Here is a 114,081-nt window from a genome sequence, read left to right as displayed (position 1 = left end):
TTCTATCTGCGGCTGCCACCCTGGCCTGCGGCGACTTCGTCTAGTTCCTCGAGGATCGCGCGGTGGGCGGCGTGGTCGTTGATCGAGCGCTTGGGGATGTTCCCTTCGGCGAGCATCGAGTTGAGCGCCGCGCGGGCGCGCCCGACGCGGCTCTTGATCGTGCCCACGGCACAGTCGCAGATGGTCGCGGCTTCCTCGTAGGAAAACCCGCCTGCGCCCACCAGCAGCAGCGCCTCGCGCCGTTCGGGCGGCAGCGTCAGCAGCGCGCGGTGCATGTCGGACAGGTGGATCGGTTCCTCCTGCCCGGCCGGCGCGGTCAGCACGCGTTCGGCGACCGTCTCGTCATATTCGCCGCGGAAGCGGTTGCGCCGCATGTCGGTGAGATAGGCGTTGCGCAGGATCACGAAGGTCCAGGCGCGCATGCTGGTGCCGGGCTGGAAGCGCTCCTGCGCCGCCCAGGCCTTGAGCAGCGTTTCCTGGACCAGATCGTCGGCCATGTCGGCGCGTCCGCACAGGCCGCGCGCGAAGGCGCGCAGGTGCGGCACCACCTCGGTCAGCTCGCGTTTGAAATCGGCTGCATCGGATGCCGTCCGTTCCCCGGCGGCCATCAGGACTTGGCGTCCAGCTGGTCGAGCAGGTTCTGGAAACTGTCGGGCAGCGGTTCTTCGACCACCGAATCGTACAGCTGCCTGAGGCCATTGGCCCAATCGGGGTCCTTGCCGCGGCCACCTGCGCCGGAACTCGGGGGCGGTCCGCCGGCGGTCGACCGCTGCGGTTTTTTTGGTGTGTCGGACTTCATGACTTGAAAGGTAGTACCCTCTTATGGTTCTCGCTAGGGGCTGTACCCGCTAGCGAGAGCGACGATCCCGGATGTGCTTCGCACAACGCACGGATCATATGCGGGTTCCCGCAAGTTGCAAAATGGAACCAAACCCGCCGCGCGGCATAGTATAACGCCGGGTAAATCGACAGGGACAAGAAGCTGGTCAGCGAAGAACTCCAACGCAAGGGACGCCGACGGCGCTGGTTGATCGATTATCCGCGCGGTATCCCGGTGCTGATTTTCATCCTCGTGACCGGCATCACCGTGCTCAGCGTGTTTGCGATCGAGCGGGGCGAGAAGCAGCGCGATGCCGCGGATGTCGCGCGCAAGGCGCAGGCGATGACCTCGGCGATCGAGCGCCGTGCCTATACCAGCTCGGCCTATCTGCGCGCAGGCGCAGCGCTGCTGTCGACGCAGGACGAGGTGACGCCAGAACTGTTCCGGCGGTTCGTCTCCGAATTGCGGCTCGATGCCAATTATCGCGGTGCGGAGGGGATCGGCTGGGCTCCGGTTATCGAGGCGGGCGAGGTCGAGCTTTTCGAGAACCGTCTCGGTGTCAGCCGGGTCGAGGAAAAGCGCGTTTCCCCCACGCTCGAAGAGCAGCCGCGCGACATGCTGACGCCGATCCTCTATCTCCAGCCCGACACCGTCCGCAACCGCCGCGCGCTGGGTTACGACATGTATGCCGAACCGATCCGCCGCGCGGCAATGGATCTGGCGGCGGCCAACGACCGCCCGACCGCAAGCGGCCCGATCGTGCTGGTGCAGGAAGGCGGCGGCAAGGAGGCAGGCTTCCTCATCTACATGCCGGTCTACGAAGGGCTCAGCAATACGCGCGGGCTGAAGGGCTTCATCTACAGCCCGTTCAACGCCACCCAGTTCCTCGATTCGGCCGGCGAGCTGGTAAGCTATGACGCGGTCGGTGCGCGGCTGCTCGATGGCGAGACACCTGCACGCATGTCGATGGCGCAGAGCGAGGGGTGGGTCGAAGGGCGCTCCGCCGTAACCCGCGAGGTCAATCTCGCCAACCGCGCGATGGTGCTCGAAGTGCAATCGACGCGCGAGGCCGGGCTGTCCTCGATGTCGATGATTACGCTGCTGTTCGGTCTTGCGGTCGCCAGCCTGCTGATGCTCGTCTCGCGCCTGCTCACCCAGCAGACGCTGGAAGACCGGCGGGCGATCAGCTGGTTCGAGGAGCAGAACTCGATCCGCAATTCGCTCACCCGCGAGCTCAACCACCGGGTCAAGAACACGCTCGCCAACGTGCTCTCGATCGTCTCGCTGACTCGCCGCCGGTCAGACGACCTGGATGAATTTGCCGAAGGGCTCGACGGGCGTATCCGTGCGCTGTCCGCCACGCACGACCTGCTGACGCAGTCGGAATGGGGGACCACGCCGATCCGCTCGGTGATCGAGGTCGAACTGGCGCCCTATGTGCGCGACGAGGATCACACGCTCGAGCTGGACGGACCGCATACCGAGCTTGCGCCCAATGATGCGCTGTCGCTGGGGCTGGCGATCCACGAACTGGCGACCAATGCCGCCAAATATGGTTCGCTCAGCATTGCCGGGGGCAGCGTGTCGGTGCGCTGGAGCCAGCTCAACGATACGCTGGCCAAGATCGAATGGATCGAAAGCGGCGGCCCGCCCGTCGGCAAGCCGCAGCGGCGCGGGTTCGGCACCGACCTGATCGAGAAGATCGTCGCGCATGAACTGCGCCACCCGGTCGAGCTCAAATTCGATCCCGAAGGCGTGCGCTGCACGCTGATGGTCCCGGTGCGCGAGCCGAGCGAATTCGAATTGCGGCGCAAGGGCCCCGGCGGCCGCAGGAACTGACCGCCGCCACGTCGCAAACGACAAAGCCCGATACGAAAAACCCGGACCTTGCGGCCCGGGCTTTCCCATATTCAATTGTCGGCTGACGCTCAGCCCAGCGGGCGGCTCGATCCGAAGAACAGCGCCTGGCTGATCGCGGCGCGGACCGTCTGTTCCTGGAACGGCTTGGTGACGAGGTAGGTCGGCTCGGGCCGGTCACCGGTCAACAGGCGTTCGGGATAGGCGGTGATGAAGATCACCGGGACGCTGCTGATGGCGAGGATATCGTCCACCGCATCGAGGCCCGACGAACCATCGGCCAGCTGGATATCGGCCAGCACCAGCCCGGGCGTCTTTTCCGCGACCACTTCCTGCGCCTGCGTACGCGTGGCAGCAGTCCCGCAGACTTCGTGGCCGAGCGAGGACACCAGGTCTTCGAGTTGCATCGAGATCAGCGGCTCGTCTTCGATGATGAGCACGCTGGTCGACGATTCACGGTCGATCTCGGAAATGGCTTCCTGCGCCAGGCGCTCGATGTCGTCGGCAGCCATATCCATGATTTCCCCCGCCTGGTCGGACGAGAAGTCCTCCAGCGTGGTCAGGAGCAGCGCCTGGCGGTTGAGCGGCGTAACCGATTTCAGCCGGTCCTGCGCGGCGCCTTCGTGGCGGTCGTCGCCGACGTTTTCCGGAACATCCAGATAAGCGCTCGACCAGACTTTGTTGAAGGCCCGGTAAAGCGGCACGCGGCCGCCTTCGAGCGATTGTTTGAGTTCGCTATCGGCCAGAGCGGCTTCAAGCGTGGCACGGACAAATGCGTCTCCCGTAGCCTGCGAACCCGTCAGCGCGCGCGCATAGCGGCGGAGGTACGGCAAGTTACGAGCAATCTGATCACCAAGTGACATTTAGACCCCTTCCTTAAGGTGCGCGCTTCTAACGTCCCGTGGGGCAGTAGGTTCCAAGTCGGCGGCCTGCAAGCTGCGGTTTGACAAACCCGGTTGTTGGGGCGCATCCCGCGCGCAATTCGCTGCCTCAAGGAGATCGTGCGTTGCACGAGATTGCCGATCCGATCGCCTGCCGGAACTGCCCGCTCCAGTCCTGTCCGGGCCTGAGAACGCTGGAAGAGCATCAGCTCACCTATATGCAGCGGTTCAAGGACGGCGAGGTCGGGCTCCTGCGCGGCGATACGCTGATCGAGGAGGGCACCGCGCACGACCGGCTCTATACCGTGCTCGACGGGGTCCTGATCCGCTCGCGCACGCTCGCCGACGGACGGCGGCAGATCCTCAACTTCATGTTCCCCGGCGATCTCGTCGGCTTGCAGGGCGCGTTCGATGCCCCGTCGAACCATGCGATCGAGGCTTTGGTGGATGCGCGGCTATGCCGCTTCAAGCGCGGCGATTTCATCGACCTGATCTCGGAGCACCCGCGGCTGGGCTACGATATCACCTGGCTCGCCGCGCAAGAAGAAGCGGCGCTGGAAGGGCATATCGTCTCGCTCGGCCAGCGCAGCGCGCGCGAGCGGGTGACCTATCTGGCGGTATGGTTGCTCGACCGTGCGCAGGCGACCTGCCTCGCCGGCGACCAGAATATCGTCTCGCTGCCGATCACGCAGGCGCAGATCGCCGACATGCTCGGGCTGTCGCTGGTGCATACCAACCGCACCGTGCGCCAGCTCCACCGCGAAGGGCTGGTCGACTGGAAATCGCGCACAATTCATGTGCCCGACCTCGCCCGGGCGGCCGACTTCGCGCAATTCGATCGCGAAAAAGAGACGTGCAGGCCGTTCATTTGACGCGGTTTTTTGCAGGTCCCAAAAAAAATGGACCGGCGTGGGAACCCTCTTTTTGGCGGCGCGTATTCTCTATGTCACCGCCGAGACCCCCCCTCCCGTCCAAGCGGCTGGTGATACGATCCCGAAAGGCCTCCGTTGCACTGCAACGGAGGCCTTTTTTCTGTCCGGCGCCTATCTTCGACGACAGCGCGGTCTTCCGCATGCGGGCTGAAATCGGGAAAAGGATGGGGTTTTAGCGCAGCGCGCCGCGCAGGCGCGAGATGATCCCGCGCCGTTTAGGTTGCCGCAGCACATCGATCAGCACTTCGGCATCATAAGGCTTTTCCAGCGTACAGCCGAGTGCCGCGATATCCTTGGGGATGTCCTGCGGCGCGCCGGTCGAGAAGATGATCCGCGGGCTGTTGGGGCCAAGCGTGCGGACCAGCTCGGCAATTGCCCAGCCATCGTCGCGATCGGCGAGATGGACGTCGAGCACGATCGCCCCGGGCCGTTCCTGCCGCAAATGCTGCATCGCCTGTTCGGTGGACGAGGACAGCGCGACCTGCGCCACGCCCGCATCGAGCAGCGCCTGTTCCAGAACCATGCCGAGGACAGCGTCATCCTCCACCACAAGCACGTGGTCCGGCAATGTCTCGGCTGAGACCGTCTGGGAAGGCTGCGTCATCGGTTCTCGCATGGCTCCGCGACAAGGATGCCGCGTCTGTTCTGCCAACGGGACAAGGCCTTGCACAGTTCCCGGCGCATGGCGTTCAGGCGTGGACCGTGGCGCAATTGCGACAGAAGGCCGGGATCAGGTCGCCAGCGCCTTGCGGTAGATCGCATATTCGCGGTTGACGCTGCTCTGGATCGCATCGGCGATGGCCTTCATCCCCTGGTTGTCGTCGAGGATCCAGCCGATCTCGGCCCGCGTGGTGGCGTATTTCGTGGTCGCGGTTTCGCGGATCTGGCTGATCATCATGAAGGCCAGCTGGCTCGCCAGCCGCGAATTGTGCAGTTCTCGCCGCACCCCCATCAGCGGCACGCGCATGCCCGCGCCCATCGGCTTGCGCATCCAGCGCAGCAGATGGAACCAGCCGAACGGCAGCAGCCGGCCCTTCACCTTGCGCAGCACGCCGTTCACGTCGGGAAAGGTCAGCATGAATGCCACCGGCTTGCCGTCGAGTTCGGCGACCATGTTGAGTTCGGGATGGATGATCGGCTTCAGCTTCTTGCCGGCATAGGCGATCTCGGCATTGGTGAAGGGCACGAAGCCCCAATTGTTCGACCATGCATCGTTGAGGATGGTCAGGAGGGTCTCGACCTCCTCGTCCCAGCGCGAAATGTCGATCGGGCGCACGGTGATGCGGTCGTTGCGCTGGCCCGACTGCACGATCCGCTGGATCAGCGGCGGAAACCCGTGCGTCACATCGAGGTGGTAGGTCAGCAGCGTCTTCTCGCGGATATATCCGGCGCTTTCGATCCAGTGCTGGTATGCCGCCGGATGGTGCCCCATCATGATCATCGGATCGTGATCCTGCCCCTTCACCAGCAGGCCCGGTTCCTCCCAGATCGACATCGAAATCGGCCCGATCGCGCGGTCCATGCCCTGGCCGCGCAGCCAGTCCTCGGCCGTGCGCAGCAGCGCATGCGCAACCGCCTCGTCCGCGGCGTCGAAATAGCCGAACATGCCCGCGCCGGGGCCGAAACCCTGTTCGCGCGGCAGTTCGAGCGCGAGATGGTCGATATGCGCCGAAATCCGCCCCACCGCCGTGCCGCCGCGGCGCGCGACGAACAATTGGTGCGAGGCGTGGCCGAAGAACGGGTTCTTGGCAGGGTTGACCAGTTCGAGCTGTTCGGAGCGCAATTGCGGCACCGCATGCGGCTCGCGCGCGGCAAAGGCGCGGCCGATGTCGACGAATTCGGCCCGTCCCGACTTGCCCTCGACCGGTTCGACCACCACATTCCCGTCAGACATTCACGCACACTCTCGTTCAGCTTGGATTAGCCCTGTGTGCGCTAGCTGTTCTTTGTCAAGGAAGCCAAGGCAGCGATCACTATGATCGACAGCGCGCGCTGTATCGCGCGCGTGTTTTCGGCTAGGGGCCTCCCAGGAAATTCGATTATGACCGTGCAACAAACCAGCATTTCGAGTGCCGACCTGCTTTCGCGCCGCGACGCGGGATCGGGCTGGCATGCCCAGATTCCCGATGACAAGACGATGCTGCGTGCCGCGCGCGACCTGACCAAGGACATCGCCGCGCACCGCGCCGACATCTACTGGCCCGACATGGTCGGTTCGGCGCTGGTCGGCTATGGCGCACTGGCTGGCGCGATCCTGACCGGCAGCCTGCCGCTGGCGATCCTGCTGGCGGGCGTCGCGGTACTCGCGCTGTATCGCGCGCTGCTGTTCATCCACGAAATCTCGCATTTGCGGAACGGTACGCTGCCCGGCTTCCGCACCGCGTGGAACGTGCTGGTCGGCATTCCCATGCTGACCCCGTCCTTCATGTATGAAGGCGTCCACACGCTGCATCACAAACGCACGCAATATGGCACGATCGAGGATCCCGAATATCTCCCGCTCGCGCTGATGAAGCCGTGGAGCCTGCCGCTCTTCGTACTGGTCGCGCTGCTGGCACCCGCAGCGCTGCTGCTGCGCTTTGCCGTGCTCGTCCCGCTGGGCGCGATCGTCCCGCCGATCCGGCGGCTGACGTGGCAGCGGCTGAGCGCGCTCGCGATCAATCCCGAATTCCGCCGCCGTCCGCCCGAAGGCGATCTGCGCCCGCGCGTGTTCTGGCAGGAAGTGGGCGGCATGGTCTGGGGCTGGGCACTTATTGCCAGCGTGTTCGCCTTCGGCTGGAAACCGCTGCTGGTGGCCTTCGCGGTCGCCGCGGTAGTCGCGCTGCTCAACCAGCTGCGCACGCTGGTCGCGCATCTGTGGGAGAACGAGGGCGAGGCGATGACTGTCACCGCGCAGTTCCTCGACAGCGTCAATGTCCCGCCGCCCGGCCGGATCGCCGAAATCTGGGCGCCAGTGGGCCTGCGCTATCATGCGCTGCATCACCTGATGCCATCGATGCCCTATCACTCGCTGCCCGAGGCGCATCGCCGCCTGGTGGGCGAGCTGGCGACCGATTCGAGCTATCACGGCGCGAACCATGCCGGGATGGGGGTGCTGGTCGCCCGCATCGCGCGCAACACCATGCGCCCGCGCGGCTGATCCCGCGCTTCGCCGGTATCGCCCGGCGGTCGGCCTGTCAGCCGAGGAAGTGGATCATCGCGATGCGCCGCTCGGCGGGCAGCCCGGCCTCGATCTCGGCGGCGATTTCCTCGGCCAGCCGGGGATGCGCGGCCAGGTCCTCCACTTCGACAAAGCCGATCCGCGTGTAGAACGGTCCGTTCCACGGCAGGTCGCGGAAGGTCGTCAGCGTCACCGCGCGGAAACCCGCATTGCCCGCATCGATCAGGCAGGCGCGCAGCATGACTGCGCCGATCCCCTGGCCCTGGCAGTCGGGGTGGACATCCATCTCGCAGATATGCAGTTCGCGGCCGCACGGCTGCGTGGCAAGGAAACCGACGATCCGGTCACCCCTTTCGGCGACCAGGCAATGGCCGCGCGCAATCAGTCGGCGATAGTCCGCGGCGGAGCGAACCGCATCGAAATCGATTTCCGTGCAATCGGGATCGCCCGCGAACAGCACTGCGGCGGCGCGTTCGACAGCGGGGAGCGCTTCGGCATCCTCGCTTCGCGCCAGCCGAATCGAAAACTCGCTCATTCCTCGGTGCGGATGAGCACCGTCTCGCCGATCAGCAGGAACAGGAAGAACGGCGCCCATGCCGCGAGCGAGGGCGGGTAGCCGCCGAAACTGCCCATCGCGAGCGCGGCATTGTCGATCACGAAATAGGCAAAACCCAGCGCCATCCCGATTACCGCGCGCACGAACAGCTGGCCCGACCGCGCCAGCCCGAAGGCGGCGACCGCGCCCAGCAGCGGCATCAGGAAGGCCGACAGCGGCCCTGAAATCTTGTGCCACCACTTGGCGCGCAATTCGGAAGTCCGCCGCCCCGCGCGCTCGAATTCGGCGATCGACTGGGTCAGCGTCCAGAAGGGTTCGGTATCGGGGTCGATCTTGGCGAGGTCGATCTGGTCGGGGGTCAGTCCTTCGCCCACCACCATGGTGGAGGGCCGTTCGGTCACCGCATTCTGCACGCTGAAGCGGGTGATCCCCTCGAGCTGCCAGCCGGGGCGGGCATAGCGCGCGGTATCGGCCTGCACCTGTTCGACGATCATCCCCTCGGCATTGCGCTGGTACCAGGTGACCTTGCGCATCGCGATCGCGTCTCCCGTACCGGCAAGATAGGCGGCGGTGAGGATATTGCCGTTATCGGTCAGATAGATATTGGTCCGCACCCGGCTGTCGGTCGGGATGGGGCCGAAATCGACCGCTTCCCACGCCTTGAGCGTTGCGGTGGCGCGGGTAACCACGCGTTCGTTGAAGCCGAAGGTGACCAGCGAGACGATCCCCGCGGTCAGCAATAGCGGCGCCAGCACCTGGTGCGCGGACAGCCCCGCCGCCTTCATCGCGATGACCTCGCTGTTCTGGTTGAGCGTCACCAGCGTGATCAGCGTTGCCAGCAGCACAGAATAGGGCAGGAAGCGCGAGATCAGCTGCGGTATCCGCAGCCCCGCATAGGTCAGCAATTCGCCCTGCCCGTTACCCGGAACGGCGAGGATTTCGCCGCTGCTCGAAAGCAGGTCGAGCATCATCAGCACCAGCACCAGCACGAACAGCATGGCCGCGATGCGCACGGCAAAGAGCTTCGCCAGATACAGCGTCAGCGTGCGCGAGGGAAAGAAGTCGAGCTGCATGGGTTCCTGCTATTCGGCGGCCGCGAGGTCGATCTTGAGCCGCCGTCGGCGGAACAGCCGCCCGATGCGCTTTGCGACCTTGTCGAACCAGATTTCCAGCGCCCCGATCGCCTGTCCGCCGGGGACATGCGCCACGCGCCAGTACATCCACCCGATCAGCGCGGCAAACAGCAGGAACGGCCCCCACAGCGCAAGGAACGGGTCGAGCCGGCCAAGCGCGGCGATATCCTCGCCGTACTGGTTCACCTTGTGATAGGCGACCACCATGATGATCGACAGGAACACGCCGAGCGCGCTGGTCGATCGCTTGGGCGGCACGCCCAGCGCCACGGCGAGCAGCGGCAGCAGCGCCATCATCACCACTTCGACCAGCCGGAAGTTGAAGCTCGCCTGGCTGGCATCGCGTTTGTCGTCGGGCTGTTCGTCGCTCCACCCGACGCGGAGCAGTTCGGGCAGGATATATTCGCGCTCGGCATCGCCGCGGTCGCGGAATTGCTCGATCGCGGGCAGGTCGATCGGCAGATCGTGACGGGTGAAGGTCAGCACCCGCGGCGTCTGGCTGCCCGTGTCCTGGACGATCGTGCCATTGGTCAGCCGCAGGATGATCGTGTCGGGGCTGTCGGTAGTGGCGAGGAAGGCGCCTTCCTTGGCGGAGATCGACAGCACCTGGTCCTGGTCGTTCGCCACGCGCGCGAAGATGCCCTTCAGGCGGCGCCCGTCGTCTTCGCTTTCCTCGATCCGCAGCGCCATGCGATCCGCCAGCGTGGTGAACTCGCCGACCTTGATCGAGGCGCCGAGCGCGCCCGAGCGCAGCTCGTATTCCATCTGCTCGTAATAATAGCGGCTGACCGGCTGGATGAAGAACACCAGCGCGACATTGACGATCATCAGCACTGCAGTGATCGCGTACGGCACCCTCAGCAGCCGCCCGTAGCCGAGCCCGACCGCGCGCAGCACATCGAGCTCGCTCGATGTCGCCAGCTTGCGAAAGGCGAGCAGGATGCCGAGCAGCAGGCCCAGCGGGATGGCGAGGCTGGCATATTCGGGCACCAGCGCGATCAGCATCTTGAACACGACCCCGACGGGGCCGCCCTCGATCGCGACGAAATCGAACAGCCGCAGCATCTTGTCGAGCACGAGCAGCGAAGCGGCGATGGCGAACACCGAAAGCATCGGCACGATCACGAGCCGGAAGATATAGCGATCAATGGCGGGCAGGAATCTGAGCAAGGTGTCGCCGGTCAGTTATTTTCGCCGGACGCCCTAGCGCGCTTTTCGGCGCAGGTCATGCCCCTTGTGCCGCGCCGCGCGGCTCAGGCTTTCTCGAGCGTGCACTGCAGCGGGTGCTGGTTCTGGCGCGCGAAATCCATCACCTGGTGCACCTTGGTTTCGGCGACCTCATAGGGGAAGATCCCGCAGATGCCGACGCCCTTCTGGTGGACATGCAGCATCACCCGGGTCGCCTCTTCCATATCCATCTTGAAGAAGCGCTTGAGCACGATCACCACGAATTCCATCGGCGTGTAATCGTCATTGAGCAGCAGCACCTTGTACTGGCTCGGCTTCTTGGGCTTGGCGCGGGTCTTGGTGGCAATGCCGACCTGACCCTCGCCTTCGCGCGTGTCGTCATTGTCGTCGGCAGCGCAGATCGGGAAGGGGGGCAGAATCTCGGTCATTGCGGAGCCCAATATCGTATCGCATCGCCAAATCGCAAGCCGCGAGCGGCGCGCGCTGCCGATTGCGCGCCCGGAACCGCGCGCGGCGAGGGCGGAGAAGGATAGAAAAAGGGCCGGATGGCAAATACCATCCGGCCCACGGTATCCAATTTCACCGAGCGAGGGAGAGAGGAGAGAGCCCGGCGGAATTGAAGCTGGTTGACGCCGTTCAGGCGGCCTTGCCGACCTTTTCGGCAGCAAGGCTCATGCGGTTCGACATCGGGGCAAACGCCTCGTTGACGAGCTTGAGCATGGTTTCGGTGTTCTTCGACGTGGTCGAGACCATCGCGTCGAAATTGCGGCGGGCAATCTCGCCCTGCAGCTGGAACATCTCGGTCGGCGACTTGATCGCGGCGAACTTCTTGACGTCGTCCTGCGTGGTCTCGGCAACCGACTTGGCTTCCTCGACACAGGTACGGCCCATGTCCTGGATGCCGCTGGCAAGGATCTTGCCCGATTCCACGAGCGCTTCGAGATTGCCCTTCTGGAAGGCGACGGCTTCCTTGGTCATCTCGGTGCCCTTGTCATAGGCCGACTTGACGCGGGCCTGCATGTCGGCAGCCAGTTCCTGGGCCTTGGCGGTGTATTCGGTGGTGGTGTCGGTCTTGGCGGTGGCCATGATGGTTTCCTTCAACTGGGGGATCGGAGTGGTCGGGGCGGCAGCGGCCTTCGCGGGGGCAGCCTTGGACGTCGGGGCAGCGACCGGCTTCTTCACCGGGGCGGCCTTCTTGGCGACGGCCTTTTTCGGGGCGGCTTTTTTCACCGCGACCTTCTTCGGCGCCGCTTTGGCGGGCTTCGCAACCGCCTCGGCGACCTTTGCGGTATTCACCGGGGTTGCCTTGTCCCCATCGACGGCCTGCGCGACCTTCGTGGTGCTCACCGTGGCGGCGGCATCGATCTTGCTCGGGCTCTCGGCCATGGGGAAACCTCACTTTTGTTGCAGTGCACAAAATAGGCATTGCAACCGCGAAGTCAAGCAGATTTTGTGCAGTGCACAATAAAGTGGACCGGCGCGTTTGTGCGCGTTAGCGCGTGGCGACGTAGCGTCCCGGCGCGTCTTCGATCACCGTGTCGCCGCGCCCACCCGGCTTGCGCTTGCCCTTGGCGGGCACCGTCGCGCCATCCTGTTCGCGCAGCCACTCGATCCAGTCGGGCCACCAACTGCCCTTGTGTTCGGCGGCGCCTTCACGGAATTCGCCCAGGCTGCGCGGCGCGGCGTCATTGGTCCAGTACTGGTATTTCTGCGCCGCGGGCGGGTTCACCACCCCGGCGATATGACCCGAGCCGGCGAGCACGAATTTGAGCGGGCCAGTGAAATGGTCGGTGATCCGCCAGACGCTTTCGGCAGGGGCGATATGATCTTCCTTGCCGGCCTGGATATAGCTCGGCGTTGCGACTAGCCCCAGATCGATCGGGGTGCCGTCGACGCTCAGCGCATCCGCTTCGACCAGCCGGTTGTCGCGGTAGAGATCGCGCAGATATTGCTCGTGCCACTTGGCGGGAAGGTTGGTCACATCGCCGTTCCAGTGGAGCAGGTCGAAGGCCGGGTAATTCTCGCCCAGCAGGTAATTGTTGACCACGTAGTTCCAGATCAGGTCGGTGCCGCGCAGCAGGTTGAAGGTCGCCGCCATGTACCGCCCGTCGAGATAGCCATCGGCGGTCATCGCCTTGACCACGCCGAGTTGCGGATCGTCGACGAAATTGAGCAGCTCGCCCGCTTTCTCGAAATCGACCTGCGCGGTGAAGAAGGTCGCGCTCGCGACCTTGTCCTGCTCGCCGCGGCGGTGGAGCAGCGCAAGCGTGGCAGCGAGCGTGGTCCCCGCCACGCAATAGCCGATCGCGTGGACCGCGGGCACGTCCAGCCGCGCGCGGATATGGTCGATCGCATCGATCTGCGCGCGGACGTAATCGTCCCACACCACGTCGCGCATGCTTGCATCGGCCGATTTCCAGCTGACCATGAATACGGTGACGCCCTGTTCGACCGCCCAGCGCACGAAGCTTTTCTTGGGGTTGAGGTCGAGGATGTAGAAGCGGTTGATCCACGGCGGGAAGATCACCAGCGGCGTTTCCATCACCGTGTCGGTGGTCGGCGAATACTGGATCAGCTGGTAGAGCGGGGTTTCGTGCACGACCTTGCCCGGCGTCACGGCGATGTTCTCGCCCAGCGTGAAGGCGCTGTCGTCGGTGTGGCTCAATTGCCCGCGCCGCAGGTCGGCGAGCAGGTGCTCCATGCCGCGCACCAGATTGTCGCCACGCGTCTCCAGCGTCCGCTCCATCACCACCGGGTTGAGCAGCGGGAAATTGGACGGGCTCGCCGCCTCGGTGATCGTCCGGGTGGTGAAGCGCAGCTGTTCGCGTTTCTCGTCCGACAGGCCCTCCATGCGGTCGACCATCTCGGCAACGCGTTCGGCGAGGAAGAGATAGGTCTGGTGGATCAGCGCATAGGCGGGGTGCGCGCGCCAGCGCGGGTCGGCAAAGCGGCGGTCCGAACGCGGCAGGTCGGGGTCGCCCTCGGCCACCGGTTGCCCCTCGGGGCTGAGCCCGTATTGCCCGAGCACCTGCTGCCACAGCGCCATGCCTTCCTGCATCAGCGCCTGCTGCCGCGCGGGATCGGCGAGCGGCATCTGGCGGTACCAGTCATCGGCCATGCGCATCCAGCGCGCCGGATCGAAATAGGCGGCGAAGGCCTGCGGATCGCCCAGCTGCTCGGTCTGGTATTCGAGCCACATGCCCTGCAGCTTCGTCCCGACTTCGGCCCAGTGCTGCATGTCTTCGGGTTTCAGCGCCGTGCCGGTGGTCGCTTCGGTCAGCGGCGCGAACAGCGCGCGCGCGAGTTTGGCCGGGGCTTCGAACATGTTCGTGAAGGGATCGGGGCCGTCGTCGGTCATCATCGCTCCTGCCTGCTGCCAAGCGTCTGTTGGGGGGACGATAGGATATTCCGCCGCCGCATGCACGCGTGCCGATTGCACCTGCATGATGAATAGGTAATCAGTGTGACTCGCCTACAGCCCGAAAGAGCCACGATGTCCGACGAATTCTACCGTATCAAGCGCCTGCCGCCCTATGTCATCGCCGAAGTCAACGCGATGCGGCATGCGGCGCGGCGCGCGGGACGCGACATCATCGATCTCGGCATGGGCAATCCCGACCATCCGCCGCCGCAGCATGTGATCGACAAATTGTGCGAAGTCGCCGGCAAGCCCAGCGCGCATGGCTATTCGCAATCGAAGGGAATCCCCGGCCTGCGCAAGGCCCAGGCCAATTACTACGCCCGCCGGTTCGAGGTCGAACTCGATCCCGAAAGCGAGGTGGTGGTGACGATGGGGTCGAAGGAAGGCCTGTCATCGATGGCCACCGCGATCACCGCGCCGGGCGATGTCGTGCTGGCGCCCAGCCCGTCCTATCCGATCCACACCTTCGGCTTCATCATCGCCGGGGCGACGATCCGCAGCGTGCCGACCACGCCCGACGAATATTACTGGAAGGCGCTCGACAACGCGATGGCCTATACCGTGCCGCGGCCGACGGTGCTGGTGGTCAATTATCCCAGCAATCCCACCGCCGAAACGGTCGATCTCGCCTTTTACGAACGGCTGGTCGCCTGGGCGCGTGAGAACAAGGTCTGGGTCCTGTCCGACCTTGCCTATTCGGAGCTCTATTACGACGGCAAGCCGACCCGCTCGATCCTCGAGGTGCCCGGCGCGAAGGATGTCGCGGTGGAGTTTACCTCGATGTCGAAAACCTATTCGATGGCCGGCTGGCGGATGGGCTTCGCGGTCGGCAACCCGACGCTGATCTCCGCGCTGTCGCGGGTGAAGTCCTATCTCGACTACGGCGCCTTCACCCCGATCCAGGCGGCCGCCTGCGCCGCGCTCAACGGCCCGCAGGACGTGGTCGAGGAAAACCGCGCGCGCTACCAGCACCGGCGCGACGTGATGGTCGAAAGCTTCGCCCGCGCCGGCTGGGACATTCCCTCGCCGCCCGCCAGCATGTTCGCCTGGGCCAAGCTGCCGCCGGGCTTCGAGGAAATGGGCAGTCTCGAGTTTTCCAAGCAATTGCTCGAGCATGCCGATGTCGCGGTCGCGGCAGGCGTCGGCTATGGCGAGGAAGGCGAAGGCCATGTCCGCATCGCCATGGTCGAGAACGAGCAGCGCATCCGCCAGGCCGCGCGCAACATCAAGCGGTTCCTCGCCGAGCACGCGCGCCGCTAGCGCCAGAGATACATCCGGATCGGGCGCATCTCCGCGCCAGCCCGGTTTGCAAACGATTTCCTCCACTTAGTCTGCGACTCATATCGGAGTACCGAGAGGGGCGATTCGTGAGGGGGCCGACATTCGTATGGCTGTCGACCAGCCCGATTGTTCCGATGCGGTGGGATTTGCGGTTGGCGGACTGGTCGATGACCCACGCGCGCGAGACCGGGGGGCTCCCCGGCCTGCTCGATTGGCGCGCGGCCAGCAGGCCGGGCGACTGGCGCGACCTGGCGGCACGCGGGCGGATCGTCGCGGTCGGCGTCGATAATGCGTGGGAACGCGCGCGGCTGCTAGATCACGGGCTGGGCGATGCGCTTGCCAGCCAGGTCGCGCATGTCGAACTCGATGCGCGGCTGTCGCGGATCGACGGCCAGGCGGCGGGTCTTCCGCGGCGCATCCAGGCCGGCCCCGTCCTGCTCGACCTGTTCCACCGCGACGGGCGGCTGGACGGTCGCTGGCTCGGTCTTCACCCGCGCGAATTCGCGCTGCTCTGGCGGCTGGCGGAAACGCCGGGCGAACAGGTGACGCGCGCGCAATTGCTGCGCGATGTCTGGCGGCTCGACCACGTGCCCGAAACCAATTCGCTCGAAGTGCATGTCTCGCGGCTGCGCGCCAAGCTCCACGTCTCGCGCTGCGGCTGGCTGGTCGAAACGCACCCGCAGGGGGGCTACCGGCTGGCGGCCGACGGCGTTGCCCCGCCGCTCGCCCGTTCTGCGTGATCGCCCGCGGCGCAACTGGACTTGTCCCGCCCGATGGCTACCAAGGCGGCAAGGGATATTTTCGGAAGAGAGGCACTGCCATGAATTTCAACGACCGCGTTTCCATCGATCTGGCCGACAATGGCGTGGCGCAGGTGCGCTTCACCCGCGGCGACAAGATGAACGCGCTGGACCCGGCCCAGTTCGAGGCGGTGCTCGCTGCGGGCGAGGCGCTGCGCGACATGCCGGGCCTGCGCGTGGCAGTGCTCTCGGGCGAAGGGCGCGCTTTTTGCGCGGGTCTCGATACCGCGAGCTTCGGCGGCGAACCGGCGGGCTCGGCCGCATTGACCGAGCGGACGCATGGCAATGCCAACCGCGCGCAGGAAGCCGCAATGACTTGGCGCAAGTGCCCCGTCCCGGTCATCGCCGCGGTCCACGGCGTGTGCTTCGGCGGCGGGCTGCAGATCGCCAGCGGCGCCGATATCCGCGTGGTGCACCCGCAGACGCGCATGGCGGTGATGGAAATGAAATGGGGCCTCGTCCCCGACATGGGCGGCTATGCGCTGTGGCGCGGCCTGGTGCGCGACGACACCTTGCGCGAACTGACCTACACCAACCGCGAATTCATCGGCGAGGAAGCGCTCCAGCTCGGCTTTGCCACCATGCTCGAGGAAGACCCGCTGGCCAGGGCCAATGCGCTGGCCGAAACCATCGCCAACAAGAACCCGCAGGCGATCCGCGGCGCCAAGCGGCTGTTCCGTGTGATGCACGAAGAGGGCGAGGACGCGATCCTGCTGGCCGAGAGCGAAGAGCAGGACGGCATCATCCGCCAGCCCAACCAGATCGAGGCGGTCATGGCCGAAATGCAGAAACGCGCGCCGGTGTTTACCGACGTCTAGCGGAGCGGGGGCGCCGCTCTGGCTGCGCGCGTTAACATAGCCATGAGGATCTGCGCCTAGGCACACTGCTATGCAGCAATTCGGCCAAATCATTCGCCGCATGTCCGGATGGGTCATGCTCTGCCTTGCACTGGCAACCTCAGCATGCGCTTCGGACGATACCGCGCCCGACTATCGCTATCGCCTCACGGTCGAGGTGGAGACGCCCGAGGGCCTGAAGACCGGATCGAGCGTGATCGAAGTGAAGCAGCGCCTGGTGCGCGCCGGCTCCAGCCCGGCAAATATGGCGGTGGAGCGTCGCGTGCGGGGCGAAGCGGTGGCGGTCGATCTGCCCGGCGGAAAGACGCTGTTCGCGCTGCTGCGGTCGGACAACAATGTCGATTGGGCATCCTATGTCATGCAGACGCTCGCCCCCCACCTCGACAGCGAAACCTTCGCGCAACAGCTCGACAACATGCTCTTGCTCAAGGGCGAAATCGTCCTGCCTCGGACATTCCCACCGGTCGGACATCTCAAGGAACGCTCGGCCTATCCGATGCTGGTAACCTTCGGCGATCTCGACGACCCGACCAGTGTCGAAGAGGTCGATCCTGACGATTTGGCCGCGACTTTCGGCAAAGGGATCAGTCTCAAGCGCATCACCGTTCAGATGACAGACGACCCGTTGACCGCTGGGATTGAGCGGCGCCTGGGGTGGTTGGAGGCGCACGGGCGTCACCACGCGAGTCTGAAGCCCAGCGGGTCCCGCTATTTAGACGAGGCCCAGTTGATCAATCTAGTTACTCACGGTGATTTCAGCACGGAGCTGTACAGATGAATCGCGCCGTCTTTCTGCCGCTGATGGCCCGCGACGCGCGCAATCGCGGCAACGCCAGAACGTCAGACTGACTTCGGCATTCTCCATATCACGGGACGAATTCGGTTCGTAGCTCTCCGCTTCCCGCACCCGCCAATCACCCCGTCCGCGGGATCGTGCAGGCCGAAGCATAGCCCAGCCCGCGCTTGATCGCGGGGAACAGTCTGCCGCTGGCGGCGGCGAGCGTCATTTCGGTGCGGACGGGGCGCGAATGCTTTGCTTCGATCTGTTCGCCCAGTTCGGCCGCGCGCAGGATGTCGCCGCTGGCGATGGCCTCGCCAAAGCCGAAGGCGAGCGCGTCGGCGTCGCTTTCGGGTCTGCCCATCAGCGCGTTCTGCAGCCGGTCCTTGTCCATGCCGTCGGCCAGCGCGAAATTGCGGACGATCTCGACGCAGGGACCGCAATCCTCCGCGCGGGTGGAGCCGAGCCGGGCCATGTGGATCATGTCGCTGGGCGCATGGTAATAGTGCCCCGCCAGCACCATGGAGTGCTGGAATTTCTCGACCGCGAAGCCGCCCGCAGCGGACAGATCGTCGTAATAGGGCTCGGCGTCGCCCACCATCCGCTTCATCCCGTTGATGAAAACGCCTTTGGGCAGGGGCACGGGCGAGAGGCGCTGGCGGCCCAGCTGGATCGCCACCGCAACCAGCACCACCAGCGGCGGTCCGAGTACGCCGGGCGCGTCGCGCCAGAAGATGCCGGGGCCGCAGATCCCGGTGAGCACTTCGTAAATATGCAGCACGCCATGCGCGCCCAGCCACGCCGCGCCGACCAGCGCGCTGCCCCAGCGGAGCCCCGGATTGGCCGCGGCAAAAGCGATCAGCGCGCCCGAAACGAGATAGGCGAGCCCGATATCCCTGATGAAATGCGCATTGGCCGGACCGCTTGCCTTGACCGTGTCCACGAACTGGTACCACCCGAACGGGTCGGCGAGCATGAACAGCCCGAAGACCAGTGCGAACAGCGCGGCCAGCACCAGCAGGGCTTGCACCAACCGGTCGAGCGCGTCAGGTTTGCCATACATTATCGGACTCCCTATATCCGGATATTGAATATCCACTTAAGGGAGGCCGCGCAAGAGGAATGTCGGGCATGCGGATCAACAAGGGCGTCGAATGGGCAGGCCATGCCTGCGCGCTGCTGGTGCCGCTGTGGCCCGACAAGGGCTTGCCGCTGTCGGCCCTGGCCGAATTCCACGCGCTGCCCGAGCCCTATATGGCCAAGCAGATGCAGGCGCTGGCGCGCGCAGGGATCGTGACCGGCGGGCGCGGCAGGAGCGGGTTCTACACGCTCGCCCGCGCGCCCGGCGATATCACGCTGCTCGACATATTGCTGGCGGTCGATGGCGACGAGCCGATGTTCCGCTGCAGCGAGATCCGCCAGAACGGTCCCTGCGCCAGCAAGCCCGCCGATTGCAAAGCGCCGTGCAATATCGCCGCGGGGTTCTGGCGCGCGGAAGAAGCCTATCGCTCCAGCCTGGCGCAAGTCGATCTCGCCACGCTGGCGGGCGCGGTGGCCGCGCAACTGGGCCCGGAAAAAACCGCCCGGGCAGGCGCATGGATTTCCGGCAATGTGCGCACGCGCGGCTGACCCGCAGGGGTTAGCGGCAGTGGTCAGGGGCCGGCGCGGATCGCGGGCGCTTCAGCTTACCCCAGCGATCGGGCCTCGCGCACATAGGTAAAGTCGCCGTCCCCCGACCAGTCGCGACCATTGGGGTGGCGCAGTTCGATCCCCGCCAGGTCCGCGGCATCGGCCAACCACATGTTCACGCCCATCATGGTGTTGCCGTGAGCCGCGATGGCTTTCTCGGTCAGCACGAAATGGCTCGTTGCGCCGCACGTCGGACAGAATTGCACCTCGGCGTTCGGCTCGTCCTTGTCGGCCCTGCGGAACCCCTGCGTCTGGCCGTGAACGGTGACCTCGGAGGGGTGGAAATAGGCCCAGCGCGCACCCGTCTTGCTGCATAATGTGCAATTGCACTCGTGAATGAATTCGGGTCGCTTTGTCAGCTCGAGACCGATCTGGCCGCACAGGCAGGACGTTTTTATCATCCGCGGGTGATAGCGCTGGCGGCGCGCGTTTTGCACCCGAATTCGGACACCCCCTCGCTGGAATACCTATGCGCCGCGTGCCGGGTCGCGTTTGCGCTCACCCTCGAAGGCCATCCCGGCGCTGGCCAATTCCGCCCAGCAGCCGCCCAACCCCGTCGCTGCGGCGCTGACCGGGTGGCATGAAGTTCCGCAATGGGACCGGAATGGACCTAGTGATCGTGCTGCAACGGCAGTGATTGCGCCCGCCGAGGCGAGCGCGAAGCTTCCCGGTTGGGCCGGGCCAGTTCGCGCAATCATCCCGTCTATCGAGAATTGCCCGGCGAGTCGGGAAGTATATGATTGAACAGATCCCGCCGTTCTGGCCGTAATTTAACTACCCTGCACAAGCGTCGTACCGTGGACGCTGTAAATATTCGAATGTATAAAGAAAAAACCACGCCGACTTGAAGGCGAACTTTGCACCGGGCTTTCGCGTTCTAGGCTCGTTTGCGCGCCTGACCATTTGGATTCGTCTTGTCGGTCTGGCCAACAGGAGGATGTTGCAATGGCTCTTCACCACGCATTCCGCAATAGCGCTCGGAATATCGCCGATGTTCAAAGCGCATATAAGCAAAGCGTCATCTTCGTGAATAACGAAGCGACCGGCGTTTACAGTTCGCAGCTCGGTGTTCTGAACACCCTGCCTCCCGACTGGCAGGATTTCGTCAACGCGCACCAGGCCGCCCAGGCGGACGCGCTCGACTGGATCAACAATGTGATGGCGCGTTTGCTCACCGTCCCGGCCAGCGTCCAGAGCTATAACGCCACCATCTCCGCCGCCCTGCAGGATGCGAGGAATCAGGCTCAAGCGCTGATCCAGAACCCGGCAAACGCCGGCGCGAAATCAGCGCTGACCGCGGACCTGAACCTCATCAAGTCGCAGGTCTCGCTGGTGCTTGCCTTCGTCTCGGGCACGCTCTCGGCCGTGCAGAATTACCAGAACAAGGTGCCGGATATGGCGCAACAATTGCAGACGATCGCGAACAAATCGTCGGCCGACGCCGGGGCGGATCAGGAGAAAATCGATGATCTGAACACCGCGATCGAGCAGCTCAAGGCGGATATCAAATCGCTGACCGCGGCCATCGTTGGTCTCGCTATCGCCGACGGCATTGCGCTTACCCTCGGTGTGGTCGCCACGATCGCCGCGTGGCCTGCCGGGGCGCTCGTCTGGATCGCGCTCGGGCCTGTCGTTGCGGTGGCCACTACGTACATCGCCCTCGATGCGATCAAGATCAAGGCGGACAAAGCGGAGATCGAAGCGAAGCAGGCCCAGATCACCGGGCTCACCCAGGACGTCGCGGTGCTCCAGGGCATGGCGAAGCAATATGGGGATTTCGCGGCGCAGACGGCCGACGTGCAGTCGAACCTCGAAAATGTCGAGGCGGAATGGCAGACGCTCGACAACGAGGTGACGAATGCTGTGAACGACATTCAGGCCGCAATCGCCGATGAACAGGCGTGCAACTATCAGGCGGTCGCCGACGATCTGAACGAAGCCGTCGCCGCCTGGACAGATGCCTATAACCAGGCGGGCAGCCTGATCCTCGACATCAATGTGAACAATGCGCAGCTCGAACCGGGAATGTCGCAGCAAGACGTGCAGGACGCGCTGGCCACCGGCCAGACGACCGATCTCGTGACCTATTTCAACCAACTGCAGACCGCGTAGATTATGGCTCGCGATGGTGGGGCCGCGCAGCAGACGGTTACCGGGCCGGCACCATAAGACCTTCGTATCCTGCGCCAGCTTCAAAGGCGCCGGCTGCCTGTCCCGGGCCTGGCTTGTGGGGCGCTGCCCTGCAAGCCAGGCGTCTGCGCAGCGCGCAAGGCGGCCCGGACCCGCATCCCACGAGGTAGTGATCGACGACGTCCCGGCCTTGCCCAAACCCCCTTTCCTACACGCGCCGAATTTGTCTTAACCTTGCGGATGACAGACCAACCGCACCCTTCCTCCTTCGTGCCGGCCGGTGACGACATCGCGCCTGCATCGCTCCCCGCAACTTCCGCCGATCCGCGCCATGGCGGCTGGACGCCCGCGCGGCAGGCCGCCTTCCTGCGCGAACTGGCCGCGACGCATAATGTCTCAGCCGCGGCGCGCGCGGTGGGGATGGGGCGGCAATCGGCCTACAAGCTGCGCGCGCGGCTGCGCGGAACGCCTTTCGACAGGGCCTGGGAGGCGGCCTTCGCCGCGCGCTTCGACGTGCTCGCCGAGGCGGCGCTCGACCGCGCGCTCAATGGGGTCGAAGTGCCGCATTATTATAACGGCGAACTGGTCGGCACCTCGCGCCGCTATGACGAGCGGCTGACGCTGGCGTTGCTCGCCATGCGCCAAGGCCTGGTGCGCAAGGCCCGATACGATTTCCTGCCCGAAGCATCCTTCGAAACCGGCGATCTGGCCGCGCTCGCGGATCGGGTCGAACGCGGGCCGCCGCACTGGCGGGGCGATGCCGAAGAGGAGCGCGAGGCACTCTCCGAGGCCGAAGGGGACCGGCCCGAACATGGCGAGGAAGCCGCCGATCCGGGCGAAGAGGGGGCGGGGGTGCCCGCCGAAGTGTCGCCCACCGATAGGGGCGGAATTATCTAGTAATTACAGTGTCATGTGACGTCGCTATGGCGGGCGACACAGTGTCGCCCTTGTCGCCCGACTGTCGCCCCGATCGGGCTCAGCCGAACACCGCCACGCATTGCATCCCGTCGAGCACCTGCTTGCCATCGGCATTCCACAGCCGCAACCTTTCGGAGGAATAGCCATGCGCCGCGTGCTGGCTGGCGTTCTCGCTCATCCACCAGCCGTCGCGAGTCGCGGGCGCGGGTTCGAGCAGGTTGAACGACCAGTTGACCGAACTGATCGGCCCCGGGCGCTTCATCGCGCGCATTGCACCCGGCGGCAGCACATCGCCCAGCAGGATCAGCTCGCTTACCGGATCGAGGCCCTCGCGATCGGTCAGCCGCGCCCAGCGGCGCACCACCGGTTCGCCGGGCCCCTGCTGCTCCTGCGCGCGGAGGATCTCGAAATTGTTCTGGATGAAGGCGGGGCCCTTGCCGTGCATCGCCGGTTCCGCCTCCTCGGGCGGACCGGGCCAGTCGGCGACCGGTGCGGCATCATGTATCGCATTGGCCTCGCGCTCGGTGCCGAACAGCCAGAAGGCGGTGAGCGTGCATTTCCCCTCGCACCAGATCTCGCTGCGCACCTGCGCGACATTGCGGCCCTGCCGTACGATCTCGCGCCGCAGTTCGACCTCGGGGCCGGTCGGCGCGACAAAGGCGACCTGCGCCCCGCGCAAGGGGGGCAGGTCAGGAAAGGCGCGGGCGACCGCGGTATAGGCGATCAGCGCCGAGGCGCCGCCATACAGCGTGCGGCCCTGCATCCAGTGGTCGAGCCCGGAAAAGCGCGTTTCGCCGCCTGCTGCGGTGATCGGATCGAGAAGGTTGGCAATGCTCATGCGCAGGGTCATTGCGCCGATCCCGCCACGCGTCCAGACTGACGTTACGTAAGGCGCGACGAGGCGATTGCCTTTGCCCGCGAGAATCGCTAGTGCGCCGCTTCCCGACCGAGAGGCCGGGCGAGGCCCGATGGCGGAGTGGTTACGCAGAGGACTGCAAATCCTTGCACGCCGGTTCGATTCCGGCTCGGGCCTCCACTTCCCGCGCAACCCGCGAAAGTGCCGCTTTAGCTCAGTTGGTAGAGCACATCATTCGTAATGATGGGGTCACAGGTTCGAGTCCTGTAAGCGGCACCACGACTTCCGCCTCACCCCATCGCCGCGCGACTTCGCCAGGCCGTGAGCGTCCCTCGTTGGGGCGTTCAAGATTCAGCATGACATTTTGCGTAGGGGGATGGTAAGGCCTTGCTTACTACGAGGAAGAGGCCCGGATAACGGGCCCGGCGGATCGCTGACTAAATCGACGAGTGCATGTCATGTGCTGTTGGGGGGGCGATCTGAATGGGCTTGGGCCAGCATATCCACACGAGTTTGAATAGCGGCCACGGCGCCGCTTTCCATCGGGCACGCATGGTCCTGTTCGCCGGGGCGGCGGCGTTCGCGCTGGCCAATCCCGCCTCGGCGCAGGCGCAAGCGGTGCCGAGCCGCGGCGAGCTGACCCCGCCGCAGGCACGCGAACCGGTAGCGCCGCCCACCACGCTGACGATCGACGGGGGTATGGAACGCTCGCCCTGCGCGCTCGATGCGCCCGATCTGGCCGACATCACGGTGACGCTCAATTCGGTGCACTTCACCGGTGCGGACAAGGCACCCGAAGTCGACCTGACGGGATCTTACCAGAGCTATGTGGGCCGCGAACTGCCGATATCGGTGCTGTGCGATGTCCGCGCGGCGGCCAATCAGCGGCTGCAACAGGCGGGCTATCTCGCCACGGTCGAAATCCCCGCGCAGCGGCTGTCCAATGGCGACGCGGAAATGCGGATCGTATTCGGCCGGGTCACCGCATTGCGGGTGCGCGGCGACGCGGGGCCTTCCGAGCAATTGGTGGCGACCTATCTCGAACCGCTGACGCAGGATGCGGTGTTCAACACCAAGCGGGCCGAGCGCTATCTGCTGCTGGCTGACGACCTGCCAGGAGTGGATGTTCGTCTCTCGCTGCGACCTGCCGCGAGCGGCGAGCCGGGCGATCTGGTCGGCGATATCGCAGTGATACGGCGGCGCGGAACGCTCGATCTCAATGTCCAGAACTTCGGTTCCAAGGCGCTTGGCCGGTTCGGCGGGCTGCTGCGCGGCGAGGTCTATGACCTGACCGGGCTGGGCGACCGGACCAGCGTCGCACTGTTCTCCACCGCCGAGTTCGAGGAGCAGAAAACCGTCCAGCTCGGGCACGATTTCGCGATTGGCGGTGATGGGCTGCGGATGTTCGGCCAGTTCACCTATAGCTGGACCGACCCCGATCTCGGCCTGCCGGGTCTCGATATCGAATCCGAAACGCTGTTCGCCTCAGCGGGGCTGTCATACCCGATCCAGCGCAGTCGCAGCACCTCGCATATCCTGAGCAGCGGGTTCGATTACGTCGACCAGGACCTGACGGTGAACGATTTGCGCCTGACGCGCGACCGGGTGCGGACGGTCTTCCTGAGAGTGGATTCGCTCTACGCCGATCCCGACAGCATTGCGGGCGCCAATGGCTTCAGCGCCTTCGAACCTCGGCTTGGCGCGCGCGGCGGGGTCGAGCTGCGCCAGGGGATCGCCATCTTCGATGCCACTCCCGATTGCCGCACCGACCCGCGCACCTGCCTTGTGGCGGGTGTGGCCCCCAACCGGATCGAGGCCGATCCCACGCCCCTGCTGGTGCGGTTCGAAGGTGAGGCCGATTACCGGCCCATACCCGATCTGCGCTTCTCGCTCGGCCTGAATGCGCAATTCACCCGCGACCCGCTGCCCGCTTTCGAAGAGTTCTCCGCCGGCAACTATTCGCTTGGCCGCGGCTACGATCCGGGCAGCATTCTCGGCGATAGCGGCTACGCTCTGTCGTTCGAAATGGGCTATGGTTCGCTGGCTCCCGACGGCCCCGCCAAACTCGCGTGGGAAGGCTATCTCTTCACCGACATGGCCTGGGCCTGGAACGAGGACCCGAGCCGTTCGCCGCTCAATCCCGATCGCCTGTGGTCGGCCGGCGGCGGTATGCGCTTCGCTTATGGCAGCGCGCTGCAGGCCGATGTGGCGGTCGCGGTGCCGCTCGAGAAACCCGATTTCGCTGCCGATCGCGGAGACGTGCGCGTGCTCGTTTCGCTCACCACCCGCCTGCTTCCCTGGAGGTTCTGATATGGCCCGCTCGATCAATCATCGTCTGCCCCTGCTGCTTGGCGGAGCAGGCCTCGCCATGGCCGCGGTTCTGGCGATCCCCTCGCAGGCGCAGGCGGAGGCTTTCAATGGCTTTCCCGAGATAGTGCGGGGCACCGTCGATATCGATCGTACGGTAGCGGGCGTCGACACATTCACGATCACCTCCGCAACCGCGGTGCTCGACTGGTTCCCGTTCGAGGACGACGCGGGCAACGCGCTGATCTTTCTTCCCAATGGCAGAACAGCCTATTTCCAGGACGGACCGGGGCAGGGCGGGTTCGCCGTGCTCAACCGGATCCAGCCTTCGACCAATGGCAATGCGATCGTCTTCCGCGGATCGGTGATCTCGAACTTGCAGGATGCGAGCGGCACTCTCTCGACTGGCGGAATGGTCGCGTTCTATTCACCGACGGGCATTTTGATAGGCGGCAATGCCACTTTCGATGTCGGGCAATTGCTGCTGACCACGCTCGATCCCGATCTCGACAGTTTCGATAGCTTCGCCGCGGGCGGGACACTGCAGCTGATCGGCGCCCAGGGGACGACTGCCAGCATCTCGGTGGGCGAAAACCCACAGATCACGGCCCTCGGTGAAGACAGTTACTTCGTCGTTGCTGCGCCCCAGATCACCATGCGCGGCAGCGCCTATGTCAACGGTTCGAGCGCTTATATCGCTGGCGAGCAGGTCAATCTGACCTACAATAACGGCCTGTTCGACATCGAGATTCCCGTCGGGACGAGCGTCGCCGCGGCGATTGATCACCGCGGATCGACCGGTGGACCATCGAGCCTTGGCGCGGGCGACAACCACGTCATTTACGGTGTCGCACGGGCCGCTGCCGATCCGATCACCATGCTGCTGCGCGGTAATCTGGGCTTCGATACCGCGGCTACTGCCGGGGTGGATAATGGCGATATCATCCTCTCGGCCGGCTACGACGTCTTCGGTCGGGATGTGACGACCGGCGCAGTGAACGACACCGCCGTCATGGAATCGATTGCGCTGTCCGGTGCGTCGAGCCTGAGCTCGAGCGTGTTCGCGGGCGCGACGGGCGGCTTTACTGCCAATTCGAACGGCGGGGCGATCGATTTCGACGATGGCCTCACTGTCGAAGCTGCCCGGTCGATCGAGTTACACGCCCGCAACGGGCACGACATTTCGATCACCGGGGATGCTTCGCTGTTGTCTCGCGGGACGATCGCGACCTCGCTCGATGTAGTTGGAGGTGCGATCGACCTCATCGCCCGCGCAGGGTCTGCCGTGAACGTGACCGGGGATTTGAGCGCAGACGCGTCGCCGCTCCAGCTCTCCGGCGATGCTACCGGGGGCGATATCGACCTGCTGGGCAATGGCGGCACGATTTCGATCGGGGGCGACGTCAGCCTGTTGGCGCAGGCCAACTTGCGGCTTGGGACGGGCGCGGTCGGCGATGGCTTTGGCGGAACCGCGCGCCTCTACGCATTGAACAATGGGTCGATCGATGTCGGGGGATCGCTGGAGATCGATACCGATGCCCTCGGTAATGATTTCGCCGGCAGCATGGCGACCGGCGGCCGCAGCGAAGTCGTTGTGCGAAGCGGTGGGCGGATCGATGTTGCGGGCGATGCATCGCTCGATGCGAGCGGCCTGGGCGGTGATGCCGACGGGGCACTGGGGGTGATCGACGGGGGCGCGGGCACCGGGGGCCTCGCCAATGTCGATGCGCGGGACGGGACAATCACGTTTGGCGGCTCGCTTTCGGTCAATGCGCTGGGCCAGGGCGGGGAAGGGGCGAGCGCATTCAATGGCGGACCGGGCGACACGGGCGGTCTCGGCCGCGGCGGCGAAGCGCTGGTCAACACTATCGACGGAACGATCACGATCGCCGGCATCGCCACGCTTCGCGCGAGCGGGAGAGGCGGCGAAGGCGGCTCTGGCGGTGCGGGCATCGGCGGAGTGTCGCAGGTCTTCGCCGATGGCACGGGAGCGATCAGCACGGGAGGTGTCACCGCCTCCGCTATCGGTCTGGGCGGTGATGGCCTGGCCTCCGACGGCGCGGGCGGCGATGGCGAAGGCGGGCGGGCGATCATCCTAACCCAAGGCACCGGGGATATCGTGCTGAGCGGCAACGCCAACCTTCTGGCCGACGGTACCGGCGGCGATGGACATGTGGGCGGCGACGCCACTGGCGGCAATGCGGGAGTACTGGCGGTCTTCGGCAGTATCGCGGTCGACGGCAATGCCTCCTTGTCGGCGCTGGCGACCGGCGGCGATGCCGCTGTCGGCTTCGGCGGTACCGGCGGCAATGCGCTGGGCGGCACCGCCTATATCCAGGCCGATGGTTCGCAAGTGCTTGCCGCCAGCCTGACGATCGGCGGCAACGCCTCGATGAACGCCTCGGGTGTCGGCGGGGACGGCGGCGAAGGCGATGGCAGCACGATCGCCGCCGGTGCGGGCGGCAATGGCACGGGGGGCACCTTCCAGGGAACGCCCGGTTCGGGCGGCGCCTTCGCGCTGGCCGGCCGCGACAATGCCACGCTCACGGTCGGGGGCAGCACCGCGCTTTCGGCGAGCGGACTCGGCGGCACGGGCGGCTCCGGCGGTACCGGACAGGCCGGCGGCGCCGGTGGGTCGGGCGTGGGTGGTACCACGCAAGCCGGCACATTCAGCGGCCGCGGCGATGGATCGCTCGGCGAAGGGCTGGCCGAGTACGATACGCTGACGCTCGAAGCAGGCGGCTTCGGCGGCGATGGCGGATCGAGCGCGGTTGCTCTTGGCACCGGCGGAATCGGTGTGGGCGGCTTCGCAGGCGTGTTCGCCAACGCTTCGCAGGTCGACGCAGGAAGCATTTCGACCCGCGCCGATGGCATCGGCGGGGATGGCTCGACCGGCGGTGACGGCTTCGGCGGCAATGCCGGGATCGGGATCGTCGGCGGCACGCTCAACGCCCTGTCCCTCGTCGGCACTGCCCAGGGCACCGGTGGCAATGGAACGATGGGCGATGGCGGGGCCGGGCGCGCGGGCGAAGTCTCGATCGACAGCGATTCGATCCTGAACGTGACGGGCGACATCCAGTATTCCGCGACCGGCAGCGGCGGCGCGTCGGAAACGGGCGATGGCGGCCTGGCGCTGGGCGGGGTTGCCAGCATAACCACATCGGGCACCGCGATCCTCACGGTCGGCGGAGGAGTCGTCCTCAACTCCTTCGCGAACGGCGGGGCCGGGGCTGTCGGCGGGGATGCGACAGGCGGGACTTCCTTCATCGATGTACGGGAAGGCGCTGCGAACCTTGCGGGCCCGACCACTCTCGATGCGAACGCCACCGGAGGCGAGTCGGCTGACGGCGATGGCGGGAGCGGGACCGGCGGTCTGGCCTATGCGCGCAGCCGGGACGGTGGCAGCCTGTCCTTCGGGAATGCAACGCTCACCGCCAACGGGATCGGCGGCTTCGACGCGGCAGGTGTGCGATCGGGTGGCGCAATCGGCGGCCTGGTCCAGGTCCTGGCAACCGCCGAAGCTGCTATCGAGGCGGATTTCCTGCGGCTGGAAGCGCTTGGCGCGGATACCGCCGGGGCGTTCGAAATCATCGCCAATGGCGGGACGATTGCGCTCGACCAGCTTGTCGCCCGCGCGGTCGGCGCCAGCGCGGGGGATGCATCGCTGATCCGTGCTGCGGGCGGCGCGATCCCGATAACGGGATCGGCGCAGATCGAGCTCACCGGCGATCTCGACATCGTTACGGCGAACGGCGGGCTGATCGGCGGACCGAGCATCGGCGCTCCCACTGCGCTTATCGATATCTCGACCGCGGGCACTGTCACCATCGACGGCGACAATGACGACCAGATCGGTTTCGGCGGGCAGGATGTGTTCATCCTTTCCAGCGAACTCGATATCCTCGCAGGCGCACGGATCGGGGCCGAGTTCCTCAATCTCGTCGTGTTCGGCAATGACGCGATGACCGTGCTTGGCGGGACTGGCGATACCGAGGGTTACACGCTTACTCAGGCCGAGCTTGGGCGGATCGATGCGAGCGCTGCCTATTTCGGCGCCTCTTTCGAGGGCGTGGCGTCGGACGATCTGCTGATCCGGGACACGACCATTTTCGGTTCTCTGGACGATGGGGTGGCCAATGTGTTTATCGGCGCAGGCGGAGTGGTCCGCGTCGAAGGCATACTTGCCTATGTCGATGCGGCCCCGACCGATGAATTGTCCATCCTGGCGCAGCGGCTCGAAATCGTGACCCCGGGCGGGATCGGCATCGTCGATTCGCAGGACAATCCAACCGGGCGGTTCAGCTTCTTCGGCAACGACTTCTGGATGGCCGATGCGGAAACCATCGCGCAGCTTCGGGGCGACGTCGGCTTTGCCGGGCGCGACGCGCTGCTCGCGACCGCCGCCGCGGGCAGTTCCGATCCGCTCGGCTATCTGCGCGCCGGGGACGTCCTGCTCGCGGTCGGCAGCAGCCTGCTGGTTCGCAATACGGGAACGAGCCAGGCGCCGGCGGGCATTACCGTCACCGGCGATCTGGCGATCGCCAGCTTCGCCAATGACGACCAGCAAACCCCCTCGGGCGGGGCACTCGATGTATTTGCCTACGGCCGCAGGCTGAACGGCGATGGCAGTTTCGTCACCGGCGAGGAGTTCTTCACCCAGGTCGATTTCCATACCGAAGAGAATGACGACGGACTGGTCACGACCTACACCGGCGCGTCGCAACTGAACGATTGCGCGATCAACACTGCGCAATGCGCCGGGGTCGAACCGCCGCCGCCCGATACGCGCGAAGAGGTGCTCGATGAAATCGACGAGAAAGCGCCGGCGGCTGCGGTGACGACCACCGCAGTGATCGCGGCCGCACCGGTCGAGCAGAGCGAACAGGACAGCAATGTCGAGTTCGGGGCCGACTTCCCCGGGCTGCTCAGCGCCTCGCTGATCGGCGAACAGGGCGCAATCGACGATCCGGTCGCCAGCGGCGGCGACATCGCGCTCTATGGCGCGGGCGAGGAAGCCCCAGAGCAGGACGACGAAACCGCGGAGGATTCCGATGCGCAGTAAAACCTGGACCGCCATCGCGGCATGCAGCGCAGCGGCGGTGATGCTCTCGGCCCCGCTCCAGCCCGTTGCAGCGCAGAATGGCGAGCGTCCGGTCAGCTATAGCGACACCTTTCCGATCGGAGCCAACGGCCTGTGCGAAGCGCAGATCATGCCGCCGCAGACGGGTGCCGGACTGTTCGACCGCGGATATACGATCGTCTGCCGCGATGCAGCAGCCCCCGTGGGCTCGCTGTGGGTCCTGCGTGATGCGCAGATTGCGGATGCGTCGGCGCGGTTCCTGCCCTCGGCCGAATGCCGCGAAGGCGACGGAACCGCCGTGCCCGACGCGCTGGGCGACAGCGAAAGCTTTTCCTGCAGCGATAGCGATCTGGGGACGCGGCGTATCCTTGTGGCCGGCGAGGTAGGCGGGCGGCTCTACGCCGGCGAAGCCATCGCGGCCTATTCCGATGCCGTGCGGTTGGGGATCGCCACGCTCGTCAACGACCGCCCCGTCCAGGGCAATGTCGAGATTCCGCTCACCGAAACCGGGGATGCGGTCGCCTTCGCCCGCGCACAGGCGCGCGCGCTCGCCTCGGATGCGGTGATCGCCGAAGCCTACCGCCGCAGCAATAGCGGCGATTTTGCCGAAGCCGCCGAATTTTTTGCCGCGACCGCCGCCACTGCCGAAGGCAACAATGCACTCGAAGCACGTCTCAATGCCGCGCTCCTGCAATCGAATCTCGGCAATTTTGCCGAGGCCGCGCGAGGTTTCGCAAGCGTGCGCGGGCAGGTCGGCGGGGATCCCGTGCTGGCGCGCCTGCTGCGCAATTACGAGGCGATCGATGCGCTGAATGCCGGGGCGCCGCAGGTGGCGCTCGACATTATCGAGCGCCCGCTCGCCACCGGAGCGACGTCGCAGGATGCGCTGGCGGGGCTGGAAATCACCGATGCGCTGGCCGCACGGCTGTCGGCCGAACAAACGAGCGCGCTGGACGATGTCGGCGGGCTCTCCGCGCTCGAGCGCGCCGACCTGCTCGACGGGCAGACCGACTATCTCGCAGCCACCGCCTTGCGCCTGCTCGGGCGCAAGGGTGAAGCCGGGCAGCGCCTCGCCGATGCCGACACGGGTCTGGCGGGTGTTCGTGGTGGCTCGGTCCGCTCGATCCTGTGGCTGCGCGCGCAGGTGATGGGCGAACTGGCCGACCTGGCCGAGGACAAGGACGACGTCGGCGCCGCCGAGGCCTATCATGGCCAGGCGATCGCGTTGCTTGAGACCAATTACCCCAATTCCCCGGCGCTGCTGAGCAGCAAGGCGCAGTTTGCCGGCTATCTGGCCCGCAGCGGGCGGACCCAAGAAGCGCTCGCTGCCTACCGCGATCTGGTGGGCGATGCGCAGGGCAAGCCCGCGCCCGCCCTGCGCCGCTTGCTGGTGCCGTTCTTCGATCTGCTGACCAGCGACGGGGATGGCGGAGCGGAGGCTGCGGCGGACATGTTCCTTGCCAGCCAGCTGCTGCAACGCCCGGGTCTGGCACAAACCCAGGCCGTGCTCGCGCGCGAGCTATCGGGCGGGAGCGACGAAGCCTCGCAACTGTTCCGCAAGGCGGTCAATGTCGGGCGTTCGGTCGAACAATTGCGCAATCGCGTGGCGCTGCTCGAAGGGCAGGCGGCCGCCGATCCGCTGGTGGCCGAACGGTTGACCGCGCAGCGCGCTGCGCTCGCGCAGCTCGAGACGCAGCAATTGGCGATCCAGGACAGTCTGGGCGAATACCCCCGCTTCCGCGCGGTGTCCGATGGCCGTGTCACGCTGGAGGAATTGCAGCAGACGCTGCGGCCGGGCGAAGGCTATCTCAAGCTGGCGACGCTGGACGGCGCGACTTTCGCCATCTTCGCCACGTCGGAGATGGCGCGCGCCTATCGCGCCGGTGTCGATCCCGAGGCACTCGAGGCCGAGGTGGACGAATTGCGCGCCACCATCGCCTATGTCGAGAACGGGCAGACGCTGACCTTTCCCTTCGACATCGAGAAATCGCGCGCGCTGTACAAGGCACTGCTCGAACCCGTCGATGGCGAGGTCAAGGCGCTCGAACATCTCGTATTCGAACCCGATGGCGCGATGCTGCGGCTGCCCGCGAACCTGCTGGTCGCCGATGACGCCAGCGTCGATCGCTATGTCGAGCGGATCGCGCAGGGCGGCGACGATTACGATTTCACCGGGACCAACTGGCTGGGGCGCGAGGTCAGGATCACGACTACCGTTTCCCCCTCGGCCTTCCGCGATGTTCGCCGTGCTCCCGGCTCCTCCGCGGTCCGCGAATATATCGGGTTCGGCGAGAACACGCCGCTGACCCAGGAGCGCGGGACGCTCGGCACGCGTGCGGCGCTGGCCGGAGGCGCGGACTGCCTGTGGGCCCCGTCGATCTGGGACTACCCGATCAAGGCCGACGAACTCTACGCTGCCTCGCGCAGCCTGGGTGCGGGCACCGCGCAGGAGCGGATCGTTACCGGTGACACCTTCACCGATACCGCGGTTCTCGGGATGGAGGATCTCGACCAGTATCGCATCCTCCATTTCGCCACGCACGGCCTCGTGACCGCACCGCAGCCCGAATGCCCGCCGCGCCCGGCGCTGCTGACCTCGTTCGGCGACGAGCAGTCCGATGGCCTGCTGTCTTTCGCGGAGATCTTCGATCTCAAGATCGATGCCGATCTGGTCATTCTCTCGGCCTGCGACACGGCGGGAGAGGCGACGCTCGGCGCCACGCGCGAAGCGGGCGTCAGCGGGGGCGGGTTTGCTCTCGATGGATTGGTTCGCGCCTTTGTCGGCGCGGGCGGCCGGACCGTCGTTGCCAGCCACTGGCCGGTTCCGGACGATTACGACGCGACCAACCGGTTGATCGATGGCTTCTTTTCAGTCGCACCGGGGACTTCGCTGGCCGAAGCCATGCGCCAGTCGCAGGGCCGACTGATGGACCAGAGCGAAACCTCGCATCCGTTCTACTGGTCAGCATTCGCGATCGTCGGCGATGGCGGCGCGCAATTGCGCAACTGAGCCCGCCAGATAACATGCGGACGCTGCCGGACAGCTGGCCGTGAAATGAAAAGGGGCGCCGTGTGGCGCCCCTTTTTTCTACTTCAGCGGGAGGATTTTGCCGATGATGTAATCGGCGGCTTCTTCCGGTGACATCTCGACCGTGTTGACCCGTATTTCGGGGTCCTCGGGGGCTTCATAGGGGCTGTCGATCCCGGTGAAGTTCTTGAGCTTGCCTTCGCGGGCCTTCTTGTACAGCCCCTTCACATCGCGCGCCTCGGCCACTTCCAGCGGCGTATCGACATGGATTTCGATGAACTCGCCGCTATCGATCATGTCGCGCACCAACTTGCGGTCGGCCCGGAAGGGGCTGATGAAGGCGGTGAGGACAATCAGTCCCGCATCGGTCATCAGCTTGGCCACCTCGCCGATACGGCGGATGTTTTCGATCCGGTCGCTCTCGGTAAAGCCCAGGTCCTTGTTGAGACCGTGGCGGACATTGTCGCCATCGAGCAGGAAGGTGTGGCGGTTCATGATCGCCAGCTTCTTCTCGACTTCGTTGGCGATGGTCGATTTGCCCGAACCCGACAGGCCGGTGAACCACAGTACGCGCGGCGTCTGGTTCTTCATCGCGGCGTGATGGTCACGCGTGATGTCGGTCGCCTGCCAATGGACGTTCTGGCTGCGGCGCAGGCTGAAGTGGAGCATCCCCGCCCCGACCGTGTGGTGGGTGATCTTGTCGATCAGGATGAACCCGCCCAGCGCGCGGTTGTCGGTATAGGGATCGAACACGATCCGCTTGTCGGTGGTGATCTCGCACACGCCGATCTGGTTGAGATGCAGCGTCTGCGAGGCGAGGTGCGATCCCGAGCCCGACGGATTGTTGACGTCGATCTCGAACTTGGGCTCGGCCACGGTCGCGCTGACCATTTGCGAGCCAAGCTTGAGCCAATAGGCGCGCCCGACGACGAGCGGTTCGTCGTCCATCCACACGATCGTCGTCTCGAACTGGTCGGCGACTTCGGGCGGGCTGTCCGCAGCCGCGAGCACATCGCCGCGCGAACAGTCGATTTCGTCGGCGAGCGTGATGGTCACCGACTGGCCCGCGACCGCTTCGTCGAGATCGCCGTCCATGGTCACGATCGACTTGACCGTGCTCGTCTTGCCGGAGGGCAGCGAGCGCAGCTCGTCACCCGGCTTGACGGTGCCGGTGGCGATCTGGCCGGAGAAGCCGCGGAAGTCGAGATTGGGGCGATTGACCCACTGCACGGGCATGCGGAAAGGCTTGGCCTGGTTGGCGGTGTTGTTGACCTCGATGGTTTCGAGGTGGTCGATCAGCACCGGGCCATCGTACCAGTCGGTGTTTTCCGAGCGCGTGGTGATGTTGTCGCCCGCAAGGCCCGACATCGGGATGGCGGTAAAGGTCTCGATCCCGATGCTCTTGGCGAAGGCCGCGTAATCGGCGACGATCGCGTCGAACCTGGCCTGGTCGTAATCGATCAGGTCCATCTTGTTGACCGCCAGCACCAGGTTCTTGATGCCGAGCTGGTGGCACAGGAAACTGTGCCGCTTGGTCTGGACCAGCACACCCTTGCGCGCATCGATCAGGATCGCGGCGCAATCGGCGGTCGAGGCACCGGTCACCATGTTGCGGGTATATTGCTCGTGCCCCGGGCAGTCGGCGACGATGAACTTGCGCTTCTCGGTCGCGAAAAAGCGATAAGCGACATCGATCGTGATGCCTTGTTCGCGCTCGGCGGCGAGCCCGTCGACCAGCAGCGCGAAGTCGATCTCCTGCCCCTGCGTGCCCACCTTCTTGCTGTCGTTCTCGAGCGCGGCGAGCTGGTCTTCGAAGATCATCTTCGAATCGTAGAGCAGGCGGCCGATGAGCGTCGATTTGCCATCGTCCACGCTGCCGCAGGTGATGAAGCGCAGCATCGACTTGTTCTGGTGCTGCTCGAGATAGGCCTCGATATCGTCGGCAATCAACGCGTCGGTCTTGTAGATGGGATCGGTCATCAGAAATAACCCTCCTGCTTTTTCTTCTCCATCGACGCGTCACCCGCGTCCTTGTCGATCACGCGGCCCTGTCGCTCGCTGGTGGTGGTGAGCAGCATTTCCTGCACCACTTCCTGCAAGGTGGCGGCCTCGCTCTCGACCGCGCCGGTCAGCGGGAAGCAGCCCAGCGTGCGGAAACGGATCGAGCGTTCGGTAATCTCGGGCCGGTACCCCATTACCTTCTCGAGCCGCTCGAGGTCGTCGGCCATGAACAGCCCGCCCTCATGCTCGTAGGTCGGGCGTTTGGCGCTGAAATAGAGCGGCACGATCTCGATATTCTCGGCCATGATGTACTGCCAGATGTCGAGCTCGGTCCAGTTGGACAGCGGGAAGACGCGAATGCTCTCGCCCTTCTTCTTGCGCGCGTTGTAGATGTTCCACAGCTCGGGGCGCTGGTTTTTCGGGTCCCAGCCATGCGTCGCGGTGCGGAAGGAGAAGATGCGTTCTTTCGCGCGGCTCTTTTCCTCGTCGCGCCGCGCACCGCCGAAGGCGGCATCGAACCCGTGCTTGTCGAGCGCCTGCTTGAGCCCTTCGGTCTTCCACATGTCGGTATGCAGCGGGCCGTGATCGAAGGGATTGATCCCGCGCTCCTCGGCCTCGGGATTCTGATAGACGATCAGGTCCATCCCGGCGTCCCGCGCTGCCTTCTCGCGCAGCTTGTACATGTCCTGGAATTTCCAGGTCGTATCGACATGCATCAGCGGGAAGGGCGGGGGCGAGGGGTAGAAGGCCTTCTTGGCGAGGTGCAGCATCACGGCGCTGTCCTTGCCGATCGAATAGAGCATCACCGGCTTGTCTGCCTCGGCGGCGACTTCGCGCATGATGTGGATGCTCTCGGCTTCTAGCCGCTGGAGATGGGTCAGGGTTTTGGGGTCGGTCATGAAGGGGTTCCTCAAGTCTTGCCCCCCCCGCTTACCGCTCCATGCGAAGGATGGACCTCCCATTTGGGAGGTAGTAAGGCGATCGCATGCGTATCCCCAATCTCGGCGAGACGGAACTCCTCGTGCCGCTCCATTCGGGCGTGTTCGAACAGCCCATGTGGCAGACCTTCCTGCGCCAGTTGCGGCGGGTGTGCACCGCCGACGGTGTGGCGATCCGGTTCCGTAGTGCGGGCGAGGAGGGCCTTGTCACCTTGGCCGATGGCGTAGTCGGCGCTTTCGCAGAGAGCGATATGCGCGAGGCGCGGGTCTATGCGGGGGAGGAACTGGGCCATCCCGAAGGAGGCTTGCGTGCGGTGCGCGTGGGAAGCGGCGAGCTTAACCTCGTGCTGTGCGTTGCCGCACCCCAAGCGCCCGGCGCCGAGATCGCCAGCCTGCTATCGGCGCTGGTGCCGCATCTTCGGGTCGCGCTGCAGGTCGTCTCCGCGCTCGAACGCGAACGCGGTCGCGCGTCGGTCGGCGCGGAAGCCTTTCGGCGGATGAATTTCGGCTGGATCGCGGTGGACCGGCGCTGCCGGATCGTCGATCTTGATGCCCAAGCCGGACGGTTGCTCGAACGTACGGGTGCGCTGCGGCGCGGCCCCTACGATCGGCTGGTTCCCGGCTCCCCGGCGGTCGATCGCCAGCTGACGGCACTGATCCGGGCGATGGCGACCGACCCGCGCCACCGCCCGCGTGCGATCAATCTGAGCCAGGACCCGTGGATCGATATTCTCGTCGCGCCGATGCGGGTCGATACGCTGGCGGGTGAGGGCAAGGCGGTTGCGGTGGTCTATCTGCGCGGCGACCGGTCATCGAGCGCGGACCGGCACGAACAATTGGTCGATCTATTCGATCTCACCCCCGCCGAAGCGCGGCTGGCATGGTCGCTGGCGCAGGGGCTCTCGATCACCGAGGCCGCGCAGGCGCACGGTCTGACGGTGGAGACCGCGCGCTATTATTCGAAGAAGATTTACGCCAAGACGGGCGCGCGCGGGCAAGTCGATCTGGTGCGCAATATCCTGACCGGGGTGCTCGCGCTCGCCTAGTCGGTACGCGCGGTGAGGTCGGACCAGAAGGCATCCGCGCCGCGCGCAATCACGCGCGCGCCGAGCTTGCCGCTCCAATGCGCGTCGTTGCCGAATTCGGAACGCCATTGCCACAGCCGCCGCGTTAGCGGATGCAGGCCGTATTCCTGCGTGAACCCGATGGCGCCGTGGACTTGATGCGCGACTGTGGTGCCCACTTCGACGGCGCGATTGGCGCGCAGTTTGGCAGCGGCAAACTCGAATTCGGCATCCCCCCGATCGAGCGCCTGCGCTGCTCCCATGGCCGCGCAATTGGCCGCCGCGGCCTCGCAGGCAAAGCTCGCCAGCGATTGCTGGACGGCCTGGAATTTGCCCAGCGGGCGGCCGAACTGCACACGGTCATTGGCATAGGCGACCGACAGCGCCAGCGCGGCGTCGAGCGCGCCGGCGATCTGCGCGACGCGGGCGAAGGCCATCAGGCCAAACCACTGGTCGCTTTCCCGCCCGGCCACGCGCGCGATAATCGCGTTGGGCAAGTCGATCCCGAGCGCGTGATAGCCCGCCAGCCGGAAGACGGTCAGCGCATCCATCCAACTGCCGCCAAACCCGCCATCCGCTTCGGGCACCAGCAGCGCGGGGAGGCCGAGTTCGTCGAGCCGGTTGCCGTCGCGCTCGATCGTCGCGGCAGGGCCCAGTTCGGCGAACAGCGGATCGACCATTTCGGCCAGCATGCGTCTGGTATCGCTCATCGCAGCCCCAGCCCCCGGGCGATGATGCCCTTGATGATCTCGCGCGTGCCGCCGCGCAGCGAAAAGCTGGGGCTGACCTGCAAGAGATAGAAACAGACATCGCGCAGCGTGGCGGCGTCGGTATCGCCAAGATCCGCAGCCGCCTGGACCAGTTGCGGGATCGCCTGCTCGTAGGAATTGCCAAGGTCCTTGACCATGGTTGCTTCAAGCGCCGGGTCTTCGCCCCGCGCCAGCTTGGCCGCGACCGACGCGCTCATCAGCCGGAGCGTCCAGGCATCTGCCGTCAGCCGACCGATCAGCTGCTGCAACGCCATGTCCTGTTTCGCACCGGCATAGCGGACGAGTTCGAGGAACAGCACCATCGAGGACAGATAGCGTTCGGGCCCGGCGCGTTCGAGCGAGAGCTCGGCAGTGGCCTGCTTCCAGCCCTCGCCTTCGGTCCCGAGGAGCGCGGTTTCGGGTAGTCGCACATCCTCGAAGAACACCTCGTTGAATTCATGCGCGCCGGTGAGGTCGATGATCGGTTTTACGCTGACCCCGGGCGTGTCCATCGGGACGACGAATTGCGACAGCCCCTGCTGCCGCTCGCTGCCCGCTTCGCTGCGTACCAGCGCAATCATGAAATGGCTGACATGCGCGCCGGTGGTCCAGACTTTCTGGCCGTTGAGCACCCAGCCATCGCCATCGCGCCGGGCCGCGGTGCGCACCGAGGCGAGGTCCGAACCCGACCCCGGTTCGCTTAAACCGATGCAGGCGAAGGCTTCGCCGCGCGCGATGGCGGGCACCCAGCGGCGTTTCAGTTCCTCGTTTCCGAGCCGCAGCAACAGCGGTCCGCTCTGCCGGTCCGCAATCCAGTGCGCCCCCACCGGCGCGCCCGCGGCAAGCAATTCCTCGATCACCACATAGCGTTCGAGCTGGCTGCGTTCGTGTCCGCCATATTCCTTCGGCCAGGTCATGCCGAGCAGTCCGGCTTCGCCCAGCTTTTTGCTGAACTGCGGGTTCGCCTTGGTCCAGGAGTTTGCCCGCCGTACCGGATCGCGCTCCCCATGCTCGGCCACCAGCGCGCGCACCTGCTCGCGCAGCGCAGGCGCGGTTTCGGGCCAATCGACCGCTTCGGTCACAAAGGTCTGCATCGCTCTCCTCTTCGGTGTCTCTCTCCCCAATTTGGAGCCGCACCGCAAGACCCGTTGCATCGAGCAACGAATTTCGACAGTGTGAGGCCAAGGGACGAATCCCAGATTTGCGCGAGGAGAGAGACGATGACCGACTACAAGAACCTGATCGACGGCAAGATGGTCGACAATGGCCAATGGCTGGAGGTGCTCAACCCCGCCACCGAACAGGTCGTCGGCCGCGTGCCGTCCTGCGGCAAGGAAGAACTCGACAGCGCCGTCGCTGCCGCACGCCGCGCCTTCACCCAGTGGAAGAAGACCACCGCCGAAGAACGGCAGCAGGTCGTCCAGGGGATTTCCGCCGCGATCAAGGAGAACGCCGACGAGCTCTACCGCTTGCTGACCAGCGAGCAGGGCAAGCCGCATGCGCAGGCGCAGCAGGAAATCTACGGCGCGGCGGGCCTCGCCGCCGCCCAGTCGACGCTCACGCTCGACGATGTGATCAACCAGGACGACGACACCCGCCTGTCGCGCACGCGGCGCGTGCCGGTGGGCGTGGTCGGCGGCATCGTGCCGTGGAACTTCCCGATCATGATGGCGATCCAGAAGATCGTCCCGGCGCTGGTCGCGGGCTGCACCATCGTGCTCAAACCGTCGCCCTTCACCCCGCTCACCACGCTGCGGGTGGCCGAACTGATCAAGGATGTCGTGCCCGCAGGCACGGTGAACATCATCACGGGTGAAGACACGCTCGGCCCGCTGATCACCGAGCATCCCGATATCGACAAGATCACCTTCACCGGTTCGACCGCCACGGGCAAGAAGATCATGGAAGGCGCATCGGGCGATCTCAAGCGCATCACGCTGGAACTGGGCGGCAATGACGCCTCGATCGTGCTGCCCGATGCGGACGTCCAGAAGGTCGCCGAACAGCTGTTCTGGTCGAGCTTCTCCAACGCCGGCCAGGTCTGCATCGCCGCCAAGCGGATCTACATTCACGAGGATATCTACGACGACCTGTCGAAGGCGATCGCGGATTATGCCAAGACCGTGGTCGTCGGTGACGGTTCGCAGCAGGGCACGGGCGTCGGGCCGATCCAGAACAAGAAGCAGTACGAGCGCGTGCTCGACCTGATCCAGGACGCCAAGGACAATGGCTACAAGTTCCTCACCGGGGGCGACAAGGATCCCTCGGGCACGGGCTATTACGTGCCGATCACCATCCTCGACAATCCGCCCGAGGATGCGCGCATCGTGGCCGAGGAACAGTTCGGCCCGGTCATGCCGCTGATGAAGTTCGCCAGCGTCGACGAAGTGATCGAGCGCGCGAACAATTCGGAATACGGTCTGGCCGGTGCGGTCTGGACCAAGGATACCGACAAGGGCGTCGAAATCGCCGAACAGCTCGAAACCGGGACCGTCTGGATCAACGAGTTCATGCAGCTGTCGCCCTTCGCGCCCTTCGGCGGGCACAAGCAGTCCGGCTTCGGCGCCGAATACGGTATCGATGGGCTGAAGGAATTCACCTATCCGCAGGTGATCACGGTCAAGCGCGACGCCGCCGTCTGATCGATATGCTTACTCCGGGCGGGGCGGGCCGAACCCGCCGCCGCCCGGGGTCAGCACCACGAAAGTATCGCCCGGCTGCATCTCGGCACTGGCTGTAGCCCCCAGATCCTCGCGCGACCCGTCCGCGCGCTCAACCCAGTTGCGGCCCGGCGCGGCATCATGCCCGCCGGCAATGCCGCGCGGCGCGATCACCCGCCGGTTGGCGAGCATGTTGGCGTGCATCGGTTCGAGGAAGGTGATCCGCCGTTCCACCCCGTCGCCGCCGTGAAATTCGCCATCACCCCCCGACCCCGCGCGGATCGCGAAAGCATCGACCCGCACGGGTAGGCGGGTTTCGAGGATTTCGGGATCGGTCAGGCGCGAATTGGTCATATGCGTCTGCACCGCGCTGGTGCCATCGTGGTCCGGCCCCGCGCCCGAGCCGCCGCAGATCGTCTCGTAATATTGGTCGGTCCCGTCGCCGAAGGTGAAGTTGTTCATCGTCCCCTGGCTGGGTGCCAGGCGGCCGGTGGCCGCAAACAGCGTATCGGTCACGACCTGGCTGGTCTCGACATTGCCCGCCACCACTGCGGCACCCGGTTGCGGATCCAGCATCGAGCCGGGCGGCACGACAAGTTCGATCGGCCGCAGGCACCCATCGTTCATCGGGATGGCATCGTCGATCAGGGTGCGCACGACATACAGCGCGGCGGCGCGGGTGATCGATCGCGGCGCATTGAAATTGTCGGGCAGCTGGTCGCTGGTGCCGGAGAAGTCGAACACTGCCGAGCGATTCGCACGGTCGATGCGGATGGCAACCTTGACCACCGCGCCATTGTCCATCGGATAGGCAAATTCGCCGTCTTGTAGCCGGTCGAGCAATCGCCTCACGCTTTCTTCCGCATTGGCGAGGACATGGTCCATATAGGCTGCAACCACGGCCGGACCATTGTCGCGCGCGGCAAGGCACAGCAGCTCGGCCCCTCTCGAACAGGCGGCCAACTGCGCGCGCAAATCCGACAAATTGCGATCGGGATTGCGAGCGGGGAAGCTTCCGGCCGCCAGCTGATCGCGTATGGCCCGTTCGCGAAACACGCCTTCGTCGACCAGCAGGAAGTTGTCGATCAGGACGCCTTCCTCCTCGATCGTGCGACTGGTGGGCGGCATCGATCCGGGCGCGATCCCGCCGATGTCCGAATGATGCCCGCGCGCGGCGACGAAGGCATCGGGCGCGTCGCCGTCGTCGCCATAGAACACCGGCACGATCAGCGTGATGTCGGGAAGATGTGTCCCCCCGCGATAGGGATCGTTGAGGACATAGGCGTCGCCGCGGCGGAAACCGCGCCCGTCCCGCCGCGCGCCGCGGGCCTCGATCACCCGCGCGATACTGTCGCCCATGCTGCCGAGATGCACCGGAATATGCGGGGCATTGGCGATCAGCGCGCCTTCGGCATCGAACAGCGCGCAGGAGAAATCGAGCCGTTCCTTGATGTTTACCGAGGTCGCGGTCGATTGCAGTACGACGCCCATTTCCTCGGCGATGGCCATGAACAGATTGTTGAAAATCTCGAGCCGGACCGGATCGGCTTCGGTGCCCAGCGCGCGGTCGCGGCGCAGCGCTTGCCGGCGCGTCAGCACCAGACTTCCCTCTTCCGCGATCTGTGCCTGCCAGCCCGGTTCGACCACTGTGGTCGATCCCGGGTCGATCACCAGCGCGGGGCCCTCGACGCGGTCGCCCGGGGCCATCGCAGCGCGCGCGACGGTGTGCCAGGTGCCCGAGGCCGCGCCGGACATGGCGACCGGAGCCGGCTGGACATGCCCGAGGCCGCCCGTATGCCCGCTGGCCTCCACGCTGAGCGCTTCGACGATGATCGGGGCCTCGGCATCAGAATAGCCGAAGCGTTGGCGATGGAGCGCGCGGAAGGCGGGGGCCATCGCTTCGGGCCCCTCGCAGGGGATGGGCAGCAGGCTATCGCTGCCCGCAAACCGCAGCCGCGCATGGCATTCCACCGTAACGGCATCCGCCGCGATGCCCTGTTCGACCAGCGCCGCGCGGGCATCCTGTTCGAGCGCGCGCAGGTCGCCGGAGAAATCCTCTTCCAGCCCGCGTACGATGCTCACTTCGCGGATCGCCTTCACCGGCGCCAGACCGATGCCATAGGCCGAGAGTATCCCCGCGAGCGGGTGGACGAGCACGGTCTCCATGCCCAGCTCGTCGGCGACCCGGCAGGCGTGCTGGCCGCCGGCACCGCCGAAACAGGCGAGCGCATAGGTTGTGACATCGTGGCCGCGCGCCACGCTGATCTTGCGAATGGCATTGGCCATATTGTCGACCGCGATGGCGAGAAAGCCTTCGGCAATCGCGGCAAGGTCCTGCGGCTCGGGCAGCGCCGCAGCCACTGCTTCCAGCCGGGCCCGCGCCGCATCGGGGTCGAGCGGCTGGTCGCCGCCGGGCCCGAACACGCGGGGGAAGAACGCCGGATCGATCCGGCCGAGAAAGAGATTGCAGTCGGTCACCGTCAGCGGTCCGCCCTTGCGATAACAGGCGGGGCCGGGATCGGCGCCTGCGCTTTCCGGCCCGACGCGGAAGCGCCCGCCATCATAACGGCAGATCGATCCGCCGCCCGCCGCCACGGTGTGAATCTGCATCATCGGTGCGGCCACGCGCACGCCCGCAACCACGCTGTCGCCGGTCAGCTCGTATTCGCCCGCGTAATGCGCCACATCGGTGCTGGTCCCGCCCATGTCGAACCCGATCAGCCGGTCGTGCCCGAGCGGAGTGCTTGCGGCGACCATCCCGACCACGCCCCCTGCGGGGCCCGAAAGGATCGCATCCTTGCCGCGGAACGCGCCGACTTCGGCGAGCCCGCCGTTCGACTGCATGAAGCGCAGGCTGTGCGTGTCGGGCAGCCCCGCCTGCAGCGTATCGGTATAGCGCCGCAGGACCGGTGAGAGATAGGCATCGACAACCGTCGTATCACCGCGCGGGATCAGGCGGATCAGCGGGGCGACCTCATGGCTGATGCTGACCTGCGCGAAGCCGGCTTCGCGGGCGATCGCGGCCAGCCGCTCCTCGTGCTCGCGATATTTCCAGCCATGCATCAGGACGATGGCGAGCGCATCGAAACCTTCGGCGCGCAGTGCGGCGAAATCGGCCCGTGCCGCCCCCTCGTCGAGCGGTGTCAGCACCGTGCCGTCGGCGCCGACGCGCTCGGCAATCTCGATGACCCGGGCGGGCAATTGTTCGGGCAGCACGATATGACGTGCGAAGATTTCAGGCCGCGCCTGATTGCCGATCCGCAATGCGTCGCCAAACCCGCGCGTGATCGCCAGCGCCAGCCGTTCGCCCTTGCGCTCGAGCAGGGCGTTGGTCGCAACGGTGGTCCCGATCCGCAATTCGGCGACCGGTGCAGCGCCATATTGTTCCATCAGCCGCCGGACTGCCTCGCTCGCGGCATCGGCATAATGGTCGGGGTTTTCGGACAAGAGCTTGTCGGTCACCAGCGCCCCGGCGGGGGTCACCGCGACGACATCGGTAAAAGTCCCGCCGCGATCGACTGCAAAGCGCCATGCGCCGGTTTTCGCTTCTCCACCCATGATGCGGGTTTCGCACGCCGGACGAACCATTTCAAACGCTTCGCGCGTGAAACCGGCGTGCGGCGAGGGCGCCCATCCCCCCTTCCTGCGGCAAACCCATACGGGCCGTTAACCAATTATCGCTATCTGTTGTGGCGAGGGCGAGGGCGAGCGCGATCTCGCCGATATCGAGCCGGGGGGTCGTCGATGCAACAGCCACGCCGCACGAGCGTTCAGAACCAACAACAGCAGGCCGGTCCAGCCGATTGGACGCGAGGCTATGTCGCGCCCGGTTTCGAACCGGTCGCGCATGCCTTCGCCGCCGCGATCCAGGCGAGAACCGCTTTGGGCGCGGCGTGCACCATCATCCATCAGGGCGCGACCGTGGTCGATCTGCAGGGTGGGTGGCAGGACAAGGCGCGCGCGCAGGAATGGCAGGACGACGATGTCGCGCTCATCTATTCGCTCACCAAGGGTATCACCGGCATGGCGGGCGCGGTGGCGGTATCGCGCGGGCTGTTCGCCTATGACGAGCCGGTGGCCGATATCTGGCCCGAGTTCGCAGCGCATGGCAAGGGCGCGGTTACGGTGGGCGAGGCACTGTCCGAACAGGCCGGCCTTTCGGCGATCGACTTTTCGCTCAGGCTCGACAATCTGGGTGACGAGGACGCCATCTGCGCGGCCATTGCGCGGCAAAAGCCCCACTGGACCCCTGGCGATTACGCCGGGAACCACGCCTATACGCTGGGCTGGATCGCCAGCGAATTGATCCGCCGCCGCGACCCGCAGCAGCGCAATCTTGGTCGCTTCGTCGCCGATGAACTCGTCGCGCCGCTAAATGCGGACGTGTTTCTCGGCCTACCCGAGGATTTCGATCGCAGCCGCATTGCCCGGATCGAGGGGTTCGGGATGCAGGACCTGTTTATCCACCACTCGACCATGCCCTGGCCGCTGACCTTCAAGATGTGCCTGCCGGGCACGCTGGCTTTCCGCACGCTCAACAATCCGCTGCTGCTGGCTGGACCGGGGGCGCTCGATTGCGAGGATTTCTGGCGCGTCGGCCAGGGGGCGGCGGGCGGCATTGCTTCCGCTCGTGGTCTGGCGACGCTCTATCAGGCCTTCGCCGAGGGCGGTGCGAAACTGGGGGTGACCCCGGCGGTGATGCAGCAGCTGTGCGACGGCCATGCCCGTCCGCGCAAAGGACTGAAGGACCAAGTCCTGACCGCCGACATGTATTATTCCCACGGGTTCGAAAAACCCTTCGATGAGTGGGAATATGCCCGCACCCGCAGCGCCTTCGGCAGCTTCGCGGTGGGGGGCTCGCTCGCCTATGCCGACCCGGAAGACGGGGTCGCCTATGCCTGGATCACCAACCAGCTCGGCACCGGCAAATGGGACGACCCGCGCGAGAAGATCGTGCGCGACGCATTCTACACCTGCCTGGAGACCATCGCATGAGCATTGCCCAGATCGTCCTGTCGGACCTCCACCTCGGTGCGCGCGACAGCCTGTTGACGCATTTCCATGGCGGCGGCGAAATCGCCGATGGACCGGGCGAGGTGCTGCTGTCTTTCGCCCACGGCCTGCGCGAAACGCTGTCCGATGGCGAAAAGCCGCAGCTCGTCCTGCTCGGCGATGCGCTCGATCTCGGACTGTCGCCCTTCGGCGATGTGTCCAAGAGTTTCCTCCAGCTGATCGACGCCTTCTTCCCCAAGGACGGGCGCGAGATCTTCCGCCGCGATATCGTCTATGTCGCAGGCAATCACGATCACCACCTGTGGCGCATGGCGCAGGATCACCGCTTCATCACCGCCTTGCAGGCGGGGGAGATGCCGGGCGATCTGGAACCCATCACGCCAATCATCGGCCAGCCGGTGCACAGTTGCCGCCTGATGGAATCGCTGATCGCGCGCCGCCCGCATCTGGCGGGAGCCTCGGTGCGCATCGCCTATCCCAATTGGGGCCTCGCCGATCGCGATACCGGCCGCGCAGTAGTGATGCACCACGGGCATTATCTCGACGGCATGTACCGCGCGCTGTCGAACCTGCGCGGGTTCCTCGACAATGGCGAAGCGCGGCCTGCGACGATGCACCAGCTCGAGGCGGAGAACGGGCCATGGATCGATTTCCTGTGGTCCGATCTGGGCAGTGCGGGCGATATCGGCGGGGCCGCCGGATCGCTTTACCAGACCATGCTCAGCGCCGGCGCGAGCCATGACTTTGCCGAAAGCGTTGCCCGGCGGATCACCGGCGGACTGAATTCGAAACTCGGCATCGATCCCTCGATGCAGCTCAAATACGGCATCACGCTCGACAATCTCCTGCGCGCCGCCGTCGATTTGACCGCGGGCCGTGCAGCAGAACGCCAGCGCGAAGGCTATGGCCATGTGCTCGGCGAAGCGGAGATCGACGATATCGGCTGGTATCTCGGCACGCCCATGGCGGCGCAATTGCGCGACGAACTGGGCGAACTGCCGACCGAACTGCAGTTCGTGTTCGGCCATACGCACAAGCCGTTCCAGGACGAGCTGATGGTGGACGGTTACGAGCGGCCCGTGGGCGTGTTCAACACCGGCGGCTGGGTGCTCGACGAACCGACGCTGATGCCCGTGCAGGGCTGCGCCGCGATGCTGGTGTCCGACGATCTCGAAGTCGCCTCGCTGCGGCTGTTCAACGACCCCACCGACGGCACGATGGCGCCGGTGCGGGTCGAAGGTAGCGGGCGCGTTTCGCGGCTGGTCGAAGAGACCGGCGCCGCGGTCGAGCGGGCTGCGAGCCACTGGTCCGATTTTTCGCGCGTGGTTCATGCGCGCATCGTCGAAGAGGCAGATGCGCGGGTGCGCCACCTGCTCGAAACATCCGAAGAATCCCTGCGGGAGGCGGCAGAATGACCATGCAGAAGCGCATCGCGAAAAGCCTGGATCAGGCGAAACCCCACTATACGGTCCTGGTGATCGGGTCTGGCTATGGCGCGGGTGTCGCCGCATCGCGGCTGGCCCGTGCGGGGCAGGACGTTGCCGTGCTCGAACGCGGCAAGGAACGGCTGCCCGGCGAATATCCGAACAAGCTTGCCGACGCGCAGGACGCGATGCAGATCAACGCCAAGGGTGGCCGGATCGGTGCGCCCGACGCCTTGTTCGAAGTGCATGTGAACGACGATCAATATGCGCTGGTCGGCTGCGGGCTCGGCGGGACCTCGCTGATCAACGCCAATGTCGCGCTCGAACTCGACAAGCGGCTGCTCGACCAGGCGCATTGGCCCGCTGCATTCCGCGAGGACGAGCACGAGATCGACACCTATTACGAGCGCGCCCGCGAAATGCTCGCGCCCAATCCCTATCCCGACAGCTATCCCACGCTCGGCAAGCTCGACGCGCTCGAGCATTCGGCCGAGAAGATGGGCAAGCGTTTCTACAAGACGCCGATCAACGTCACTTTCGAAGACAAGACCAATAAGTTCGGCGTGCCGCAGCCGGCCTGCACCAATTGCGGGGATTGCGTATCGGGCTGCAATGTCGGCGCGAAGAATACCACGCTGATGAACTACCTGCCCGATGCCGCCAATCACGGCGCGGAGATCTTCACCCAGGCGAAAGTGCTGTGGGCCGAGCGCGAGGGCGAACGGTGGCGCGTCCACCTCGAACCCAATGGCGCGGATGCGCCGCAGGGCCCGACCAGCATCACCGCCGATCATGTGATCCTGGGCGCGGGTACGCTGGGGTCGACCGAAATCCTGCTGCGCTCACGCGACAAGGGGCTCGCGCTCTCCGACCGGCTGGGGGCTAACTTCTCGGGTAATGGCGATGCGCTTGGCTTCGCTTACGACAGCTACCTCAAGGCCGAAAAGGACGAGGAAGGCACGCTCACCGCGCAGCCGCTCTATGCGATCGGCGTGGGCGCCTCGGATGTCGCCAAGGAAGCCTATCCCGGCCCGTGCATCACCGGCGTGATCGACATGCGCGGGACGAGGGATGTGACCGAGGGGCTGGTGATCGAGGAGGGCGTTGCCCCCGGCATCATCGCCACCGCGCTCGCCCCGGCGTTCTTCTTCGGCGAGGCCCTGGCAGATGGCTTTACCCGGTTCGGCATGGACCAGGTCAAGCCGCGCCTGATGGACGCCAAGGCGATGGGCGAAGCGGTGCAGACCGATCCCGGCAGCATCGCCGACTGGGCCTATAAGGGCCCGATGGCGCGCATGCAGACCTATCTGGTGATGAGCGTCGACGATTCGGGCGGCCAGCTGGCGCTCGATGACGACCGGCTGACGATCCACTGGCCGGGCGCAGGCGAACAACGCACCTTCCGCCGCGACGATGACAAGATGGCCGAAGCCGCCCGTGCGATCGACGCGCAATATTTCTCCGACCCGCTGTGGAGCGACCCGTTCGGCAAGAAGCTGATCACGGTTCATCCGATCGGCGGCTGCGGCATGGGCGACGATGCGGCCAGCGGCGTGGTCGATGACACCTGCCGTGTCTTTGCAGGCAATGCAGGGACCGATGTTCACGAGGGTCTCTATGTCTGCGACGGCGCCGCGCTGCCCGGCTCGGTCGGCGTCAACCCGCTGCTGACGATCACCGCAGTGGCCGAACGCGCGATCGAAAAGCTGGCGCAGAGGCAGGGCTGGACCATCGACTATACGCTCGGCTCCGAAGGGCCCTTGCCCGAACCGGCCCCGGCCGAGAAAGCCGCGCCCGAACCGGTGCTTGCCACGCGCGGCGATGGCCTGCGCCTGGGCATTGCCAAATGGGTCGCGGGCCATGCAATCGAACCGGTGGCCCAGGGGATCGAGAAGGCCGCCGAACACTTCGAAAGCGGCGCGATCGACGAGGGCAAGGCGGCGATCCGCCAGCTGGTGATGGACCATCCCGAAGCGATGGCCCCCGGCCTGTCCTTCACCGAAACCATGGCTGGTCATATCAGCGATGTCGGTTGCCACCACCGCCCCTGCGGCCATGTCGAACGCATCCGCGACGACTACGCCAATGGCGAGGCATGGGGCCGCACGCACGGCGGCGACTGCCACTTCCGGCTGACGGTGACGACCGAGAACCTCCATCGCATGATCGAGGAGAAAGAGCACCGTTCGCGCATCACCGGTACGGTCACGGTCGCCGCGCTGTCACCCGATCCGCTACCGGTGCGCGAAGGCACCTTCCGGCTGCTGGTCGCCGATCCGGCACGCGCGGAAAGCTGGACCATGCTCTATGACATGGTGCTCGACGGTCCGGCGGGACCGGTCCATTTCCACGGCTTCAAGACGCTCGAGCAGCGCGGCAAGTCCGATCCGTGGACCGATCTCACCACGCTGTTCGTCACGCTACGCCATGGCGAGGATGCCAGTGGTGAGCTGATCGGCCGCGGAGTGCTCAAGCTGGGCATCGACGAATTCATGCGCCAGCTCACCACGATCGAGGTGCATGATAAGGGAACGCTCGTGGCCCATATCGTGAAGCAGATCCCGCGCGCGAAGAAGGCGATCGATACCTATTTCGTCGCCAAATACGCGGGCTTCTTCGCCATGACCGTGTTCCGCTCCTATGGCGGGATGCTGGCGACACTGAACGATTTTGCGAGCAAGGATGCGGCCAAGCTGGTGGATCGCAAACTGCGGTTGCCGCCAGCCGAAAAGCATATCGTGCCGACGGAGGACGGGGCCAGCGTCGGCCTGACCCGCTATCGCGGCGGTGCGCGCGGACCGCTGGTGCTCGCACCCGGCTTCTCGGTGCGCGCGTCCAGCTTCGCCACGCCGACGGTCGAGGAAAATCTCGCCGAAAGCCTCGTGGCGCAGGGCTATGACGTGTGGCTGTTCGATTACCGGGCAAGCGCCGATGCGGGCAATGACACCGAACACCCGCCCGAATTCACGATCGACGATATCGCGCGTTTCGATTGGCCCGCTGCGATTGCCCGGATCCGCAAGGTCAGCGGCGCCGACAGCGTGCAGGCGATCGCCCATTGCGTAGGCTCGATGAGCTTGCTCATGGGAATCGGCGCGGGCTGGGTGTCGGGCGTGCGCTCGTTGATTTCCTCGCAGCTTACGCTGCATCCGGTAACCGACTGGCTGAACTACATGAAAGCCGATCTGGGTGTGGCCGGGACGCTCGGGCAAATCTCGCTGCTCGACGGACATCTCGACTTCGTTAGCCAGGGGACCGACGCCGATTACGAGATCGATGCCATCGCCTACCAGATCCCCGTACCGGAAGGGCAGGCGTGCAAGAACCCCACCTGCCGCCGCGTGTTCGGCGTGTTCGGTCCGAGCTGGGACCACAGCCAGCTGGGTCACGATACGCATCTGGCGCTGGGCAGCATGTTCAGCCGCGTATCGCTCAAGCCGTTCGAGCATTTGCAGGAGGTCATGCGCAAGGGGCTGGCGGTCGATGCCGAAGGGCAGGCCGTCTATACGAGCGACGAAGCCGCGCGCCGTCTGGCGCTGCCGATCAGCTTCCTGTCGGGTGCGACCAACAAGCTGTTCTATCCCGAAAGCGGCCAGCGCACGCGCGTCTGGTTGCAGGACAAGAACAAGCCCGAGCTATACCAGCAGCGGATCGTGCCGAATTACGGCCATATGGACCTGTTCATCGGCCACAACGCGCACCGCGATGTCACGCCGGTCATTCTCGAACAGCTGGAATGGCTCGACGGTGCTCACGGCGCGCACCGGCGGGACATCGCCTAGAGCGGCGGCCAAACCCGTCTAGGCGGGTGCGGCCCCGGCGGCATTCCACGCTCCCATCGAGCCGAGGTAGACGTCGAGCTTCGCAAACCCGCGGCTGGCGAGCCAGCCGGCGGCGACGGTCGCGCGCATCCCGCTGGCGCACATCAGCGTGTAGTGCGTGGCCGGGTCGAGATCGCGGTAGCGTTCGTTCAACTCGCCGACATAGATATGCTGCGAACCGTCGATCGCGCAGGCCGACCGTTCGTCGGCGTTGCGCACATCGAGCAGCGTCCAGCCTGCGGGCCGACTTTCGAGGCGGCTCGCGACCTCGGCGGTTGCGATCATCGGGATCATCGCCATGTCGCGCCCCTGCGCTGCGGCGGGAACGACCCCGACATAGCCACCCACGACATTGTCCAGCGCGATGCGCACGAGATGGGTCATGGCGGCGGCGAGCTGATCTTCGTCGGAACCCACCAGCGCGAGGCTTTCGCCTTCGCGGATGAACCATCCGGCAAAGGCCGAGATCATCCCGACGGGCAGGTTCATCGCCCCGGGCAGATGCCCCGCCGCATAGGCCAGCGGCTCGCGGATATCGACGAGCTGATCGACCTCGAGTGCGCCCAGTTCGGCCAGTGACAGGCGGCGGGGGCGCATGACCCGCGGGGCCGGGTCGCCGCCGCTGAGGTTGAGCCGCTCCATCAGCCGGAAATAGGGTGGCTGGTAGTGGTTCTCGCCGACCTTGAAATCGATGAAGGCTTCGCGGTCCGCGAATTGCAGGCGCGGGTTGTTGGCGCGTTCGTGACCGACGGTCGAGAACTCGCGTTCCGCCATGCCCGACCCGCAGACCGAACCGGCACCATGCGCGGGATAGAGAATGACTTGGTCGCCCAGCGCCAGCACCTTCTGCAGCGAATCGTACAGCAACCCGGCGACTTCACGCTTGCGATCGGGATAGAAATCGGTGCGGCCGACATCGCCGACGAACAGCGCATCGCCGGTGAACACGCCGACCGGACCATCGGGATAGGCGGTGTCATGCAGTACGAAAGCAAGATGGTCGTCGGTATGGCCCGGTGTTTCGAGCACGCGAATGGTCAGTTGCCCGATTTCGAAGGCATCGCCTTCGCGCGCGGTTTCGGCATACACCACATCGGCTGCAGCGTTGGGCCCGTGCAAGACCCGCGCGCCGGTCAGCGCCGCGAGGATCGGTGCGCCCGATACCAAGTCCTCGTTCCTATGCGTTTCGAAGATATGGGTGATCTCGAGCCCTGCGGCGCGCGCCATTTCGACATAGCATTCGCAGTCGCGGCGGGGATCGATCACCGCCGCCTGGCCGCCGGACCCGACGAGGTAGGACAGGTGCGACAGACCGGGGGTTTTGATTTTCTCGAGCAGCATTTCGTTCTCCTAGCACGGGCAGGCGGGACCGGCGCAAGCCGATCCCGCCCATGTCATGGATCGGGTTGGCTCAGGCTCAGTCGATCGCGACCGTGCGCAGGTAGGGCCGCAGCGTGGTGAAGCCCTGCGGGAAGCGCGCCTTGGCGTCCTCGTCGGAGACCGAGGGCGGGATGATCGCGACCTTGCCGTGCCGCCAGTCCGCCGGGGTCGCGACGCCGTGCTTGTCGCTGAACTGCAGCGCATCGATGGCGCGCAGGATCTCGTCGAAATTGCGCCCGACGCTCATCGGATAGGTCATCGTCAGGCGGACCTTCTTGTCGGGGTCGATGAGGAAGACCGAGCGGACCGCGGCCGTCTCGCTCTCGTCGGGATGGATCATGTCGTAGAGCTTCGCGATCTTGAGATCGGCGTCGGCGACGATCGGGAAGACCAGATTGGTGTTCTGCGTATCGTTGACGTCCTCGATCCAGCGCGCGTGTTCGGCGGCGGTGTCGGTGGACAGGCCAAGCGGCTTCACATTGCGCTTCTCGAACTCGTCGGCGAGCTGCGCGGTGCGGCCCATTTCGGTCGTGCAGACGGGCGTGAAATCGGCCGGATGGCTGAAGAAGAAGACCCAGCTGTCGCCCGCCCATTCATGCAGGCTGATTTCGCCATTCTGGGTGTCGACGGTGAAGTCGGGGGCGGTGTCGCCGATATGGAGGCTCATGTGCAAATCCTTCGCTTCGAGTGGATATGCATCTTCTACGCGCGGTTCGGAACGCCGTCCAATTCTGATTTACGATTGCATTAATCGAGTAATCAAATGCGCCCTCTATTCGGCATGTTACGCTTGGCGGGGGCCTGATCTGGAAATACAATTAGGAAAAATGCTAATTGGAAGCCTTTCGAATGACGATCGGAGTCAGGCCTTGAGCCACAACCGGATGATGTAGGCGACGGTGCCCAGCACGGCGATGCTCGCCGCCCAGATCACTGCCATCCAGCCGAGCCGCTGCCACAGCGGTCGTTCGTCCGGGCCGGGCATCAATGATAGCCCTCTTCGCCCACCTTGCCGCGGAACACCCAATAGGCCCAGGCGGTATAGGCGATGATCAGCGGCATGGTGATCGCCACTCCGACCAGCATGAAGATCTGGCTGCGCTCGGGCGCGGCGGCGTCCCAGATGGTCAGCCCCGGCGGCACGACATAGGGCCACATGGTGAAGCCGAGCCCGGCCATGCCGAAGAAGAACAGCGCGAGGCTGAGCCAGAACGGCTTGCTGTGGCGCTCGACCGATAGCGAACGCAGCAGGGCGATCGCGATGATGCCGGTCAGGATCGGCACGGGCGCGGCAAGGTATATCTCGGGCGCCGTCAGCCAGCGATCGGCATATTCGGAGTTCAGGAACACGTTATAGAGGCTGACCCCGCCCATCAGCACCAGCGTGGCCCAGGCGGCGCGCTTGGCAAGCTGGCGGGCGTGATGCTGGCTGTCGCCGTCGAGCTTCCACACCAGCCAGGTCGCACCGAGCAGCGCATAGCCTGCCACCGTGCCGAGCCCGGTCAGCAGCGTATAGGGCGTCAGCCAGTCGAACCAGCTGCCCGCATAGGCCCGGTCGACCACTTCGATGCCCTGCAGCAGCGCGCCCAGCGTCATGCCCTGCGCCATCGCCGCCACTAGGCTGCCGCCGGTGAAAGCGGCGTCCCACAGCCGCCGATGACCCGGATCGCGCCAGCGATACTCGAACGCCACGCCGCGAAAGACGAGGCCGAGCAGCATGGCGATGATCAGCGGATAAGTGGCGGGCAGGATCACTGCGTAGGCCAGCGGGAAGGCAGCGAAAAGCCCGCCGCCGCCCAGTACCAGCCAGGTCTCGTTACCGTCCCAGACGGGGGCGATCGAGTTCATCGCCCGGTCGCGTTCGGGCCCCACTTCGAAGGTCGGGAAGAGGATCCCGATGCCCAGGTCGAAGCCGTCCATCACGACATAGGCGAAGACCGCAAAGGCGATGATGAACGCCCAGATGACAGTAAGGTCGAAATTAACGGCCATCGGTCGCCTCCTCGTGATCGCGCGGCAGAGTGCTGGGGTCGCCCGGGTTCTGCGACGGCCCCGGGGTAATGCCCGCGGTACGGATGGGCCCCGTATCGCCGCGCTTGACGCCCTTCTCGCCGACATGCGGGGGACTGTGCATCAGGTGGAGAATGTACCACACGCCCGCGCCGAAAACGGCGAAATAGACCACCACGAAGGCGAGTAGCGAGGCACCGACTGCGGGCGCGTCGAGCGGGCTGGCGGCATCCGCCGTGCGCAGCAGGTTATAGATCACATAGGGCTGGCGGCCGACTTCGGTGGTGATCCACCCGGCGATGACCGCGACGAAACCACTCGGCGCCATGATCAGCGCGGCGCGGTGCAGCAGCGGCCAGTCGTAGAGCTTCCTGCGGACGCGCGCGAGCAGGCTCCACAGCCCGAGCCCGAGCATGGCGAAGCCGATGGCGACCATGATTCGGAACGACCAGAACACGATGCCGACCGGCGGTTCCTCGTCATCGGGGATCGTATCGAGACCTGCCATCGGCGCATTGAGATCGTGCTTGAGGATCAGCGAGGATGCCTTGGGAATCTCCACGGCGTATTTGACCCGCTTTTCCTCGCTGTCGGGAATGCCGAACAGGATCAGCGGCGCGCCATCGGGATGGCTCTGGTAATGCCCCTCCATCGCCATGACCTTCTGCGGCTGGTGTTCGAGCGTGTTGAGCCCGTGCAAGTCGCCGGCGAAAATCTGGATCGGCGCGACGATCGCCGCCATCCACATTGCCATGGAGAACATCTTTCGTGCGTGCAGGTTGGTGCGGTCGCGCAGCAGGTGCCAGGCGCCGACCCCGCCGACGACGAAGGCAGTCGTGAGGTAGGCGGCAGTCACCGTGTGGACCAGGCGATAGGGGAAGCTGGGATTGAAGATGATCTCGATCCAGCTGTCGCCCGGCAGATATTGCCCGTTCGCGCCCAGTTCGAAGCCGACCGGCGTCTGCATCCAGCTGTTCACCGACAGGATCCAGAAGGCCGACACAAAGGTCCCGACAGCGACCATCAGCGTGGCGGCGAAGTGGAGCTTCTTGCCGACCTTGTTCATCCCGAACAGCATGACGCCGAGGAATCCCGCCTCGAGGAAAAAAGCGGTCAGGACTTCATAGGCCATCAGCGGGCCGATCACCGGTCCGGCGATGTCGGAGAAGACCGACCAGTTGGTGCCGAACTGGTAGCTCATGACGATGCCCGACACGACGCCCATGGCGAAGGCGATGGCGAAGATCTTGAGCCAGTATTTGAACAGGTCGAGATAGATCTGCTTGCCGGTCTTGAGCCACAGGCCCTCGAGCACTGCGAGGAAGCTCGCCAGGCCGATCGAAAAGGCCGGGAAGATGAAGTGGAAGCTCACCGTAAAGGCGAACTGGATCCGGGCGAGTAGAAGTGCGTCGACGCCTTCGAACATGGTGTTCCCCTATCTCACAGCTCGTTTAGCGGAGCGATGGCCGCTTGGCCCGCCCGAATTACGCAATGGGTGTTGCATCGGATTGGCGCGCCGTGCGCCAGCGGTAGAAAGTCTTTTCCGAGATGCCGACCTCGCGGCAGCTCTCGCACACGCCCTTGCCGGCGGCGATCAGCGTCTCGATCCGGCGGCAGCGCGCGTCCTTGTCGGGGATTACCGCCATCAGATCATCCCCCGCGCCATGTCGGGCGTGGGCGTGTCGGGCGGGCCGCCATTGGCCGCGAGCTCGCGAAAGGCGCGGTTCTGCGACAGGAACACCTTGCCGTTCAGATCGGCGACGAAATGGGTGCGATTCAGCCGGTCCATGACCGGACCTTTTACTTCGGACAAATGCAGTCCGATCCCGGCATCGGCCATACGGTGATTGATCGCCTCGAGGCTTTCGAGGCCCGACGCATCGATCTCGTTCACGGCGCTGCACATCAGGATCACGTGGCGCACTGCGGGCCGGTCGGCGACTTCCTCGAGAACATATTCCTCGAGCCAGCGCGCGTTGAGATAGGTCAGGCTCTCGTCGATGCGGATCGACAGGACATGCGGCACGGTGAACACGTCGTGGCGGTCGATATTGCGGAAGTGCTCGGTCTCGGGAACGCGGCCGACGATCGCGGCATGCGGGCGGCTGGCGCGCCAAAGATAGAGCAGCAGTCCCACCGCTACCCCCGCGATCACGCCCAGTTCGACGCCCGCCAGCAGGGTGATGACGATGGTCACCATATGCGCGGCGAAATCGGCTTTCGAATAGCGCCACAATTGGCCCGGGGTCTTCAGGTCGACGAGGCTGAGCACGGCGACGATGATCGTCGCGGCCAAGGTCGCAATCGGCAGGCTGAACAGCAGGGGTGTCAGGAACAGCCCCGCCAGCGCGATACCCACCGCAGTATAGGCACCCGCAGCGGGCGTTTCCGCACCGGCATCGAAATTGACCACCGACCGGGCGAAACCCCCGGTGACGGGATAGCCGCCCGAAAAGGCGCTGGCGATGTTCGACGCGCCGAGGCCGATCAATTCCTGGTTCGGCGCGATCCGCTGGCGCCGCTTGGCGGCCAGCGTCTGCGCGACCGAGACGCTTTCGACGAAACCGATGACCGAGATCAGCAGCGCGGGCACCCATAGCTGCGCAATCAGGTCGAGATCGGTCGAGGGAAGGGCGAAGGGAGGCAGACCCTGCGGGATCGCGCCGACCAGGTTCACGCCGCGATCGCCCAGATCGAATGCAATCGCTGCAAGGATGGTGACCGCCACCGCGGCTACCGGTCCGGCCTTGGCCACGATATCGGCGGCATGGAGTTTCAGGCCCATCCGCATCAGCAAGGGCTTCAGACCCTTGCGGACCCAGAACAGAAACAGCGTCGCGGGCACGCCGATCGCGAGAGTCCACGGATTGATCTGGTCGGAAGTCGATGCCAGTCCGCCAAGCATGGCGGGCCAGGTATCGCCGCCCGCGCTGACGCCGAGGATATGCTTGAGCTGGCTGGTCGCGATGAGGATACCGCTGGCAGTGATGAACCCGCTGATCACCGGGTGCGACAACAGGTTGGCGAGGAAGCCCATGCGCAGCAGGCCGAGCACGACCAGCATCACACCCGACAAGGCCGCCAGCGTAATCGCCGCTTCGAGATAAAGCGCGGTTCCCTGCGCGGCGACCGCGCCCGCCGCGCTTGCGGTCATCAGCGACACCACCGCAACCGGGCCGACCGCCAGAGTGCGGCTGGTGCCGAAAATCGCATAGGCGACCAGCGGGAGGATCGAGGCGTAGAGCCCGACCACCGGCGGCAGGCCCGCCAGCAGCGCATAGGCGAGACTTTGCGGGATCAGCATGATGGTGACGACGATGGCCGCCACCATGTCCTTGGTCAGGATCGCGCCATTATACGACCGGCCCCATTCGAGGATGGGGAAATACTGCGCCAGCGCTCCTGCGCGCTGGCCCTGTCCGGGGGCGCTGGCCTGCGCCACGCCTGGGTCCGATTCCGGCCTGTCCATCACGCGGCGGTCTTGACCTCCGGTTTGACCATCCATTCATGGCCGTTGAGCATGCCGTTCCAGTAGATCCACGGCAGCGCTTCGGATTTCAGCAGCCAGCTCAGCCGCCGCGGACGCGTGCCGTCGATCAGCCAGGTGGGGAAGCTGGGCTGGAGCTCGCCGTCATAACCGAACTCGGCAAGCACGATCTTCCCGCGCTCGACCGTCAGCGGACACGAGCCATAGCCATCGTAATCGGCGACCGGCTGCTTGCCGTCGAGCACCGCCAGCGCGTTGACCGCGACGATCGGTGCCTGCTTGCGCACGGCCGCGGCGGTCTTGGCATTGGGGCTCGACCCGGCATCGCCAAGACCGAAGACATTGGGGTAGCGCACATGGCGCAGCGTGAACTTGTCGACATCGACAAAGCCGCTTTCGGCATGCGCCAGCGGGCTGTCGGCAACGAATTGCGGCGCCACTTGCGGGGGCACGACGTGGAGCATGTCGAACGCGACCACTTCCTCGCCCGCTTCGGTCTTGAACGTGGCGGTCTTTGCCGGTCCGTCGACCGCGACGAGTGTCTGGTTGAGCTTGAGATCGATGCCGTATTTCTCGACATATTCCATCAGCGCGGGGAGGTATTCCTTGACCCCGAAAAGCACGCCGCCCGCATTGCGGAACTCGACATCGATATCGTTGAGCACATGGCTATCGGCCCATGCATCGCAGGACAGGTACATCGCCTTTTGCGGCGCGCCGGCACATTTGATCGGCATCGGCGGCTGGCTGAAGATCGCCCGCCCGGACTTGAGGCCCTGCACCAGCTCCCAGGTGTAGGGGGCGAGATCGTAGCGATAGTTCGAGGTCACGCCGTTCTTGCCCAGCGTATCTTCCAACCCGGCAATCTTCTCCCACGCCAGGCGGATACCGGGGGCGACGATCAAGATCCGGTAGGTAATCGTGCTGCCGTCGGCGAGCGTTACCTGGTTGTGCTCGGGCTGGAAGCTGGCCGCGGCCTCGCGGATCCAGTGGGCTCGCCGGGGCATGACGCTGGCCATCGGGCGGCGGGTGACGGGCGCATCGAACACGCCCGCGCCGACCATCGTCCAGCCGGGCTGATAGTAATGGTCCTCGGCCGGCTCGACGATCGCGATATCCAGACCGGGACGGCGCCGCAGCATCGAGGATGCGGTAGCGATGCCCGCCGATCCGCCGCCGATAATGACCACCTCGTGGGTAAGTGCCTGTGCCATGCCGATCCTCTCCGAGAAATGATTTGGGTTAGACGCCGAGCCGCGGGCGCAGGGGGGACAGGTCGTAGCCTGCCTGCCGCGCCCGCTCGATGCGCGCATCGGCGCTCAGCTGCTCGACATTGGCAAGCGTATCGAGCGTGATCGAGCGTGTGCCGGTGCGGCAATAGGCCAGCACCTTGCCTTCCGCTTCCCGGCGGACCCTGGCAAAGGCCGCGATCGCCTCCGCGGGAAAGGCGCCGCCCGAAACCGGGATATGATGGAAGGCAATGCCTGCGCTGTGCGCGGCATCGCGCAGCTCGGCCACGGTGGGCTGGCCATCTTCCTCCCCGTCGGGGCGATTGCAGATGACGGTGCGATAGCCCGCATCGGCAGCGTCTCGCATGTCGGCGGCCTGCACTTGCGGGGCGACTGCGAACCGCTCGGTGACTTCGGTAATTCTCATGCGCCCGCTCCTTCGAACAGCCGCACGAGGGCCATGCCCGCAAGCATGGCCACGACGAAGATCGCCGCCGACGCGGGTTCGATCACCAGCGCGGCGATGCCCGGTCCGGGGCACAGCCCGGCCACGCCCCAGCCGATACCGAACAGCGCCGCCCCGCCGATCAGGCGCGGGGTGAGGTCGGATCGGGTCGGCAGGTGGAAATGCTCGTCGAGCAGCGGCGCTGCCATGCGCGGCACGAAACGCCAGGCGATCGCCATGACGATGACCGCGCCGCCCATGACGAAGGCGAGCGTCGGGTCCCAGGCGCCGAAGATGTCGAGAAATCCGCGCACACGCGCTGGATTGGTCATCCCGCCCAGCGCCAGTCCGGCGCCAAACAGCGTGCCTGAGATCAGGCTCGGGACAGTGATCCGGCTCATTGCAATACCTCCAGTCCCATCGCGTTCATCACCGCGACCGTGGCAATGCCCGCCGCCATGAAAGTCGCGGTGGCGACGATCGAGCGGCCCGACAGGCGGCTGACCCCGCAAACCCCGTGCCCGCTGGTGCAGCCACTGCCGAGGCGGGTTCCGATCCCGACCAGCAAGCCTGCGACCACCAGTACCAGCGGACTGGCGAAGCGGGCCTCGATCCCGCCGCTGAGGAGCGACACGATCAGCGCGCCGCCCGCCAGTCCGGCGAGCGGCGCGGCATCGGGAAATCCGGGGAGCGTCATACCGCGTTCACCGGGATCTTGATGTAGCTCACGCCATTATCCTCGGGTTCGGGCAGGCGCCCGCCGCGAATGTTCACCTGCACCGACGGCATGATCAGCTTGGGCATGTCCAAGCCCTTGTCGCGGGTGGTGCGCATGGTGACGAAATCGTCCTCGGTGACGCCGTCCTTGACGTGGACGTTCTCCTCGCGCTGCTGCTTGACCGTGGTTTCCCAGGCGTATTCGTCGCGGCCCGGGGCCTTGTAGTCGTGGCACAGGAACAGCCGCGTGTCGTCGGGCAGCGAGAGGAGGCGGCGGATCGAGCGGAACAGCTGGTGCGCGTCCCCGCCGGGGAAATCCGCCCGCGCAGTTCCGAAGTCGGGCATGAAGATCGTATCGCCGACAAACGCCGCATCGCCGATGATGAAGGCCATGTCCGCGGGCGTGTGCCCGGGAACGTGAAGCGCGATACCTTCCAGCTCGCCGAGGCTGAAGGTTTCGCCATCGTCGAACAGCTTGTCGAACTGCGACCCGTCACGCTCGAAATCGGTCCCGGCATTGAACAGCTTGCCGAACACTTCCTGCACGCGAATGATCTCGCGTCCGATGGCGAGCTTGCCGCCGAGCTTGGTCTGCAGATAGGGCGCCGCCGAAATGTGGTCGGCATGCGCATGGGTCTCGATCAGCCAGGTCACTTTCAGATTATTGGAAGTGACGTATTCGACAATCCGATCGGCGGAGCCATTCGAGGTCCGGCCCGACGCGGCTTCGAAATCGAGGACCGAATCGATGATTGCGGCCTCGCTGGTCTTGGGGTCGTGCACTACATAGGACACCGTATTGGTTGCTTCGTCGAAGAACCCGGCGATCGACGGGCGCAGCCCCTTGTTGTCCTGGGCGCGGGCAATTTGCTGGGAGGCCGATTGTAGCGATTGATCGTTATTCATGATTCTCACTCCATTCGATTACATAAACTATTTATATGTATTGCGTTTCCGATGTCAAGTGGTATGCAGTCGGCATGACCCACGATGCCTCGAAAGACAGCGGCGAGCATATCGCCCCCGGTGCCGGCCTCCGGATCGGCGATATCGCACCCGATTTTTCCGCCCGGAGTACCACAGGCGACATGCGGCTGTCGGATTGTCGCGGGCGCTGGCTGGTCCTGTTCTCGCACCCGGCCGACTTCACCCCGGTCTGCACGACCGAGTTCGTGGCGCTGGCAAAGGCCGCCGACCAGTTCGCGCAGCGCGAATGCGACCTCATGGCGCTGTCGGTCGACAGCCTGTTCTCGCATTTCGCCTGGCTGCGGATGATCCGCGACCGCTTCGATGTCGAAGTACGCTTCCCGATCATCGAGGATCCCACGCTCGTCATCGGGCGCGCCTATGGCATGGTCGCGCCGGGCGACAATGACAGCGCCACGGTCCGCACGACCTTCTTCATCGATCCGCACGGCGTGATCCGCGCGATGACCTGTTATCCCGCCAATGTCGGACGCTCGACATCCGAAATGCTGCGTACGCTCGATGCGCTGCAGGCGGTCGACAAGGATCCGGTGCTCGCCCCGGCCAATTGGGAGCCGGGAGAGAAGCTGCTGCGCCAGCCGAGCGCCAAGCTCGACGATGTCTTCGCGGCGAAAGATCACACCGACTGGTTCCTGCAGGAAGTGGGCCGGGGCAAGCGCGCATGACCGGGGACGAACTGGTCGACGCACTCAAGGCGGTCGCGCATCCGGTGCGCCTGCGCATCCTGCAGACGCTCGCCGGGACCGAACGCAATGTGGGCGAGATCGACGAGGCGGCGGACATCGGCCAGCCGACGCTGTCGCAGCAGCTCGCCGTCCTGCGCAATGCCGGGCTGGTGACAACACGCAAAGATGCCAAGCTGGTCTTCTACCGCATCGACGAAGAGCGGGTCGCGGCGGTTTCGGCGGCGCTCGGCGGCCTGGCCGGGGTGGACCTGGCCCCCACGCGGCCGACCCGCAGCCCGGCCCCGGGCGTCGCCAATTTCGCGCGCCTCACCTGACCGGACCATTCCCACGACGCGGCCGCCACATTTTCCGAAGCGCCTGGGGGCTGCGCGTGGCGCCGATCATTGCGGGCAGGGGTGCAGCTCGCGCTGACCTTCAACGCGCGATCGTTGCAACAATACCACCCGCAAATCCGGGCCGACGGCCTGCAAATGCGAATGACTTGCAATAGTATTCTCATCGCACTAGGCGGACCTTCGAACGAATCACGAGGGCCCCCATACAAGTGTCTCGACATCGATTTTTTGCTGCCGTCCTGGCTTTGACGGCGTTTCCCGTCGGCGCGCATGCGCAGGTCGGCGGGACAAGCGCGGCCGCGCCCAGCCTGCCAACCGACCTCAGCGTCTGGGGCATGTTCGTACAGGCCGACTGGGTGGTGAAGCTGGTGATGATCGGGCTGGTGCTGGCCTCGCTGGTCACCTGGACCGTGCTGGTTGCCAAGCATCTCGAACTCGCGCGGCAGCGCGAAAGTGCGGAGCAGTTCCGCGACAAGCTCGCCGCCACGCAATCGCTGGCACAGCTCGACCCCGCCTTTGCCGATCATCCGATCGTCATCCAGGCGCGCGAAGAGATCGCGCAATCGGCGGGCTCGCTCGACGATCGCGAAGGCTTGAAGGAACGGCTCGTCTCGCGGCTCGACCGGCACGAGGCGAAGGTCGCGCGCAAGATGACGCAGGGCGTCACCATTCTCGGCACGATCGGGGCGACCGCGCCCTTTGTCGGCCTGTTCGGCACCGTCTGGGGCATCATGAACAGCTTCATCGGTATTGCCGAACAGCAGACCACCAATCTCGCAGTGGTCGCGCCCGGCATTGCCGAAGCGCTGCTGGCCACCGCGCTCGGGCTCGTCGCCGCCATTCCGGCGGTGGTGATCTACAACCATTTCGCACGCGCCATCGCGGCGCACCGCGCCGTTGTGGCCGATAGTGCGGCCGCACTGCTGCGCGTGGTCTCGCGCGACCTCAGCCGGGGCACGCTGCCGGAGGGCAAGGTCTGAGATGGCGCTCAGGCTCGCCTCGGACAGCGAAGACCTGGCGGTCGCGCATGAGATCAATGTCACGCCGTTTATCGACGTGATGCTGGTGCTGCTGATCATCTTCATGGTCGCCGCGCCGCTGGCGACGGTCGATGTGAAGGTCGATCTGCCGGTGTCCAACGCGCAATCCGCACCCAAGCCCGAAGCGCCGGTCTATCTGTCGCTGCAGGCCGACGGGTCGATCCTCGTCAATGAAGACGAGGTGCGGCTGGCGGCGCTGGGTGCAGCGATCACCGAAGCGACTGCGGGCGACCGCGAAGAGCGGGTTTTCCTGCGCGCCGACAAGGCAATCACTTATGACGAAATCATGCAGGCGATGAACGCGCTGCGCGCCGCGGGCTATGTCCATGTGGCGCTGGTTGGTGCCGAGACCGGGGCTGCGGCGCCATGATGCTGGCAGGGGCAGGACGCACCAATTGGATGCTGGGGGGCGGCATTGCCTTCGCCGGCCACGCAGCCGTGGTCGCGGGCCTGCTCCTGATCGGCACTGCGCCGCCCAAGCCCATCGTCGAAGACCCGGTCGTCCTGCTTGAACTGCCCCCGCAGGCCGCCCCGGCGCCCGCTGCGCTGAACGAGCAGCCGGTCGATGCGCTCCAGCCGGACTATGTCCCGCCGCAGACCTTCCAGCCGCGGATCGAGGCACCGCAAGTCCGGGCGCCGCTGCCGCGCGAATTCGTTGCGACGCCGCCGCCGCCCCCGCCCTTGCCCTCGCGCCGCAGTGTCGCGCCCGCGCCGCAGCCGACCACTTCCGCCCGGCCCGCGCGCAATGCGCTGGCGGTCGCTCCCGAAGGCAGCGGCACCGGAACCGCTGCCACCGCAGGCGATGATCCGAAGGCCAAGCGCGAAGAGGCCGATTACTATGCGCTGCTGAGCGCGCATCTCAATCGCAAGAAACGCTATCCGAGCGAGGCCAAGAAGGCGCGCCAGCAGGGCGTGGTGACGGTGCGCTTCACCGTGCTTGCCGATGGCCGGATCAGCGCCAGCTCGATCCGCACGTCCAGCGGGCACGACCTGCTCGACCAGGCCACGCTCGACTTGATGCAGCGCGTTGCGCCGCTGCCCAAATTTCCGCGATCGATGACCAAAGACAGCGTCACGATCTCGCTTCCTATCGACTATTCCCTACGCACAAGATGATGATTAGAAAGGTTTTTCCATGAGGGATCGTAACCAGGGCGTGATCCGCCCGATCAGCCTGCGCGGTGCCGGACGGAGCACTGCAGTGGCGGCCATCGGCCTGTCGGCAGCGCTGATCGCCGGCAACGCCAAGGCACAGGATGCCAATGACGAAGACGAAGTCGTCCTCGACACGCTGCAGATCGAAGACGCCACCGCCGACGTCAATCCGAACGCGCAGCCGGGCGTGCCCTACAAGGCGCGCACTTCGGGCGATCTGCGCCGCGTGAAGCCATTGTCGGAAACCCCGCAGACGATCCAGGTGCTGACCGAGCAGCAGCTCGAGGAACAGGGTGCGACCGATCTGCGCGACGTGCTCGACAATGTCCCCGGCGTGACCGTGGGCACGGGCGAGAACGGCAACGCCTTCGGCGACCGCTACATCATCCGCGGCCATGAAGCGCGCAGCGATGTCTTCGTCGACGGTCTGCGCGATCCGGGCATGACCACGCGCGAAACCTTCGCGGTCGACCAGATCGAGATCACCAAGGGGCCGAGCTCGAGCTTCGCGGGTCGCGGTTCGACCGGCGGCGCGGTCAATTCGATCACCAAGAAGGCCAGCACCGATTACCAGTTCACGCGCGTCGATGCCGGCATCGGCACCGACGACTATTACCGCGTCACGCTCGACGCCAATGTGCCGCTGACCGACACCATCGCGGTGCGCGCCAACCTGCTCTACGGATATGAGGAAGTGCCCAACCGCAACTTCTCCGACCGCGAGCGCTACGGTGCAGCCGTGTCGGCGGCGTTCAAGCCGAGCGACACCTTCGAACTGGTGCTCGATTATTACCACCTGACCGCGAACGACACGCCCGATCTGGGCGGCTATGTTCCGGGCCCGACGGGGACCGGTCCGAGCGATGCAACGGTATACCAGCCGTGGGATGATGTGCCCAATTACACCCAGACCGGCGATTTCCTCGAATCGGACGTCGATACCGTCACCGGGCGGATCTACATCACGCCGTTCGACGGCTTCCAGATCGTCAACTCGACCCGCTATGGCGAAACCAGCAACGGTTACGTTCTCACCGGGCTGCGCGGCGGCTCCTACGATCCGGACACCGATACCTTCGCCCCGGTCACGCTGAGCACCCACCAGGGCAATCAGGAAGTCGAGTATTTCGTCAACCAGTTCAATGTGATCGGCGAATTCGCGACCGGCAGCCTGGTGCATAATCTGATTGTCGGTACCGAATATTCGAACCTGCAGGTCGCCAACGGCACCTACGATCTGACCGAGAATGGCGCGACCAATTGCGTCACTGCCGGTCGTGGTGGTAGCCTCAACCCAAGCTATTGCATCACCGACGAAAACCGCAATGTGCTGTTCGCCGAGAGTGAAATCCACAATCTGCTGCAGCGCGACATCGCCCGCAGCGATGTCGACAGTGACTGGCAGGTCGAAACGCTGTCGGTTTACGCGATGGACACGATCGACTTCACTGACTGGCTGTCGGTCCATGGCGGTATCCGCATGGACGCCTTCAGCTACAGCAATGTGGTCGACAGCCGCGGCACCGTGACGCCCTTTACCTACAGCGATACGCTGTGGAACGGCCACGCCGGCGTCGGCGTCAAGCCGATGGAAGAGGTCTATGTCTACTTCAACTACGGTTCGGCCAAGAACATCAACGGCGGCGAATCCGACCTCGGCGCCAATTGCGGCTATGGCGGCATCTGCGTCGACGAGGGCACCGGCATCGGCGATGGCCGCCCCGAAAGCAGCGAAAGCTTCGAACTGGGCGTCAAGGCCGATCTGTTCGACGACCGCTTCATGCTGACCGCAGCGGCGTTCCAGATCACCAAGGGCGACGTGTTCGAATCCGCAGGCGACGACTACAGCGCCGGCGGTTCGCTCAACACCGGCGAGAACCGCGTCCGCGGTGTCGAATTCGGCCTGGTGGGCAATATCACGCCCAAGCTGCTCGCACAGGCGGCACTGACCGTGATGGAATCGGAAATCACCGATTCGAACGATCCCGAAAAGATCGGTCGCCGTCTGAGCAATTTCGCCAACACGCAGTTCAGCGGCCAGCTCCGCTACCAGGCGACCGAGGCGCTCGCCTTCGGCGGGACCGCGACCTACAAGGGCGCGCTCTACACCGGCCAGCCCGACGATGCGGCAAGCTTCAACGACACGCTGGGGATCTACACCTATCGCGTCCCCGACTACTGGACCTTCGATGCTTTCGTCAGCTTCGACTTCAACCAGAATTTCGGCGCGCGGGTGAACGTGACCAATGTCACCGACGAGGATTACTACCTCGCCGGCTATCGTTCGGGTCACTTCCTCTACAAGGGTGACGAACGCCGGGCGACGCTCACGCTCACCGGGAAGTTCTGATACGGCAGGGCGCGGGCTTCAGCTCGCGCCCTTCCATTTTCCACGACAAGAACCCCTGCCATGCTGACGATCATCGAAAACCTGTTGGACGATGAAACGGTGCGCCGCTTCCGCGACCGGCTGGCCGATGCCCACTGGCAGGACGGGGGCAGTACGGCGGGCACGCGGTCGATCGCGGTCAAGCAGAACCTGCAATTGCCGTGGCAGGATGCCCTGACACAGGAACTTGGCACCGCGATCCTGCGCGAACTGGGCCGGCACCCGGGATTCGTCTCAGCCTCGCTGGCTGAGAAGATCTGGCCGCCGGTGTTCAATCTCTACCAGGACGGCGGGCATTACGGCACGCATTCGGATGCCGCGCTGATGCGGCTGCCCGAAGCCGATCTGACCATTCGCAGCGATCTTTCGGCGACGCTGTTCCTGTCCGATCCCGGCAGTTACGACGGCGGCGAACTGATCGTCGAGGAGCAGTTCGGCGCGCAGGCGGTCAAGCTGGCTGCGGGCGATATGGTCGTTTACCCTTCGTCGAGCCTGCACCAGGTTGCGCCGGTAACCCGCGGACAGCGGATCTGCGCGATCACCTGGATCCAGAGCGCGGTGGCCGATACGCCGGCGCGCGCGCTGCTGTATGATCTCGACCAGTCGATCCGCGCGCTGACGCCCGACCGCCCGCAGGACGATCCCGAGATCAACCGGCTGATCCACGTCTATCACAATCTGCTGCGGCGCTGGGCGCAGCCGTGATCGGCTGGCGCCGCGCGTTGCTGTGGCTCGTCCTAGCCATTCCGGCGGCGCTGATGATCCAGCGCTTCGCCAGCGGCGAGGCGTTGGCGATGGACCTCTACCACCCCAGCGGCGAGATGTCGGTCCGGCTGATGATCCTTGCGCTGCTGCCCGGTCCGCTGACCGATGCGCTGGGCCCCAACCGCTTTCTGCGCGGCTGGCTGGCGATCCGCCGCAATCTGGGCGTGGCCGCGTTCCTCTATGCGCTGCTGCATCTCGTTTTCTACGTGCTCGACATGCAGCTGGTGTCCGCGATGGTGGGCGAGCTGGCCATCCCCGGAATCTGGACCGGCTGGCTCGCCCTCGCGCTGCTGCTGGTGCCCGCTGCGATCAGCTTCGATGCCGCGATGCGCCGGCTTGGGCGGCGCTGGAAGCAGATCCAGCGCCTCGTCTATCCCGCTTTCCTGCTGGCGCTGATCCACTGGCTGCTGCTCGATTGGGCATGGGGGCCAGCGCTCGTTCACCTCGCACCATTATTGGTGGCATGGACATTGCGCATGGTCATGCGCCGCAGGACAATCGTTACCAGGAGTATCGCATGAGTTTTCGCCGAATCCTCAAGGCTTCGACCCTTCTTGCAGCCGTCGCGGCCGCCGGCCTCGCGGTCCCCGCGCAGGCCGATGGCGACATTATCTGCAAGGCCGGCCCCAAGGATGGCTGGCAGAAGATCTCCAAGCTGAAGAAAAAGGTCTGGCTGGAGGAATGGAAGCTGCTGAAAATGCAGGTCGAGGGCGATTGTTACGAAGTCTACGCCCGGACCAAGGAAGGCCAGTCGATCGAGGCCTTTTTCCACCCGGTGACGCTGAAGAAGCTGGTGGTGTTCCGCCGCGGCCAGGAAATCTACCGCGCCGAGGGCTTCACCGGCTAGCGTTCGATTGGGTGTCGCTCCTCGCGCATGAGGGGGCGGGCTAGGCGGTATCGCCAGACACGACGCGCGCGGCGACTTCGCCCAGACCTTCGAAGCGGGCGACCGCATGCTGACCCGCGGCAATTTCGTGGACGCCGGTGATGGCGCCGCTTGAAACCCACCAACCCGCTTGCGGCTCGATGCCGCGTTCCGCCAGATTGCGGAGCAGGAAGGAGACGGCGCCGAACGGTCCGTCGAGCATGGTCGCAGTTGTTGCGCGGCCCTGTTCCTCGCCATCGATGTCGAGTGTCACAGTGATATCGTCGAGCCGCGACCAATCGGCGCGAGCGACTGCCCGGCCGATCAGCAATCCGGCGTTGTTGCCATGGTCCGACACGGTCACGCAAGGCCCGTCGACATTGATCGCGGCATAAGGGGACGAGGCCACTTCGAGGCCGATGCGGACCTCATCGACCCAGTCCATCGCCTGTTCGCGGTCATCGGGCAGGGGGCCTTCGCGAGGGGCCAGCCGCAACATGAACTCCGCTTCCATCGCGGCAAAACCGCCGCTGAAAATCGGGAATTCGGCCACGTCCGCCGTTTCCTGCCGGATAGCATCGGCAAAGGCCGGACCGATCAACCGGTCAGCCCCGAGGTCGTCGCTCGCGGGCGGATTGATCTTGCCCACTTTCCAGCCGCCGATCGGGCGATCCCAGATGCTGATGGCATGATCCTGCACGGCATAGGCCTGCGCAAGGTCGGTCGGTCGGACCCCGGGATACTCGCTCAGGACTTTCCAGTTGCGGCGGGCATTTACAAAGGCGTTTGCAATCTCGCCAGCTGCGGAATTCATGGGGGCCCCTCTCGAAATGTCCCATTTTCAGCGCGACTTTGACGAAAAAGGAAACCGGTGTCAAAACGTATTTACCACACGCTTGCGGATAGCGGGCGGCTCTGCCCTCCCATTTCCTCGTGGGCGGGCTATGAGCGGTGGCAGGCAGCAAAAGGTTGTGACACATGGCAAAGTCCGGTCCGGCACCTACGATCAACGACGTGGCGCGGATTGCAGGCGTCTCTAAGAAGACGGTGAGCCGGGTGATCAATCGATCCCCGCTGCTCAAGCAAGCCACTCGCGAGAAGGTCGAGAAGGTTATCGCCGAACTCGGCTATACGCCGAACCCGCAGGCCCGCGCACTGGCGCTGCGGCGCAATTTCCTGCTTGGCCTGCTGCACGACAACCCCAATGCGCAGACCGTGCTCAACTTCCAGGAGGGGGTGCTCGACGCGATCCGCGATACCGAGTTCGCGCTCGTGGTGCGCCCGGTCGATCGACATTCGCCGGCCATGCTCGACGACATCCGCAATTTCCTCGAGCTGCAGCGGTTATATGGCGTGCTGATCCTGCCGCCGATTTCGGAGAATGACGAACTGGCCGCGCTGTGCCGCGAAATGGGCTGCGGCTATGTCCGCATGGGCTCGGCTGCGCTCGACGAGGCCGAGCATCTGGTTCAGTCGAACGACCGCGAGATGGTCGAGGCCGTGGTCGATTATCTCGTCGAACTGGGCCACGAGCGGATCGGCCTGATCGAGGGGCCGGCGGGGTTCCGGTCAGCCTTCGAACGGCGCGAAGGTTTCCTCGCCGCGATGAAGCGGCATGGGCTCGACATGCCCAGCGAAGCATTGGTGCAGGGCAATTACCGGTTCAATTCAGGCGTCGAGGCGGCCCACCAGCTGCTGAGCGAGAACCCTCACGTTACCGCGATCTTCGCCAGCAATGACGAAATGGCTGCGGGCGCCTATCATGCTGCACGCGAACGGGGCGTCGATGTCCCCACCGATCTGTCGCTCGTCGGGTTCGACGATTCCCCGATTGCGGCGCATATCTGGCCGCCGATGACCACCGTCGGCTGGCCGATCCGCGAGATGGCCAAGGCGGCCGCGCTCAAGCTGGTTGCCCCCGATACGGCAGAGGCGCAGCCATCGAACTTCCCCGCGCGGCTGGTGACCCGCAATTCGGTAGCGCCGCCCGCCAAGAAAATCTGATCCGGATGGTTGAAATGGCCCCCACTTTGCGGATAGAAGTCGCTTTGACACCGGTTTCCTTATTCGACTCGGAACCGCTTGAATTCGCACCAGCGCCCCCAGCGGGCAGGGAGAACCCATGAAGATCGCTCTCATCACCGAGAACAGCCAGGCCGCCAAGAACGGCCTCATCTACGATGCCCTCAACACCGCTGCCGAACCGTTCGGCCACGAAGTGTTCAATTACGGCATGTACACCGCCGAAGACAGCGCATCGCTGACTTATGTGATGAACGGTGTGCTGGCGGGCATCCTGCTCAATTCCAAGGCTGCCGATTTCGTCGTGACCGGTTGCGGCACCGGCATGGGGTCGATGCTCGCCTGCAATGCGATGCCCGGCGTGTTCTGCGGCCTCGTGATCGACCCGACCGATGCTTTCCTGTTCAACCAGATCAATGCCGGCAATGCGATCGCGATGCCCTATGCCAAGGGCTTCGGCTGGGCCGCCGAGCTCAACCTGCAGGATTGCTATCGCAAGCTGTTCGAAAACGAAGCGGGCGCGGGCTATCCGCGCGAGCGGGCCGAACTGATGCGCAAGAACCGCGGCTTCCTCGCCGACCTCAAGGCCGCCAGCACGCATGACATGCTGACTGTGCTGAAGAATGTCGATCAGGACCTGCTGCGCGCCGCGATTGCGGGCGAACGCTTCGCAGAATATTTCTACGCCAATTCGCAGGATGACGCGATCAGCGACTATCTGCGCAATCTTTGACCCCTTCGGGAATCGCATGACCGGCATGAACCGGCACCGGGGGAAGGGGATCGCGTCGTCGCAGCGCGATCCCCACCGCACCACACTGGGAGAGTGAATACCATGGCCACCACCCCCTTCGACCTGACGGGGCGCACTGCGCTCGTCACGGGTGCCAATACGGGTATCGGGCAGGGCATCGCCATCGCGCTGGCACAGGCCGGGGCCGATATTGCCGCGGTGGGCCGCAGCCCCGCCGACGAGACTGCCGAACAGGTCCGCGCGCTGGGCCGCCGCTGCGAGCTCGTTTCCGCCGACCTGTCCTCGATCGAACCGGTTACCGAAGTGGTCGACACGGTCGTTGCCAAGCTCGGGCGTCTCGATATCCTCGTCAACAACGCCGGTATTATTCGCCGCGAGGATGCGCTCGACTTCTCGGAAGAAGATTGGGACGCGGTTATGGACACCAATCTGAAGACGCTGTTCTTCCTGTGCCAGGCGACCGCGCGCCACATGACCGGCTGGGCATCGCAGGATGGCGAGCGCGGCAAGATCGTTAACATCGCCTCGATGCTGACCTTCCAGGGCGGCATTCGCGTGCCGAGCTATACTGCCAGCAAATCCGGCGTCGGGGGCCTGACCAAGCTGATGGCCAATGAATGGGCGCCGCGCGGCATCAACGTCAACGCGATCGCGCCGGGCTATATCGCGACCAACAACACCGCTGCGCTCCAAGCGGACGAAACGCGCAATCGCCAGATCCTCGAGCGGATCCCCGAACAGCGCTGGGGCGACCCGGCCGATATCGGCGGCGCGGCGGTCTTTCTTGCCAGCCGCGCGGCGGATTATGTCCAGGGGCATATCCTCGCGGTCGATGGCGGATGGCTGGCGCGATGACAGCGCTGCCGAAACCGGGCCACGTGGTCTGTTTCGGCGAGCTGCTGGCGCGCCTGTCGCCCGAGGCGGGGACGCCGCTGGCGCGCGCGCACAGCCTCGCGCTCGCGATCGGCGGGGCCGAGGCCAATGTCGCCATAGCGCTTGCCAGCCTTGGCCAGCCCGCCGCGATGCTCAGCAGTGTGCCGGATAATCCGCTCGGGCTCCGCGCGCTGGCCGCGCTGGGCGAAGCGGGAGTGGATCGGCGCTTCGTGCGCCGCGCAGCGGGCCGGATGGGCCTCTATCTGTTCGAACCGCCCAGCGGTCCGATCGGGGGGCGGGTGACCTACGACCGCGCGGGAAGCGCCTTCGCCATGGCGCAGCCGGAAGATTTCGACTTTGCCGGAGCGCTCGATGGCGCGCGGCTGCTGCATCTTTCGGGCATCACGCCTGCGCTGGGCCCCGACGGGGTGGCGCTGGCGAAGAAGGCCGTTGCCACCGCGTCTGCGGCAGGCGTGCCGATCTGCTTCGATGGCAATTACCGCGCCAGTTTATGGGATGCCTGGGATTGCGATCCGCAGGCGATCCTGACCGAACTGGTCGAAGCGGCCACCATCCTGATCGGCAACCACCGCGATATCTCGTTACTCCTCGGCAAGAGCTTCTCGGGCGACGGGCCGGATCGCCGGCGCGAAGCCGCCGAAGCCGCCTTCGCGCGCTTCCCCGATCTGGCGGCGATCGCCTCGACCGCGCGCCATATCGAAAGCTCGACCACGCATGGCCTCGCTGCCCGGGTCGACCTGCGCGAAAGCCATTGGCAGACCGACGAGGTGCGGATCGCCCCGGTGGTCGATCGGATCGGCACCGGTGATGCCTTCGCCGCGGGCGTGTTGCTGCGCTGGCTGGAAGATGGGTCCGCGCAGGAGATGGCCAAGACGGGGCTTTCGCTGGCGGTGATGAAGCACGGTATTCCAGGCGACACGATAGCTGTGACGCGCAGTGAGCTGGAGAGCTTTCTTCCGGCAGGAGCCGATGTCAGCCGCTGACGGCATGACCCGCCGCGCGGCTCTGCGCGGGGGCCTCGCAGGGGGCGCATTGCTTGCGGCTGCGCCGGTGGCGGCTGGCGGCAGCGGCGATCCCCGGGCTCTGGCCTATCGCGGCATGATCGATCGCGGGGTGCAGGCATTTCTCGGCATCCGCTATGCCCGTGCGGCGCGGTTCGACCGCCCGGTGCGTGAGCCTGTACCTACCGCACCCACGCCCGCGACGCAGTTCGGTCCGCTGTGCCCCCAGCGTAATCCGATGACCCCGGCGATGAGCGAGGACTGCCTGTTCCTCAACATCTGGACGCCGGATGCCCATCCTTCCGCGCGCCGCCCGGTGATGGTCTATTTTCATGGCGGGGCCTACAATTGGGGCTCGGTCACCGACCCGCTGACGCAGGGGCCGAAGCTCGCCGAACAGGGCGATGTGGTGGTCGTCACGGTCAATCACCGGCTCAATCTGTTCGGCTATGGCTGGCTGGCACCGCTCGGTGAGCGTTTCCGCCACAGCGGCAATGCGGGGCAGCTCGACCTGATCTGCGCGCTCGAATGGATCCGCGAGCATATCGGGGCCTTCGGCGGGGACGCGGACCGCGTGATGGTCTTCGGCCAGTCGGGCGGCGGTGCCAAGATCGCGACGCTGATGGCGATGCCTGCGGCCGATGGGCTGTTCCACACGGCTGCGACGATGAGCGGCCAGCAGGTCACCGCGCAGGGTCCCGGCAATGGCTGGCGGCGGACGCGCGCCCTGCTCGACCATCTCGGACTGGCGGAAGACGGCGGCGCTGCCCTGCTTAGCCTCCCATATGAGCGCTTGCGAGAAGGTCTCGAGGCGACCGATCCGGTGCTCGGGGGCAGTCTCTATTTCGGGCCGGTGCTCGACATGCTGCATCTGCACCGCCACCCGTTCTGGCCCGATGCCGCGCCGCAATCGCGGCACATCCCGATGATCCTCGGCAACACGCGGGACGAGACGCGCGCCTTCATCCGCAGCGACGGGCCCGTCGTGCGAGGTCTCGACTGGCAGAATATCGCCGAGCGGCTGGCCCCGCAGATCCGCATCGATTTGCCCGCGAACTGGGTGGTCGCGCAATATCGCGCGCAGTTTCCGCACTGGTCCGCCGAGCAAGTATTCTATGCCGCGACCACCGCCGGACGCAGCTGGCCCGGACAGGTGATCGAGGCGGATGCGCGCGCCCGCGCAGGGGCGCAGGCCACCTGGGTCTACCAGCTCGACCGGCCCAGTCCGATCGATCCCACGCGCCGGGCGGCGCATACCGACGATCTGCCCTATGTCTTCGGGACGCTCGCTGCACCGGGCAGCTATTCGGGAACCGGGCCACGCGCCCGCACGGTCAGCGATGCGATGATAACTGCCTTTGCGGGCATGGCGCATACGGGCCGGCCGGGGCTTCCATCATGGGCTCCCTATACGCTTGCCGAACGCGAGACGTTGGTGATTGGCGAAGAGAGCATCGCGACCGAGAACGATCCACGCGGGTGGGAGCGCGAGCTGTGGGCGCGGGGGCCCTATATCCAGCCGGGCAGTTGAAACTCGGTCAGACCTGATGCGGTGTTCCGTGACAACGGCAGGCGGCTCGCTTGCGGCATGAAGACATACCGCCGCGAAGCCGCCTACCTTTTCAAAAGCCCCAGCATGTTTACCGATTGGTGGCGCGCATCTCGCGGTCGCGGGGCGAAAGATGCTCCTGCGCACCTTCCTTCTGGCCCGGCCAGATACCCGACTTCGGGGTCATGGTGGCAAGGTCCCAATCCGCTTCGACGAAAGGCGCGCTCGTCGCTTCGAACTGCGGATAGCCGCCGACCTCGTCTTCCGAATCGATCACTTCGCCGCGTCCTTCGGCGATGTAGAACAGGACGCGGATTTCCATTTCGCTGCGATCCCACGGGCGCGCGCCCGAGGTTGCGAGCAGGACGGTCTCGACATCCTCGCTGGGCATGATCGAATAGCCGTCCAGATCATGCAGCGGCGCATCTTGCTGAAGGATCTGTGCGCGTGTGTGGCCATAGCGGCCGAACATCGGCAGGTCGTTCCCGTACCGGTCGATCGCGACATTATCGCGGCCATAGTATTGCAGATCACCAACACCGCCGATCGTCAGGAATGGCAGGCCCGCATCGGTGCTGTTGCCGCCGCGCATGACATTGCCCACTGCGGTAAGCTGGCCGTCGACCGGCGCGTGGCCCGCCCATTCCAGATCCATCAGATTGTAATGCACCGCGCGAAATTGCGGATCGTAGATCAGATTGTTGATCATCAGCGCCTCGACCCCGCCCTTCAGCAACGGCGAGCGTTCGACATTGTGCGCCCAGACATTGCGTTCGAACACGATGCCGGTCGCATTGTCGTGGATCAGCGAACCCTTCGAATGCTCGCCCTTGGGGTGCGTCGAATCGGCCAGGCCCTCGGCCGCCAGGTTCGACCGGAAGACGATGTTGCGGCTGGTGCCTTCGCGCCATTCTTCCACCGTATCGCCCGTAAAGCGCGGGCCCGAAGCGGACATGTTCTCGTCGACGCCCCAGAAAAAGCTGTTGTTCTCGATCAGCAGATTATGCGCCGAACGCGTGGAAAAGGCATCGACCTCCCAGCCATGCCGCTTGGGCAGGCCATCGGCGCCGACCGCGACGCGCAGGTGGCGGATGATAACGTCATGCGTGGCCACATTGATGCCGCCGCGCAGGATCGTGATCCCCGGCGAAGGGGCCGTCTGACCCGCGATCGTGACATGCGGCTGGGTGATGGTCAGCGAGGACCGTTCGAGGTCGATCGCGCCGCCCACTTCGAAGACGATGATCCGCGGCCCTTCGCGGGCGAGCGCTTCGCTGAGGCTGCCCGGACCGTCCTTGGCGAGCGTGGTCACGCGAATGATTTCCCCGCCCGCGCCGCCATCGGTGGGATCGGCAGCCTGTACGATCGCGGGGGATGCAATCAGAAACAGGCAGAGCGCCAGCAGGCAATTTGCGAAATATCTCATGGCAATTTCCTCTCTCTTAATTGCAACCTTGACACTGAAGGTCAGATGGATCAAGAAGAATTGACACCGGTTACCAAACGGGCCGGGTTGAGGGAAATTGGAGTGTCAGATGGGGGGTGCGGCAGGCTGCCGCAAATTTTCTCCTCCAAAAAGACACCGGTGCCAATTGAGAGGAGGATGCGATGAGGTTTATGGTTTCTACGGGAAGCGTGAAGGCGGCTTTGCTGGCGGGTAGCGCACTGGTTTTTTCGGCGCCAGCAATGGCCCAGGATTCGGGCACGCTCGACGATGACGAAGTAAGCGATGTCGCTTCCGACGCATCGGGCGAGATTTCCGATAGTGATAATGTGATCATCGTATCCGGCTTCCGCCAGTCGCTCAACGCGGCCATTTCGGCGAAGCGCGAAGCGGTCGGCCAGGTCGATGTCATCGTGGCCGAGGACATCGCCAAATTCCCCGACACCAATCTTGCCGAATCGCTCCAGCGTATTCCTGGCGTCGCGATCGAACGCGATGCGGGCGAGGGACGCCAGATCACGGTTCGCGGGCTGGGCGGGCAATTTACCCGCGTGCGCGTCAACGGAATGGAAACGATCGCGACCTCGGTTGACGGGGCCTCGTTTAACCGGGACCGCGCTTTCGATTTCAACGTCTTCGCGTCGGAACTGTTCAATTCGATCGTGGTCAACAAGACCGCGTCGGCAGCGCTCGACGAAGGTTCGCTGGGCGCGGTCATCGACCTCAATACCGGCGATCCGCTTGCGTACGGTGCGGGTCTCAAGCTCGTCGGTTCGGCGCAGGGGCGCTACAATGACCTGAATGACGACATCGCACCGCGTCTTGCCGGCCTGCTGGCGTGGAGCAATGCGGACGAAACCTTCGGTATCTCCGCATCGGCTGCCTGGACCAAGTACGAGACGCCCGAACTGGGTAACAACTCGGTCCGCTGGGCGAATGATGCGACCTTCCGTTCGGTCGATGGCGTCGATTGCGCCGCCAATGCTGCCGATCCCGGATGTGTGGAAGTGCGCGACGCTTTCCACCCGCGCATCCCGCGCTATGGCCTGGTCAATCACGACCGCGAACGCCTCGGCGCGACCGCGGCCATCCAGTTCCGTCCGACGGATCGCACCGATATCCAATTCAACGCGCTCTATTCCAACTTCAAGGAAAACCGCGACGAATATTGGGGTGAAGTCCTGCTGCGTTCGAACGAGGACGAGATCGACCTCTCGAACTATGTCATCGATGGCGACAACAACGTCATCAGTGCCGATCTCGAGAATGCGTGGATCCGTAACGAGCGCTATCACCGCGAAAGCGAAACCGATTTCTACCAGATTTCGGGGACCATCGAGCAGGCGTTCAGCGACAACTTTAGCGCCTCGCTGCTCGCGGGCTTCTCCAAGTCCGACGCGACCATCCCGGTCGAAACCACGATCATTTTCGATGATCGCGACGGGACCTACAGCTACGACTACACCGATATGAAATTTCCGGTGCTCGCATTCGGTACGGATGTGACCAATCCGGGCAATTTCCAGCTGGCGGAATTCCGCGATCGCCCGAGTTCGGTCGAGAACAAGTTCAAGACCATTGCGCTCGATCTCGATTGGGAGCCCACCAGCGGACTGCGCCTGTCGGGCGGGCCGTTCTACCGTCAGTTCGACTACTTCACGCAAAGCGCGCGGCGTGACAGCCAGTATTGCTCGGCCTTCACCTGCGCAGCCGGAGCCTATGGCGCGCCGGTCACGGGGGATCTGTCCGAGCTGTTCGAACTGGGTGATGCGGGCCAGCCGGCTGGTAACACCAACAGCTGGGTCGTTCCGAACCTCGACGCGGCAGTGGCCTTCCTCGATCTCTACAACATCCCTGCGGTGACCCGTGAAGGCGATGTGCGTTCGGTCGAGGAAAAGGTCACCGGGGGTTATTTCCAGACCGATTTCGAGATCGACCACGGACTGCGCGTAACCGGCAATTTCGGGGTCCGCTATGCGCGCACCGAACAGTCCTCGCAGGGGTTCAACAACGGTCAGTACGTGACGGTGGAGCGTAATTACGACGACTTCCTGCCGGCGCTCAATCTGAACGTGTTCCCGAGCGACGACGTCGTCCTTCGCGGGGCGATCGCTCGCGTGATTACCCGTCCCACGCTCGGCTCGCTTACGCCGGGCGGATCGGTCGACGAATTCAACTTCGTCATCAGCACCGGCAACCCGTTCATCGAACCCTATCGTGCTTGGAACTACGATCTTTCGGCAGAATGGTATTTCGCACCCGGGGCAATCCTGTCGCTGGCGGGCTTCATCAAGGAGGTCGAAAGCTTCCCGGTCGGCAATTCGCTGCAGGTGACCTATGCACAAAGCGGTCTGCCAACGTCGCTGCTGACCTCGGGTACGCCCGCCTATGATGCGGTCGTCAACGGGACCGATCCCAACCGCGAATTCCAGTTCCGCACGACGACCAATGGCGAAGGCGCGACGATCAAGGGGGTGGAGCTTGGTCTGAACCTGCCCTTCTCTGCTTTCGCCTCGGGCGCGCTGGCGAATTTCGGTGTGCTGGGCAATGTCACCTATGTCGACAGCCAGCAGGAGATCGAGTTCGAGGATCAGATCTTCGAAACAACGTTTAGCGGCGTGTCGAAATACTCGGCCAACGGTACGGTCTATTACGATGACGGGCGGATCTCGATCCGTATGTCGGGCGCTTATCGCAGCGGGTACAACACCGGCTCCAGCGGAAATGGCAATTTCCTGGAAGGCTACACCTCGTCGTTCAACCTCGATGCGGCGATCCGCTACAAGGTCACGGACTCGGTCGAGCTGACGCTGGACGGGAATAACCTCACCGACGACTACCGTTACCGTTGGACCGACGACAATGCGCGCCGGAACTACGAGAACAACCACTTCGGCCGCATCATCATGGCCGGTGTGCGCTTCGAATATTAATTCGACAGCGTAAGGGATACAGGGGGCTCGCGCATGAGAAGTGATCGACGGTCGCTTCTTGTCGCGGGCCTTTCCCTGTCTGGTGCATGGGCCACACGCGGCTCGGCGGGTTCGCGGGCAAGTATGGCTGCCAAGCCAACAGAAACGATCGCGCTATGGCCGCACGGTGCGCCCGGCATGCCCGACCCCGCACCAAGTGAGCGGATAACCGAACGCTCGACCGATCCCTCTTTCAAGGACCGCGCCGTTGCGGCGATTGCCGAACCGCGCCTGGTCGTCTTCCATCCCGCGCATGCCAGCGGGGCGTCGGTCCTGCTGATGCCCGGCGGTGGCTATCGGCATGTGGTCGTCGACAAGGAGGGCTACGAGATGGGGCGCTGGCTGGCCGCGCGCGGCATCACCGCCTTCGTCCTGTTCTACCGCCTGCCCGGCGATGGCTGGGCGGCGGGCCCCGACGTCGCGCTGTCCGATGCGCAGCGGGCGATCCGGCTGATCCGCAACCGCGCTGACGAATGGGGTCTCGACCCCGCGCGCGTGAGCGCGATGGGCTTCTCCGCTGGCGGGCATTTATGCGCCGACCTTGCGACACGATTCGATCACGGTGCCTACGATGCGGTGGACGCGGCCGATACGCTTTCCGCGCGTCCCGACAGCGCCGCGTGCATTTACCCGGTTATCAGCATGGAACCCGGCGTAGCGCATGGCGGATCGCGGGATTTGCTGATCGGCAGCGACGCGGGTGCCGAACTCGAACGCGCGCACTCGCCCGATCAGACTGTGCCCGCGAATGCCCCGCCATTCTTCCTGCTCCATGCCGAAGACGATAGGTCGGTCCCGGTCGAAAATACGCTCCGGATGCGCGCGGCGCTCAAGGCGCGCGACCTACCCGTCGAAACACATCTGTTCGAAGCCGGCGGGCATGGCTTCGGGCTGCGCAAGGCAGTGGGCAAACCGGTCGAGGTCTGGCCGGAATTGTGGCTCGCCTGGGCCAGAACAAGGAATTTTGCATGACGATCCGCCGCAGGGATTTGCTCGCCGGGGTTGGCGGGGCAGGGCTGGCAAGCTTGGTGCCCGCATTGCCCGCTCCGCTTCGCGCGCGAACGTATGATGCCCCTGCCGTGCGCCAGTACCGGCGCGGGTTCGACAATCAGCGTGTCCCCGACCTTGGCAATGGCAGCTTCCTCAATCCCGTAGTGTCGGGCGACCGTCCGGATCCCGCAATCCTCAAGGATGGTGCGGATTACTACATGACCTTCTCCACCTTCGACGCCTATCCGGGTCTGACGATCTGGCATTCGCGCGACCTGGTGAACTGGCGCCCGCTCGAAGCCGCGCTGACGCGCAATATCGGATCGGTCTGGGCCCCCAGCCTGCACAAGGACAAGGGCCGCTACCTGCTCTACATCCCGGTGAAGGCCAAGCCGCAGAACGACATCTTCGTCGCCTGGGCGGACGATATCACCGGTCCGTGGAGCGACCCGATCCCGCTCGGCCTGCCCAATCATATCGACCCGTGTCATGCCGTGGCCGAAGACGGCAGCCGCTGGCTGTTCCTGTCGGGCGGCGACCGTGTTCGCCTGTCCGACGACAATCTCTCGCTCGCCGGCGCGGTCGAGCATGTCTACGATCCCTGGCGCTATCCGTCCGACTGGATCGTCGAAGGCTTTTCGCCCGAAGGTCCGAAGATCCACCACATCGGCGGCTGGTATTACATGATCACCGCAGTGGGCGGCACCGCCGGTCCGCCGACCGGGCATATGGTCATCGCCGCCCGTTCGCGCTCGCTGCACGGTCCGTGGGAACACCATCCGGGCAATCCGCTGGTTCGTACCGAAAGCGTGGACGAGGCGTGGTGGTCGCGCGGCCATGCCTCGCTGGTCGAAGCGCCCGATGGCAGCTGGTGGTCGCTCTATCACGGCTATGAAAACGGCTATTGGACGCTTGGCCGGCAGTGCCTGCTCGATCCGGTCGAATTCACGCCCGACGGGTGGTTCTGCATGACCGGCGGCGACCTGTCCGCGCCGATCGCCAAACCGGGCGGCGGGGCTGCGGTCACGCATGGCATGCCGCTGACCGACGATTTCTCCGCCCCGCTTGCGCTGGGCAGCAAATGGGCCTTCTTCAAGCCCGACGCCGATGAAGCGGCGCGGGCAACCAGCGGCAACGGCGTATTGCGGCTGAAGGGCAAGGGCGCGGCGCCGTCCAGCGGCTCGCCGCTGTTGCTAACCGCAGGCGACCGATCCTATCGCTTCGAATGCGATATCGAACTCGCGCCCGGCGGACGGGCGGGGCTGATCCTGTTCTATGACGACAAGCTTTATTGCGGGCTCGGTTTCGATGCGGAGCGCTTCGTCACGCACCAATATGGCCGCGAGCGGGCAAGGCCCACCAATCCGCATGGCGGGCGAATGCGCATGCGCGTGACCAATCGGCGCCACATCGTCACGTACGATACCAGCGGGGATGGCGGGAAAACCTGGCACCGCTTTGACCGCGGGATGGAAGTCTCCGGATACCACCACAATGTGCGCGGCGATTTCCTGATGCTGCGGCCCGGCCTCTATGCGGCGGGGCCGGGCGAGGCGAAATTCCGTGACTTCCGCTTCACCGCGCTGGAAGATTGAACAAAATGACGGGGAGCGGAGAAAACATGACGAAGGGGCGTATGGCGCTGTCGCGGCGAAGCGTGCTGGCCGGCGGCATGGTGCTGGGGGCAGGCGCGATCCTGCCCGGCTGCAAACCGGTGATGTCGGGGCTGCTGACCGGCGCCGATGCGCATCCGGGCGATTACCCGACCGTACGCGCGGTCGAGTTCATGGGCCGCTATCTCGATGAGAAAACGGGCGGCCGGCTGGGCATCAGGATGTTCGCCGGCGGCCAGCTCGGCAGCGAGACCGATACGCTGGAGATCACCAGTTTCGGCGGGATCGACTTCAACCGGGTGAATTTCGCGCCGCTCAATTCGATCGAGCCGATGACGCTGCCCTTCTGCCTCCCCTTCGTGTTCGATTCGGTCGCGCATATGCGGCGCGTGGTCGACAGCGAGGTGGGCGACGAAGTCATGGCCTCGCTCGAACCGCACAATCTCATCGGCCTGTGCATTTACGATTCGGGTGCGCGCAGTTTCTACAATGTCCGGCGCCCCATCACCACGCCGGAGGATCTGCGCGGGCTCAAGATCCGCGTGCCCGCATCGGACCTCTATATCGCGATGGTCAATGCACTGGGCGCCAATGCGGTGCCGATCCCCTTTGGCGAGATTTACCAGTCGCTTGCCCAGGGCGTGATCGACGGCGCGGAAAACAACTGGCCCACCTTCGTGGGCGAGCGTCATTACGAAGTCGCCAACTATCTCAGCCTGACCCAGCACCTGCTGACCCCCGAGGCGCTGGTGATGAGCAAGGCGAGCTGGGAACGGCTGTCGCGTGCGGACCAGCTGCTCGTGCGCGAGGCGGCCAAGGCTTCGGTCGTCGAGATGCGGCGCTTGTGGGACATTCGCGTTAACGAAGCCAAAGCTGCGGTCGCCGCGTCGGACGTCGCCGTGAACACGGTGGATACCGAACCCTTCGCCGCGCTGATGCGGCCGGTTTGGGATCAATTCATCACGACGCCCGCGCAGCAGGACATCGTCCGGCGCATCCGCGATATGAGGGAAGGATGACTATGGCCGCGACCCTATCGCGCTGGTTGATCGGCTTCGGTTCGATCGGGCTTCTGGCGATGACCGCGATCATCGGCTGGCAGGTGTTCGGGCGCTTCGTGCTCAACTCGAGCCCGTCGTGGACCGAACAGGCTTCGCTGATCATGATGATCTGGTACGTGATGTTCGCCGCCGCTGCGGGGGTCTACGAAGGCTTCCATATCCGCATCGCGCTGCTCGAGGAAAAACTGGGCGACCGCGCGCGGCCGCTGCTGCGGATCGTCGCGCTCGTGGTCGCCGCGATCGGTCTGGTGCTGCTCGTTTACGGCGCGCAGCTGTGCTGGGCGGTGCGCGGCAATGTCGTCCCTTCGCTCGGCGTCAGCCGCGCGGTAGCCTATGTGCCGCTGCCCGTTTCGGGACTGTTGATGACATGGTTCGCGCTGCCACAGCTATTTACCGGGCGTCATCCGGCGGATGATGCCATTGAAGGGGAGCGCGGCTGATGGAACTCCTCGTCCTGTTCGGCGTGCTCTTCGCCATGCTCGTCATCGGCGTACCGGTGGCCTTTTCCCTGCTCGCGGCGGCGCTTGCCTGTTTCCTCGCGATGGATATCCCTCCCATCGTCGCGGTCCAGCGCGTCGCCGCGGGGATCAGCGTTTTCACCCTGATGGCGATCCCCTTCTTCATCTTCGCGGGCGACCTGATGTACCGCGCGGGGATCGCCGACCGGTTGGTCCGCGTGGCCGATGCCGCCATCGGGCGCGTACGCGGCGGGCTCGGGATCGTCGATGTCGGCGCCTCGATGATGTTCGGTGCGGTGTCCGGCTCGGCCATCGCCAGCGCCTCGGCGATCGGCTCGACCATGGTCCCGCTGATGAAGGAGAAAGGCTATCCTGCAGATTATGCGGTCAACGTCACCGTTACCGCCGCCATCGTGGGCCTGCTGATCCCGCCTTCGCACAACATGATCATCTATTCCGCCGCCTCGGGGATCGGCGTATCGATCGGCGACCTGTTCCTTGCCGGCGTCATCCCCGGCGTGCTCACCGGCCTGATGCTGATGCTGGTGGCGTGGCTGGTGGCCAAGCGCGGCAAACTGCCGCTCGGCCGCTTCCCCGGCTGGCGCGAGTTCATCCTCGCAAGCGCCTATGCAATCCCCGGACTGATGACGGCGGTGATCATCATGGGCGGCATCCTCAGCGGGTTTTTCACGCCTACCGAAAGCTCGGCCATCGCCGTAATCTACACCATGCTCATCGGGACCTTCGTCTATCGCAGCCTGGGGTGTAAGGGCATGTGGGAAGCCGCCGGGAAGTCGGTGCGCACCGCTGCCATGGTTTTGTTCATCATCGCTGCTGCTACCGCATTCGGCTTCGCCCTCGCGCTGCTCGAAGTGCCCGCCGCGATGGGCGCGCTGATCGGGGTGATGACCGACAATCCGATCCTGACCCTGCTGATCATCAACCTCATGCTGCTGGCGCTGGGCACCTTCATGGACATGGCCCCGCTGATCGTCATCACCACGCCGATCTTCCTGCCGGTGGCGATGGATGTCGGGGTCGATCCGGTGCACTTCGGGATCATCATGATGCTCAATCTGGGCATCGGCCTGGTTACGCCGCCGGTCGGCTCGGTGCTGTTCGTCGGCTCGGCGGTGGGCAAGATCCCCGTGACCGCGCTGGTGAAGACCATCTGGCCGTTCTATCTCACGCTGATTGCGGCGCTGGTGGTGATTACATTCGTGCCTGCGCTCTCGCTCTGGCTGCCGGGGGCGTTCGGCGGCTGATCACAGCGTCACCCCGCGTTTCCAGATCGAAATGACGCGCTGGTCGCTGCGTTCGGCGGCGGTGGGCTCGCCGCTGGCAATGGCGAGCAGATAGTCCGCAAAGGCGGCATCGACCGCGTCCACCCCCTCGGCAAGCGCGCGGCCCGCGTCGAAATCGATCCAGCCCGGCTTGGTTTGTGCAAGCGCGGTGTTGGACGAAATCTTGACCGTGGGGACCGGGAAGCCGAGCGGGGTGCCCCTTCCGGTAGTGAACAGCACCAGGGTCGCCCCCGCCGCGGCCAGCGCGGTGGAGGAGACCGCATCATTGCCCGGCGCTTCGAGCAGCGTCAGGCCCGGCCGCGATACGGTGCCGCCATAGTCGATCACATCGACCAGCGGTGCGCAGCCGCCCTTCTGCACCGCGCCAAGCGATTTTTCTTCCAGCGTGGTGATCCCCCCCGCGATATTGCCGGGCGAGGGGTTTTTCGAAACCGGTTGGCCCTGGTCGAGGAAATAGCGCTTGAAGCGGTTCACCAGCTCGCCTGCCTGCTCGAAAACCTCCGGTGACACGGCGCGCGCCAACAGCGCTTCCTCGGCGCCGAAGATCTCTGGGATTTCGGTCAGCACGAGGCTGCCGTCGGACCCTGTGAGACGATCGCTGAAGCGCCCGAGCAGGGGATTGGCGGTCAGCCCCGACAACGCGTCCGACCCGCCGCATTTCAGCCCCACGGTCAGCGCGCCCGCCGGCGCATCTTCGCGCATTACCGGCGCGAGTTCAGCCACCAGATCGGCAATTTCCGCAAGCAGGCGTTCGCGCTCGTCGCCCGGGTCCTGCGCCCGGACAAGCCGCAGCTTGGCGCGGCTGCGCTCGGGGACACTGGCAACAAGGTCATCGAGCTGGTTGCTTTCGCAGCCGAGCCCCACCAGCACCACGCCGCCCGCATTGGGGTTGTCGCACAGCGCGGCCAGCAGCGCGCGCGTGCCCGAAAGATCGTCGCCCAATTGCGAACAGCCGTGCGGGTGACCGAACCCCACGATTGCATCCACGCTCCCGCGATGGATTGCGCTTGCTTCGCGCGCCACCAATTCCACCAGCGGGGCGACGCAGCCGACAGTGGGCAGCAGCCAGATCTCGTTGCGGGTGCCAAAGCGCCCGTCGGCGCGCCGGTATCCCTGCCAGCTGCCCAGCGGCGGGGAGGCTTCCGGGATCGGCGCAGGCGGCGCAAAAGTGCCATACTCCATCTCCCCATCCAGCGCGGTGGCGAGATTGTGCGAATGGACATGCTCGCCCGCTGCGATCGGCTGGCTGGCAAGGCCGATCGGGGCGCCATAGCGCAGGACCGGCTCGCCTTTGCCATGAGGGCGGAGGGCGAATTTATGGCCCCTCGGGATCGCTTCGGGCAGCCGCAGGACAATTCCGCCCAGTTCGATCCATTCGCCGGCCTTGTGATCGCACAGTGCGACGCCGACGCCATCGGCCTGGTGCGAGCGCCAGACATCGGGCAACCTCATCCCTGCGGAAGCGCTGTCGGCCTCGGTCATTGCGCGTCCCTCCTTATCCCCCTGCCTGACCGGTTGATTTCCTCTCCGGTAAGCGGCAGAACCCGTTCTTGACACCGGTTACCATAGTTCGTCGCGGGAGAGAAGAATGAGCACGCCCCTGGAGCTGCATGAGGATCGCCTGTTCCCAGCGGAGCCCGGCATCCGCGCGCTTGCGCGCGAGCTCTATGCCGATGTCGCCGATCTGCCGATCATCAGCCCGCATGGGCATACCGACCCGGCGTGGTTCGCTCATGACGAGCCGTTTGGCGATGCGACCGAATTGCTGCTGCATCCCGACCATTACGTGTTCCGTATGCTGTACTCGCAGGGGATTGCGCTGGAGTATCTGGGCATCGGGGGAGGCGGGGCCGATCCGCGGGCCGCGTGGCGCATACTGGCAGAGAACTATCACCTGTTTCGCGCCACGCCTTCGCGGATGTGGCTCGACTGGGTCTTCGCCAAGGCCTTCGGCATAGAGGTGCGGCTCGATGCGGGCACGGCCGATCTCTATTTCGATACGATCACCGAGAAGCTGCAGCAGGACGATTTTCGCCCCCGCGCGCTGTTCGACCGTTACGGCATCGAAGTCCTCGCCACAACGGAAAGCCCGCTCGATCCGCTCGACCATCACCGTACGATTCGCGGCAGCGGGTGGGGCGGCCGGGTCATTACCGCCTATCGCCCCGACCCGGTAGTCGATCCCGAGTTCGAAGGCTTTGCCGATAATCTGCGCACATTTGGCGACCTCACTGGCGAGGATACGCTGTCATGGCCGGGCTATCTCGCCGCGCACCGCCAGCGGCGCGAGTACTTCGCTGCGATGGGGGCGACTTCGACCGATCACGGCCATCCCAGCGCGGCCACTGCCAATCTGCCGGATGCCGATGCTGCTGCGCTGTTCGAGCGCGTGAAGCATGGGGGTGCCTCCGCCGCCGATGCCGAACTGTTCCGTGCGCAGATGCTGACCGAAATGGCGGCGATGAGCGTGGACGATGGCCTGGTGATGCAGATCCACCCCGGCAGCTTCCGCAACCATAACCACCAGCTGTTCGCCGGGTTCGGCCGCGACATGGGGGCCGATATCCCCACGCGCACCGACTATGTGCAGGCGCTCAAGCCGCTGCTCGACCGGTTCGGGAACGAGGCAGGTCTGTCGATCATCCTCTTCACGCTCGATGAAAGCGCCTATGCGCGCGAACTGGCGCCGCTGGCGGGGCATTATCCGTGCCTCAAGCTCGGCCCGGCGTGGTGGTTCCACGACAGCCCCGAGGGCATGCGCCGCTTCCGCCAGATGACGACCGAGACCGCCGGGTTCTACAACACGGTCGGCTTCAACGACGATACGCGCGCCTTCCTGTCGATCCCCGCGCGGCACGACGTCGCCCGGCGGGTCGATTGCGGCTTTCTCGCACAGCTTGTCGCCGAACACCGGATCGAGGACTGGGAAGCCGCCGAGGTCGCCCGCGAGCTGGCCTATACGCTGGCGAAGCGGGCCTACCGCCTGTGAGGCTCGGGCCCGATACGCTGGTCCATCTGCCCGGTGATGTCGGCACATGCCCTTACGACCGAGACGCGCAGAAGATCGGCATCGTTCATTTCGGCATTGGGGCGTTCCACCGTGCGCACCAGGCCTGGTATACCGATTGCGCGATGACCGCGGGGGACCGCGATTGGGGCATTTGCGGCGTTTCGCTCCGCTCGCCCGACGTCGCCCGACAGATCAATCCGCAAGGCGGACTCTATACGCTGACCGAACGGCAGCGCGATGCTGCGCAAACGCGCGTGATTGGCGCGGTTCGCGAAGTGCTCTACGCCCCCGATCAGGCCGGGGCGGTAATTACCCGGCTCGCTGATCCGGCCTGCCATATCGCCAGCTTTACCGTCACCGAAAAAGGCTATGCGCGCGGCCAAGACGGCGGGCTCGACCTCGCCGCGGCGCGCAGCAGTTTCTATCCGCTGTTGGCGCAGGGGCTGGCCCAGCGCCGCGCGCGCGGACTGGGCGGGCTGACGCTGCTGTCCTGCGACAATCTGGCGGAGAACGGCCGGGTCCTGGCGCGTCTGATGGAGCGGTGGCTGGCTGCAGAGATGCCCGAGATGGTCGAGTGGTTCCGGCGCGAATGCCGTGTCCCGTCGACGATGATCGACCGCATCGTACCGCGCAGCGGGCCGCAGGATCTGGCTGAGCTCGAGCAGCGCCTCGGAATGAGCGATGCCGGGGCGGTCTTTACCGAGCGGTTCAGTCAATGGGTGATCGAGGACGACTTTGCCGGCCCGCGTCCGCAGTGGGAGAACCACGGCGTGGAGCTGGTCGATGATGTCGCCCCTTTCGAAACCGCAAAGCTGCGCATGCTCAACGGCGCGCATTCGCTGCTGGCCTATTGCGGGCTCGAGGCCGGCTATACTTATGTCCATGAGGCCGTCGCCAATCCCCGCCTCGCCGCGCTTGCCGAGCGGCTGATGCGCGATGAAGCGCTCCCGACGATCACCGCCGCAGCCGGTCAAGATATTGCGGCCTATGCCGGGCAATTGATGCAGCGCTTCGCCGATCCTGCGCTGATGCACCGGCTCGACCAGATCGCGATGGATGGTACGCAAAAAATCCCCCAACGCTGGCTCGACACCGCTGCCGAGCTTGTCCGCCGGGGCCAACCCTTCGATGCGATCGCGACGGGTTTTGCCGCCTGGGTCTGGCACTTAGCCGATGGCCGCTTTGTCGACGATCCGTATGGTGAAGAACTGCATACGCTTGCTGCCGAAAAGGGTTCGCCCGCACTTGTCGCGCGGTGTTTCGGACCGTGTCCGAAGGCCGCTGCGCTGTGGCCGCGCTACGAACATCTGGCCGCAACCATGCTGCGACAGGCGCAGCCGTCATAGGCGTTTCGCTGGCTGGTATGCCTCGCCCGCTCGATCGCGAGGCCGGGAAAGTGGCGGAGACGGAGGGATTCGAACCCTCGATACCCGTTACCAGGTATGGCTCCTTAGCAGGGAGCTGGTTTCAGCCACTCACCCACGTCTCCGCATGTCGCAGGATCGGGCGTGCCCGCTGCGAGGGGCGCGCTATAGCCATGGCTTTGCGGGCCTTCAAGCGGAGTTTTGCATCCCGGTGCAGACAACGGCCCGACCCTGCAACGACTCGGTTCGCCGCATTTCCGATTCGGTTCATCGCCGTTTCATTGCCGCGCCGCTCTAAGAGGATTCTTCTCACCGCGCAGCTGTCTGCGCACGCGCCGCCGACACGGAGGGATCGATGACGAAATCTATACGCATATTGCCGCGCCTTGGCATGGCGCTCGCAGCCTTCGGCATGGCGGCGAGCCCGCTCGCCGCGCAGGTCGAAACGATCGACCCCGACAGCGCCATTGACGGCGATCTGGTCGAGCAGCCGGGCGACCAGCCGGTCTATGGCGAGCCTGAGACCACCCCCAGCTATGCGCCGCCCCCGACCACCGACGGGACGGATGAAACCGCTACGGACTATGAAACGCAAAGCGATCCGGTCCAGACCGATTCCCGCCAACCGCAATGGTCCGAACAGGCGGCCGAAGCGGCCGCCAGCGATGCAGTCGACGGCGCGGTGGTCGACGATCCGACGACCACCTATCGCGAAGATGATCTCATCGGTGCGGCCGAAGGCGTCTTCGGCAAGGGCGCCGAAGGCGTGGCCAAGATGATCCGCGGCCTGCTGGAAAAGCAGGGCGAACCCAATGGCTATATCGTCGGCCGCGAGGCGGGCGGGGCCTTTATCGTCGGCGCGCGCTATGGCTCGGGCACGCTCTACCACAAGATCGAAGGCGAATTGCCGGTCTACTGGACGGGGCCCTCGATCGGGCTCGACGCCGGGGCCAATGCCGGCAGTACCTTCGTGCTGGTTTACAATCTGTACGATACCGAGGAGCTGTACGAGCGCTATCCGGCGGGCGAGGGGCAGGCCTATGTCATCGGCGGGCTCACCGCGAGTTACCTGCGCAAGGGCGATGTCGTGCTGATCCCGATCCGGATGGGCGCGGGACTGCGTCTCGGCATCAATGCAGGCTATATGAAGTTCTCCAAGGAGCACCGCTGGCTGCCCTTCTGAGCAAGGGCAAACAAGCCGCCCTTCGGATCGCCCAACCATAATTCGCGCAGGCACGGGGCCGCGACGGGATTTCCTGTTGCGGCCCTTGGCATATCGGGCGATGAGGCGCGCATGCTTGACCAACTCGAAGCCCAGTCTCCCGACGCGCTGCTCGCGCTCATCAAGATGCATGCGCAGGACCCGCGCGAGGACAAGATCGACCTCGGCGTGGGCGTCTATCGCACCAATGACGGCGCGACGCCGGTCTTCCGTTCGATCAAGGCGGCGGAACAGCGGCTGGTCGATACGCAGGATTCCAAGAGCTATCTGGGCCCCGAGGGCGACACCGGCTTCGTCGATGCGCTCAAGCCCTATATCTTCGGGAAGGACGCCACGATGGGCGGGCGGCTCGAAGGCATGCAGACCCCGGGCGGCACCGGCGCGGTGCGGCTGGCGGTAGCGCTGGCCAAGGCTGCGGGTGTGACGCGCATCCATCTTGGCGTGCCGAGCTGGCCCAACCATGCGCAGATCCTGCAGGACGTCGGGGTCGAGACCACCACTTTCCACCATGCCAATGCCGATGGCACCGCCGATATCGACGCGCTGCTCGAGGCGATCGGCAATGCGCGCGAGACCGATGCAGTCCTGCTGCATGGCTGCTGCCACAACCCCACCGGGGTCGATTACACGCAGGAGCAATGGGGCCGGATCGCCGACGCCTTCGCCGAAAGCGGTATCCTGCCGATCCTCGACGTTGCCTATCACGGGCTTGGCGAGGGGCTGGAGGAAGACATCGCGGGCGTACGCCAGGTGCTCGCCAAGGTGCCCGAGGCGCTGGTCGCCTATAGCTGCGACAAGAATTTCGGCCTCTACCGCGACCGCGTGGGCGCTTTCTACATGATTACACGCAGCGCTGCCGACCTGCCCGCGATCGTGTCCAACGCCAATGCGCTGGCGCGGGCCAATTGGTCGATGCCGCCCGATCACGGCGGTGCGGCGGTGCGCACGGTGCTGCGCGACGAGGAACTGACCAGGCAGTGGCTCGACGAACTGGGCGAGATGCGCGCGCGCATGCGCCGCGTCCGCGAACGGCTGGCTGCCGCGGATAACGAGGCGCCCAGCCTCAACCTTGCCGCGCTGGGCCACCAGCACGGCCTGTTCGCCATGCTGCCGCTGTCGCGCGAACAGATTGCGCAATTGCGCGAAGACCACGGCATCTACATGGCCGGTTCGGGCCGCATCAATGTGGCCGGTCTGCACGAAGGCAACACGCCCAAGTTCATCGCCGCGCTGGCGCAAGTCACGAGCGCGTAAATGGACCGCCAGCGGACTCTCGAAACCGAGCGGCTGGTGCTGCGTCCGCTGGCCGAGGCCGACCGCGAGGCGCTCTACGAAATCGCCTCCGATCCCGCGGTCTGGGAACAGCACCCGATCCATGATCGCTGGCGGCGCGAGGTGTTCGACGCCTTCTTCGACGAAGGGCTGGCGTCGGGCGGCGCGCTGGCGGTCCTCGACAAGCGCGACGACCGCGTGATCGGCTCCACCCGTTTCGACAAATACGATGCGGACGAGGGCGGGGTTGTGGAGATCGGCTGGACCTTCCTCGCGCCGCGCTGGTGGGGCAAGGGCATCAATCCCGAGATGAAGCGCGCCATGCTGGCCCATGCCTTCGAGCATGTCGCGCTGGTCGAGTTCCGCGTGGGCGATACCAATTACCGTTCGCGCAATGCGCTGGAAGCCATCGGCGCGGTGCGCACCGAGCGCTACGAACTGGAAAAGTACCAGGGCAAGCGCGTGGTCCATCTGGTCTATGAGATCGACCGCGACGGCTTCGCGGCTGGCCCGCTGAGCTGATGTAGGACAGGTGTAGGACTGCCGCGGGCAAGTCCTGTCACATGGACCGCATGTTACACGGTCCAGGCGAAGAAAACACCGGGCTGCGGTCGGGCCTGCGAAACGGGCAAAACGGCAGGGGTGAAATGGCTGCGGCATCCTGCGGGTTCGAGCAGAATTCTCCCGAGTAGGAAAATCGGCACGCTTCGCTTTTCATTCGCCGATAGCGCGGTTATTGCGAGCGCTTCTCAAAAGGAGGAATCACTCTATGCGTAAGCTGGTACTTGCCGCCGCCCTCTCGGGCACCATGCTCACTCTCGCCGCCTGCTCGGGCGCTGCCGACGAAACGGCAGAGCCGGCCGACACCGCCGAAGTCGAAACCATCGACGATGCCGCTGCCGCCGAAACCGCCGCTGTGCTGGATGCCAACACCGCCACTGCCGAACAGCTTGCCGGCGCGGAAGGCGTGAGCGAGGAACTGGCTGCCGCGATCGCGGCCGGCCAGCCCTATGCCAGCGTCACCGATCTCAACGCCAAGCTGCTCGAAACGCTGAGCGCCGAGGAAGCTGCCGCCGTTCTCACCAATGTGTTCGTGCCGGTGAACCTCAACAGCGGCACCGAGGAAGAGATCCGTCTCATCCCCGGCATGACCGACAAGATGGTCCATGAATTCGAAGAATACCGTCCCTATGCCGACATGGGCGTGTTCGATCGCGAGATCGGCAAGTATGTCGACGAAGCCGAAGTCGAACGGTTCAAGAACTACGTCACTCTCTGAGCGCGCTGTAGTGCAATCCTGACGATCTCGATCGCGGCCAGGATCCCGGTGTGGATCCAGGCCGTGGTCGGGTCGAAAGCCGACCATGCCCAGTGGAGGAAGGTGAGGATCGCCGCCGGATAAACCAGCCGGTGCAGACGCTTCCAGCCGCACTTCATCTTCCGCACCGAAACATCGTTCGAGGTCAGCGCCAGCGGCACGAACAGCGCCAGCGCCGCCCAGCCTGCCAGCATGTAGGGGGTGGTGAATTCAGCCAGCACATATTCGGGCGAACCCTTGCGCACGAGATAGATCGCGGTGTGCAGCGCGGCATAGGCGAAGCTGGCCACGCCGATATCGCGCCGCCGGCGCATCAGCCACAGGGTCCCGCCGCTGCGCCGGAACGCCAGCCGCAACGGTGTGACCGCGAGCGTCGCCATCAGCAGCCATGCGGCCCAGTCGCCGCTATCGCCGATAGCGTGACCATAGCCATATTGGTCGGGCGTGATCGACCAGCGCAGCCCGATCCACAGCGCGGGCAGCGCCAGCAGCAGCCACAGCAACGGGCGCGATCGCTTGAGGGTCGAAAGCACTGGGGGCATCGCCGCGCCTGTCAGCCGGCGAGGCTCTGCATTCGCTTGAGATAGCGCGCGAGCACGTCGATCTCGAGGTTGACCGTATCGCCTTCGGACAGGTCGCCAAGCGTGGTCACTTCGCCGGTATGCGGGATGATGTTGAGCGCGAAGCGGACCTCGCCGCTGGGTTCGTCCTCGACCGCGTTGACCGTCAGCGAAACCCCGTCGACCGTGATCGAGCCTTTTTCAGCGACGAAGGGGGCAATATCCGCGCCCGCGAGGATTTCGAGCCGGGTCGAGCCGCCGATATCCTCGGCCAGCGCCACCCGCCCGACCGCATCGACATGGCCGGTGACGAGATGCCCGCCCAATTCGTCGCCCAGGCGCAGCGCGGGTTCGAGATTGAGCCGCCGATCGGCGCGCCACTGGTCCTGCGCGGTGCGACTGACCGTCTCGCCCGAGACGTCGACCGCGAACCACGCATCGCCTTCCTGCCCGCCTTTCTCGACCACCGTCAGGCAGACGCCCGAGCACGCGATCGAGGCACCGATATCGATCCCCGCCGGGTCCCACGGGCAGGCAATGGTGACGCGCAAGTCGCCCTTGTCCGCGACTGCGCTGATGGTGCCGATGGCGGTGACGATTCCGGTGAACATGTGTGCTCCTGATTACCGCAGGCGGCTGTAGGCGGCGAAGCTGTCGCTGCCAAGCTGGCGGCTTTCGGCAAGTTGCCACCGGCCATGCGCCGCGGCGAGGCTGTCGAGCCCGAGGTCCGCCACCGCGCCGCGTCCGCCGCCGATGACGATCGGGGCGCGGTAAAGCTCGAGCCGGTCGACGAGGTCGGCGGCAAGGAGGCTGGCGGCGATATTCGCGCCCGCTTCGACATAGAGATAGAGCGCATCGAGCCCCGCCACCTGCGCAGGCGTATTGATGACCTTGACCCCGTCGGGGGCGACCCCGCGGGTAAGCACGACACGCTGCGGGCTGCGGGTTTCGAGCCCGGGCAGCCGCACATCGAGGCGGGGCCGGTCGGCGCGCCAGGTTCCGCCGCCGACGAGGATCGCATCGGCCTGTGCGCGGCGCGAATGGACATGCGCGCGCGCGGCATCGCCGGTGATCCACTGGCTTTCGCCGCTGGCCATGGCGATGCAGCCATCGAGCGACATGGCGATCTTCATCGTGATATGCGGCCGGTCGTGATGGACCCGCGTGAGATAGCCCGCCAGGCTGGCTTCGGCTGCGGGGGAGGGGAGGAAAGCGGCCTCGATCCCGGCCTTGCGCAAGCGCGCTAGCCCATCGCCCGCAGTGCGCGGATCGGGATCCTCGACGCCTGCGACCACGCGCGCGACACCGGCTTCGACCAGCAGGTCGCTGCACGCCGGGCCGCGCGGCGAGCGGTGCGCGCAGGGTTCGAGCGTGACATAGGCGGTGGCGCCGCGAGCGGCCTCGCCCGCTTGGTCGAGCGCGGCTGCCTCTGCATGCGGGCGGCCACCGGCATGCGTCCAGCCGCGGCCGACCACGCGGTCGTCTTTGACGAGAATGCAGCCCACGCCGGGATTGGGATAGCTCGCCGGGCGTGAACGGCCCGCCAGACGTGCCGCCGCGTCGAGCCAGCGCGCGTCAGTCGCCGCTGAGGTCAAGTGCCGAGCCTGCCTGGTAGCGTTCGCGCCGCCGTGCTTCGGCGATGGCTTTCTCGCGCGCGGCTTCGATCTGTGCCTGCCGCTCCATTTCGTCGACATCGAGCCCGGTTGCGCGGCCGAGCGCCTTATAGGCCTCGACCTTGCGCGCGCGCAGTTCCTCGCGTTCTGCCTCGCGCGCTTCCTTGCGCTGCTGGTTGACGAGGTTCGACTGGCGGATTTCCTCGTCACTGCGCCCCTCGGCGAAGGTCGAGATGAAATTCACCTTGGGCGCATCGGGCGGGCGGAAATGCGATTCCTGCGTCAGCATCGCCACCCCGGCGAGCGGGATCGCGATCGATACCGCCAGTATCGGCCAGCGATAGGGCCGCGGTTCGCGGAGATATTCCCACAGGTCGGCGGCCCCGGCCCGGGGATCGAAGCGTGACGTAAAGCGCATGGGTGCCAAGATAGGGGGTTTCGATGAACCGCGCCAGTATTGGCTAGCCGAAGCTGGCGTAAAGTTCGCGCCCGTGACGGCTGAGCCAGCGATTGGCCTGTTCGATATCGTCCTCGTAGAGCTGGTCGAGCAGTGCGTGGAACGCGGGCGAATGGTCGAAATGGACCAGATGCGCGACTTCATGCGCTACGACCGAGCGGCGGACATGGTCGGGCGCCTGGACGAGCCGCCAGTTGAGCCGCAGCACGCCTTCGGACGAACAGCTACCCCAACGCCGCCGCGCCCGGGTGAGCTTGACCTCGGCCTGCGCCAGCTCGCCGCGGGCGCAGTAATCGGCGGCATCGGCGGCGAACAATCGCACTGACTCGCCCTCGAGCCAGCGCTGCAGGCGTTTGCCCAGCGTGTCCTCGGGCCCGCCGATGGTCAGCGTGTCGCCCGCGACCTGCGGTTTGCGCGGGGCATCCGCGCGCCAGTCGATGGCGATCTCGGCGCCGCGATAGTGCAGCTGCCGTTCCCGCACGGGGTCGCGCGGCGCGGGCACCCTGGCCAGCTGCGCCGCCAGCCATTCGCGCCGTGCATGGGCAAAGGCGATCGCTTCGGCGCTGCGGCACCAATGCGGCAGCGTGATGCGCACCGCGCTGCCATCGGGCGCCAGCCGCAGCGTCAGCCGCCGCGCGCGGCGATTGCGGATGATCTCGATCGGCAGCTCGCGGTCATCCAGCGCGATCACCGGCTCGAGCGCTTCGCGGCGCAGCCAGTCGATCATGCCGCGTCTTCCTCGTCGTCGTCCCATTCGACCACATGGTGTTCGAGCGGGCCGGCATCGGTTTCGCTCACCACGCGGCCCGCCACCGATACGCCGGCGCGGACCACGTCCTCGCGGTCGCCGGTCAGCAAATAGTGCCAGCGCGGCAGCGGCTGCCCGTCGGCGCGGCGGCGATAGGCGCAGGTCGCGGGCAGCCAGCTCACGTCTTCGACGATCTTGAGCGTCAGCCGCAGGCAATCGGGGACGAAGGCCTTGCGGTGCTTGTAGTCGGTGCACTGCGCGGATCGTGGGTCGAGCAGCTTGCACGCCACATTGGTGTGCTCGATCTCGCCCGTGTCTTCATATTCGACCTTGTGCAGGCAGCAGCGTCCGCAGCCGTCGCACAGCGCTTCCCATTCTTCCGCGGAGAGATCGGCTAGCGGCCGTTCCCAGAAGCGCTCCCTCAGCGCACCCATTTTTCCAGTTCCGCAGCGACCGCTTCGGGGCCTTCATCGGTGGGCAGCATGGCCAGCGGCTCGCCATCGGGTCCGAACAGATAGGTGATATTGGTATGGCCGACGAGATAGCCGCCGCCCTCGGAGGGATCCTCGATCGTATAGGTCGCGGCGAAGGCCCCGGTGACCGCGTCGAGTTGCTCTTTCGTGCCCGTCAGCCCGATCAGGCGCGGGTGGAAATTGTCGGTGAACTCGGTGAGCGTGGCGGGATTGTCGCGGCCTGGATCGACGCTGATGAACAGCGGCTGGATCTGTGCGCCAAGCGTGGGGTTCGCCTCTTCGAACGTCTTGAGGCCCGCCATCGCGCGCTGGGTGTCGACCGGGCAGACGTCGGGGCAATAGGTATAGCCGAAATAGACGGTGCGGTACTGCCCGTCGAAATCGCTCCAGCTGACCTCGCTGCCATCCTCGCCCGTCAGCGTAAACTCGCCGCCGATCGCGGCGCCGGCCAGCGGCGGTGTTGCGGGAGGGGCGCTGTTGCAGGCGGAGAGCAGCAGCAGCGCGGCGAAAAGCGGGGCGTGGTTGCGTAGCATGGTGTGAGGGTTCATGGTCTGCTAACCGGCGCTCGGCAAGGGCGAGTCAGCCATTGAATTGCGGATAATAGGGACCCTACACGGTGAAGCGTTTGGTGAAAAACATCCTTCTGGCGGCGCTGGCAGGATCGCTGCTGGCGGGGCCGCTGCAGGCGCAGTCGCAGCGCGACGGATACAAGTTCCTCGAAGCGGTGAAGAAGCGCCAGGGCGACGAAGCGACGCTGCTGCTCGAAGAACCGGGCAGCGTGCTGGTCAATTCGCGCGACATTTCCAGCGGTGAAACCGCGCTGCATATCGTGACCCAGCGGCGCGATGCGGTGTGGCTGCGGTTCCTGCTGTCGAAGGGCGCCAATCCCAATCTCGCCGACAAGCACGGCACTACGCCGCTGCAGCTCGCCGCCCAGCTCGGCTTTTCCGAAGGCGTCGAAATCCTCGCCGGACGCGGCGCAGCGGTCGATGTGCCCAACAGCACCGGCGAAACCCCGTTGATCGCTGCCGTCCACCGGCGCGACAGCGGCCTTGTCCGGCTGCTGATCGAAAAGGGCGCCGATCCCGACCGGGCGGACAATTCGGGCCGCACCGCGCGCGATTATGCGCGGTGGATGGGCGCGCGCTCGACCATGCTCGAGGAAATCGAACGCGCCGAGGCCGATCGCGGCGAGCAGGCCGAAGCCTACGGGCCGAGCTGACATGGACGTCGCCGACCTCACGCTCGACGAGCTGCGGCTCGCGCTGGCCCCGGGGATCGCCGAGGCGGCGATCTTCGATGGTTGGAGCGATGCCGCGCTGGACATGGCCGCCGACCAGCTTGGCGCGGACCGCGATGTCGCCCGGCTCGCCTTCAAGGATGACGGCGCGATGGGCATGATCTGCGCCTGGATCGAGACGATCGACCGGCAGATGACGCTCGACCTGCCGCCCGAAAAGCTGGTCGGGATGAAAATCCGCGAACGCATTCGCAGCCTTGTCCAGTACCGACTCGATGCGGTGGCCGGGCAGGAAGAGGCGCTGCGCCGCGCGCTGGCGATCATGGCGATGCCGCGCAACGCCGCGCGCGCGCTCAAGACCGGCTGGAACAGCGCCGATGTGATGTGGCGGCTCGCGGGCGACACCGCGACCGATTACAATCACTACACCAAGCGCGCGATCCTTGCCTCGATCTATGGCGCGACGCTGGCGGTGTTCGTCGATGACGAGAGCGAGGGCAAGGCCGAGACGCGGGCCTTCCTCGAGCGCCGGATCGACGGCGTGATGACGTTCGAACGGGTCAAGGCGAAATGGCTCAATCCCGATCGCGAGAGCTTCAGCGTATCGCGCTTCCTCGGGCGGCTGCGCTACCCCGCACGCTAGCGCGCTATTGATAACCAGTTGCAACTACCGCGCACTTCTGACAGGGCGGCGCGTATGACGCTGGACGGGTTCGAACATGAAAAGGCCGCGCGGATCGTGGCCGTAGACTGGGCCGCGCTGGCCGAGGATGAAGGCAAGCGCCTCAAGGCGCTGGGCGTGGACGAAGGCGCCGAAGTCGCCATCATCCATCGCGGCATTTTCGGGACGCGCGACCCGCTTGCCATCCGTATCGGACGCATGACCATTGCGCTGCGCCGCAGCCACGCACTGGCGATCGAGGTCGAACCCGCATGAGCCGCAAACGCATCGCCGCCCTTGTCGGCAATCCCAATGCGGGCAAATCCGCGCTGTTCAACGCGCTCACCGGCGCGCGCCAGAAGATCGCCAATTATCCCGGCGTAACGGTCGAGCGCAAAGCGGGGCGGCTGGCCCTGCCCAGCGGGGAACCGGTCGAACTGATCGACTTGCCCGGCTCCTACAGTTTCGATGCCGCGAGCCCCGACGAGGAAGTGACCCGCAAGGTCGTCCAGGGAGAGTTTGAAGGCGAGGCCACGCCCGAGGTCATCGTGCTTGTCCTCGATGCCGCGAATCTCGAACAGCATCTCGTCTTCGCGCAGGAAGTGCTCGAACTCGGGCGCCCGACGGTGGTCGCGCTCAACATGATCGACCTTGCCGAGCGCGACGGTCTGGTGCTTGATCCCGAGGCGCTGTCCGCAGCGCTGGGGGTGCCGGTGATCCCGACGGTCGCGGTGCGGCGCAAGGGGCTGAAGGAACTGGCTGCGGCGATCGCAGAAGCCGAAACCCATGCCGACGAGGACGCGCACCGGCAATGGCATCTGACGCTGCCCGAGCGGCGGCTGGCAGCCAAGCACATGGCGCGCGGCGCGATCCTGTCCACCTCGACCCGCCACACGGTCGAGAACGGCGTCGACCGGGTCTTGCTCAATCCCTGGATCGGGCCGGTTATCCTGTTCGGCCTGCTGTTCGTGATCTTCCAGGCGGTGTTTGCCTGGGCAACCCCCTTCGCCGATGCGCTCGAAGGCGCGGTTGGCGCGATATCGGGGGTGGTGACCGATGTCGTGCCCGCCGGGCTGATTCGCGACTTCCTCACCGAAGGCGTGCTGGCGGGTGTCGGCTCGGTGGTGGTCTTCCTGCCGCAGATCGTGATCCTGTTCTTCTTCATCCTGGTGATGGAGGCGAGCGGCTACATGGCGCGTGCGGCGTTCCTGATGGACCGGTTGATGGCGGGCGTCGGCCTGTCGGGCAAAAGCTTCATCCCGCTGCTCTCCAGCTTCGCCTGCGCGATCCCCGGCATCATGGCCGCGCGCAGCATCCCCGATGCCAGGGACCGGCTGACCACAATATTGATCGCCCCGTTGATGACCTGTTCGGCGCGGCTGCCGGTCTATGCGGTGATCATTGCCGCGGTGATCCCCGAAACCAGCGTGGGGCCGGGCATTGGCCTGCAGGGCCTGGTCCTGTTCGTGCTTTACCTGGCGGGGATTGTCGGTGCGATGGTGGTGGCGCTGGTACTGCGCAGCACCGTGGCACGCGGCGCTGCGAGCGGGTTCATCATGGAAATGCCGCGCTATCAGCTGCCGCGGATCAAGGACCTCGCCATCGGTCTGTGGCAGCGCGCCTGGGTCTTCCTGCGCCGCGCGGGCACGATCATCTTCGTCGTCACCATCGCCCTGTGGCTGATGCTGAGCTTCCCCAAGGCGGAACCGGGCGAAAGCCAGATGGACGCGAGCGTCGCGGGCCGGGTCGCCGATGTGCTGCACCCGGTGCTCGAACCGATCGGCTTCAACCGCGAGATGAGCCTCGCGCTGATTCCGGCGATGGCCGCGCGCGAAGTGGCGGTTTCCGCGCTGGCGACGACCTATGCGGTCGATACCGAGGATGAAGACCTCGCCGCCCAAGGCGTGACCGACCGGATCGCCGCGCTGTGGAGCCTGCCGACCGCGCTCGCTTTTCTCGCCTGGTTCGTCTTCGCGCCGCAATGTATCTCGACCATCGCGGTCGCCCGGCGCGAGACCAACGGCTGGAAATGGCCCGCCTTCATGGTCGCGTACCTGTTCGCGCTGGCCTATGTCGCGGGCGGGCTGACCTTCTGGATCGCGACCGCACTGGGACTGTAGCGAACCGGGTCCGGTCCGGTGGAAACGCAGCCGCGCCTGTCTAGCCCCCGCTGGCGGGCTGGGTTAGGCCGTGGGTCAACAGTTACGAAGGAACGATTCGATGGCCGGTAGCCTCAACAAAGTCATGCTCATCGGGAATCTCGGCGCCGATCCCGAGATCCGCAGCTTCCAGAATGGTGGCAAGGTCGCCAATCTGCGCATCGCCACGAGCGAGACGTGGAAGGACCGCAACACCGGTGAACGGCAGGAACGCACCGAATGGCACACGGTTGCGATTTTTTCCGAAGGTCTGGTGGGCGTGGTCGAACGCTTCCTGCGCAAGGGTTCGAAGGTCTATATCGAAGGCCAGCTGCAGACCCGCAAATGGCAGGACCAGTCGGGTAACGACCGTTATTCCACCGAAGTCGTGCTGCGCGGCCTCAACGGCACGTTGACCATGCTCGACGGCGCCCAGGGCGGCGGCGGCAGCGGTGGCCAGCGCGGCGGCGGTGGCGGCGGCTCGTGGGACCAGGGCGGCGGCTCAGGTGGCGGCGGCCAGAGCGGCGGCTGGAACCAGGGCGGCGGCGCCCAGGGCGGCGCAGCATCGGGCGGCAGCGCGGGCGGCGCCGGCGGCGGTTCGAACTACGACGATCTCGACGACGATATTCCGTTCTGATGGAGTGGTTGTAATCCCACTTACAGCTAAGGATCGAGAACCGTCATGGACTACAAGCTGCTGATCAAAACGATCCTTACCTATCACGCAATTTTTGCATGCTTTTTCGTTGTGACGATGGCAGTTGCTTCATACTCGACGGTACTCATTGTCTGGACCCTCATCCTGACTTGCATGGCTGCGTCCCTCGCCCTGGGATTGGCAAAAAGCGCTAATCGGCTGAATTTTCTCCCTATTCTCGGTCCAATGGCGCTGGGTATACTTTTTATTGCCAACGACTTTTTTAGTGCCTCTTTTGGCACCAAAATGGACATCCTAGTCCTACCAATATTTGTTTCCACCTTGATCCTCTATGTTTCTCTCACGTACAAATCGAAGTATGGCGATGTCGTTTTCTTCAGGTGGAATAGATGAGGGCCGTTATGTACTTATCCTCTACCTCGAGGTTCTAGCGGCACACTGATGACACTCGACGGCGCGACGAGAGGTGGCGGCGGCTAGAACCAGAGGGGCGGCTCGAACTACGACGATCTCGACGACGACATCCCGTTCTGATCGCTTACAGCGACTTGACCAGATAGTCGGCGCTGGCAGGGCACAGCGCGGCGAATTCGCGTGAGGATGCGACCGCTTCGGGCGCATCCTCCCGGTCGTGATCGCGGTAACCCAGCTTCCGGAAAAAGTCCGCTGCGGTGGTGGTCAGCAAATGCAGCCGGGCGGCACCCTGACGACGCGCCTCGCTCTCCAGTAGCGTGACGGCCTCGCACCCCGTGCCCCGACCGCGCGCCGCGCCGAGGATGACGACCGAGCGCAGAATGCGGTCCCGGCCATCGCCCTCGATTCCGCCGAAGCCGATGCATTGCCCCGCGTGATGAAAGGCGAAAAACGCGCGCCCGTCGTCTTCGATATCATCCACCGGCAGCCCTTCCGCCGCCAGCGCCGGGACGAGCTCCTCGAGCGAGGCCATGGGGGTGATCGTCAGCGCCGTCATTCCTCGTCCTTCTTCAATGCCGCCAGCGCTTCGGCCAGCGGTCCGCTCGGGGCCTGGTCCTCGTCGCTGGCAATGCCCGCCTTGCGGCGAGCCTCGTCCGCGCCCGGGCCTTCGCGATAGGGATCGATCGCCAGCGCGAGCGTCTGCGCGATCGCCTCGCCGAGATCGAAGACGTCGCCCTCGTATGGAATTTCGTCGAGGTCTTCAGTGTCGAGTTCGACTTCCTCGTCGGGGGCATAGTCGGGCATCGATTCCGCAGGCACGAAGCGCAGTGCGAGCGGCTCGGTCACCGCATAGCGGATATTCTCGCGCGTCACCGCACAGGGCTGTTCGATGGTCGCGGTGAGCGTGCCATTGGCCAGCACCGCCTCGCCGTCGGTGTCGAAGGTGACGCTCGCGGTGAGGTCGGGGACCGAGGTGACGGCAAACCGCTGCGCCAGCGCGGCGCGTTCGGCGTCGGTGGCCTCCACCACCAGCGGCGCACCGGGCAGCGCGCGCGGCTTGACCAGCAGGGTGAGTTCTCCCGCGCTCATGCCGCGATCTCGCCTTTGCGCAATTCGTCCACGCTAGTGCGTTCGAGCCGTGCATGCAGTGCCGCCATGCGCTGGACCAACGCCTCGGCCTCGTCGGGCTGGGCCATGGTGACGTTGCGGCGGACCGCCTCGACCAGCACCTTGGGGTCGCTGCGCAGCCCGTCGCGATAGGCGCCGATGCGCCCGTTCATGCTTTCCATCAGCGCATTGATCTTCTTGCCCACGGTGGGATCGCCGATCCCTGCTTCGCGCATCTGGCCTTCCATGTCCTCGACGAACAATTCGGTCAGCCGGGCGGTGGCCGGGCCCATGTCGCCCGCATCCTCCAGCCGCAGCATCACCAGAGTGAGCACCAGCGTGATCATGTCGTAGCGCCCCTCGACGCTGTCGGCGACGCCGCACATGCGGTACCAGTCGGGATCGCGCGCTTCAGCGACCACGCGGTGCCACAGCGGGCGCCATTCTTCGCGCGGGTCCGGGCCAGAGGAAAAGACGGTGCCGAAAAGGCGGGCAAGGATAGACACAGACAACTCCGTTCAGCGGCAATTCAAACCGCGATCCCCAAGCGCACCCCATTGCCGAGTTGCAAGGGCCGACGCTTTCGGATTAAGGCGTTGCCCGAGCATATAGGCAGGTGGTCGCCCGCGGCCAAGCGCCTGCCGACAGACGGAGATTTGCTGTTCCCATGAACAGGTCGAAAATTCTGGGCCTTGCCGTAATTGGCGCGGCTGCCATTGCCACGAGCGGTTGCGCTGCGATCCGCGAACCGCGCGGCTATATCGTCGATGCGACCCTGCTGCAGTCGGTCCAGCCCCGCATCGATAACGAGCGCAGCGTCACCGGCACGCTCGGCCGCCCGACCTTCGAAAGCCAGTATGGCGAGAAGACCTGGTATTATGTGTCGAGCACGACGGGGCGCAAGCCGTTCGTCCGCCCGCGCATCCGCGAGCATTCGGTTCTGGCGGTGAAGTTCGATGCCGCCGGCAATGTCGTTTCGGCCGAACAGACCGGCATGGACGAGGTCGTCTTTCTCAGTCCCGATGGCAACGAGACCCCCACGCTGGGCCGCGAGCGGAGCTTCCTCGAAGACCTGTTCGGCAATATCGGTGCAGTCGGCCAGCCGGGCATCGGCGGCTAGGCTGCGCTTGACCCCGGCCGCGCACCCCCCTATATCGCGCGGCATGGATGCAAACGACAATCGCCACGGGCTGACCCAGTGGCATTCCACCACCATCATCGGCGTCAAGCGCGGCGATGTCACCGTGATTGCCGGGGACGGGCAGGTCTCCATGGGCAATACGGTGATGAAGCCCAATGCCAAGAAGGTCCGCCGGATCGGCGAAGGCGAGAAAGTGGTCGCCGGGTTCGCCGGTGCGACCGCCGATGCCTTCACGCTGTTCGAACGGCTCGAAAAGAAGCTCGAGCAATATAACGGCCAGCTGCTGCGCGCCGCGGTCGAGCTGACCAAGGATTGGCGCATGGACAAGTACCTGCGCAATCTCGAAGCGCTGATGATCGTGGCGGACAAGGACAACCTGCTGGTGCTTACCGGCAATGGCGATGTGCTGGAGCCCGAAGGAGGCATTGCCGCGATCGGCTCGGGCGGCAATTACGCGCTCAGCGCAGCCAAGGCGCTCGTCGATTACGAAGACGATCCAGAAACCATCGCGCGCAAGGCCATGGCGGTTGCCGCCGATGTCTGCGTGTTCACCAACGGCAATGTGACCGTCGAAACCGTTTGAAGAGTTCCATGACCCAAGCACTGACCCCCAAGGCGATCGTCGCCGCGCTGGACGAACACATCATCGGCCAGAAGGATGCCAAGCGCGCGGTCGCGGTGGCGCTGCGCAATCGCTGGCGCCGCCAGCGGCTCGATGCCGAACTGCGCGACGAGGTTACGCCCAAGAACATCCTGATGATCGGCCCCACCGGCTGCGGCAAGACCGAGATCAGCCGGCGGCTGGCGAAGCTCGCCGAGGCCCCGTTCATCAAGATCGAGGCGACCAAGTTTACCGAGGTCGGCTATGTCGGACGCGACGTCGACCAGATCGCGCGCGATCTTGCCGAAGAAGCGATCCGGCTGGAAAAGGACCGCCGCCGCGAGGCAGTGCGCGAAACCGCGAGCAAGGCAGCGATGGATCGCTTGCTCACCGCGCTGGTCGGCGACAATGCCAGCGAAGCGACGCGCGAGGCCTTCCGCCAGCGGATCGTCGATAATTCGATGAACGATACCGAGGTCGAGATCGAGGTGCGCGAAGCACCCAGCTCGCCGATGGACGTGCCCGGAATGCCCGGCGGGGTCGGCATGATCGACCTCTCGGACATGCTCGGCAAGGCGATGGGCAAGAGCCCGCTCAAGCGGCGCAAGCTGAAAGTGCCCGATGCCTGGGACCGGCTGGTCGAGGAAGAAAGCGACAAGCGCATGGACCAGGACGACGTCAATCGCGTCGCGCTGGAGAATGCCGAAACCAATGGCATCGTGTTCCTCGACGAGATCGACAAGATCGCGGTCAGCGATGTGCGCGGCGGCTCGGTCAGCCGCGAAGGCGTGCAGCGCGACCTGCTGCCGCTGATCGAAGGCACCACCGTCGCGACCAAATACGGGCCGATGAAGACCGATCACGTGCTCTTCATCGCCAGCGGGGCGTTCCACCTGTCCAAGCCTTCGGACATGCTGCCCGAACTGCAGGGCCGCCTGCCGATCCGCGTCGAATTGCGCGCGCTGACCGAGGAGGACTTCGTCCGCATCCTCAAGGAAACGCGCGCCAATCTGGTCGAACAGTACTGCGCGCTGATCGGGACCGAAGACGTCACGCTCGATTTCACCGAGGATGCGATCACCGAAGTCGCCAAGCTGGCCGCGCAGGTCAATGAAGCGGTCGAGAACATCGGTGCCCGCCGGTTGCAGACGGTGATGGAGCGCCTGCTCGAGGATATCAGTTTCGAGGCCGAGGAACACAAGGGCGAGACGATCACGATCGACGCTGCCTATGTGCGCGAACGGCTCGAAACGCTCGCGGGCGATACCGACCTCAGCAAGTATATCCTGTAATGGGCGGGCCGGTGCGCGATGGCCGGGCGATGATCGCCACCATGACGCCCCGGCTCGACGCACGCCGCTGGCGCTTCGTCCTCGTACAACCGGACACGGCGCCGCAATTGCTCGGCGCGGCGATCGGTACCTTTCGCGAGGACGAGGGCGTGGCGGCGATTGTCCCTGCCGATGTGGCGGATGAACTGGGGATCGAGGGTCCGGACTTCGCGCGCATTACACTGATGGTGCATTCCGACCTCGAAGGTGTCGGGCTCACTGCCGCAGTCACCACCGCGCTCGCCGATGCCGGGATCGCCTGCAACATGGTCGCGGCGTTCCACCACGATCATGCCTTCGTGCCTGCTCTCCGCGCGGAAGAGGCGCTCGAAATTCTGCGTACACGGGCGGCGTCCGCGGCCTGACGGCCAGGGGCACAGTGCCCGGCCCGCGCTCGGCCATCCGAATGCGAAACCGAAGCGGGCGAAGTGTGTTCCTTTGATGAAGCGGTGGAACATTCCGGCCGCGCCAAAATCCCCCGAAAAGGACGAACACTATGAAAATTCTTATGGTTCTGACGAGCCACGACGAGCTCGGCGACACCGGCGACAAGACGGGCTTCTGGCTCGAAGAGTTCGCTGCCCCTTATTACGTCCTCAAGGATGCGGGGCATGACATCACGTTGGCCAGCCCCGCAGGCGGCAAGCCGCCGCTCGATCCGAAATCCGACGAGCCCGATGCGCAGACCGCGGCCACCGAACGGTACAAGAAGGACAACGAGGCGCAGGCGCAGCTGGCCTCGACCGAGAAACTCGCGGATGTCGATGTCGCATCGTTCGACGGCGTCTTCTACCCGGGCGGTCACGGGCCGCTGTGGGACCTCGCCGAGAGCGCAGTTTCGAAAGCCGTCATCGAAGACACGCTGGCCGCCGGCAAGCCGGTAGCGCTGGTCTGCCATGCGCCTGCCGTGCTGAAGAACGTCACCGCGCCGAATGGCGATCCGATCGTCAAGGGACGCAAGGTCACCGGCTTCACCAACCAGGAAGAAGATGCGGTCGGCCTGACCGATGTCGTGCCCTTCCTGCTCGAAGACGTGTTGATCGAGCAGGGCGGGACCTTCTCCAAGCAGGGCGTCTTCGAACCCTATGTCGTTCAGGATGGCCTGCTCATTACCGGCCAGAACCCGCCGTCGAGCGAGCCTGCGGCCGAGAAGCTGCTGGAAGCGCTGAAAGCGGACTAAGCTTGGGCGATTTCATGGAAAGGGCGGGCGCGGATATACCGGGCCCGCCCTTTTTCATGCTCGCAGCTGCGTATCAGCAGCGGCCCGCGAAGGGGCGGCCATTGCCCCGGACATGCGGCTTACGGATGCGGGGCGAGCCCGATTTCGACACCCGTCTTGTCGGTCAGCGCGAACTTGTCGACCAAATCGCTGCTCGCGCGGTTGAGCCCGACGACCTGCACGCTGCGGCCATTGCGGCGCATGCGTTCGACCACCTTGTCGAGCGCGCCGATCGCGCTGATGTCCCAGAAATGCGCCTTGGACACGTCGATGATCACATGGTCGGCGGGGTCGGGCATGATGCTTTCGGGGCCAAGCGCGGCTTCGAAGCGTTCGACGCTGGCGTAGAAGATCTGCCCCTTGGCGCGGTAGGTCGCGGTTTCGCCCTCGCGTTCGCGGACGACCTCGAACATGGTCATCACCTTGTGGGTGAAGAACACGCCCGAGAGCACCACGCCTGCCAGCACGCCCAGCGCGAGGTTGTGCGTCGCCACGACCACGGCAACCGTGGTCAGCATCACCACTGAGCTCTGCCAGGGGTGCTTGCCGATATTGGGGATCGAGTTCCACGAGAAGGTCCCGATCGACACCATGATCATGATCGCGACCAGCGCGGGCATCGGCACCTGGCCGACGAGGTCGCCGAGCAGCGCAAGCAGGATCAGCAGCGACAGGCCCGCGGTAAAGGTCGACAACCGGCCGCGGCCGCCGCTGGTCACGTTGATGACCGACTGGCCGATCATCGCACAGCCGCCCATGCCGCCGAAGAAGGCCGCGACGATATTGGCGATGCCCTGACCGCCGCTCTCGCGGCGCTTGTTGCTGCCGGTATGCGTCATATCGTCGACAATCTGCGCGGTGAGCAGCGATTCGAGCAGGCCGACCGCGGCCATGGTCGCCGCATAGGGGGCAATGATGGTCAGCGTTTCCCAGGTTAGCGGCACATTGGGCAGCGCGAAATAGGGCAGGCCTTCGGGCAGCTCGCCCATGTCGATGACCGTGTTGACCGGCGCATCGAGGAAAATCGTCAGCGCGGTGAGCACGATGATCGCGATCAGCGGGCTGGGAATGGCGGTGGTGAACTTGGGGATGATGTAGATCATCGCCAACGCGGCAGCGACCATCGCATAGGTCATCCAGCCAATCCCGGCAGCGGTGGGGTCGAGCTGCGGCAGCTGCGCCATGAAGATCAGGATCGCCAGCGCATTGACGAAGCCGGTGATGACCGAACGGCTGACGAATTGCATCAGAAGGTCGAGCCGCAGCAGCGCGGCAATGCCCTGGAAGACGCCCATCAGGATGGTCGCGGCGAAGAGATATTCGACCCCGTGATCGCGCACCAGCGGCACAACCACCACGGCCACCGCCGCAGTCGCTGCCGAGATCATACCCGGGCGCCCGCCGGTAAAGGCGATGACCATCGCGATCGCCACCGAGGCATAGAGCCCGACGCGCGGATCGACCCCGGCGATGATCGAGAAGCCGATCGCTTCGGGGATCAGCGCCAGCGCGACGACGAGGCCGGCAAGCACGTCTGCGCGGATGTTGGAAAACCAGTCGCGGTGGATCGCGGCACGGTCGAGCATGGGAAATGTCCTGTCAGGTTCGGGAAGCGCACGCGCAATCGGCGCGCGAAAATCGCTTCGCCCTATGAACGATGTTGCAGTGCATCACAAGACTGCGGCCAGACGCACCGGGTTCGCGCGAAGCCCGTGCGGACCGCAGCGAGCGGGCTCAGGCGTCGCTTTCGGCCTGCTGGCGCGCCCACATATCGGCATATAGGCCGCGCGCGCGTAGCAGGTCGCCATGCGTCCCGCTTTCGGCCAGCCGCCCCTGATCGAGCACGAGAATGCGGTCGGCATCGGCAATGGTCGAGAGCCGGTGCGCGATGGCCAGCGTGGTGCGATGTTCCGAGACCCGGCGCAGCGTGGCGAGGATCGCCTGTTCGGTGCGGCTGTCCAGCGCGCTGGTGGCTTCGTCGAGCAGCAGGATCGGCGGGTCCTTGACCAGCGTTCGCGCGATGGCGACGCGCTGCTTCTCGCCCCCCGACAGCTTGAGCCCGCGTTCGCCGACCTCGGTATCGAGGCCGTCGGGCAGGCGTTCGATGAAGGGCAGGATCGCCGCTGCGCTGGCGGCCGCGGCCACCTGTTCGGTGCTCGCCCCGGCGCGGCCATAGGCGATATTGTAGCCGATGGTGTCGTTGAACAGCACGGTATCCTGCGGGACGATGCCGATCTTGTCGCGCAGCGAGGCCTGCGTCACCTGCGCGATGTCCTGCCCGTCGATCAGGATTCGGCCCGCCTGCGGATCGTAGAAGCGGAACAGCAGCCGTCCGATCGTGCTCTTGCCCGCACCCGAGGGACCGACGATCGCGACATGGTTGCCGGCGGGCACCTCGAAGCTCAGCCCGTGGAGGATGGTGCGGTCTTCCTCATAACCGAAGACGACATCCTCGAACGCCAGCGTCGGTCGCCGCACGACCAGCGCCGGGGCACCGGGGGCATCCTGCACTTCGGCATTGGTATCGATCAGGCGGAACATCTCGGCCATGTCGATCAGCCCCTGCCGGACGGTGCGATAGACCATGCCGAGCATGTCGAGCGGGCGGAAAAGCTGGATCAGATAGGTGTTGACCAGCACCAGGTCGCCGGTGGTCAGCACGCCCTGGCTCCATTGCCACACGGTAAAGCCCATCGCGCCGCCCATCAGCAGGTTCATGATCACCGCCTGGCTGATGTTGAGCAGGCCGAGCGAATTCTCGCTCTTCACCGCGGCTTCGGCATAGGCATGCGCGGATTCGGCGTAGCGCTCGCGCTCGCGCACCTCGGCGCCGAAATATTTGACCGTCTCGTAATTGAGCAGGCTGTCGACCGAGCGCGCCAGCGCGGTCCCGTCGAGCTCGTTCATCTGGCGGCGCAGATCGTTGCGCCATTCGGTGATCTTGCGCGTCACCGTTATATAGGCGCCCACGGTCAGCGCGGTGGCGGCAACCAGTTCCCAGCCGAAGTTGAGGTAGAAGATCACGCCCACCGCGATCAGTTCGAGCGCGGTCGGGGCGATGTTGAACAGCAGGAAATAGAGCATGACGTCGATGCTCTTGGTCCCGCGGTCGATCGTCTTGGTCACTTCGCCGGTGCGACGCGAGAGATGGAAGCGCAGCGACAGCTGGTGTAGCCGGGCAAAGGTATCCTCGGCCAGCTGGCGCGTCGCATCCTGCCCGACGCGTTCGAAGGTGATGTTGCGCAGATTGTCGAACACCACCGCGGCGAGCCGTCCCGCCGCATAGGCAATGACGAAGGCCAACGCGACCATCGCCGCCTCGTTTGCGGGCGTGGTCATCGCATCGACCGCGCCCTTATAGGCGAAAGGCAGCGCCAGCATGGTCCCCTTGGCCATCAGCACGAACAGCATCGCGCCGACGATCCGCCGTTTCAGATGCGGCTTATCCGCAGGCCAGAGATAGGGAAGGAAGCGCCGGACCGTGGCCCAGCCTTCGGGATCGTGACGCTGGGCGGAGGCTGTAAGGTCGGGCGGCATAGGGCGGCTATGTGGGACGATTGCGCCGCCGGGGCAAGGCGGCGGGCCTACGGGCTCCCCGGTCCACCGGGTATGGGACCGCCAGACATAAACATCGCGCGCGCGCGCGAGGGATCGTGGCGGCCGGGAATGTCGAACAGGATCTGGCGGCGGGCGAAATCGATCGCCACCCGGTCGAACACGCGCATACTGCCGATCCCCAGGATCAGCGCGGGCCGCTTGCCCAGACCAAGCGCGGCGAAGGTCAGGCTGTCGGCAAAACCGATCGGGACATTGCCCATGGTCATTCCGCCGATCTCGAGCTCGCGCGCATAGGAAAGGTCGCTGACTATCTGCGTCCCATGGACATCCATGCTGGTGATCTCGCCCATATCGCGCGCGCGCAATTTGCGCAGCAAGGCGCTGTTGCCCAGGGTGATCTGGGCCCCGGTATCGACCACCACCGCGACGCGGATATTGTCGACCAGCGCATCGGTGATCACCATCTGCCCCAGCTTGCGCCGCGCGCGGACAATGATCTCATATCCGGCATTGCCGCCCAGCGCCGCCGCATCGGCCACCAGCATGCGCTCTTCGCGGAAGTCGATCAGCACGCGCAGGTCCTGCAAGCTGTCGAGCCCGAGGATCCCGTCGGCGCCGATATTGCTGGAATGAAGCAGTGGCGACAGCAGGCCGGTGACCGAACGGCCGGCAAAGCGCAGTTCGTCCACCTCGATCAGGTCGACCATCTCGGCGCTGCCCATCGCGACGAGCATTGCCCGCCCGCGGCGCGGCAGCGCAAGATCATTGACGATCCTGTGCGTCACCACGGTGGCCTGCGCGCCGGTATCGATCAGGAAGCGATAGGGACCCTGGCCCGCGATGGTGACGGGCACCGTCAGCCGTTCGTAGCGATCGCGGTCGATGACATGGTCGTCGGCAGGTGGCTCCGCGCCAGCCTCGGTAGGGGCAGGCGACTGCGCGGCCAGCGGCGCGGCTATTGCCAGCGCGGCGGCGGCGGCCAATCGGGATAACCCGTATCGAGCCATGGCTTTCACTCTTCCTCTCGCGCGCAGGATACCACGGCGGGGCGAACCGGCAAAATCGGGGAGGGAAGGGCGGAGGCGGGGCCTGGTGCAGAGCCTGTGCGAGACCTAGCCGTCTGGCTGCCCGGCCGGGGGACGCGGCTCAATCCGCTATGGTACTGGTTCGATCGGCGGGCGCTCGCGCGGATGCGTGCGGCGGCAGCGGATCTGCCGGGGTGCGCCTGATCATCGCAATGCTCTGGCGCACCACATCGGGCCAGACGAAATAGAGGATACCCGCATAGGCCGCGGCGCCCGCGCTTCCGAGAATGCCCAGCGTGGCAACAGGGTCTATATCTGCGGGCAGCGCCTGGCGCAGACCCAGCACCACCACGGCCATGATCAGGCAGGCGAGGGCCGGGGGCGCGAGTGCCTGCGCCAGGCGCTTCACCGACAGATCGATCTGCGGCAACGTCAGCGCGAGCGTGAAGATCAGGAGCAAGGGGGCGGCGACCCACCAGGCATGCACCAGCCCCTGCGCGCCATATTGCACGCCGATCAGGAACGAGGTGGCGAAGATCGCCGCGCCGGCAATGCTGGTGGCCAGATAGATGCGTTCCTTGCCCGTCGCGGTACAGGTGGGCGAGCAGATGATCTGCAGCGCCATCAGCGGCATCACCAGCGCAAGGCCCGAGACGATCGGCGCCATCCCGGTCCATTTCTCGCCGAACACCACGAGGATCGCTTCGGGGGCGGTCAGCGACAGCCCTATATAGATGGGCGCGACCACCAGCAGGACGCTTTGCGCGGTCCGTTCGAAATAGGGGCCGAGGCTGCGCCCCGCCTTGTGCAATTCGGCATAGGCGGGGAAGGCGACGTCGTTCAGCGGCGGGATAAAGCGCCCGGTGACGATCAGCGTGAGGAACAGCGCTTCGGAATAGAGACCGAGATCGTGGACCGAGAACACTCGCCCGGCGATGAAGATGTCGCTCTGGCTCTGGATGATCCAGAACAGCTGGCACAGCGTCAGCGCCCCGCCAAAACCGATCATCCGCCCGGCGCCCTTGAGATTGAAGACCGGGCGCACCCAGAGCCGCGCTGCAACGCTCATGATCAGCGCGCGCACTGCGAAGCCCGCGATCGGCGCATAGATAAGCGCCCATACGCCGAAGCCCTGCCATGCCAGCACCAGCGCGGTGGCAGCCGCAGTCACCGCGGACACCAGATTGGCAATCCCCTGGCTGCGAAACTCCAGCCGCCGTGCAAGCAGCGCGGTGGGGAGGGCGGTAAAGGGGATCATTGCAAAGATCAGCGCCTGCACGCGCAGCAGGTCGGCCACTGCGGGCTGGCCAAAGTAACCCGCTACCAGCGGGGCGAGCAGCAGCTGGATCGCGGCAAGCGACCCGTTGGTGATCAGGAGTAGGGCGAAGACCTGGCCGATATCGCGCTCGCCCACCTCGTCCGCCTGGATCAGCGAACTGGCAAAGCTCCAGCCATTGAGGAAGTGCAATGCGGTGACGATCACCTGGCTCATGGCGAAGAGGCCGTAATCCGACGGGTCGAGCAGGCGCACTACCAATATGGTGGAGCCCCAGGTGATGAACTGGGCGACCAGCTGGCTGCCCCACCTCCACGCGAGCGCGCTACGCACGCGGGCGCGGAATCCTTCAGGTGGGTCCTGCTCGCTGGCGCCGCTGATCCTCATGCAGGGGTGCTAACCGCGATTCTTGGCGAATGCGAGCGGCCAGATTCGGGATTCGGAGGTGAATCATTCCCGATTCAGGGGTGAATCACTGTCGAATCCCGCAGTGAATCGGGTCCGATTCACGAATCTGCACAGGGGTGCGGTTGAAGACTACCGCAGGCGCCCCATATCGGTCTCGCGATGGACAGGCCCAAACCCAAGGATTTCCGCGGGTTTGCAAAAAATCCGAAATAAAATTGCAAAAAGGCGTTGACCGAATCCGGCCCCCCGCCTAATTGGCCCTCACCGACGCGGCGCTGGCGGCTTCCACCGCCCACCGCATCGGTCGCCAACAGATACGGACAGCCGGCTCCCCCGGTGTAAATCGGGGAACCAACAGCTGTCCGTTATAACT

The 114,081-nt window shown here is 65.3% G+C and carries 103 protein-coding genes and 3 tRNA genes; 57 read left to right on the top strand and 49 right to left on the bottom strand.

Annotated elements, in window-relative coordinates:
• Positions 1–2: 2 nt before the first annotated feature.
• Together VWN43_RS10920 and VWN43_RS10915 are read right to left on the bottom strand one after the other, a co-directional pair.
• Positions 3–608 carry a sigma-70 family RNA polymerase sigma factor gene (locus tag VWN43_RS10920; RefSeq protein WP_253522160.1) on the bottom strand — a complete coding sequence of 202 codons (606 nt, stop codon included), beginning with the start codon at positions 606–608 and terminating at the stop codon, positions 3–5.
• The gene (locus VWN43_RS10915) at positions 608–799 is read right to left on the bottom strand and encodes a NepR family anti-sigma factor (RefSeq protein ID WP_253522162.1); all 192 of its coding nucleotides are present in this window, start codon (positions 797–799) and stop codon (positions 608–610) included. The genes VWN43_RS10920 and VWN43_RS10915 overlap by 1 nt, the downstream gene beginning before the upstream one ends.
• 228 nt (positions 800–1,027) lie before the next feature.
• On the opposite strand from VWN43_RS10915, the gene VWN43_RS10910 reads away from it, so the two are divergent.
• Positions 1,028–2,659, top strand: a complete 1,632-nt coding sequence (locus VWN43_RS10910; RefSeq protein ID WP_320181718.1) for a CHASE domain-containing protein — start codon at positions 1,028–1,030, stop codon at positions 2,657–2,659.
• An 89-nt stretch (positions 2,660–2,748) separates the two neighbouring features.
• Here the strand turns inward: VWN43_RS10910 and VWN43_RS10905 are convergent, their stop codons facing one another.
• Positions 2,749–3,540 carry a response regulator gene (locus VWN43_RS10905; protein ID WP_253522164.1) on the bottom strand — a complete coding sequence of 264 codons (792 nt, stop codon included), beginning with the start codon at positions 3,538–3,540 and terminating at the stop codon, positions 2,749–2,751.
• A 143-nt stretch (positions 3,541–3,683) separates the two neighbouring features.
• Here VWN43_RS10905 and VWN43_RS10900 point away from each other — a divergent pair, with 143 nt between their 5' ends.
• A complete protein-coding gene (locus VWN43_RS10900) occupies positions 3,684–4,430 on the top strand; it encodes a Crp/Fnr family transcriptional regulator (protein ID WP_253522165.1) in 747 nt (248 codons plus the stop codon).
• Between the two features lie 232 nt (positions 4,431–4,662).
• Here the strand turns inward: VWN43_RS10900 and VWN43_RS10895 are convergent, their stop codons facing one another.
• Positions 4,663–5,094, bottom strand: coding sequence for a response regulator (locus tag VWN43_RS10895; protein WP_253522166.1), 432 nt, complete (start codon positions 5,092–5,094; stop codon positions 4,663–4,665).
• Positions 5,095–5,220: 126 nt separating this feature from the next.
• Positions 5,221–6,384, bottom strand: coding sequence for an N-acetyltransferase (locus tag VWN43_RS10890; RefSeq protein ID WP_320181719.1), 1,164 nt, complete (start codon positions 6,382–6,384; stop codon positions 5,221–5,223).
• A gap of 147 nt (positions 6,385–6,531) precedes the next feature.
• On the opposite strand from VWN43_RS10890, the gene VWN43_RS10885 reads away from it, so the two are divergent.
• The gene (locus VWN43_RS10885; protein ID WP_320181720.1) at positions 6,532–7,629 is read left to right on the top strand and encodes a fatty acid desaturase family protein; all 1,098 of its coding nucleotides are present in this window, start codon (positions 6,532–6,534) and stop codon (positions 7,627–7,629) included.
• A gap of 37 nt (positions 7,630–7,666) precedes the next feature.
• Here VWN43_RS10885 and VWN43_RS10880 read toward each other — a convergent pair whose 3' ends face one another.
• The 6 genes from VWN43_RS10880 to VWN43_RS10855 all read right to left on the bottom strand — a co-directional run bounded on the left by VWN43_RS10880 (position 7,667) and on the right by VWN43_RS10855 (position 13,885).
• Positions 7,667–8,185 carry a GNAT family N-acetyltransferase gene (locus VWN43_RS10880; protein WP_320181721.1) on the bottom strand — a complete coding sequence of 173 codons (519 nt, stop codon included), beginning with the start codon at positions 8,183–8,185 and terminating at the stop codon, positions 7,667–7,669.
• Positions 8,182–9,279: an LPS export ABC transporter permease LptG gene (gene lptG / locus VWN43_RS10875; RefSeq protein WP_320181722.1), complete on the bottom strand. Its 1,098-nt coding sequence runs from the start codon at positions 9,277–9,279 to the stop codon at positions 8,182–8,184. Before lptG ends, VWN43_RS10880 begins: the two co-directional genes overlap by 4 nt.
• A 9-nt stretch (positions 9,280–9,288) precedes the next feature.
• On the bottom strand, positions 9,289–10,509 hold the full coding sequence (locus VWN43_RS10870) for an LptF/LptG family permease (RefSeq protein WP_253522173.1): 1,221 nt from the start codon (positions 10,507–10,509) through the stop codon (positions 9,289–9,291).
• A gap of 83 nt (positions 10,510–10,592) precedes the next feature.
• On the bottom strand, positions 10,593–10,955 hold the full coding sequence (gene clpS / locus VWN43_RS10865; RefSeq protein ID WP_253522175.1) for an ATP-dependent Clp protease adapter ClpS: 363 nt from the start codon (positions 10,953–10,955) through the stop codon (positions 10,593–10,595).
• 208 nt (positions 10,956–11,163) lie between these two features.
• On the bottom strand, positions 11,164–11,913 hold the full coding sequence (locus tag VWN43_RS10860) for a phasin family protein (protein WP_320181723.1): 750 nt from the start codon (positions 11,911–11,913) through the stop codon (positions 11,164–11,166).
• A gap of 106 nt (positions 11,914–12,019) precedes the next feature.
• Positions 12,020–13,885 carry a PHA/PHB synthase family protein gene (locus tag VWN43_RS10855; protein WP_320181724.1) on the bottom strand — a complete coding sequence of 622 codons (1,866 nt, stop codon included), beginning with the start codon at positions 13,883–13,885 and terminating at the stop codon, positions 12,020–12,022.
• 135 nt (positions 13,886–14,020) lie between these two features.
• Here VWN43_RS10855 and VWN43_RS10850 point away from each other — a divergent pair, with 135 nt between their 5' ends.
• The 4 genes from VWN43_RS10850 to VWN43_RS10835 all read left to right on the top strand — a co-directional run bounded on the left by VWN43_RS10850 (position 14,021) and on the right by VWN43_RS10835 (position 17,664).
• Positions 14,021–15,208, top strand: coding sequence for an LL-diaminopimelate aminotransferase (locus VWN43_RS10850; RefSeq protein ID WP_320181725.1), 1,188 nt, complete (start codon positions 14,021–14,023; stop codon positions 15,206–15,208).
• 107 nt (positions 15,209–15,315) lie between these two features.
• Complete coding sequence (locus tag VWN43_RS10845) at positions 15,316–15,969, top strand: winged helix-turn-helix domain-containing protein (protein WP_320181726.1); 654 nt, start codon at positions 15,316–15,318, stop codon at positions 15,967–15,969.
• An 80-nt stretch (positions 15,970–16,049) separates the two neighbouring features.
• On the top strand, positions 16,050–16,847 hold the full coding sequence (locus VWN43_RS10840) for a crotonase/enoyl-CoA hydratase family protein (protein WP_320181727.1): 798 nt from the start codon (positions 16,050–16,052) through the stop codon (positions 16,845–16,847).
• Between the two features lie 70 nt (positions 16,848–16,917).
• On the top strand, positions 16,918–17,664 hold the full coding sequence (locus tag VWN43_RS10835; protein ID WP_253522182.1) for a hypothetical protein: 747 nt from the start codon (positions 16,918–16,920) through the stop codon (positions 17,662–17,664).
• A 136-nt stretch (positions 17,665–17,800) separates the two neighbouring features.
• Here the strand turns inward: VWN43_RS10835 and VWN43_RS10830 are convergent, their stop codons facing one another.
• A complete protein-coding gene (locus VWN43_RS10830) occupies positions 17,801–18,727 on the bottom strand; it encodes a hypothetical protein (protein ID WP_320181728.1) in 927 nt (308 codons plus the stop codon).
• Positions 18,728–18,786: 59 nt separating this feature from the next.
• Here VWN43_RS10830 and VWN43_RS10825 point away from each other — a divergent pair, with 59 nt between their 5' ends.
• Complete coding sequence (locus VWN43_RS10825; RefSeq protein WP_320181729.1) at positions 18,787–19,293, top strand: RrF2 family transcriptional regulator; 507 nt, start codon at positions 18,787–18,789, stop codon at positions 19,291–19,293.
• A gap of 56 nt (positions 19,294–19,349) precedes the next feature.
• Here VWN43_RS10825 and VWN43_RS10820 read toward each other — a convergent pair whose 3' ends face one another.
• Positions 19,350–19,754: a GFA family protein gene (locus tag VWN43_RS10820; RefSeq protein WP_320181730.1), complete on the bottom strand. Its 405-nt coding sequence runs from the start codon at positions 19,752–19,754 to the stop codon at positions 19,350–19,352.
• A 544-nt stretch (positions 19,755–20,298) separates the two neighbouring features.
• On the opposite strand from VWN43_RS10820, the gene VWN43_RS10815 reads away from it, so the two are divergent.
• Both VWN43_RS10815 and VWN43_RS10810 read left to right on the top strand, forming a co-directional pair.
• The gene (locus tag VWN43_RS10815; protein ID WP_320181731.1) at positions 20,299–21,465 is read left to right on the top strand and encodes a hypothetical protein; all 1,167 of its coding nucleotides are present in this window, start codon (positions 20,299–20,301) and stop codon (positions 21,463–21,465) included.
• Positions 21,466–21,723: 258 nt separating this feature from the next.
• Positions 21,724–22,380, top strand: coding sequence for a hypothetical protein (locus tag VWN43_RS10810; protein ID WP_320181732.1), 657 nt, complete (start codon positions 21,724–21,726; stop codon positions 22,378–22,380).
• Between the two features lie 79 nt (positions 22,381–22,459).
• Here VWN43_RS10810 and VWN43_RS10805 read toward each other — a convergent pair whose 3' ends face one another.
• Positions 22,460–23,239, bottom strand: a complete 780-nt coding sequence (locus VWN43_RS10805) for an acyl-CoA thioesterase (RefSeq protein ID WP_253523123.1) — start codon at positions 23,237–23,239, stop codon at positions 22,460–22,462.
• A 124-nt stretch (positions 23,240–23,363) separates the two neighbouring features.
• Between VWN43_RS10805 and VWN43_RS10800 the strand changes: the two genes are divergently transcribed.
• The 5 genes from VWN43_RS10800 (at position 23,364) to VWN43_RS10780 (ending at position 33,654) form a co-directional block, all read left to right on the top strand.
• Positions 23,364–23,437, top strand: a tRNA-Cys gene (locus VWN43_RS10800).
• Positions 23,438–23,460: 23 nt separating this feature from the next.
• Positions 23,461–23,536 (top strand) — tRNA-Thr (locus tag VWN43_RS10795).
• Positions 23,537–23,809: 273 nt separating this feature from the next.
• Entirely contained in the window at positions 23,810–25,567 is a 1,758-nt protein-coding gene (locus VWN43_RS10790; protein ID WP_320181733.1) for a ShlB/FhaC/HecB family hemolysin secretion/activation protein, read from the top strand.
• Between the two features lies 1 nt (position 25,568).
• Positions 25,569–30,626, top strand: coding sequence for a beta strand repeat-containing protein (locus VWN43_RS10785; RefSeq protein WP_320181734.1), 5,058 nt, complete (start codon positions 25,569–25,571; stop codon positions 30,624–30,626).
• Positions 30,616–33,654, top strand: coding sequence for a CHAT domain-containing protein (locus tag VWN43_RS10780; RefSeq protein ID WP_320181735.1), 3,039 nt, complete (start codon positions 30,616–30,618; stop codon positions 33,652–33,654). Before VWN43_RS10785 ends, VWN43_RS10780 begins: the two co-directional genes overlap by 11 nt.
• A 78-nt stretch (positions 33,655–33,732) precedes the next feature.
• Here the strand turns inward: VWN43_RS10780 and cysN are convergent, their stop codons facing one another.
• Complete coding sequence (cysN, locus tag VWN43_RS10775; RefSeq protein WP_320181736.1) at positions 33,733–35,652, bottom strand: sulfate adenylyltransferase subunit CysN; 1,920 nt, start codon at positions 35,650–35,652, stop codon at positions 33,733–33,735.
• On the bottom strand, positions 35,652–36,572 hold the full coding sequence (gene cysD, locus VWN43_RS10770) for a sulfate adenylyltransferase subunit CysD (protein ID WP_253522250.1): 921 nt from the start codon (positions 36,570–36,572) through the stop codon (positions 35,652–35,654). The genes cysN and cysD overlap by 1 nt, the downstream gene beginning before the upstream one ends.
• 86 nt (positions 36,573–36,658) lie before the next feature.
• Here cysD and VWN43_RS10765 point away from each other — a divergent pair, with 86 nt between their 5' ends.
• Positions 36,659–37,657, top strand: a complete 999-nt coding sequence (locus VWN43_RS10765) for a helix-turn-helix transcriptional regulator (RefSeq protein WP_320181737.1) — start codon at positions 36,659–36,661, stop codon at positions 37,655–37,657.
• Here the strand turns inward: VWN43_RS10765 and VWN43_RS10760 are convergent.
• Entirely contained in the window at positions 37,654–38,385 is a 732-nt protein-coding gene (locus VWN43_RS10760; protein ID WP_320181738.1) for an acyl-CoA dehydrogenase family protein, read from the bottom strand. The two genes, VWN43_RS10765 and VWN43_RS10760, sit on opposite strands and share 4 nt — an antisense overlap.
• Positions 38,382–39,518, bottom strand: a complete 1,137-nt coding sequence (locus VWN43_RS10755; protein WP_320181739.1) for an acyl-CoA dehydrogenase family protein — start codon at positions 39,516–39,518, stop codon at positions 38,382–38,384. The genes VWN43_RS10760 and VWN43_RS10755 overlap by 4 nt, the downstream gene beginning before the upstream one ends.
• A 126-nt stretch (positions 39,519–39,644) precedes the next feature.
• On the opposite strand from VWN43_RS10755, the gene VWN43_RS10750 reads away from it, so the two are divergent.
• Positions 39,645–41,066, top strand: a complete 1,422-nt coding sequence (locus tag VWN43_RS10750) for an aldehyde dehydrogenase family protein (RefSeq protein WP_320181740.1) — start codon at positions 39,645–39,647, stop codon at positions 41,064–41,066.
• A gap of 9 nt (positions 41,067–41,075) precedes the next feature.
• On the opposite strand, the gene VWN43_RS10745 is transcribed toward VWN43_RS10750, so the two are convergent.
• Positions 41,076–44,642, bottom strand: a complete 3,567-nt coding sequence (locus VWN43_RS10745; RefSeq protein ID WP_320181741.1) for a hydantoinase B/oxoprolinase family protein — start codon at positions 44,640–44,642, stop codon at positions 41,076–41,078.
• 186 nt (positions 44,643–44,828) lie between these two features.
• Between VWN43_RS10745 and VWN43_RS10740 the strand changes: the two genes are divergently transcribed.
• From VWN43_RS10740 to VWN43_RS10730, 3 genes are read left to right on the top strand one after another with little or no spacing between them, the layout of a single operon-like run.
• Positions 44,829–46,079 carry a serine hydrolase domain-containing protein gene (locus VWN43_RS10740; protein ID WP_320181742.1) on the top strand — a complete coding sequence of 417 codons (1,251 nt, stop codon included), beginning with the start codon at positions 44,829–44,831 and terminating at the stop codon, positions 46,077–46,079.
• Positions 46,076–47,512 carry a metallophosphoesterase gene (locus VWN43_RS10735; RefSeq protein ID WP_320181743.1) on the top strand — a complete coding sequence of 479 codons (1,437 nt, stop codon included), beginning with the start codon at positions 46,076–46,078 and terminating at the stop codon, positions 47,510–47,512. Before VWN43_RS10740 ends, VWN43_RS10735 begins: the two co-directional genes overlap by 4 nt.
• Positions 47,509–51,303, top strand: a complete 3,795-nt coding sequence (locus VWN43_RS10730; protein WP_320181744.1) for a GMC oxidoreductase — start codon at positions 47,509–47,511, stop codon at positions 51,301–51,303. The genes VWN43_RS10735 and VWN43_RS10730 overlap by 4 nt, the downstream gene beginning before the upstream one ends.
• Before the next feature lie 18 nt (positions 51,304–51,321).
• On the opposite strand, the gene VWN43_RS10725 is transcribed toward VWN43_RS10730, so the two are convergent.
• The 12 genes from VWN43_RS10725 to VWN43_RS10670 form a co-directional block, all read right to left on the bottom strand.
• Positions 51,322–52,683, bottom strand: a complete 1,362-nt coding sequence (locus VWN43_RS10725; RefSeq protein ID WP_320181745.1) for an MBL fold metallo-hydrolase — start codon at positions 52,681–52,683, stop codon at positions 51,322–51,324.
• A 76-nt stretch (positions 52,684–52,759) separates the two neighbouring features.
• Positions 52,760–53,389, bottom strand: a complete 630-nt coding sequence (locus VWN43_RS10720) for a peroxiredoxin (RefSeq protein ID WP_320181746.1) — start codon at positions 53,387–53,389, stop codon at positions 52,760–52,762.
• Between the two features lie 195 nt (positions 53,390–53,584).
• Entirely contained in the window at positions 53,585–53,707 is a 123-nt protein-coding gene (locus VWN43_RS10715; protein WP_320182088.1) for a DUF2474 domain-containing protein, read from the bottom strand.
• Positions 53,707–54,714, bottom strand: coding sequence for a cytochrome d ubiquinol oxidase subunit II (cydB, locus tag VWN43_RS10710; RefSeq protein WP_320181747.1), 1,008 nt, complete (start codon positions 54,712–54,714; stop codon positions 53,707–53,709). Before cydB ends, VWN43_RS10715 begins: the two co-directional genes overlap by 1 nt.
• Positions 54,704–56,158, bottom strand: coding sequence for a cytochrome ubiquinol oxidase subunit I (locus VWN43_RS10705; RefSeq protein WP_320181748.1), 1,455 nt, complete (start codon positions 56,156–56,158; stop codon positions 54,704–54,706). The genes cydB and VWN43_RS10705 overlap by 11 nt, the downstream gene beginning before the upstream one ends.
• A 58-nt stretch (positions 56,159–56,216) precedes the next feature.
• On the bottom strand, positions 56,217–56,378 hold the full coding sequence (locus tag VWN43_RS10700) for a transposase (RefSeq protein ID WP_253522281.1): 162 nt from the start codon (positions 56,376–56,378) through the stop codon (positions 56,217–56,219).
• Positions 56,378–58,201: a SulP family inorganic anion transporter gene (locus tag VWN43_RS10695; protein ID WP_320182089.1), complete on the bottom strand. Its 1,824-nt coding sequence runs from the start codon at positions 58,199–58,201 to the stop codon at positions 56,378–56,380. The genes VWN43_RS10700 and VWN43_RS10695 overlap by 1 nt, the downstream gene beginning before the upstream one ends.
• Positions 58,201–59,433 (bottom strand): NAD(P)/FAD-dependent oxidoreductase, encoded by a 1,233-nt coding sequence (locus VWN43_RS10690; protein ID WP_320181749.1) that lies wholly within the window; start codon positions 59,431–59,433, stop codon positions 58,201–58,203. Before VWN43_RS10690 ends, VWN43_RS10695 begins: the two co-directional genes overlap by 1 nt.
• A 28-nt stretch (positions 59,434–59,461) precedes the next feature.
• A complete protein-coding gene (locus VWN43_RS10685; protein WP_320181750.1) occupies positions 59,462–59,875 on the bottom strand; it encodes a protein tyrosine phosphatase family protein in 414 nt (137 codons plus the stop codon).
• Complete coding sequence (locus VWN43_RS10680) at positions 59,872–60,294, bottom strand: DUF6691 family protein (protein WP_320181751.1); 423 nt, start codon at positions 60,292–60,294, stop codon at positions 59,872–59,874. The genes VWN43_RS10685 and VWN43_RS10680 overlap by 4 nt, the downstream gene beginning before the upstream one ends.
• Complete coding sequence (locus VWN43_RS10675; RefSeq protein ID WP_320181752.1) at positions 60,291–60,590, bottom strand: YeeE/YedE family protein; 300 nt, start codon at positions 60,588–60,590, stop codon at positions 60,291–60,293. The genes VWN43_RS10680 and VWN43_RS10675 overlap by 4 nt, the downstream gene beginning before the upstream one ends.
• Entirely contained in the window at positions 60,587–61,516 is a 930-nt protein-coding gene (locus tag VWN43_RS10670) for an MBL fold metallo-hydrolase (protein WP_253522296.1), read from the bottom strand. Before VWN43_RS10670 ends, VWN43_RS10675 begins: the two co-directional genes overlap by 4 nt.
• A gap of 74 nt (positions 61,517–61,590) precedes the next feature.
• On the opposite strand from VWN43_RS10670, the gene VWN43_RS10665 reads away from it, so the two are divergent.
• The 9 genes from VWN43_RS10665 (at position 61,591) to VWN43_RS10625 (ending at position 68,814) form a co-directional block, all read left to right on the top strand.
• The gene (locus VWN43_RS10665; protein ID WP_320181753.1) at positions 61,591–62,262 is read left to right on the top strand and encodes a peroxiredoxin; all 672 of its coding nucleotides are present in this window, start codon (positions 61,591–61,593) and stop codon (positions 62,260–62,262) included.
• Positions 62,259–62,597: an ArsR/SmtB family transcription factor gene (locus tag VWN43_RS10660; protein WP_320181754.1), complete on the top strand. Its 339-nt coding sequence runs from the start codon at positions 62,259–62,261 to the stop codon at positions 62,595–62,597. Before VWN43_RS10665 ends, VWN43_RS10660 begins: the two co-directional genes overlap by 4 nt.
• A 266-nt stretch (positions 62,598–62,863) precedes the next feature.
• The gene (exbB, locus tag VWN43_RS10655) at positions 62,864–63,598 is read left to right on the top strand and encodes a tonB-system energizer ExbB (RefSeq protein ID WP_320181755.1); all 735 of its coding nucleotides are present in this window, start codon (positions 62,864–62,866) and stop codon (positions 63,596–63,598) included.
• Between the two features lies 1 nt (position 63,599).
• Entirely contained in the window at positions 63,600–64,028 is a 429-nt protein-coding gene (exbD, locus tag VWN43_RS10650) for a TonB system transport protein ExbD (protein ID WP_320181756.1), read from the top strand.
• Positions 64,025–64,774: an energy transducer TonB gene (locus tag VWN43_RS10645; RefSeq protein WP_253522310.1), complete on the top strand. Its 750-nt coding sequence runs from the start codon at positions 64,025–64,027 to the stop codon at positions 64,772–64,774. The genes exbD and VWN43_RS10645 overlap by 4 nt, the downstream gene beginning before the upstream one ends.
• Before the next feature lie 19 nt (positions 64,775–64,793).
• Complete coding sequence (locus VWN43_RS10640) at positions 64,794–67,163, top strand: TonB-dependent receptor (protein WP_320181757.1); 2,370 nt, start codon at positions 64,794–64,796, stop codon at positions 67,161–67,163.
• Positions 67,164–67,223: 60 nt separating this feature from the next.
• Positions 67,224–67,907 (top strand): Fe2+-dependent dioxygenase, encoded by a 684-nt coding sequence (locus VWN43_RS10635; protein WP_320181758.1) that lies wholly within the window; start codon positions 67,224–67,226, stop codon positions 67,905–67,907.
• On the top strand, positions 67,904–68,488 hold the full coding sequence (locus VWN43_RS10630) for a ferric reductase-like transmembrane domain-containing protein (protein WP_320181759.1): 585 nt from the start codon (positions 67,904–67,906) through the stop codon (positions 68,486–68,488). Before VWN43_RS10635 ends, VWN43_RS10630 begins: the two co-directional genes overlap by 4 nt.
• Entirely contained in the window at positions 68,485–68,814 is a 330-nt protein-coding gene (locus VWN43_RS10625) for a PepSY domain-containing protein (protein ID WP_320181760.1), read from the top strand. Before VWN43_RS10630 ends, VWN43_RS10625 begins: the two co-directional genes overlap by 4 nt.
• 40 nt (positions 68,815–68,854) lie before the next feature.
• Here the strand turns inward: VWN43_RS10625 and VWN43_RS10620 are convergent, their stop codons facing one another.
• Positions 68,855–69,646, bottom strand: a complete 792-nt coding sequence (locus tag VWN43_RS10620) for a 2-keto-4-pentenoate hydratase (protein WP_253522323.1) — start codon at positions 69,644–69,646, stop codon at positions 68,855–68,857.
• Positions 69,647–69,810: 164 nt separating this feature from the next.
• Between VWN43_RS10620 and VWN43_RS10615 the strand changes: the two genes are divergently transcribed.
• From VWN43_RS10615 to VWN43_RS10595, 5 genes are all read left to right on the top strand, one after another.
• Positions 69,811–70,836: a LacI family DNA-binding transcriptional regulator gene (locus VWN43_RS10615; protein ID WP_320181761.1), complete on the top strand. Its 1,026-nt coding sequence runs from the start codon at positions 69,811–69,813 to the stop codon at positions 70,834–70,836.
• 118 nt (positions 70,837–70,954) lie between these two features.
• On the top strand, positions 70,955–71,587 hold the full coding sequence (locus tag VWN43_RS10610) for an RpiB/LacA/LacB family sugar-phosphate isomerase (protein WP_063506203.1): 633 nt from the start codon (positions 70,955–70,957) through the stop codon (positions 71,585–71,587).
• A gap of 102 nt (positions 71,588–71,689) precedes the next feature.
• The gene (kduD, locus tag VWN43_RS10605) at positions 71,690–72,463 is read left to right on the top strand and encodes a 2-dehydro-3-deoxy-D-gluconate 5-dehydrogenase KduD (protein WP_320181762.1); all 774 of its coding nucleotides are present in this window, start codon (positions 71,690–71,692) and stop codon (positions 72,461–72,463) included.
• Entirely contained in the window at positions 72,460–73,485 is a 1,026-nt protein-coding gene (locus VWN43_RS10600) for a sugar kinase (RefSeq protein ID WP_320181763.1), read from the top strand. The genes kduD and VWN43_RS10600 overlap by 4 nt, the downstream gene beginning before the upstream one ends.
• A complete protein-coding gene (locus VWN43_RS10595; RefSeq protein WP_320181764.1) occupies positions 73,472–75,034 on the top strand; it encodes a carboxylesterase/lipase family protein in 1,563 nt (520 codons plus the stop codon). The genes VWN43_RS10600 and VWN43_RS10595 overlap by 14 nt, the downstream gene beginning before the upstream one ends.
• A gap of 109 nt (positions 75,035–75,143) precedes the next feature.
• On the opposite strand, the gene VWN43_RS10590 is transcribed toward VWN43_RS10595, so the two are convergent.
• The gene (locus VWN43_RS10590; RefSeq protein WP_320181765.1) at positions 75,144–76,478 is read right to left on the bottom strand and encodes a pectate lyase family protein; all 1,335 of its coding nucleotides are present in this window, start codon (positions 76,476–76,478) and stop codon (positions 75,144–75,146) included.
• Positions 76,479–76,738: 260 nt separating this feature from the next.
• Between VWN43_RS10590 and VWN43_RS10585 the strand changes: the two genes are divergently transcribed.
• The 6 genes from VWN43_RS10585 to VWN43_RS10560 are packed head-to-tail and all read left to right on the top strand — an operon-like array spanning position 76,739 to position 84,855.
• Positions 76,739–79,429, top strand: a complete 2,691-nt coding sequence (locus tag VWN43_RS10585; RefSeq protein WP_320181766.1) for a TonB-dependent receptor — start codon at positions 76,739–76,741, stop codon at positions 79,427–79,429.
• Positions 79,430–79,462: 33 nt separating this feature from the next.
• A complete protein-coding gene (locus VWN43_RS10580; protein WP_420493525.1) occupies positions 79,463–80,440 on the top strand; it encodes an alpha/beta hydrolase in 978 nt (325 codons plus the stop codon).
• Positions 80,437–82,053: a family 43 glycosylhydrolase gene (locus VWN43_RS10575; protein WP_320181768.1), complete on the top strand. Its 1,617-nt coding sequence runs from the start codon at positions 80,437–80,439 to the stop codon at positions 82,051–82,053. Before VWN43_RS10580 ends, VWN43_RS10575 begins: the two co-directional genes overlap by 4 nt.
• A gap of 26 nt (positions 82,054–82,079) precedes the next feature.
• Entirely contained in the window at positions 82,080–83,090 is a 1,011-nt protein-coding gene (locus VWN43_RS10570) for a TRAP transporter substrate-binding protein (RefSeq protein WP_320181769.1), read from the top strand.
• Between the two features lie 2 nt (positions 83,091–83,092).
• Positions 83,093–83,572, top strand: a complete 480-nt coding sequence (locus VWN43_RS10565; protein WP_320181770.1) for a TRAP transporter small permease — start codon at positions 83,093–83,095, stop codon at positions 83,570–83,572.
• Positions 83,572–84,855, top strand: a complete 1,284-nt coding sequence (locus VWN43_RS10560) for a TRAP transporter large permease (protein WP_320181771.1) — start codon at positions 83,572–83,574, stop codon at positions 84,853–84,855. The genes VWN43_RS10565 and VWN43_RS10560 overlap by 1 nt, the downstream gene beginning before the upstream one ends.
• On the opposite strand, the gene VWN43_RS10555 is transcribed toward VWN43_RS10560, so the two are convergent.
• Positions 84,856–86,376: a UxaA family hydrolase gene (locus VWN43_RS10555; protein ID WP_320181772.1), complete on the bottom strand. Its 1,521-nt coding sequence runs from the start codon at positions 86,374–86,376 to the stop codon at positions 84,856–84,858.
• Between the two features lie 106 nt (positions 86,377–86,482).
• Between VWN43_RS10555 and uxaC the strand changes: the two genes are divergently transcribed.
• Positions 86,483–87,883 carry a glucuronate isomerase gene (gene uxaC, locus VWN43_RS10550; protein WP_320181773.1) on the top strand — a complete coding sequence of 467 codons (1,401 nt, stop codon included), beginning with the start codon at positions 86,483–86,485 and terminating at the stop codon, positions 87,881–87,883.
• Complete coding sequence (locus VWN43_RS10545; RefSeq protein ID WP_320181774.1) at positions 87,880–89,250, top strand: mannitol dehydrogenase family protein; 1,371 nt, start codon at positions 87,880–87,882, stop codon at positions 89,248–89,250. Before uxaC ends, VWN43_RS10545 begins: the two co-directional genes overlap by 4 nt.
• 51 nt (positions 89,251–89,301) lie before the next feature.
• Here VWN43_RS10545 and VWN43_RS10540 read toward each other — a convergent pair.
• Positions 89,302–89,393, bottom strand: a tRNA-Ser gene (locus VWN43_RS10540).
• A 266-nt stretch (positions 89,394–89,659) separates the two neighbouring features.
• Here VWN43_RS10540 and VWN43_RS10535 point away from each other — a divergent pair.
• From VWN43_RS10535 to VWN43_RS10520, 4 genes are all read left to right on the top strand, one after another.
• On the top strand, positions 89,660–90,451 hold the full coding sequence (locus VWN43_RS10535; RefSeq protein WP_320181775.1) for a DUF1134 domain-containing protein: 792 nt from the start codon (positions 89,660–89,662) through the stop codon (positions 90,449–90,451).
• 111 nt (positions 90,452–90,562) lie between these two features.
• Positions 90,563–91,744: an amino acid aminotransferase gene (locus VWN43_RS10530; protein ID WP_320181776.1), complete on the top strand. Its 1,182-nt coding sequence runs from the start codon at positions 90,563–90,565 to the stop codon at positions 91,742–91,744.
• Entirely contained in the window at positions 91,745–92,284 is a 540-nt protein-coding gene (locus VWN43_RS10525; RefSeq protein ID WP_320181777.1) for a GNAT family N-acetyltransferase, read from the top strand.
• 247 nt (positions 92,285–92,531) lie between these two features.
• Positions 92,532–93,041 carry a ComEA family DNA-binding protein gene (locus tag VWN43_RS10520; protein ID WP_320181778.1) on the top strand — a complete coding sequence of 170 codons (510 nt, stop codon included), beginning with the start codon at positions 92,532–92,534 and terminating at the stop codon, positions 93,039–93,041.
• Here the strand turns inward: VWN43_RS10520 and VWN43_RS10515 are convergent.
• From VWN43_RS10515 to VWN43_RS10485, 7 genes are read right to left on the bottom strand one after another with little or no spacing between them, the layout of a single operon-like run.
• Positions 93,026–93,622: a protein-methionine-sulfoxide reductase heme-binding subunit MsrQ gene (locus VWN43_RS10515; protein ID WP_320181779.1), complete on the bottom strand. Its 597-nt coding sequence runs from the start codon at positions 93,620–93,622 to the stop codon at positions 93,026–93,028. The genes VWN43_RS10520 and VWN43_RS10515 overlap by 16 nt on opposite strands.
• 11 nt (positions 93,623–93,633) lie before the next feature.
• Positions 93,634–94,251, bottom strand: a complete 618-nt coding sequence (locus VWN43_RS10510; protein ID WP_253522371.1) for a riboflavin synthase — start codon at positions 94,249–94,251, stop codon at positions 93,634–93,636.
• 12 nt (positions 94,252–94,263) lie between these two features.
• A complete protein-coding gene (gene ribD / locus VWN43_RS10505; protein WP_320181780.1) occupies positions 94,264–95,235 on the bottom strand; it encodes a bifunctional diaminohydroxyphosphoribosylaminopyrimidine deaminase/5-amino-6-(5-phosphoribosylamino)uracil reductase RibD in 972 nt (323 codons plus the stop codon).
• Positions 95,216–95,671 carry a hypothetical protein gene (locus tag VWN43_RS10500; protein WP_253522375.1) on the bottom strand — a complete coding sequence of 152 codons (456 nt, stop codon included), beginning with the start codon at positions 95,669–95,671 and terminating at the stop codon, positions 95,216–95,218. Before VWN43_RS10500 ends, ribD begins: the two co-directional genes overlap by 20 nt.
• A 43-nt stretch (positions 95,672–95,714) precedes the next feature.
• Positions 95,715–96,437 carry a M48 family metallopeptidase gene (locus VWN43_RS10495; RefSeq protein ID WP_320181782.1) on the bottom strand — a complete coding sequence of 241 codons (723 nt, stop codon included), beginning with the start codon at positions 96,435–96,437 and terminating at the stop codon, positions 95,715–95,717.
• On the bottom strand, positions 96,434–96,892 hold the full coding sequence (locus VWN43_RS10490) for a YcgN family cysteine cluster protein (RefSeq protein ID WP_320181783.1): 459 nt from the start codon (positions 96,890–96,892) through the stop codon (positions 96,434–96,436). The genes VWN43_RS10495 and VWN43_RS10490 overlap by 4 nt, the downstream gene beginning before the upstream one ends.
• On the bottom strand, positions 96,880–97,464 hold the full coding sequence (locus VWN43_RS10485; RefSeq protein WP_320181784.1) for an SCO family protein: 585 nt from the start codon (positions 97,462–97,464) through the stop codon (positions 96,880–96,882). Before VWN43_RS10485 ends, VWN43_RS10490 begins: the two co-directional genes overlap by 13 nt.
• Before the next feature lie 95 nt (positions 97,465–97,559).
• Between VWN43_RS10485 and VWN43_RS10480 the strand changes: the two genes are divergently transcribed.
• The 6 genes from VWN43_RS10480 to VWN43_RS10455 all read left to right on the top strand — a co-directional run bounded on the left by VWN43_RS10480 (position 97,560) and on the right by VWN43_RS10455 (position 102,021).
• Positions 97,560–98,153, top strand: coding sequence for an ankyrin repeat domain-containing protein (locus VWN43_RS10480; RefSeq protein WP_320181785.1), 594 nt, complete (start codon positions 97,560–97,562; stop codon positions 98,151–98,153).
• A gap of 1 nt (position 98,154) precedes the next feature.
• Complete coding sequence (locus VWN43_RS10475) at positions 98,155–98,814, top strand: COQ9 family protein (RefSeq protein WP_320181786.1); 660 nt, start codon at positions 98,155–98,157, stop codon at positions 98,812–98,814.
• Positions 98,815–98,868: 54 nt separating this feature from the next.
• A complete protein-coding gene (locus VWN43_RS10470) occupies positions 98,869–99,108 on the top strand; it encodes a FeoA family protein (RefSeq protein ID WP_320181787.1) in 240 nt (79 codons plus the stop codon).
• Entirely contained in the window at positions 99,105–100,952 is a 1,848-nt protein-coding gene (gene feoB / locus VWN43_RS10465) for a ferrous iron transporter B (protein WP_320181788.1), read from the top strand. The genes VWN43_RS10470 and feoB overlap by 4 nt, the downstream gene beginning before the upstream one ends.
• 100 nt (positions 100,953–101,052) lie before the next feature.
• A complete protein-coding gene (gene ssb, locus VWN43_RS10460; RefSeq protein ID WP_320181789.1) occupies positions 101,053–101,607 on the top strand; it encodes a single-stranded DNA-binding protein in 555 nt (184 codons plus the stop codon).
• Between the two features lie 45 nt (positions 101,608–101,652).
• Positions 101,653–102,021 carry a hypothetical protein gene (locus tag VWN43_RS10455; RefSeq protein WP_253522397.1) on the top strand — a complete coding sequence of 123 codons (369 nt, stop codon included), beginning with the start codon at positions 101,653–101,655 and terminating at the stop codon, positions 102,019–102,021.
• A gap of 145 nt (positions 102,022–102,166) precedes the next feature.
• Here VWN43_RS10455 and arsN2 read toward each other — a convergent pair whose 3' ends face one another.
• Genes arsN2 through VWN43_RS10440 form a run of 3 tightly spaced genes read right to left on the bottom strand, consistent with a single transcriptional unit; the run spans position 102,167 to position 103,655 of the window.
• Complete coding sequence (arsN2, locus tag VWN43_RS10450) at positions 102,167–102,598, bottom strand: arsenic resistance N-acetyltransferase ArsN2 (protein WP_320181790.1); 432 nt, start codon at positions 102,596–102,598, stop codon at positions 102,167–102,169.
• Positions 102,595–103,131 (bottom strand): YceD family protein, encoded by a 537-nt coding sequence (locus VWN43_RS10445; protein WP_320181791.1) that lies wholly within the window; start codon positions 103,129–103,131, stop codon positions 102,595–102,597. Before VWN43_RS10445 ends, arsN2 begins: the two co-directional genes overlap by 4 nt.
• Complete coding sequence (locus VWN43_RS10440; protein ID WP_320181792.1) at positions 103,128–103,655, bottom strand: ubiquinol-cytochrome C chaperone family protein; 528 nt, start codon at positions 103,653–103,655, stop codon at positions 103,128–103,130. The genes VWN43_RS10445 and VWN43_RS10440 overlap by 4 nt, the downstream gene beginning before the upstream one ends.
• Before the next feature lie 161 nt (positions 103,656–103,816).
• Here VWN43_RS10440 and VWN43_RS10435 point away from each other — a divergent pair, with 161 nt between their 5' ends.
• From VWN43_RS10435 to VWN43_RS10415, 5 genes are all read left to right on the top strand, one after another.
• On the top strand, positions 103,817–104,269 hold the full coding sequence (locus tag VWN43_RS10435) for an outer membrane protein assembly factor BamE (RefSeq protein WP_320181793.1): 453 nt from the start codon (positions 103,817–103,819) through the stop codon (positions 104,267–104,269).
• A gap of 43 nt (positions 104,270–104,312) precedes the next feature.
• Complete coding sequence (hslV, locus tag VWN43_RS10430; RefSeq protein ID WP_263605141.1) at positions 104,313–104,873, top strand: ATP-dependent protease subunit HslV; 561 nt, start codon at positions 104,313–104,315, stop codon at positions 104,871–104,873.
• A gap of 8 nt (positions 104,874–104,881) precedes the next feature.
• On the top strand, positions 104,882–106,183 hold the full coding sequence (hslU, locus tag VWN43_RS10425; protein ID WP_253522410.1) for an ATP-dependent protease ATPase subunit HslU: 1,302 nt from the start codon (positions 104,882–104,884) through the stop codon (positions 106,181–106,183).
• Complete coding sequence (locus VWN43_RS10420; protein WP_320181794.1) at positions 106,183–106,587, top strand: ACT domain-containing protein; 405 nt, start codon at positions 106,183–106,185, stop codon at positions 106,585–106,587. Before hslU ends, VWN43_RS10420 begins: the two co-directional genes overlap by 1 nt.
• A gap of 131 nt (positions 106,588–106,718) precedes the next feature.
• Positions 106,719–107,402 carry a type 1 glutamine amidotransferase domain-containing protein gene (locus VWN43_RS10415; protein WP_320181795.1) on the top strand — a complete coding sequence of 228 codons (684 nt, stop codon included), beginning with the start codon at positions 106,719–106,721 and terminating at the stop codon, positions 107,400–107,402.
• A gap of 119 nt (positions 107,403–107,521) precedes the next feature.
• Here the strand turns inward: VWN43_RS10415 and VWN43_RS10410 are convergent, their stop codons facing one another.
• The 4 genes from VWN43_RS10410 to VWN43_RS10395 all read right to left on the bottom strand — a co-directional run bounded on the left by VWN43_RS10410 (position 107,522) and on the right by VWN43_RS10395 (position 113,687).
• Positions 107,522–109,027 (bottom strand): SulP family inorganic anion transporter, encoded by a 1,506-nt coding sequence (locus tag VWN43_RS10410; RefSeq protein WP_320181796.1) that lies wholly within the window; start codon positions 109,025–109,027, stop codon positions 107,522–107,524.
• Between the two features lie 148 nt (positions 109,028–109,175).
• Complete coding sequence (locus tag VWN43_RS10405) at positions 109,176–110,978, bottom strand: ABCB family ABC transporter ATP-binding protein/permease (protein WP_320181797.1); 1,803 nt, start codon at positions 110,976–110,978, stop codon at positions 109,176–109,178.
• Between the two features lie 47 nt (positions 110,979–111,025).
• Positions 111,026–112,006, bottom strand: coding sequence for an aspartyl protease family protein (locus VWN43_RS10400; RefSeq protein WP_320181798.1), 981 nt, complete (start codon positions 112,004–112,006; stop codon positions 111,026–111,028).
• A gap of 139 nt (positions 112,007–112,145) precedes the next feature.
• Positions 112,146–113,687 (bottom strand): lipopolysaccharide biosynthesis protein, encoded by a 1,542-nt coding sequence (locus VWN43_RS10395; protein ID WP_320181799.1) that lies wholly within the window; start codon positions 113,685–113,687, stop codon positions 112,146–112,148.
• Positions 113,688–114,081 lie beyond the last annotated feature (394 nt).

Origin of the sequence: Qipengyuania sp. HL-TH1, from assembly GCF_036365825.1 — a bacterium.
GTDB lineage: Bacteria > Pseudomonadota > Alphaproteobacteria > Sphingomonadales > Sphingomonadaceae > Qipengyuania > Qipengyuania profunda.
The sequence above is the reverse complement of the archived record's forward strand: the minus strand, read 5'-3'. Positions and strand labels throughout refer to the sequence as shown.

Coding starts and splice junctions, on each gene's coding strand:
- VWN43_RS10920 (WP_253522160.1), bottom strand. CDS start 608: ATGGCCGCCGGGGAACGGACGGCATCCGATGCAGCCGATTTCAAACGC.
- VWN43_RS10915 (WP_253522162.1), bottom strand. CDS start 799: ATGAAGTCCGACACACCAAAAAAACCGCAGCGGTCGACCGCCGGCGGA.
- VWN43_RS10905 (WP_253522164.1), bottom strand. CDS start 3,540: ATGTCACTTGGTGATCAGATTGCTCGTAACTTGCCGTACCTCCGCCGC.
- VWN43_RS10895 (WP_253522166.1), bottom strand. CDS start 5,094: ATGACGCAGCCTTCCCAGACGGTCTCAGCCGAGACATTGCCGGACCAC.
- VWN43_RS10890 (WP_320181719.1), bottom strand. CDS start 6,384: ATGTCTGACGGGAATGTGGTGGTCGAACCGGTCGAGGGCAAGTCGGGA.
- VWN43_RS10885 (WP_320181720.1), top strand. CDS start 6,532: ATGACCGTGCAACAAACCAGCATTTCGAGTGCCGACCTGCTTTCGCGC.
- VWN43_RS10880 (WP_320181721.1), bottom strand. CDS start 8,185: ATGAGCGAGTTTTCGATTCGGCTGGCGCGAAGCGAGGATGCCGAAGCG.
- lptG (WP_320181722.1), bottom strand. CDS start 9,279: ATGCAGCTCGACTTCTTTCCCTCGCGCACGCTGACGCTGTATCTGGCG.
- clpS (WP_253522175.1), bottom strand. CDS start 10,955: ATGACCGAGATTCTGCCCCCCTTCCCGATCTGCGCTGCCGACGACAAT.
- VWN43_RS10860 (WP_320181723.1), bottom strand. CDS start 11,913: ATGGCCGAGAGCCCGAGCAAGATCGATGCCGCCGCCACGGTGAGCACC.
- VWN43_RS10855 (WP_320181724.1), bottom strand. CDS start 13,885: ATGACCGACGACGGCCCCGATCCCTTCACGAACATGTTCGAAGCCCCG.
- VWN43_RS10850 (WP_320181725.1), top strand. CDS start 14,021: ATGTCCGACGAATTCTACCGTATCAAGCGCCTGCCGCCCTATGTCATC.
- VWN43_RS10840 (WP_320181727.1), top strand. CDS start 16,050: ATGAATTTCAACGACCGCGTTTCCATCGATCTGGCCGACAATGGCGTG.
- VWN43_RS10835 (WP_253522182.1), top strand. CDS start 16,918: ATGCAGCAATTCGGCCAAATCATTCGCCGCATGTCCGGATGGGTCATG.
- VWN43_RS10830 (WP_320181728.1), bottom strand. CDS start 18,727: ATGTATGGCAAACCTGACGCGCTCGACCGGTTGGTGCAAGCCCTGCTG.
- VWN43_RS10825 (WP_320181729.1), top strand. CDS start 18,787: ATGTCGGGCATGCGGATCAACAAGGGCGTCGAATGGGCAGGCCATGCC.
- VWN43_RS10820 (WP_320181730.1), bottom strand. CDS start 19,754: ATGATAAAAACGTCCTGCCTGTGCGGCCAGATCGGTCTCGAGCTGACA.
- VWN43_RS10815 (WP_320181731.1), top strand. CDS start 20,299: ATGGCTCTTCACCACGCATTCCGCAATAGCGCTCGGAATATCGCCGAT.
- VWN43_RS10810 (WP_320181732.1), top strand. CDS start 21,724: ATGACAGACCAACCGCACCCTTCCTCCTTCGTGCCGGCCGGTGACGAC.
- VWN43_RS10805 (WP_253523123.1), bottom strand. CDS start 23,239: ATGAGCATTGCCAACCTTCTCGATCCGATCACCGCAGCAGGCGGCGAA.
- VWN43_RS10790 (WP_320181733.1), top strand. CDS start 23,810: ATGGTCCTGTTCGCCGGGGCGGCGGCGTTCGCGCTGGCCAATCCCGCC.
- VWN43_RS10785 (WP_320181734.1), top strand. CDS start 25,569: ATGGCCCGCTCGATCAATCATCGTCTGCCCCTGCTGCTTGGCGGAGCA.
- VWN43_RS10780 (WP_320181735.1), top strand. CDS start 30,616: ATGCGCAGTAAAACCTGGACCGCCATCGCGGCATGCAGCGCAGCGGCG.
- cysN (WP_320181736.1), bottom strand. CDS start 35,652: ATGACCGATCCCATCTACAAGACCGACGCGTTGATTGCCGACGATATC.
- cysD (WP_253522250.1), bottom strand. CDS start 36,572: ATGACCGACCCCAAAACCCTGACCCATCTCCAGCGGCTAGAAGCCGAG.
- VWN43_RS10765 (WP_320181737.1), top strand. CDS start 36,659: ATGCGTATCCCCAATCTCGGCGAGACGGAACTCCTCGTGCCGCTCCAT.
- VWN43_RS10760 (WP_320181738.1), bottom strand. CDS start 38,385: ATGAGCGATACCAGACGCATGCTGGCCGAAATGGTCGATCCGCTGTTC.
- VWN43_RS10755 (WP_320181739.1), bottom strand. CDS start 39,518: ATGCAGACCTTTGTGACCGAAGCGGTCGATTGGCCCGAAACCGCGCCT.
- VWN43_RS10750 (WP_320181740.1), top strand. CDS start 39,645: ATGACCGACTACAAGAACCTGATCGACGGCAAGATGGTCGACAATGGC.
- VWN43_RS10745 (WP_320181741.1), bottom strand. CDS start 44,642: ATGGGTGGAGAAGCGAAAACCGGCGCATGGCGCTTTGCAGTCGATCGC.
- VWN43_RS10740 (WP_320181742.1), top strand. CDS start 44,829: ATGCAACAGCCACGCCGCACGAGCGTTCAGAACCAACAACAGCAGGCC.
- VWN43_RS10735 (WP_320181743.1), top strand. CDS start 46,076: ATGAGCATTGCCCAGATCGTCCTGTCGGACCTCCACCTCGGTGCGCGC.
- VWN43_RS10730 (WP_320181744.1), top strand. CDS start 47,509: ATGACCATGCAGAAGCGCATCGCGAAAAGCCTGGATCAGGCGAAACCC.
- VWN43_RS10725 (WP_320181745.1), bottom strand. CDS start 52,683: ATGCTGCTCGAGAAAATCAAAACCCCCGGTCTGTCGCACCTGTCCTAC.
- VWN43_RS10720 (WP_320181746.1), bottom strand. CDS start 53,389: ATGAGCCTCCATATCGGCGACACCGCCCCCGACTTCACCGTCGACACC.
- VWN43_RS10715 (WP_320182088.1), bottom strand. CDS start 53,707: ATGCCCGGCCCGGACGAACGACCGCTGTGGCAGCGGCTCGGCTGGATG.
- cydB (WP_320181747.1), bottom strand. CDS start 54,714: ATGGCCGTTAATTTCGACCTTACTGTCATCTGGGCGTTCATCATCGCC.
- VWN43_RS10705 (WP_320181748.1), bottom strand. CDS start 56,158: ATGTTCGAAGGCGTCGACGCACTTCTACTCGCCCGGATCCAGTTCGCC.
- VWN43_RS10700 (WP_253522281.1), bottom strand. CDS start 56,378: ATGGCGGTAATCCCCGACAAGGACGCGCGCTGCCGCCGGATCGAGACG.
- VWN43_RS10695 (WP_320182089.1), bottom strand. CDS start 58,201: ATGGACAGGCCGGAATCGGACCCAGGCGTGGCGCAGGCCAGCGCCCCC.
- VWN43_RS10690 (WP_320181749.1), bottom strand. CDS start 59,433: ATGGCACAGGCACTTACCCACGAGGTGGTCATTATCGGCGGCGGATCG.
- VWN43_RS10685 (WP_320181750.1), bottom strand. CDS start 59,875: ATGAGAATTACCGAAGTCACCGAGCGGTTCGCAGTCGCCCCGCAAGTG.
- VWN43_RS10680 (WP_320181751.1), bottom strand. CDS start 60,294: ATGAGCCGGATCACTGTCCCGAGCCTGATCTCAGGCACGCTGTTTGGC.
- VWN43_RS10675 (WP_320181752.1), bottom strand. CDS start 60,590: ATGACGCTCCCCGGATTTCCCGATGCCGCGCCGCTCGCCGGACTGGCG.
- VWN43_RS10670 (WP_253522296.1), bottom strand. CDS start 61,516: ATGAATAACGATCAATCGCTACAATCGGCCTCCCAGCAAATTGCCCGC.
- VWN43_RS10665 (WP_320181753.1), top strand. CDS start 61,591: ATGACCCACGATGCCTCGAAAGACAGCGGCGAGCATATCGCCCCCGGT.
- VWN43_RS10660 (WP_320181754.1), top strand. CDS start 62,259: ATGACCGGGGACGAACTGGTCGACGCACTCAAGGCGGTCGCGCATCCG.
- exbD (WP_320181756.1), top strand. CDS start 63,600: ATGGCGCTCAGGCTCGCCTCGGACAGCGAAGACCTGGCGGTCGCGCAT.
- VWN43_RS10645 (WP_253522310.1), top strand. CDS start 64,025: ATGATGCTGGCAGGGGCAGGACGCACCAATTGGATGCTGGGGGGCGGC.
- VWN43_RS10640 (WP_320181757.1), top strand. CDS start 64,794: ATGAGGGATCGTAACCAGGGCGTGATCCGCCCGATCAGCCTGCGCGGT.
- VWN43_RS10635 (WP_320181758.1), top strand. CDS start 67,224: ATGCTGACGATCATCGAAAACCTGTTGGACGATGAAACGGTGCGCCGC.
- VWN43_RS10625 (WP_320181760.1), top strand. CDS start 68,485: ATGAGTTTTCGCCGAATCCTCAAGGCTTCGACCCTTCTTGCAGCCGTC.
- VWN43_RS10620 (WP_253522323.1), bottom strand. CDS start 69,646: ATGAATTCCGCAGCTGGCGAGATTGCAAACGCCTTTGTAAATGCCCGC.
- VWN43_RS10615 (WP_320181761.1), top strand. CDS start 69,811: ATGGCAAAGTCCGGTCCGGCACCTACGATCAACGACGTGGCGCGGATT.
- VWN43_RS10610 (WP_063506203.1), top strand. CDS start 70,955: ATGAAGATCGCTCTCATCACCGAGAACAGCCAGGCCGCCAAGAACGGC.
- kduD (WP_320181762.1), top strand. CDS start 71,690: ATGGCCACCACCCCCTTCGACCTGACGGGGCGCACTGCGCTCGTCACG.
- VWN43_RS10600 (WP_320181763.1), top strand. CDS start 72,460: ATGACAGCGCTGCCGAAACCGGGCCACGTGGTCTGTTTCGGCGAGCTG.
- VWN43_RS10595 (WP_320181764.1), top strand. CDS start 73,472: ATGTCAGCCGCTGACGGCATGACCCGCCGCGCGGCTCTGCGCGGGGGC.
- VWN43_RS10590 (WP_320181765.1), bottom strand. CDS start 76,478: ATGAGATATTTCGCAAATTGCCTGCTGGCGCTCTGCCTGTTTCTGATT.
- VWN43_RS10585 (WP_320181766.1), top strand. CDS start 76,739: ATGGCCCAGGATTCGGGCACGCTCGACGATGACGAAGTAAGCGATGTC.
- VWN43_RS10580 (WP_420493525.1), top strand. CDS start 79,463: ATGAGAAGTGATCGACGGTCGCTTCTTGTCGCGGGCCTTTCCCTGTCT.
- VWN43_RS10575 (WP_320181768.1), top strand. CDS start 80,437: ATGACGATCCGCCGCAGGGATTTGCTCGCCGGGGTTGGCGGGGCAGGG.
- VWN43_RS10570 (WP_320181769.1), top strand. CDS start 82,080: ATGACGAAGGGGCGTATGGCGCTGTCGCGGCGAAGCGTGCTGGCCGGC.
- VWN43_RS10565 (WP_320181770.1), top strand. CDS start 83,093: ATGGCCGCGACCCTATCGCGCTGGTTGATCGGCTTCGGTTCGATCGGG.
- VWN43_RS10560 (WP_320181771.1), top strand. CDS start 83,572: ATGGAACTCCTCGTCCTGTTCGGCGTGCTCTTCGCCATGCTCGTCATC.
- VWN43_RS10555 (WP_320181772.1), bottom strand. CDS start 86,376: ATGACCGAGGCCGACAGCGCTTCCGCAGGGATGAGGTTGCCCGATGTC.
- uxaC (WP_320181773.1), top strand. CDS start 86,483: ATGAGCACGCCCCTGGAGCTGCATGAGGATCGCCTGTTCCCAGCGGAG.
- VWN43_RS10535 (WP_320181775.1), top strand. CDS start 89,660: ATGGCGCTCGCAGCCTTCGGCATGGCGGCGAGCCCGCTCGCCGCGCAG.
- VWN43_RS10530 (WP_320181776.1), top strand. CDS start 90,563: ATGCTTGACCAACTCGAAGCCCAGTCTCCCGACGCGCTGCTCGCGCTC.
- VWN43_RS10525 (WP_320181777.1), top strand. CDS start 91,745: ATGGACCGCCAGCGGACTCTCGAAACCGAGCGGCTGGTGCTGCGTCCG.
- VWN43_RS10520 (WP_320181778.1), top strand. CDS start 92,532: ATGCGTAAGCTGGTACTTGCCGCCGCCCTCTCGGGCACCATGCTCACT.
- VWN43_RS10515 (WP_320181779.1), bottom strand. CDS start 93,622: ATGCCCCCAGTGCTTTCGACCCTCAAGCGATCGCGCCCGTTGCTGTGG.
- VWN43_RS10510 (WP_253522371.1), bottom strand. CDS start 94,251: ATGTTCACCGGAATCGTCACCGCCATCGGCACCATCAGCGCAGTCGCG.
- VWN43_RS10500 (WP_253522375.1), bottom strand. CDS start 95,671: ATGCGCTTTACGTCACGCTTCGATCCCCGGGCCGGGGCCGCCGACCTG.
- VWN43_RS10495 (WP_320181782.1), bottom strand. CDS start 96,437: ATGATCGACTGGCTGCGCCGCGAAGCGCTCGAGCCGGTGATCGCGCTG.
- VWN43_RS10490 (WP_320181783.1), bottom strand. CDS start 96,892: ATGGGTGCGCTGAGGGAGCGCTTCTGGGAACGGCCGCTAGCCGATCTC.
- VWN43_RS10485 (WP_320181784.1), bottom strand. CDS start 97,464: ATGCTACGCAACCACGCCCCGCTTTTCGCCGCGCTGCTGCTGCTCTCC.
- VWN43_RS10475 (WP_320181786.1), top strand. CDS start 98,155: ATGGACGTCGCCGACCTCACGCTCGACGAGCTGCGGCTCGCGCTGGCC.
- VWN43_RS10470 (WP_320181787.1), top strand. CDS start 98,869: ATGACGCTGGACGGGTTCGAACATGAAAAGGCCGCGCGGATCGTGGCC.
- feoB (WP_320181788.1), top strand. CDS start 99,105: ATGAGCCGCAAACGCATCGCCGCCCTTGTCGGCAATCCCAATGCGGGC.
- ssb (WP_320181789.1), top strand. CDS start 101,053: ATGGCCGGTAGCCTCAACAAAGTCATGCTCATCGGGAATCTCGGCGCC.
- VWN43_RS10455 (WP_253522397.1), top strand. CDS start 101,653: ATGGACTACAAGCTGCTGATCAAAACGATCCTTACCTATCACGCAATT.
- arsN2 (WP_320181790.1), bottom strand. CDS start 102,598: ATGACGGCGCTGACGATCACCCCCATGGCCTCGCTCGAGGAGCTCGTC.
- VWN43_RS10445 (WP_320181791.1), bottom strand. CDS start 103,131: ATGAGCGCGGGAGAACTCACCCTGCTGGTCAAGCCGCGCGCGCTGCCC.
- VWN43_RS10435 (WP_320181793.1), top strand. CDS start 103,817: ATGAACAGGTCGAAAATTCTGGGCCTTGCCGTAATTGGCGCGGCTGCC.
- hslV (WP_263605141.1), top strand. CDS start 104,313: ATGGATGCAAACGACAATCGCCACGGGCTGACCCAGTGGCATTCCACC.
- hslU (WP_253522410.1), top strand. CDS start 104,882: ATGACCCAAGCACTGACCCCCAAGGCGATCGTCGCCGCGCTGGACGAA.
- VWN43_RS10420 (WP_320181794.1), top strand. CDS start 106,183: ATGGGCGGGCCGGTGCGCGATGGCCGGGCGATGATCGCCACCATGACG.
- VWN43_RS10415 (WP_320181795.1), top strand. CDS start 106,719: ATGAAAATTCTTATGGTTCTGACGAGCCACGACGAGCTCGGCGACACC.
- VWN43_RS10410 (WP_320181796.1), bottom strand. CDS start 109,027: ATGCTCGACCGTGCCGCGATCCACCGCGACTGGTTTTCCAACATCCGC.
- VWN43_RS10405 (WP_320181797.1), bottom strand. CDS start 110,978: ATGCCGCCCGACCTTACAGCCTCCGCCCAGCGTCACGATCCCGAAGGC.
- VWN43_RS10400 (WP_320181798.1), bottom strand. CDS start 112,006: ATGGCTCGATACGGGTTATCCCGATTGGCCGCCGCCGCCGCGCTGGCA.
- VWN43_RS10395 (WP_320181799.1), bottom strand. CDS start 113,687: ATGAGGATCAGCGGCGCCAGCGAGCAGGACCCACCTGAAGGATTCCGC.